Annotated in this window: 106 protein-coding genes (2 of these 106 only partly in view); 30 read left to right on the top strand and 76 right to left on the bottom strand. The window is 36.0% G+C overall.

Annotation, left to right across the window (positions count from 1 at the left end; all coding sequences use genetic code 11):
- Positions 1 to 294, bottom strand: the 5' end (the start) of a protein-coding gene (locus ACMAZI_RS13600; RefSeq protein ID WP_412474310.1) for a serine/threonine protein kinase. 738 nt of this gene lie to the left of the window's left edge; the window shows 294 of its 1,032 coding nt (coding positions 1-294); it begins with the start codon at positions 292 to 294; its stop codon lies beyond the left edge, outside the window.
- An 80-nt stretch (positions 295 to 374) separates the two neighbouring features.
- Between ACMAZI_RS13600 and ACMAZI_RS13595 the strand changes: the two genes are divergently transcribed.
- On the top strand, positions 375 to 815 hold the full coding sequence (locus ACMAZI_RS13595) for a DUF4430 domain-containing protein (protein WP_412474309.1): 441 nt from the start codon (positions 375 to 377) through the stop codon (positions 813 to 815).
- Positions 816 to 823: 8 nt separating this feature from the next.
- Here ACMAZI_RS13595 and ACMAZI_RS13590 read toward each other — a convergent pair whose 3' ends face one another.
- Both ACMAZI_RS13590 and ACMAZI_RS13585 read right to left on the bottom strand, forming a co-directional pair.
- Positions 824 to 2,311 (bottom strand): protein adenylyltransferase SelO, encoded by a 1,488-nt coding sequence (locus ACMAZI_RS13590; protein WP_412474308.1) that lies wholly within the window; start codon positions 2,309 to 2,311, stop codon positions 824 to 826.
- A 9-nt stretch (positions 2,312 to 2,320) separates the two neighbouring features.
- The gene (locus ACMAZI_RS13585) at positions 2,321 to 2,542 is read right to left on the bottom strand and encodes a SlyX family protein (RefSeq protein ID WP_412474307.1); all 222 of its coding nucleotides are present in this window, start codon (positions 2,540 to 2,542) and stop codon (positions 2,321 to 2,323) included.
- 221 nt (positions 2,543 to 2,763) lie between these two features.
- Here ACMAZI_RS13585 and ACMAZI_RS13580 point away from each other — a divergent pair, with 221 nt between their 5' ends.
- The 6 genes from ACMAZI_RS13580 (at position 2,764) to ACMAZI_RS13555 (ending at position 8,482) form a co-directional block, all read left to right on the top strand.
- Positions 2,764 to 3,192, top strand: coding sequence for a TlpA family protein disulfide reductase (locus ACMAZI_RS13580; protein ID WP_412474306.1), 429 nt, complete (start codon positions 2,764 to 2,766; stop codon positions 3,190 to 3,192).
- Between the two features lie 41 nt (positions 3,193 to 3,233).
- The gene (locus tag ACMAZI_RS13575) at positions 3,234 to 3,686 is read left to right on the top strand and encodes a DUF5522 domain-containing protein (RefSeq protein ID WP_115360876.1); all 453 of its coding nucleotides are present in this window, start codon (positions 3,234 to 3,236) and stop codon (positions 3,684 to 3,686) included.
- Between the two features lie 97 nt (positions 3,687 to 3,783).
- Complete coding sequence (locus tag ACMAZI_RS13570) at positions 3,784 to 5,271, top strand: DUF4105 domain-containing protein (RefSeq protein WP_412474305.1); 1,488 nt, start codon at positions 3,784 to 3,786, stop codon at positions 5,269 to 5,271.
- Between the two features lie 14 nt (positions 5,272 to 5,285).
- Complete coding sequence (locus ACMAZI_RS13565) at positions 5,286 to 5,876, top strand: hypothetical protein (RefSeq protein ID WP_115360880.1); 591 nt, start codon at positions 5,286 to 5,288, stop codon at positions 5,874 to 5,876.
- Positions 5,877 to 6,058: 182 nt separating this feature from the next.
- The gene (locus ACMAZI_RS13560) at positions 6,059 to 7,591 is read left to right on the top strand and encodes a hypothetical protein (protein WP_115360882.1); all 1,533 of its coding nucleotides are present in this window, start codon (positions 6,059 to 6,061) and stop codon (positions 7,589 to 7,591) included.
- Positions 7,592 to 7,660: 69 nt separating this feature from the next.
- Positions 7,661 to 8,482: a hypothetical protein gene (locus ACMAZI_RS13555; protein WP_412474304.1), complete on the top strand. Its 822-nt coding sequence runs from the start codon at positions 7,661 to 7,663 to the stop codon at positions 8,480 to 8,482.
- Here ACMAZI_RS13555 and ACMAZI_RS13550 read toward each other — a convergent pair.
- The 8 genes from ACMAZI_RS13550 to rlmN form a co-directional block, all read right to left on the bottom strand.
- The gene (locus ACMAZI_RS13550) at positions 8,466 to 9,257 is read right to left on the bottom strand and encodes a hypothetical protein (protein ID WP_334679130.1); all 792 of its coding nucleotides are present in this window, start codon (positions 9,255 to 9,257) and stop codon (positions 8,466 to 8,468) included. The genes ACMAZI_RS13555 and ACMAZI_RS13550 overlap by 17 nt on opposite strands.
- The gene (locus tag ACMAZI_RS13545; RefSeq protein ID WP_115360890.1) at positions 9,254 to 9,478 is read right to left on the bottom strand and encodes a hypothetical protein; all 225 of its coding nucleotides are present in this window, start codon (positions 9,476 to 9,478) and stop codon (positions 9,254 to 9,256) included. Before ACMAZI_RS13545 ends, ACMAZI_RS13550 begins: the two co-directional genes overlap by 4 nt.
- A complete protein-coding gene (locus ACMAZI_RS13540) occupies positions 9,478 to 10,416 on the bottom strand; it encodes a hypothetical protein (protein ID WP_120404473.1) in 939 nt (312 codons plus the stop codon). Before ACMAZI_RS13540 ends, ACMAZI_RS13545 begins: the two co-directional genes overlap by 1 nt.
- Positions 10,413 to 11,186: a phosphatase PAP2 family protein gene (locus tag ACMAZI_RS13535; RefSeq protein ID WP_120404472.1), complete on the bottom strand. Its 774-nt coding sequence runs from the start codon at positions 11,184 to 11,186 to the stop codon at positions 10,413 to 10,415. The genes ACMAZI_RS13540 and ACMAZI_RS13535 overlap by 4 nt, the downstream gene beginning before the upstream one ends.
- Positions 11,187 to 11,222: 36 nt before the next feature.
- Complete coding sequence (locus ACMAZI_RS13530) at positions 11,223 to 12,434, bottom strand: multidrug effflux MFS transporter (protein WP_115360896.1); 1,212 nt, start codon at positions 12,432 to 12,434, stop codon at positions 11,223 to 11,225.
- Positions 12,434 to 13,300, bottom strand: a complete 867-nt coding sequence (locus ACMAZI_RS13525) for a pirin family protein (protein WP_115360898.1) — start codon at positions 13,298 to 13,300, stop codon at positions 12,434 to 12,436. The genes ACMAZI_RS13530 and ACMAZI_RS13525 overlap by 1 nt, the downstream gene beginning before the upstream one ends.
- 8 nt (positions 13,301 to 13,308) lie before the next feature.
- On the bottom strand, positions 13,309 to 14,241 hold the full coding sequence (locus ACMAZI_RS13520; protein WP_115360900.1) for a glutathione S-transferase family protein: 933 nt from the start codon (positions 14,239 to 14,241) through the stop codon (positions 13,309 to 13,311).
- 87 nt (positions 14,242 to 14,328) lie between these two features.
- Positions 14,329 to 15,363: a 23S rRNA (adenine(2503)-C(2))-methyltransferase RlmN gene (rlmN, locus tag ACMAZI_RS13515; protein WP_412474303.1), complete on the bottom strand. Its 1,035-nt coding sequence runs from the start codon at positions 15,361 to 15,363 to the stop codon at positions 14,329 to 14,331.
- 61 nt (positions 15,364 to 15,424) lie between these two features.
- On the opposite strand from rlmN, the gene ACMAZI_RS13510 reads away from it, so the two are divergent.
- Positions 15,425 to 15,994, top strand: coding sequence for a peroxiredoxin family protein (locus ACMAZI_RS13510; RefSeq protein ID WP_115360902.1), 570 nt, complete (start codon positions 15,425 to 15,427; stop codon positions 15,992 to 15,994).
- Here ACMAZI_RS13510 and ACMAZI_RS13505 read toward each other — a convergent pair.
- Together ACMAZI_RS13505 and ACMAZI_RS13500 are read right to left on the bottom strand one after the other, a co-directional pair.
- Positions 15,987 to 17,441: a disulfide bond formation protein B gene (locus tag ACMAZI_RS13505; protein WP_115360904.1), complete on the bottom strand. Its 1,455-nt coding sequence runs from the start codon at positions 17,439 to 17,441 to the stop codon at positions 15,987 to 15,989. The two genes, ACMAZI_RS13510 and ACMAZI_RS13505, sit on opposite strands and share 8 nt — an antisense overlap.
- The gene (locus ACMAZI_RS13500; protein ID WP_158536828.1) at positions 17,441 to 17,608 is read right to left on the bottom strand and encodes a hypothetical protein; all 168 of its coding nucleotides are present in this window, start codon (positions 17,606 to 17,608) and stop codon (positions 17,441 to 17,443) included. Before ACMAZI_RS13500 ends, ACMAZI_RS13505 begins: the two co-directional genes overlap by 1 nt.
- Before the next feature lie 118 nt (positions 17,609 to 17,726).
- On the opposite strand from ACMAZI_RS13500, the gene ACMAZI_RS13495 reads away from it, so the two are divergent.
- The gene (locus ACMAZI_RS13495; RefSeq protein ID WP_115360906.1) at positions 17,727 to 18,134 is read left to right on the top strand and encodes a hypothetical protein; all 408 of its coding nucleotides are present in this window, start codon (positions 17,727 to 17,729) and stop codon (positions 18,132 to 18,134) included.
- A 54-nt stretch (positions 18,135 to 18,188) separates the two neighbouring features.
- Here ACMAZI_RS13495 and ACMAZI_RS13490 read toward each other — a convergent pair whose 3' ends face one another.
- The 14 genes from ACMAZI_RS13490 to proB form a co-directional block, all read right to left on the bottom strand.
- Entirely contained in the window at positions 18,189 to 18,407 is a 219-nt protein-coding gene (locus ACMAZI_RS13490) for a cold-shock protein (RefSeq protein ID WP_115362277.1), read from the bottom strand.
- A gap of 96 nt (positions 18,408 to 18,503) precedes the next feature.
- Positions 18,504 to 18,953, bottom strand: a complete 450-nt coding sequence (locus ACMAZI_RS13485) for a hypothetical protein (RefSeq protein WP_115360908.1) — start codon at positions 18,951 to 18,953, stop codon at positions 18,504 to 18,506.
- Between the two features lie 83 nt (positions 18,954 to 19,036).
- Complete coding sequence (locus tag ACMAZI_RS13480; protein ID WP_115360910.1) at positions 19,037 to 19,840, bottom strand: metal ABC transporter permease; 804 nt, start codon at positions 19,838 to 19,840, stop codon at positions 19,037 to 19,039.
- A 2-nt stretch (positions 19,841 to 19,842) separates the two neighbouring features.
- Positions 19,843 to 20,730 carry a metal ABC transporter substrate-binding protein gene (locus tag ACMAZI_RS13475; RefSeq protein ID WP_412474302.1) on the bottom strand — a complete coding sequence of 296 codons (888 nt, stop codon included), beginning with the start codon at positions 20,728 to 20,730 and terminating at the stop codon, positions 19,843 to 19,845.
- Between the two features lie 10 nt (positions 20,731 to 20,740).
- Complete coding sequence (locus ACMAZI_RS13470; RefSeq protein ID WP_412474301.1) at positions 20,741 to 21,829, bottom strand: hypothetical protein; 1,089 nt, start codon at positions 21,827 to 21,829, stop codon at positions 20,741 to 20,743.
- 54 nt (positions 21,830 to 21,883) lie between these two features.
- Complete coding sequence (locus ACMAZI_RS13465) at positions 21,884 to 22,177, bottom strand: hypothetical protein (RefSeq protein WP_334679124.1); 294 nt, start codon at positions 22,175 to 22,177, stop codon at positions 21,884 to 21,886.
- Positions 22,178 to 22,239: 62 nt separating this feature from the next.
- Positions 22,240 to 23,664, bottom strand: coding sequence for a LysM peptidoglycan-binding domain-containing protein (locus tag ACMAZI_RS13460; protein ID WP_412474300.1), 1,425 nt, complete (start codon positions 23,662 to 23,664; stop codon positions 22,240 to 22,242).
- Positions 23,665 to 23,741: 77 nt separating this feature from the next.
- Positions 23,742 to 24,701: a LysR family transcriptional regulator gene (locus ACMAZI_RS13455; protein ID WP_412474299.1), complete on the bottom strand. Its 960-nt coding sequence runs from the start codon at positions 24,699 to 24,701 to the stop codon at positions 23,742 to 23,744.
- Between the two features lie 222 nt (positions 24,702 to 24,923).
- Positions 24,924 to 25,805: a mechanosensitive ion channel family protein gene (locus ACMAZI_RS13450; protein ID WP_412474298.1), complete on the bottom strand. Its 882-nt coding sequence runs from the start codon at positions 25,803 to 25,805 to the stop codon at positions 24,924 to 24,926.
- Positions 25,777 to 27,267, bottom strand: coding sequence for a sodium/proline symporter (locus ACMAZI_RS13445; protein ID WP_412474297.1), 1,491 nt, complete (start codon positions 27,265 to 27,267; stop codon positions 25,777 to 25,779). Before ACMAZI_RS13445 ends, ACMAZI_RS13450 begins: the two co-directional genes overlap by 29 nt.
- A gap of 138 nt (positions 27,268 to 27,405) precedes the next feature.
- Positions 27,406 to 27,600, bottom strand: coding sequence for a hypothetical protein (locus ACMAZI_RS13440; RefSeq protein ID WP_115360925.1), 195 nt, complete (start codon positions 27,598 to 27,600; stop codon positions 27,406 to 27,408).
- Between the two features lie 74 nt (positions 27,601 to 27,674).
- Positions 27,675 to 28,481, bottom strand: a complete 807-nt coding sequence (locus ACMAZI_RS13435; RefSeq protein ID WP_120404461.1) for a pyrroline-5-carboxylate reductase family protein — start codon at positions 28,479 to 28,481, stop codon at positions 27,675 to 27,677.
- 9 nt (positions 28,482 to 28,490) lie between these two features.
- Entirely contained in the window at positions 28,491 to 29,729 is a 1,239-nt protein-coding gene (locus tag ACMAZI_RS13430; RefSeq protein ID WP_115360929.1) for a glutamate-5-semialdehyde dehydrogenase, read from the bottom strand.
- Positions 29,713 to 30,870 (bottom strand): glutamate 5-kinase, encoded by a 1,158-nt coding sequence (gene proB / locus ACMAZI_RS13425; protein ID WP_115360931.1) that lies wholly within the window; start codon positions 30,868 to 30,870, stop codon positions 29,713 to 29,715. The genes ACMAZI_RS13430 and proB overlap by 17 nt, the downstream gene beginning before the upstream one ends.
- Before the next feature lie 152 nt (positions 30,871 to 31,022).
- On the opposite strand from proB, the gene ACMAZI_RS13420 reads away from it, so the two are divergent.
- The 3 genes from ACMAZI_RS13420 to ACMAZI_RS13410 all read left to right on the top strand — a co-directional run bounded on the left by ACMAZI_RS13420 (position 31,023) and on the right by ACMAZI_RS13410 (position 33,983).
- Positions 31,023 to 31,298 (top strand): PqqD family protein, encoded by a 276-nt coding sequence (locus tag ACMAZI_RS13420; protein WP_162929553.1) that lies wholly within the window; start codon positions 31,023 to 31,025, stop codon positions 31,296 to 31,298.
- 196 nt (positions 31,299 to 31,494) lie between these two features.
- Positions 31,495 to 32,949, top strand: coding sequence for a hypothetical protein (locus tag ACMAZI_RS13415; protein ID WP_205570972.1), 1,455 nt, complete (start codon positions 31,495 to 31,497; stop codon positions 32,947 to 32,949).
- 8 nt (positions 32,950 to 32,957) lie between these two features.
- Complete coding sequence (locus ACMAZI_RS13410; protein WP_115360936.1) at positions 32,958 to 33,983, top strand: succinylglutamate desuccinylase/aspartoacylase family protein; 1,026 nt, start codon at positions 32,958 to 32,960, stop codon at positions 33,981 to 33,983.
- A gap of 28 nt (positions 33,984 to 34,011) precedes the next feature.
- Here the strand turns inward: ACMAZI_RS13410 and ACMAZI_RS13405 are convergent, their stop codons facing one another.
- The 8 genes from ACMAZI_RS13405 to ACMAZI_RS13370 all read right to left on the bottom strand — a co-directional run bounded on the left by ACMAZI_RS13405 (position 34,012) and on the right by ACMAZI_RS13370 (position 43,976).
- The gene (locus ACMAZI_RS13405; protein WP_133296911.1) at positions 34,012 to 34,953 is read right to left on the bottom strand and encodes a hypothetical protein; all 942 of its coding nucleotides are present in this window, start codon (positions 34,951 to 34,953) and stop codon (positions 34,012 to 34,014) included.
- A 12-nt stretch (positions 34,954 to 34,965) separates the two neighbouring features.
- Complete coding sequence (locus ACMAZI_RS13400) at positions 34,966 to 36,237, bottom strand: lysine N(6)-hydroxylase/L-ornithine N(5)-oxygenase family protein (RefSeq protein ID WP_412474431.1); 1,272 nt, start codon at positions 36,235 to 36,237, stop codon at positions 34,966 to 34,968.
- Between the two features lie 9 nt (positions 36,238 to 36,246).
- A complete protein-coding gene (locus tag ACMAZI_RS13395) occupies positions 36,247 to 37,968 on the bottom strand; it encodes an IucA/IucC family protein (protein ID WP_412474296.1) in 1,722 nt (573 codons plus the stop codon).
- Positions 37,961 to 40,204, bottom strand: a complete 2,244-nt coding sequence (locus ACMAZI_RS13390; RefSeq protein WP_412474295.1) for a GNAT family N-acetyltransferase — start codon at positions 40,202 to 40,204, stop codon at positions 37,961 to 37,963. Before ACMAZI_RS13390 ends, ACMAZI_RS13395 begins: the two co-directional genes overlap by 8 nt.
- Positions 40,197 to 41,408: a hypothetical protein gene (locus ACMAZI_RS13385; RefSeq protein WP_412474294.1), complete on the bottom strand. Its 1,212-nt coding sequence runs from the start codon at positions 41,406 to 41,408 to the stop codon at positions 40,197 to 40,199. The genes ACMAZI_RS13390 and ACMAZI_RS13385 overlap by 8 nt, the downstream gene beginning before the upstream one ends.
- Complete coding sequence (locus ACMAZI_RS13380; protein WP_412474293.1) at positions 41,405 to 42,685, bottom strand: PepSY-associated TM helix domain-containing protein; 1,281 nt, start codon at positions 42,683 to 42,685, stop codon at positions 41,405 to 41,407. The genes ACMAZI_RS13385 and ACMAZI_RS13380 overlap by 4 nt, the downstream gene beginning before the upstream one ends.
- A gap of 65 nt (positions 42,686 to 42,750) precedes the next feature.
- Complete coding sequence (locus ACMAZI_RS13375; protein ID WP_412474292.1) at positions 42,751 to 43,269, bottom strand: hypothetical protein; 519 nt, start codon at positions 43,267 to 43,269, stop codon at positions 42,751 to 42,753.
- Positions 43,270 to 43,526: 257 nt separating this feature from the next.
- Complete coding sequence (locus ACMAZI_RS13370) at positions 43,527 to 43,976, bottom strand: ankyrin repeat domain-containing protein (RefSeq protein WP_412474291.1); 450 nt, start codon at positions 43,974 to 43,976, stop codon at positions 43,527 to 43,529.
- Between the two features lie 187 nt (positions 43,977 to 44,163).
- Here ACMAZI_RS13370 and ACMAZI_RS13365 point away from each other — a divergent pair, with 187 nt between their 5' ends.
- Both ACMAZI_RS13365 and ACMAZI_RS13360 read left to right on the top strand, forming a co-directional pair.
- Positions 44,164 to 45,048 (top strand): hypothetical protein, encoded by an 885-nt coding sequence (locus ACMAZI_RS13365; RefSeq protein ID WP_412474290.1) that lies wholly within the window; start codon positions 44,164 to 44,166, stop codon positions 45,046 to 45,048.
- Between the two features lie 80 nt (positions 45,049 to 45,128).
- The gene (locus tag ACMAZI_RS13360) at positions 45,129 to 45,641 is read left to right on the top strand and encodes a DUF2391 family protein (protein WP_115360955.1); all 513 of its coding nucleotides are present in this window, start codon (positions 45,129 to 45,131) and stop codon (positions 45,639 to 45,641) included.
- Here the strand turns inward: ACMAZI_RS13360 and ACMAZI_RS13355 are convergent, their stop codons facing one another.
- From ACMAZI_RS13355 to ACMAZI_RS13295, 13 genes are all read right to left on the bottom strand, one after another.
- A complete protein-coding gene (locus ACMAZI_RS13355) occupies positions 45,642 to 46,124 on the bottom strand; it encodes a hypothetical protein (protein WP_412474289.1) in 483 nt (160 codons plus the stop codon). It lies immediately after the preceding gene.
- Positions 46,117 to 49,245 carry an efflux RND transporter permease subunit gene (locus ACMAZI_RS13350; RefSeq protein ID WP_412474288.1) on the bottom strand — a complete coding sequence of 1,043 codons (3,129 nt, stop codon included), beginning with the start codon at positions 49,243 to 49,245 and terminating at the stop codon, positions 46,117 to 46,119. Before ACMAZI_RS13350 ends, ACMAZI_RS13355 begins: the two co-directional genes overlap by 8 nt.
- Positions 49,238 to 50,584 carry an efflux RND transporter periplasmic adaptor subunit gene (locus ACMAZI_RS13345; RefSeq protein WP_412474287.1) on the bottom strand — a complete coding sequence of 449 codons (1,347 nt, stop codon included), beginning with the start codon at positions 50,582 to 50,584 and terminating at the stop codon, positions 49,238 to 49,240. Before ACMAZI_RS13345 ends, ACMAZI_RS13350 begins: the two co-directional genes overlap by 8 nt.
- Positions 50,577 to 51,773 (bottom strand): TolC family protein, encoded by a 1,197-nt coding sequence (locus ACMAZI_RS13340; protein WP_412474286.1) that lies wholly within the window; start codon positions 51,771 to 51,773, stop codon positions 50,577 to 50,579. Before ACMAZI_RS13340 ends, ACMAZI_RS13345 begins: the two co-directional genes overlap by 8 nt.
- A gap of 8 nt (positions 51,774 to 51,781) precedes the next feature.
- Positions 51,782 to 52,063, bottom strand: a complete 282-nt coding sequence (locus ACMAZI_RS13335; protein ID WP_412474285.1) for a metal-sensitive transcriptional regulator — start codon at positions 52,061 to 52,063, stop codon at positions 51,782 to 51,784.
- A complete protein-coding gene (locus ACMAZI_RS13330) occupies positions 52,060 to 54,270 on the bottom strand; it encodes a heavy metal translocating P-type ATPase (RefSeq protein ID WP_412474284.1) in 2,211 nt (736 codons plus the stop codon). Before ACMAZI_RS13330 ends, ACMAZI_RS13335 begins: the two co-directional genes overlap by 4 nt.
- Positions 54,271 to 54,279: 9 nt before the next feature.
- A complete protein-coding gene (locus ACMAZI_RS13325) occupies positions 54,280 to 54,504 on the bottom strand; it encodes a heavy-metal-associated domain-containing protein (RefSeq protein ID WP_115360969.1) in 225 nt (74 codons plus the stop codon).
- A 169-nt stretch (positions 54,505 to 54,673) separates the two neighbouring features.
- A complete protein-coding gene (locus ACMAZI_RS13320; protein ID WP_115360971.1) occupies positions 54,674 to 55,138 on the bottom strand; it encodes a hypothetical protein in 465 nt (154 codons plus the stop codon).
- 145 nt (positions 55,139 to 55,283) lie between these two features.
- Complete coding sequence (locus ACMAZI_RS13315) at positions 55,284 to 61,031, bottom strand: tail fiber domain-containing protein (RefSeq protein ID WP_412474445.1); 5,748 nt, start codon at positions 61,029 to 61,031, stop codon at positions 55,284 to 55,286.
- 160 nt (positions 61,032 to 61,191) lie between these two features.
- The gene (locus ACMAZI_RS13310) at positions 61,192 to 61,995 is read right to left on the bottom strand and encodes a hypothetical protein (RefSeq protein WP_412474282.1); all 804 of its coding nucleotides are present in this window, start codon (positions 61,993 to 61,995) and stop codon (positions 61,192 to 61,194) included.
- A 73-nt stretch (positions 61,996 to 62,068) separates the two neighbouring features.
- Positions 62,069 to 67,012, bottom strand: coding sequence for a tail fiber domain-containing protein (locus tag ACMAZI_RS13305; RefSeq protein WP_412474281.1), 4,944 nt, complete (start codon positions 67,010 to 67,012; stop codon positions 62,069 to 62,071).
- Positions 67,013 to 67,158: 146 nt separating this feature from the next.
- Complete coding sequence (locus tag ACMAZI_RS13300; RefSeq protein ID WP_412474280.1) at positions 67,159 to 68,613, bottom strand: chitobiase/beta-hexosaminidase C-terminal domain-containing protein; 1,455 nt, start codon at positions 68,611 to 68,613, stop codon at positions 67,159 to 67,161.
- A 169-nt stretch (positions 68,614 to 68,782) separates the two neighbouring features.
- Entirely contained in the window at positions 68,783 to 70,738 is a 1,956-nt protein-coding gene (locus tag ACMAZI_RS13295; RefSeq protein WP_412474430.1) for a BCCT family transporter, read from the bottom strand.
- A gap of 232 nt (positions 70,739 to 70,970) precedes the next feature.
- Here ACMAZI_RS13295 and ACMAZI_RS13290 point away from each other — a divergent pair, with 232 nt between their 5' ends.
- Positions 70,971 to 72,074 (top strand): hypothetical protein, encoded by a 1,104-nt coding sequence (locus ACMAZI_RS13290; RefSeq protein ID WP_115360981.1) that lies wholly within the window; start codon positions 70,971 to 70,973, stop codon positions 72,072 to 72,074.
- A gap of 109 nt (positions 72,075 to 72,183) precedes the next feature.
- A complete protein-coding gene (locus ACMAZI_RS13285; RefSeq protein ID WP_412474279.1) occupies positions 72,184 to 73,752 on the top strand; it encodes a CocE/NonD family hydrolase in 1,569 nt (522 codons plus the stop codon).
- Positions 73,753 to 73,779: 27 nt separating this feature from the next.
- On the opposite strand, the gene ACMAZI_RS13280 is transcribed toward ACMAZI_RS13285, so the two are convergent.
- A complete protein-coding gene (locus ACMAZI_RS13280; RefSeq protein WP_115360986.1) occupies positions 73,780 to 74,229 on the bottom strand; it encodes a CBS domain-containing protein in 450 nt (149 codons plus the stop codon).
- 214 nt (positions 74,230 to 74,443) lie between these two features.
- On the opposite strand from ACMAZI_RS13280, the gene ACMAZI_RS13275 reads away from it, so the two are divergent.
- Positions 74,444 to 75,502 (top strand): CNNM domain-containing protein, encoded by a 1,059-nt coding sequence (locus ACMAZI_RS13275; protein WP_334679102.1) that lies wholly within the window; start codon positions 74,444 to 74,446, stop codon positions 75,500 to 75,502.
- 27 nt (positions 75,503 to 75,529) lie between these two features.
- Here ACMAZI_RS13275 and ACMAZI_RS13270 read toward each other — a convergent pair whose 3' ends face one another.
- On the bottom strand, positions 75,530 to 76,396 hold the full coding sequence (locus ACMAZI_RS13270) for an MBL fold metallo-hydrolase (protein WP_412474278.1): 867 nt from the start codon (positions 76,394 to 76,396) through the stop codon (positions 75,530 to 75,532).
- A 106-nt stretch (positions 76,397 to 76,502) separates the two neighbouring features.
- Here ACMAZI_RS13270 and ACMAZI_RS13265 point away from each other — a divergent pair, with 106 nt between their 5' ends.
- A complete protein-coding gene (locus ACMAZI_RS13265) occupies positions 76,503 to 77,240 on the top strand; it encodes a sulfite exporter TauE/SafE family protein (RefSeq protein WP_115360992.1) in 738 nt (245 codons plus the stop codon).
- Here the strand turns inward: ACMAZI_RS13265 and ACMAZI_RS13260 are convergent.
- From ACMAZI_RS13260 to ACMAZI_RS13240, 5 genes are all read right to left on the bottom strand, one after another.
- Positions 77,193 to 77,729 carry an SRPBCC family protein gene (locus ACMAZI_RS13260; protein ID WP_115360995.1) on the bottom strand — a complete coding sequence of 179 codons (537 nt, stop codon included), beginning with the start codon at positions 77,727 to 77,729 and terminating at the stop codon, positions 77,193 to 77,195. The genes ACMAZI_RS13265 and ACMAZI_RS13260 overlap by 48 nt on opposite strands.
- 18 nt (positions 77,730 to 77,747) lie before the next feature.
- Positions 77,748 to 78,122, bottom strand: coding sequence for a hypothetical protein (locus ACMAZI_RS13255; RefSeq protein ID WP_115360997.1), 375 nt, complete (start codon positions 78,120 to 78,122; stop codon positions 77,748 to 77,750).
- Positions 78,119 to 78,475 (bottom strand): hypothetical protein, encoded by a 357-nt coding sequence (locus tag ACMAZI_RS13250; RefSeq protein WP_199506630.1) that lies wholly within the window; start codon positions 78,473 to 78,475, stop codon positions 78,119 to 78,121. The genes ACMAZI_RS13255 and ACMAZI_RS13250 overlap by 4 nt, the downstream gene beginning before the upstream one ends.
- 25 nt (positions 78,476 to 78,500) lie before the next feature.
- The gene (locus ACMAZI_RS13245; protein WP_115360999.1) at positions 78,501 to 79,466 is read right to left on the bottom strand and encodes a deoxyhypusine synthase family protein; all 966 of its coding nucleotides are present in this window, start codon (positions 79,464 to 79,466) and stop codon (positions 78,501 to 78,503) included.
- 72 nt (positions 79,467 to 79,538) lie between these two features.
- On the bottom strand, positions 79,539 to 80,723 hold the full coding sequence (locus ACMAZI_RS13240) for a hypothetical protein (RefSeq protein WP_120404444.1): 1,185 nt from the start codon (positions 80,721 to 80,723) through the stop codon (positions 79,539 to 79,541).
- Positions 80,724 to 80,872: 149 nt separating this feature from the next.
- Here ACMAZI_RS13240 and ACMAZI_RS13235 point away from each other — a divergent pair, with 149 nt between their 5' ends.
- The 3 genes from ACMAZI_RS13235 to ACMAZI_RS13225 are packed head-to-tail and all read left to right on the top strand — an operon-like array spanning position 80,873 to position 83,834.
- Positions 80,873 to 81,961, top strand: coding sequence for an imelysin family protein (locus ACMAZI_RS13235; protein WP_115361003.1), 1,089 nt, complete (start codon positions 80,873 to 80,875; stop codon positions 81,959 to 81,961).
- Positions 81,955 to 83,319: a di-heme oxidoredictase family protein gene (locus tag ACMAZI_RS13230; RefSeq protein WP_412474277.1), complete on the top strand. Its 1,365-nt coding sequence runs from the start codon at positions 81,955 to 81,957 to the stop codon at positions 83,317 to 83,319. Before ACMAZI_RS13235 ends, ACMAZI_RS13230 begins: the two co-directional genes overlap by 7 nt.
- Positions 83,319 to 83,834, top strand: coding sequence for a hypothetical protein (locus ACMAZI_RS13225; RefSeq protein WP_412474276.1), 516 nt, complete (start codon positions 83,319 to 83,321; stop codon positions 83,832 to 83,834). The genes ACMAZI_RS13230 and ACMAZI_RS13225 overlap by 1 nt, the downstream gene beginning before the upstream one ends.
- Here the strand turns inward: ACMAZI_RS13225 and ACMAZI_RS13220 are convergent, their stop codons facing one another.
- Entirely contained in the window at positions 83,835 to 85,763 is a 1,929-nt protein-coding gene (locus ACMAZI_RS13220) for an ABC transporter substrate binding protein (RefSeq protein ID WP_412474275.1), read from the bottom strand. It lies immediately after the preceding gene.
- A gap of 63 nt (positions 85,764 to 85,826) precedes the next feature.
- Positions 85,827 to 87,521, bottom strand: coding sequence for an ATP-binding protein (locus ACMAZI_RS13215; protein ID WP_412474274.1), 1,695 nt, complete (start codon positions 87,519 to 87,521; stop codon positions 85,827 to 85,829).
- Between the two features lie 298 nt (positions 87,522 to 87,819).
- Here ACMAZI_RS13215 and ACMAZI_RS13210 point away from each other — a divergent pair, with 298 nt between their 5' ends.
- The gene (locus ACMAZI_RS13210; RefSeq protein WP_115361013.1) at positions 87,820 to 88,434 is read left to right on the top strand and encodes a hypothetical protein; all 615 of its coding nucleotides are present in this window, start codon (positions 87,820 to 87,822) and stop codon (positions 88,432 to 88,434) included.
- Here the strand turns inward: ACMAZI_RS13210 and ACMAZI_RS13205 are convergent.
- From ACMAZI_RS13205 to ACMAZI_RS13195, 3 genes are all read right to left on the bottom strand, one after another.
- Positions 88,431 to 88,928: an Hsp20/alpha crystallin family protein gene (locus tag ACMAZI_RS13205; protein WP_115361015.1), complete on the bottom strand. Its 498-nt coding sequence runs from the start codon at positions 88,926 to 88,928 to the stop codon at positions 88,431 to 88,433. The two genes, ACMAZI_RS13210 and ACMAZI_RS13205, sit on opposite strands and share 4 nt — an antisense overlap.
- A 67-nt stretch (positions 88,929 to 88,995) precedes the next feature.
- Entirely contained in the window at positions 88,996 to 90,360 is a 1,365-nt protein-coding gene (locus ACMAZI_RS13200; protein ID WP_412474273.1) for an NAD-dependent epimerase/dehydratase family protein, read from the bottom strand.
- A gap of 79 nt (positions 90,361 to 90,439) precedes the next feature.
- Positions 90,440 to 91,045, bottom strand: a complete 606-nt coding sequence (locus tag ACMAZI_RS13195; protein WP_412474272.1) for a 50S ribosomal protein L25 — start codon at positions 91,043 to 91,045, stop codon at positions 90,440 to 90,442.
- A gap of 121 nt (positions 91,046 to 91,166) precedes the next feature.
- On the opposite strand from ACMAZI_RS13195, the gene ACMAZI_RS13190 reads away from it, so the two are divergent.
- Complete coding sequence (locus ACMAZI_RS13190) at positions 91,167 to 92,045, top strand: LysR family transcriptional regulator (RefSeq protein ID WP_158536837.1); 879 nt, start codon at positions 91,167 to 91,169, stop codon at positions 92,043 to 92,045.
- On the opposite strand, the gene ACMAZI_RS13185 is transcribed toward ACMAZI_RS13190, so the two are convergent.
- A complete protein-coding gene (locus ACMAZI_RS13185; RefSeq protein WP_412474271.1) occupies positions 92,042 to 93,340 on the bottom strand; it encodes a sensor histidine kinase in 1,299 nt (432 codons plus the stop codon). The genes ACMAZI_RS13190 and ACMAZI_RS13185 overlap by 4 nt on opposite strands.
- A 362-nt stretch (positions 93,341 to 93,702) precedes the next feature.
- Between ACMAZI_RS13185 and ACMAZI_RS13180 the strand changes: the two genes are divergently transcribed.
- The 3 genes from ACMAZI_RS13180 (at position 93,703) to ACMAZI_RS13170 (ending at position 96,610) form a co-directional block, all read left to right on the top strand.
- Complete coding sequence (locus tag ACMAZI_RS13180) at positions 93,703 to 94,734, top strand: hypothetical protein (protein WP_412474270.1); 1,032 nt, start codon at positions 93,703 to 93,705, stop codon at positions 94,732 to 94,734.
- Between the two features lie 346 nt (positions 94,735 to 95,080).
- Entirely contained in the window at positions 95,081 to 95,731 is a 651-nt protein-coding gene (locus ACMAZI_RS13175; RefSeq protein ID WP_412474269.1) for a sensor histidine kinase, read from the top strand.
- A 120-nt stretch (positions 95,732 to 95,851) separates the two neighbouring features.
- Positions 95,852 to 96,610, top strand: a complete 759-nt coding sequence (locus ACMAZI_RS13170) for a hypothetical protein (protein ID WP_412474268.1) — start codon at positions 95,852 to 95,854, stop codon at positions 96,608 to 96,610.
- Between the two features lies 1 nt (position 96,611).
- Here ACMAZI_RS13170 and ACMAZI_RS13165 read toward each other — a convergent pair whose 3' ends face one another.
- Both ACMAZI_RS13165 and ACMAZI_RS13160 read right to left on the bottom strand, forming a co-directional pair.
- On the bottom strand, positions 96,612 to 97,652 hold the full coding sequence (locus ACMAZI_RS13165) for a hypothetical protein (RefSeq protein ID WP_412474267.1): 1,041 nt from the start codon (positions 97,650 to 97,652) through the stop codon (positions 96,612 to 96,614).
- Between the two features lie 106 nt (positions 97,653 to 97,758).
- Entirely contained in the window at positions 97,759 to 98,202 is a 444-nt protein-coding gene (locus ACMAZI_RS13160) for an OsmC family protein (RefSeq protein ID WP_120404431.1), read from the bottom strand.
- A gap of 234 nt (positions 98,203 to 98,436) precedes the next feature.
- On the opposite strand from ACMAZI_RS13160, the gene hemN reads away from it, so the two are divergent.
- Together hemN and ACMAZI_RS13150 are read left to right on the top strand one after the other, a co-directional pair.
- Positions 98,437 to 99,771 (top strand): oxygen-independent coproporphyrinogen III oxidase, encoded by a 1,335-nt coding sequence (gene hemN / locus ACMAZI_RS13155; RefSeq protein ID WP_412474266.1) that lies wholly within the window; start codon positions 98,437 to 98,439, stop codon positions 99,769 to 99,771.
- Between the two features lie 80 nt (positions 99,772 to 99,851).
- Positions 99,852 to 100,037, top strand: a complete 186-nt coding sequence (locus ACMAZI_RS13150) for a hypothetical protein (RefSeq protein WP_115361040.1) — start codon at positions 99,852 to 99,854, stop codon at positions 100,035 to 100,037.
- Between the two features lie 84 nt (positions 100,038 to 100,121).
- Here ACMAZI_RS13150 and ahpF read toward each other — a convergent pair whose 3' ends face one another.
- The 4 genes from ahpF to ACMAZI_RS13130 form a co-directional block, all read right to left on the bottom strand.
- Complete coding sequence (gene ahpF / locus ACMAZI_RS13145; RefSeq protein ID WP_412474265.1) at positions 100,122 to 101,672, bottom strand: alkyl hydroperoxide reductase subunit F; 1,551 nt, start codon at positions 101,670 to 101,672, stop codon at positions 100,122 to 100,124.
- 73 nt (positions 101,673 to 101,745) lie between these two features.
- Positions 101,746 to 102,318: an alkyl hydroperoxide reductase subunit C gene (gene ahpC / locus ACMAZI_RS13140; RefSeq protein WP_199506631.1), complete on the bottom strand. Its 573-nt coding sequence runs from the start codon at positions 102,316 to 102,318 to the stop codon at positions 101,746 to 101,748.
- Between the two features lie 191 nt (positions 102,319 to 102,509).
- On the bottom strand, positions 102,510 to 103,136 hold the full coding sequence (locus tag ACMAZI_RS13135) for a carbonic anhydrase (protein ID WP_115361046.1): 627 nt from the start codon (positions 103,134 to 103,136) through the stop codon (positions 102,510 to 102,512).
- Positions 103,137 to 103,206: 70 nt separating this feature from the next.
- The gene (locus tag ACMAZI_RS13130; RefSeq protein WP_120404429.1) at positions 103,207 to 103,776 is read right to left on the bottom strand and encodes a manganese efflux pump MntP family protein; all 570 of its coding nucleotides are present in this window, start codon (positions 103,774 to 103,776) and stop codon (positions 103,207 to 103,209) included.
- A gap of 94 nt (positions 103,777 to 103,870) precedes the next feature.
- Here ACMAZI_RS13130 and ACMAZI_RS13125 point away from each other — a divergent pair, with 94 nt between their 5' ends.
- A complete protein-coding gene (locus ACMAZI_RS13125) occupies positions 103,871 to 104,839 on the top strand; it encodes a hypothetical protein (RefSeq protein ID WP_412474264.1) in 969 nt (322 codons plus the stop codon).
- Here the strand turns inward: ACMAZI_RS13125 and ACMAZI_RS13120 are convergent.
- The 6 genes from ACMAZI_RS13120 to rimK form a co-directional block, all read right to left on the bottom strand.
- Complete coding sequence (locus ACMAZI_RS13120; protein WP_412474263.1) at positions 104,836 to 106,254, bottom strand: PQQ-binding-like beta-propeller repeat protein; 1,419 nt, start codon at positions 106,252 to 106,254, stop codon at positions 104,836 to 104,838. The genes ACMAZI_RS13125 and ACMAZI_RS13120 overlap by 4 nt on opposite strands.
- Complete coding sequence (locus tag ACMAZI_RS13115; RefSeq protein WP_412474262.1) at positions 106,208 to 108,499, bottom strand: PEP/pyruvate-binding domain-containing protein; 2,292 nt, start codon at positions 108,497 to 108,499, stop codon at positions 106,208 to 106,210. The genes ACMAZI_RS13120 and ACMAZI_RS13115 overlap by 47 nt, the downstream gene beginning before the upstream one ends.
- 92 nt (positions 108,500 to 108,591) lie before the next feature.
- Positions 108,592 to 109,428, bottom strand: a complete 837-nt coding sequence (gene mtnP, locus ACMAZI_RS13110) for an S-methyl-5'-thioadenosine phosphorylase (RefSeq protein WP_334679078.1) — start codon at positions 109,426 to 109,428, stop codon at positions 108,592 to 108,594.
- Positions 109,429 to 109,433: 5 nt separating this feature from the next.
- Complete coding sequence (locus ACMAZI_RS13105) at positions 109,434 to 110,027, bottom strand: class I SAM-dependent methyltransferase (RefSeq protein ID WP_334679077.1); 594 nt, start codon at positions 110,025 to 110,027, stop codon at positions 109,434 to 109,436.
- A gap of 66 nt (positions 110,028 to 110,093) precedes the next feature.
- Positions 110,094 to 111,110 (bottom strand): succinylglutamate desuccinylase/aspartoacylase family protein, encoded by a 1,017-nt coding sequence (locus ACMAZI_RS13100; RefSeq protein WP_115361058.1) that lies wholly within the window; start codon positions 111,108 to 111,110, stop codon positions 110,094 to 110,096.
- Positions 111,111 to 112,004 (bottom strand): 30S ribosomal protein S6--L-glutamate ligase, encoded by an 894-nt coding sequence (gene rimK / locus ACMAZI_RS13095; protein ID WP_115361060.1) that lies wholly within the window; start codon positions 112,002 to 112,004, stop codon positions 111,111 to 111,113.
- 528 nt (positions 112,005 to 112,532) lie between these two features.
- Between rimK and ACMAZI_RS13090 the strand changes: the two genes are divergently transcribed.
- Positions 112,533 to 113,417, top strand: a complete 885-nt coding sequence (locus ACMAZI_RS13090) for a hypothetical protein (RefSeq protein WP_412474261.1) — start codon at positions 112,533 to 112,535, stop codon at positions 113,415 to 113,417.
- Between the two features lie 9 nt (positions 113,418 to 113,426).
- Here ACMAZI_RS13090 and ACMAZI_RS13085 read toward each other — a convergent pair whose 3' ends face one another.
- The 3 genes in view from ACMAZI_RS13085 to ACMAZI_RS13075 are tightly spaced (at most 12 nt apart) and all read right to left on the bottom strand, a layout consistent with a single transcriptional unit that may run on beyond the window.
- On the bottom strand, positions 113,427 to 113,894 hold the full coding sequence (locus tag ACMAZI_RS13085; RefSeq protein WP_120404423.1) for a chalcone isomerase family protein: 468 nt from the start codon (positions 113,892 to 113,894) through the stop codon (positions 113,427 to 113,429).
- Positions 113,887 to 114,579 carry a fatty acid desaturase gene (locus ACMAZI_RS13080; protein ID WP_115361066.1) on the bottom strand — a complete coding sequence of 231 codons (693 nt, stop codon included), beginning with the start codon at positions 114,577 to 114,579 and terminating at the stop codon, positions 113,887 to 113,889. Before ACMAZI_RS13080 ends, ACMAZI_RS13085 begins: the two co-directional genes overlap by 8 nt.
- A 12-nt stretch (positions 114,580 to 114,591) precedes the next feature.
- Positions 114,592 to 115,343 carry the 3' portion of an SAM-dependent methyltransferase gene (locus ACMAZI_RS13075; RefSeq protein ID WP_412474260.1) on the bottom strand. 286 nt of this gene lie beyond the right edge of the window, so the window shows 752 of its 1,038 coding nt (coding positions 287-1,038); the start codon falls outside the window, past its right edge — the gene reads right to left on this strand; it ends in the stop codon at positions 114,592 to 114,594.

The raw sequence follows: 115,343 nt of genomic DNA, 5'->3' as shown, positions 1-115,343 counted from the left end.
TGGAACTTCTGCTTCCACAAGGTCATTTAAAAAGTCGTGTTCATCTCGTATTTGTTCCTTTGTCCAACGTCCAGGACGATAGAATTTGGCCACGATAAAATTATCACTTGGTGAGTTGATCTCACTTTCAGGTCGATCAACTTCAATTTCATAAACACGATTTTCGATACTATTTAAAGGTAAACAACGGCCAGTGGTTTTAAAGCCCACAGCGTCAATAGCATCCAAGATGGCCTCTGGATTTAATTTGAAGAAGTATTGGGTCTCTTCACTACCCCAAACATATTTAGACATGTAAAAAATCATACGCTTGCGCACGGCGCCATGGCAATAAAAACATCGAATGCTACAAAGCCATATATTTAGGAGAGATTATGTATAAATTTGCACTTTTAGCACTTATTTCAACTTTTAGCCTTGCTGCAACTTTTGAATTTGTTGGCCCATGTGAAAGAGCCGCACTATTTGAAACCCAAATGCAGCTAGATAATGGTGCAACAGTTGGAAGTGCAACAATTAAGCTTCTAAATACTTATCAAATCCCTCATAAGGGTACACAACGAGGAATGAATTCCATCTTTGATACTCCAACAGGAATTGATGCCATGGAGGTCTTAAGTGATACTCAAATGAATGCTCATGGATGGTGTTACTCAGTAAATGGCCTAAGTCCAGAGGTTTATCCAAACGAAGTTGAGCTTAAAGACAACGATCACGTTATGTGGTGGTTTGGATACGCTCACTATGATAGCGGAAAATGGATCACACAATGTGAGCCGACTTGGAAGCGAGCTCCTGCACAATTTTGCAACTAGGCCCTAAATTAGCTTGAACAACTTAGAGTTGAGCATCCTGGTCGTGAAGTCGACCACTCAGGAGCTTTTTTATAAAAAGGTCTCGTGAACTCATTTAATTCATATGGATTCAAAATCGCCTGCTCTAAATTACGTAGACTTGTTTCATCACCATTTTCTAGGTCATCAAGAACAAGTTGAACGATATAATTTCTTGGAATAAAGACAGGGTTTGATTCGTTCATAACTCCATAGGCAATCATAGGATCTACTCTTTGAAGCTTTTGCTCCCTTTGCCATTTCTTTAACCACATATCCAGACGATTTCTATCATCATTCGTTAAGTCTTTATAGAAGATGCTTTGCCAGTCAACTTCTTTGCCCTCCATCACATCCATTAAGCTGCGATAAAAGAGGGTCATATCTGCTTGAAGATCATATTGAAGATCAAAGAGTTCATCTATAAATTGACGCTCACAGGTTTTAAGTCCAACTTTCTTTGCTTGAATATCTTGATAGAAGTGATGGAACTTATCAGGAAAGCTACCCAGTTGTTCATCGAGGTTATCAAGACAAACAGTCTGAAGCGCCTCTTTTAATTGAGCAAGATTCCAATATGCAATATTGACTTGATTAATAAATCGGTAACGTTTTTCTCTGAAGTCAGTTGTATTTGGTGTCCAATTAGGATCGAATCGATCAAGCCAACCATAAGGCCCATAGTCGATAGTAAGTCCTAGCATTGATAAGTTGTCAGTATTCATCACTCCATGAACAAAGCCAACACGCATCCATTCACTCATAAGATAGGCCGTTCGGCGTACAACCTCACCAAACATTTCCTTAATGGACATGCCAGGAAAATAATTTTCTATCGTATAATCGATAAGTTCTTTTAATTCTTCGAGTTCATGGTTGGCCGCATGTATTTGATAATTCCCAAACCTCAAGAAACTAGGTGCAATTCTAGTACAAATAGCTCCTTTCTCGTAAGCAGCATTTCCATCATAGAACATATCCCTAAGGACATCCTCTCCGGTCTCAACAAGGCTTAATGCCCTTGTGGTTGGAACTCCTAAATGAAACATTGCTTCAGAGCAAATATATTCTCTAAGTGATGAGCGTAGTACGGCCTTACCGTCTGCTCCCCTTGAATAAGGAGTTAGACCTGCACCTTTAAGTTGAATTTCCATCCCATTTAATTGACCAAGACTCATGGCCCTGCCATCACCAAGCTGTCCGGCCCAATGTCCAAATTGATGGCCACCGTAGCGAGCAGCAATCGGAGTTGGAATATAATTATCTTGATTACCACTTAAAAGTTTAATCCAAAGTTCTTTATCTGAATCTTTAATTCCCATGGCAGAAGCTAGGCCATTACTCCAACAAAGTAATTTGGGATTAGGTGCTTTCTCAGGTGTAACTTTAGAAAAGTGTGCACCTGGAGTTTGTTGAGGACGACCTGTTAGCTGTTTAAACTCTCGCAGCCCCTGATAAATTTCTTCGAGTTTAATCATTTTTTGCCTCTAGTAATGTGGTGGCTTAAAGTCTTTAAGATTCTCAAGTGTCATCTGCTCAGCAGGACCGTCGCTCTGGGCGGCCACGAGATTCTTAACATGTGCAACTAATTCATCAATGATAAACTCTTGCTTTGTTACAACTTCATTTAGTTGGCCTAATAAATGATCATGATGACAAAATTTTTCTTCAAGATCGACTAATCTCTTTTCAAGTTCTTCTTTATTCATGTTTATTAAATACTACATTCCTTAAGTAGCGTCTATTTATTAGTCGTAGCTTACTGTACTTCTAGTAACTTAGAGAGGGGTCAAAAATTAGGATTTAATTAATCACTTCTATTTAAGATCATGCTAAAATATTTGCCATGAAAAAGAAGTGGAATTTTGCCACCAATTTTATCAGTCTCATACTGCTTGGATTTATAATTTACAAGCAGGCGCCTGCTGTCATGAATAACTTTAAGAAAGAGGGCTCTAATCTCAATCCAAAAGAATATCTTGATATCAGAACAAATGAGAAGATCAACTTTCCGTCTCAAAACGAGAAGGATCACTCTGTTGCGATCTTTTGGGCAACGTGGTGTGGGCCATGTAAAGTTGAAATGCAAAGACTCCATGACTCAGTATTGGAAGGAAAAATCAATCCACAATCAATCTACGCTATTAACGCATTTGAAACAGGAGTGAAAGTACGTCGCTTTATTAATCAAAGTCCATATAAGTTTCGTTTCATAAATTCTCCTTATGCAACGAGAAAGCTCCAAGTAAAGTCCACACCTACAACAATCTTTTTAAAGGGTAATAATGTCACTTCCATGAGTTCTGGTTTGAGCTTAATTGGTATTTGGCGAGCAGAAAAGCATCTGGCCACAAAGTAAGAACTCTCGACAAGAGTTTCTTTAAAGGCTAATATCGATTTATGGATTCAAATCAAAAACTTACATATACTAATGATGAAGGCCTAGAGGTTAAGACATCACAATTTTTAAGAAACCGAGGTTCTTGCTGTCGAACAAGCTGTCTTCACTGCCCATATGGATTCACTCTTAAGAATAACGATATCACTTTTAGAGATGTTGAGGCACAAGAGATAAAACTGGCACAAACAATTATGGATGAAAGTGCTGGTAAACAAGAAGAAACCTCTTCCATTGCGGCTTCACTCATGGGATCTGCATTTGGTGCACCTAAGAAAAAAGTTAATTCAATACAAATTAATGATGAAAATTATCACAATTATGCTTTTGCTACTTTAAAAGAAGTTGTCTTTGGGCTAATTGAAAAAGGACCGAATCAAGCAAGAAAGCTCTACTTAAGAGAGCACTTTAAAGAGCAAGGCCTGGATATCGACTTCATAAATTCAACGATTTAAACCTGTTCATTAAATTTACACCCCTAAAAACTTTTACAATCATACTCATCTGAATCTCTAAATAACCTATATTAACAGGGAATATTTGGAGAATTAGATGAAGAGAACCGCACTACTTTTAGTAGTACTAACTACATTAATTTCAAGCTTACAGGCCCAGGCCAGACACAGCGACTCAGACTTTCGTGAAAGACAACGTGAAAGAATGAAAGAACGTCGCAAAGAAAAAGAGCGCAAGAAGAAAATTAATCGAATCAACTGGTCTGCAAATTATCAGGACTTATTAAATGAGAATGGTCGCTTCTTTCAACGCCTATTTAGGCGTCATGATGCCGGTCGAATTATAGGTTTAGAGCTTATTATTGCATCAAGCTCTTGGTCAAATATTGAAAGTGGCTTTGGTCACACAATGCTTCGTTTTGTTGATGATATTGGAACTGAATCTGATGATGTTGTTCTAAGCTTTGTAGCAAATGTCGATAGTGTAAAGCTCAACTATGTAAAAGGTATATTTGGTGGATACCCAGTATTTCCTCAAGTCAAAAGTCTTCGTCTTTTTATGGATGAATACAATAACAGACAAAAAAGAGATCTTGATCGATACATTATTATCTCAAATGAAGAAATCAGAAATAACGTAATTAACGAGTTAAAAGAGCAATGGCGACAGATCGCTAAACACCGCATTGAAACACATAAAGGTGTAATGCAAGAAACTGTTGAAAAACTTAAAAGCTACTCTAGTGAAAAATATGGACAGGGACAATATGGAATCCTGCCACTGAGGTCGCAAACAGGGTCAATCTATGCCCTATCAGCAATTCCAAAGAAAACTGAAGGACAAGTAAAGACAACAGTAGAAGAAATCTTTCCTCTTCTTTATGACCTTCCACAAAGTAGTGATTTGGGAGATTATACTTTCTTTGCAAATAATTGTGCTGGAGCACTTGTAAACTTCTTTAAACAAGTAGGACTTCCATATCATAAGAGCCTTGGTATAAAAGGAAGAATCCCTCTAGCTCTACCAAAGTACTTAAAAAGAGCATTAGTTAATCCTTATCCAATTATTAAGATTAAATCACTAAGAGAATTAAAAGAAAAAGTTGTTGAGATACTTGATCTTAAAGATATTGATCAACTTCGATACGACATAAAACCAGAACAAGTTAAAGTGCTAATTAATAAGCTAACTCTTAATGAAATTAGAAAACTAAATGAGATTGTATCATTTGACCTAGCTGCCTTTAATGAATACAAGGCTTTTATCAAAAAAACAGACCGTATTGGATTTGATGAATTACATGGCCTAGAAAAGGTTCCAGCTAACCTCTATGAAATTTGTAATAACTCAAAATGCGAGTCTGAAATCAAGACAAGCTTAGAGTCATTTTATGGAAAAGGTACTTTAGCAAAGATTCAAGAAGAAGGACAAAAGCTTTCTAAAAGAGAAATTATTAAGTGGAAACGCGATCATCGAACAAAAAGAAGAGTTCGTGTCTACACTGACCCATACGAAGGACTATTAGTTAACAAAGAAATACTAGATCATCAAAAACGATTCTATCTTTTACATGAGAGATGGTAATTTTAGGAGGAACAATGAAAAAGTCACTTTTAGCACTTGGGCTACTATGCTCTATTGCAACAACAGCAGCACAAGCAAATTGTCTTGAGCTTTACAAAGAAAGAAATGATGCACCTACTGATAAAGCAATTGGTACGGCTGCAGCACTTAGTACAACAGGTGTAGCACTTGCCTGGGGTGGAACTGAGCTTGCATCATCAACAATTGCAGCAGGAACAGCTGTTTTAGCAGATTCAGATAATGTTATCATTGATCTTATCGCTCTAGATATTATTCATGATGGTATTACTTCAGCAACTGAAGCTGTTTACTACGGTTCATCAAGTACGCTTGCTGCCTCTGGTGTTCTAGACTCAAGTAGAAGAAACTTTAGCGGGCAAATTAAGCTTATCGAAGATGCACAACTTGCACCAAAAGTAACAGGGACAACTCTTGCAGAGTTTACTGAAGACTTAAATGACAAGCGCTCTGAAGATGCTAAAGTTTCAACAGCAGATGTTGCTAACGAAATCCGCATCGCTAACGATCGTCTTGAATTCTGTATTGATCCAGATGATATGATGTCTATGTCTGAGATTAGAGATTTCATCAACAAGCAACTATAATACTTGTCTATATCGTGGGCCAAATTCCTTGGCCCACTGTTTATTTCCTAAACACTTTTCAATAACTAAACATTCAATTATTTGCTAACACCCTATAATCACGATATGAACTTGGCATATCTATTGCAGTTATATATGAAATAGAAAAATCCAATCGTAAATCACAATTAGGGAGAAAGACGATGAAGAATATCTGTTGCCTAGCTTTAATGACATTAGTCGTTTTCAGTACGAATACACAAGCTGAAAGCTACCGTGGAAAGTTATTCAAGAAAGATGGTGTTGTGAAAGCAAAAATCCATATTGATGGCCAAGTCGACAACTTCAAAGTTACACAATTAAAATTCCCTAAACGCTACAACAAGTATCTCGATAAAGTCCTAGTCAACTCTCCTGATTATGTCTTTGAGTTTGATGGTGAGATCTCTGAGAATAATCTTATTATTGATAAGATGCCAAGAGTTGTTGCCGACTTAGAAGATCGAGTTGGAGTTCTTACAAAAAGTGCCGATGGTACATTCTATCTTAATGATCAAAAGGCTGAGTTTGGAAGAACAAAGAAGATTTACGGAACAAAATTTGATAAAAAATCACGTAACTATTTTGTTGGAAAGAAAGTCCACACTCAAGGTCACATGGAAGACAATACTTATATAATTAATGCAATTATTCCTGCAAACCTTTTCACTGTTGGTGATAATCCATATCCAGCAAATAAGAAATTCGAAAAGAATCCTTTAAAATACATTCTTAAAGAAATGCCAAAGAATAAAAATTCTCAATCACTTGAGCCATTTAGAGGAACTATTCGTCATCGTGATAATTATCAGGCCACTCCAGGAGATCACGTTTTTGTTGTCACTTTAAGTGGACGACAAGGAGATATTCCAGGTTCAGCAGCAGGACACTTTGCTATTGGAATGGGAGAAGTACAAAAAGACTTATCAATAAAAGGTGAAACATTTAATTTTTACTTTAAAGGTGAAAAAGAGGTTCTTGCTAGTAATACAGACCTAGTAAGTTACTTTGGTCACCTAATTCAAGGACAGGTTAATTACCGTCCAACTTATACACTAATTGGCTATGCTCGCTCAAAAGAAGATATGATGAAAGTTCGTGATATCTTTGAAGAACAACTACATCGAGTACGTACAGAAGAGGGTCTAGAAATTACTCCATTTTATAATTGTACAACGACTTCTAATGATACAATGAGAGAAATTGGAATCAAGGGAGCACATGAGTTTGCTATTAGTAATATCCTTGACTACCAATTTTATCTACCACTTAGCCAAAAAGCGCCAAAAGATGGAACTGATGCATCGAAATTATCTCAATTACGTTATATTCTAAAAAGAGATTCTGAGCATTACGTACCCAGAAAAGCATTTGAGTCTTTTGCTAAAGCAATGGTTTATCAAAGTAAGCGATTAAAGCTAAAAAGAACTGATTATATATTCTTACCTCAGACACCATCAGAGAGAAAGATGGGTGGTATATCTTATGATGAAGTACTTGCTGAAGGAAATAAGATTGTTAACTTCAGTAAGGCCAGAGATGAGAGAATTGCAAAAGAAAAAGAAGCAAGAAAAGTACTAGCAGACGAAAGCTCTACACAAGAAGAGATTAACGCTGCAAAAGAAGTACTAGCAAAAGCTCCTTCTAAAGAGGAAGATGAAAAGCAAATTGATGAGCTTCTCTATAGTATCGATTAATAAAATTTAAATACAAAATTAAGTTTCTCCTAAACTATATAAGTGTCACTATATAGTTTAGGAGTTTTCATGTTTAAGGCCCTATTTTTTTTGGTTATCACTCTCCCCTTTTTTACACTCGCTTCAGATGAAATGGAGTGGCCCACTCATAGTATCACCTTAACTTATGGTGTCTCTTTCCACGATAGTTCAATCCAACTTGGAACGCGCTCAGGTGGAGGCTTTATAATTGATACGGAGGATACCTTAGGCCTAAAAGAAACACAAAGCTCAATTCGACTAAACTATGACTGGCGCTTTAGTGATAATAAAAAGCATATTATGGCATTTTCCTGGTATCAGTATCATCGTAGTGGAAGAAAAGTACTTGCTGAAGATATAAAATATGAGGATAAAGATGGTAATGAGCAAACAATCCCAACTGGAACACTCATCGACTCAGTATTTAACTTTGATATCATAAGACTCTTCTATGCTTACTCATTCTTTCTTGATGATCGAATCAACCTCTCAGGTGGTGCTGGATTCTATGTCATGCCTATTGAAGTAGGTGTTGGTGAATCAGGACAAGCAAAGACCAAGAATAGCTTTGTTGCACCATTACCAACATTTAAACTCAAAGCTGAGATTAACTTAACTCAAAAATGGATTTTAAATAGTGAATTAAATCTCTTCTATATTAAGATAGGTAGTTTTTCTGGAAAGGTCTTTTCTAATAATCTCTATGCTGACTATCGCTTTGATAACGATTTTTTTCTAGGACTAGGTATCGAAGCATTTAAAATCGATATAAAACTAGATGAAGATAACACAATTTTTGAATCTGACCTTGATGGACGAGTAATCCTGGCCAATCAGTCACTGCTAATGCGTCTTAGGTATGATTTGTAGGAGTCTTATATATTTTTAAATATAGATCAATCCAGGCCAGAACCTCTTGTTTCTTCTTATTAAATTTTTCGACTTGTTTACTTGTTAAGGTTTTTTGAAATTCATCAAAGAATTTAAAGAAGTATTCATTATCTTTTAAAACTTGCTTTAAATTCTCTACATCACTAAAGTTTCTTTTCAATGCTACTTGGTAAGCTATTTGATCATCTATCTTTAATGTCTCGACAAATTTCTTTCTCCAAGCACTTGAAGCCTTAAGGTTTTCCTTCTTCTTTAAGTAATCCACAACAAGCTTTTCCACTAATATATCTTGCTTCGGTGTTAATTCACCAAACAATCTTGAAAGTCTCTCTATTCCTCGCTTTTTATAGCTTTTAAGGTCAGTTTCTCTTTTTTCATTTGCTTTTTTCTGTTTTTCAACAAGCTCCTTTCTTTGCTTACTATCAAGCTTAGAGAGCACTTCAATAGAAATAGCATTTACATCTTTTAGAACACGAGAATACGGAGGATATCCTTTCACGACTTGCTTTCTTAGAGAGTCTTTCGTTATATCATAATCAGCTAAGATTTTTCTTAAGATGATTACTTCTTTATGATGCTCAAAAAATGAAGATGTTACCTGAGATCGAAGTTCTTCTTCCTGTGCCTCATCTAATTCTAAATAGTCTTCAATTTTGTCACTGAGGAAGTCAGGAGCCTTACGTAGAATAGTTTCACGATAACTACAGCTCGATAAAAAAATAAATAGAAATAAGAAATATAGGACTTGTTTCATTTTGGGCACTCCACTTGTCGCCACTTCTTATCATTTACATAGCGAAGAGTGCGTGCATCCTTAACACCTGCTTCTTTTAACCAAATATCCCAACCCCACTGTCTCATAACAATATAGGTCTTTGGAAACTTATCACTTGTCACACAAGTATTTGCTTCTCTTTGAATTACAGTTTCGCCACCACAGCTTATAAAAAAAGCAAAGGCCAATAAAAGACTCATTAGAACCACTTTTCAACTTTAAATATAAAATCTAAAAAAGTATTATCTGCAACATAGAGATCATTGTTATTTATAAGTAAATTATAACGATCAATACGTTGATTAACTTTAAAGCTTATAATACCTAAACTATTTTGAAACTTAAGATAGTCAAATTCTATGTAATAATTTTGTTGAGTTGATTGATCCACATTAACTCTCTCTGTCACACCAGTGAGGTCAAAAGCGTCGGCCGAAAGAAAATTGAAGCCAACAGTCGCTCTTATATTCTTTGTCACTTTAGCTTGTCCCAGAAAGCCCAACAGAACCTGAGAACTGTCTTGTGCCTTTAATCGTTCATTATTAAATTCTGACTGATTAACACCACCATTGTAGAAGTTAGCACCAATGACACCCATAAATGAAAAAGTATTAAAATCAATACCAGTATACGCAGCAATCTTATAGTATTCTTGTCCATCAAAAGGACTTACTGTTCTATTTAAAGGAGTTTTAGAAGAATTAGTAGCACCCCATACAATAGAGGCTTCAATATCAAAGAAGACTTCATTTTCTTGAATTAATCGATAACGTAAATCAATGCTTGGATCATAGAATGCAAAAGGACTCTTCTCAGGTGTTTCACTATCATTTTCATCTTCTAGATGAGTATCAAAATCAGCTACTTCAGCATGAGTACTAAAAGCAATAAGAAAACGATCCGATATTGAATACCTATAGTTAATCCCAGCAACCAGAACAGAGCGATCAACCTCAAAGAATTCTTCAACGCCACCAGATCGATCATCAAATTCCATTTCATCCAATGACCAATAGATAGAATATTCTACTACACTCCCACCCTTTTCTGGAAAGCGATATAAGTAGTCTAGACTCTTAAGTTGGGCCATTGATGAAAAAGAGAAGAAGATCAATAGAATAGAAATTAGATAATTCATAGAGAAACCCCAATGCTTAGACCGTAACGGTTACGAATAGGATCAACAGTTGGAGTTAGAATTGCTCCATTCTTATTATTAAATCGATACTTTCCATTTTCATCAAAGTGAAACTCGTACATGAAATAACTCGTCAGAGATCCTATAAGGGCCCCAGTAGCGACATCTTTGAAGCTATGTTTATTTGCATCAATACGAGTCCAGCCAATATATGAAGCGTAAATAAGTGGTAGAGATGCAATGTAAATATTTTCATGAAACTTCTCGCTTCGATAAATATCCATACTCATCCACATCCCAACAGTAAAAGCATGAGTTGTATGACCACTTGGAAACGAAAGATAATTAGATTCATCTGGGCGCTGTTTATTTACAGCATACTTTGTACCAAAAGTTATCCCCTGAGAAATGAGCATAGACTCAGTAAAAACAAATGCTTTTTCAAAAGCGTATTCATCATTTCCAAATAAATAGTATCCATACATTCCAGCTGTTAAAACTTCAGGCCCATGATTACCTAGTTGGTATGCCCATACAGGAACTTCAATATCATCTTCGTTAAAGTCGTAATCACTACTATCGATTTCTTGTTTTACAAATTCAGGGGAAATTATGGAATATGTCACTAATTCGATAGCAAAGAAAGTAGCTAAGAATTTGATTTGGATTGGAGAAACATCCCAACGACTCTTACGGATATGCTCAGAAGGAGGTGAAAACGCAAAAGTGTGAATGGTCACAAATAAGAATAAGATACATGCTTTTAACATATATTAATGAGACCAAATTTTACTTTAATCGTCTATCTATTTTACTTTTTTTACGATGAAAAGAGATAGCATGCTACAAACTAAGAAGCCTATTGCGATAGGCGTTACCGTTTCATTATACAATTGCCCAATAGTGGAACCAATAAGAGCTGAAATAAGAATCTGGACAGAGCTTATAACAGAGTTTGCTGTTCCGGCAATATGCCCCATAGGCTCGAGGGCCAAAGCACTGAAGTTCCCAAAAAGTAGACCGAAGTTGAATAAACAAAGAAGCAGAAAACCATAGAATAAATAAAACGATGGATTTCCATTTGTGAAGTAAACAATAATATTAAATATAATTGCGACAATAGTAAGAACTGTAAGAGCTGTTTCACAAAGCTTTCTCATCCCCATTTCTTCAACAAGTTTTGAATTTAAAAATGAAGATAGTCCAATGGCCAATGCTAAAACACCAAAAGCAATTGGAAACTTATCACCTAGTCCATATTTTAATTGTAAAATTTGTTGGGATGAATTTAAGTAGCCAATAAAAGCACCAAATATTAAACCAGCTGCTAGAGTGTAACCAACAGTAGCAGGGTGCTTAACGGTTTCTAGAGTTGCTTCTTTAATCTTAGAAAAAGAAAGAGGCCTGCGATACTCTTCAATTAATGTTTCTTCTTGTCTCGTACTGAACCAAGCGAAATTAATGATCGCCAAAAAGATCATAAAGAGAAATATATCTCGCCATCCTCCAAAGCTTAGAATTAGTTGACCTAAAGTTGGCGCAAGCGCTGGAACGAGGACAAATATGATCATAATTAAAGACATCGTCTTTGCCATGACATTTCCAGAGAATCGATCTCTTACCATCGCTGTTGATATAATCTTAGCTGATGCTGCCCCTAAACCTTGTATAAGTCTTCCTAACAACATTAGATTAAATGTTGTTGCACTATAAGATATTATACAACCAAAGAAGAAAGTTCCTATACCAATATACATTGAAGGCTTTCTACCGATGGCATCAGAAATTGGCCCAAATAATAATTGCCCAATTCCCATCCCGATAAATATAAATGATATGACCATTTGGTTATCATTGGGATTAACGACACCTAAGCTATCTCCAATTAAGTTTAGGGCCGGTAACATCGAATCAATAGCTAGGGCCGCAAATGACATCAGTGCGGCCATTAATGCAATAAATTCTTTCTGACTTATTTTCTTTTGAGTTGCTTCAATATCTTGAGAAGGAAAATCCATTAACTGAGGTGTCCCATTTTGCCTGATTGGTAATCTTCAAAAGCTTGAATAATTTCTTCTTTTGTACTCATAACAAAAGGGCCGTGTGAAAATACAGGCTCATCAATTGGAACGGCATTCATTATTAAAAGCTCTGCCCCCACTTTACTCGATACCTCAACCTCTTGGCCATCCCTATGAAAAATTGCTAATTGATGTTCGTTAACTTCATTACCATTTAAAGAAATACTTCCCTTCCTAACGAGAACAAGTAAGTTTGTTTTATCTTCTAAAGAAAGCGAGAAGTTAGAAGCTTCTTTCATATCTGTTTGAATAAGATTTATTGGAGAATACGTTTTACAAGGACCCACTTCTCCTAAATAATTTCCTGAAACTAATTTTAGTTCAACTCCTTGAGCAGGATGAATCCTTGGAAAAGTTTCTCCCTTTACGCCTTGATATCTTGGCGACGTCATTTTGAACTCGCTTGGAAGATTTACCCAAAGCTGTACCATTTCAAAAACGCCACCCTCTTCACTAAACTTCTGAGAATGAAATTCTTCATGTACAACACCACTTGCAGCAGTCATCCACTGGACATCACCTTTTCCAATGACTCCTCCGCCACCACTTGAGTCTCTGTGCTCAACTTCTCCACCAAAAGCAAACGTAACGGTCTCAAATCCTCGATGGGGATGTTCTCCGACTCCACGTTTTGCTTTTGTTGGAGCAAATTTCTTAGGAGCAGCAAAGTCCATCATAAGAAATGGTGTCGTATATTTATAAAGATTATGTCCAGGATGAAACATTGTGTGGACATGAAAGCCGTTACCAACCCAGTGCTTAGGAGGTGGATCAATAATATATGCTAATTCTTTTTTACTCATAAAATCACCTATATAATTTCCGAAGGGCCAAGAGCGACAATTCGATATGGATTAATATCCTCATGGCTATAAAAATAATGTCTTTTAATATGTTCAAAATTCGTTGTTTCACTTATCGCCTTCATCTCATAAAGTTCCTTGAGATAACGAGATAAATTTTTGTAATCTTTTATTCGTTTAAGATTACATTTGAAGTGGGTCACATAAACGCAATCAAAACGAAGAAGAGTTGGAACCAAACGAAGGTCTGCTTCGGTTAACCTTTCTCCTAAGAGAAAACGATTTCCTTCTAACTTCTCTTCAACTTTATCTAAAGCATCAAACAAACTAGTAACAGCGGATTCATAAGCTTCTTGCTTCTTTGCGAAGCCACTACGATAAACTCCGTTATTTATATTTGGATAAATAAAATCATTTAGCTCATCGATTTCACTAGCTAGCTCTTTAGGATAGTAATCATCAGTATTACCTGTTAGCTCATTAAATTCTTTATTAAAAATACGAATAATCTCAGATGATTCATTATTTACGATTCTCTGTGTCTTCTTATCCCATAAGACTGGAACAGTAACACTAGTACTCACTTCTGGATCAGCTTTAGTATAAATCTCTTGCAGGTAATTTAGGCCATATAGGTCATCTCCAGTGGCCCCTGAAATATTAGTTTCAAAAGTCCACCCCATATCTAACATATCTGGAGAGACAACACTTACACTGATATGCTCTTCAAGCCCCTTGAGCTTTCGATAGATTAAAGTTCGATGGGCCCAAGGACAAGCGTAGCTTACATAGAGATGATAGCGGCCAGACTCAGGCTTAAAAGTGTCGTGATCTTTTGAAATCGTATCTCTAAATGATCGAGGAATACGATCGTAAGCACCATCATCATCACTTGTTATGATTGAGGTTTTTATCCATTTTCCATCTACTAAACGTCCCATTTCGACTCCTTTTATTTACTAAAAGAATAGTGGGAATTCCGTCCTATTAAAAGTACATATATTTTAAGATTTTGTACTAAAAATAGATCATTTGGTATTGAGCTGACCACATGCGGCCAAGACATCATCACCCTTGGTTGTACGAACAAGAGTTGGAATAGAGTAAGTATCGAGGATTTCTTTGAAATTAAGAATATTATCTTCTTTCGGACGCTTGTATTGTGTTCCAGGAAATTCATTGAACGGAATCAGGTTAATAAGGGCCCTTCTATTTTGAAGCAAGTTCCCTAGCGCTCTAGCATCCCTTTCTCCATCATTTAAGTCCTTAATTAATAAATATTCATAAGTAACAAATTGCTTATATCTTAATGGGATATTATCAATGTACTCGAGAACTTCTTCTAATGGATAGCGCTGATTTATTGGGATAAGTTCATTTCGTATCTCATCAAATGCAGAATGTAGAGATAAGGCCAGATTAACTCCAGGTATTTCATCCTTCCATCTCTTTAATCCCGGTATATATCCACTTGTTGATATGGTAATTTTTTGATGGCCAATTGAAGTTCCATATTGTGAAGTAAAAATATCACATGCTTTTTTCACCTCATCAAAATTATGTAGAGGCTCACCTTGTCCCATGAAGACAATATTTAAGATGCGCTCTTCTCCAGGGCGATTCTCCTTAAGCCAATGCCATGCCGCTAGAAACTGACCTATAATTTCATAGGCCTTAAGGTTTCTTTTTAGGCCCTGCTTACCAGTAAAGCAAAAAGAGCATTTCATCGCACAGCCAACCTGAGAAGACAGACAAATCGAATACTTCTTATGAAATGGAATAAGAACACTTTCAACTTTATTACCATCTTCTAATTCAAAGAGAAATTTAACGGTACGATCGTTGGCCTCTTGAACCATTGCGATTTTAGGCAAAGAAAAACTTAAGTTTTCATTGATAAAACTTAAAGTTGATTTCGCAATATCTTGGATTTCTTTGCTATATGCGTTTTTCTTCTTATAATACCAATTGTATAGAAGGTTTGCGCCAGACGAATTTAGGCCTTTAGAACTCAATAACTCTTGTAGCTCAAGGAATGTGAATTGAAAGAATGATTTTTTCACAGGGCAACAATATAGAATTTCCCTTTGTCCGTCTAGCTCAAGGGAAGAAAATGGAGAAAAAATGAAATATATAATCATTTTATTACTGTCTTTAAGTTGTTTTGCATCTGAAATAGGTCTAAAGGCCGGTGAGAAGGTCCCAAATCTAGCTCTAAAATCTATCACAGGAAAAGAATATCAATTAGATAATTTAGATAAAAAGACCGCTCTGATTTTCTATCGTGGTTCATGGTGCCCGTACTGCATAAAGCAATTAAAGAGTGTGCAATCAGAAGTTATGAGTAAAATCGACAAGAACTCTCAAATCTTAGTTATAAGTGTCGATCGAGCTGCAGTTGCAAAGAAAATGAAAGATAAAAATAAATTCACTTTCGATGTTATTAGTGATCCTAAAGCACAAAGTTTATTGGCCTTTAATATTGTGAATAAAATTGATGATGAACTCGTAAAGAAATACAAACAATCATATCAAATTGATGTTGAAGCAGACTCTGGAGAAACACATCATATGGTGGCCCATCCTGCAGTATTTGTTATAGATGGAGATAAGATTACTTATAGTGATATCCATATTAATTACAAAGATCGTACAAAGAATGAAGAGATCATAAAAGCACTTAGTTCTAATTAATAAAGTAGCTTGCGATATTGCCATCAATAATAATGAATTGATCTTTTTCAAAGATAACCACTCCCCTGTAGTCACCATTAACAGGCAAGAGAATAGATCCAGTAAAAGAAGAGAAATTATTATCTGAAATAATGATTTCTCTATTATCAGGAGCAAGTCCATAGGCAATGGAATCATAGATTTTCAAACTCGTCACATGAGGCTGAAATTCACTTTCATTAGTAAAGACTTCCTTTTCACTACTAAGCATATAGTCTATTGAAGAAAATCTTGTCGCAATGATCTTATTGAACTTCTTATTAGGAACACTTAAGGTAACAAATTCATTTGTTTCGCGATCAAAGCTTAAACTTTGAATATATGCATATTTAGAGCGTACTGTTGAAAATCGTCCTCGCCTGGTTTCTAAAATTCCATCAGTACCATCTTTAAAAGACGCATATTGATTCTTTAACTTAGCCTCTTTATCCAATTTTAAAATGACATAACTCTTATTAATTCCCGTAACCATTAATCGATTACGATCAATAAAGGAAACTGCTGTAAGAGTCTTTATTTCGATACTAAAGAGATTATCCAGGTGGACGTAAGCTTTTATATCACTTAATTTATCATCGAGGATATAAACGTAGAACTGATCTGTAACAAGAGCAAATAGTTTCGATTTTGGATGATAATCAATGTCTGTAATATTACCAATGATCGTTTCAGGAAGTTTTACTTCCTTAACTTTGATTAACTCATCACCGCTTTCAAACATGGCAATATCTCTTTTGGCCTGAGTCTTAATAACTGGCTTTTCCACATGATACTTACCACGTAAACTCATAGGACTAAGAATATTTGACCACGACTGTGTCGACCATTTCCAATCTTTTGGAGTCCAAGAAAAACGTATAGGATCACTTTGACCAATAAATGGTGGTGGCCCAACTTGTGTAATCGCTTGTATGGAGTTAATTCCAAGAACGATGAAATAGATAATAAAAGCACTTCCCTGCAGCTTAGTAAGGTATCGTACTTCTCCGTCCTCGTTATCAACAAGGTTCCCTCCAAAGAAGCCAAGAATGATGGCCAAGCATATAAAAATCATCCAATAAACAAAAATCCCCCAACTGTATGTATGGAATCCTAGAATCTCAAGTGCAAATCCCTGTCCAATATCTCTTAAGAAATGACCACCAGTGTGGCGTAAGGCCATAAAGATTCCAATTGCACAGTAGAAAATAAGTAAGGCCAAGTACTTTGGTCTTAGGCCGTAGCGCAAAATAAAGAGTGTAGTCAAACTAATGAACATCATAACAGCTCTTTCTTGCCAACAAAGAATACAAGGGTTATCGCCAAATCCGAAACCTAAAACAATACTTGCGATACCAATAGGTAGTACAACCAGAGCAATCGTTGCAAGAGAGACAATATTGTAAAAGCGCTCAGTTTTGCCTGACATTAGTAATTCCCTGGAGGAAGGATCATATGCTTAGTCGCTACAAACCAAACAAAGAACATAATAAAAGTAGCTCCAATTAAAAGATTTTCGGCCCTTTTTTGAAATTGAGGCCTACGCCAAATATAATAGGCCGACATAATCAGTAAAATAATCTCTAAGAATTCCATATATACCTCCTCAATGAAATACTTTGTTAGAAAATCGGAAGAAATATTTTCTTAGATAAGTTAATTTCACTTAAATTCGAATTGCCCTTAAAATTAAAGCTACCCCAAAGGAGAATTTATGAAATCGATAATCTTAAGCGCACTTATTTTTGTATCACTAAATACATTGGCAGGTCTTACACCTAAAAGAAAAGAGCTATACCATTGCGTAAATTATGACATGAGCTCGAAAGTTACTGATGCAATAATTTATGAGTCGCGATTTGGTCGAAATACTCCATTTCATGAAGTTGAAGTATTCGTCGATGATCTAAATCAAAATAATGAGTATTCGTTTATAAAGAAGGTAAATTATATTCATAAATACAACAAGAAAGTGGAATCGTTTACTACAGGAAACTTTCGTTTTCGCCTAGATCATGTTGCCCCAGGGATTAATGGTAATATTTGGACATTTGCTAGAGTTCCAGAACATGGAGTTCACTCTTTTGATTGGTCTTGTAAAGATATTAAAGAAAATAAATAAAAAAAGGGGCCAATGCCCCTCTTTTCTCACATCAAGTTAAATTGAAGAAGAAAGTTAAGCCTTCTTAACTTTCATTGCACATGGGCCTCTTTTTCCTTCTCCAATCATATATGTCACTTTGTCATCATTAGCTAATTTGTTACCTGATTCGACAGCAGAAATATGAACAAATAAGTCCCCGTCTCCTGTATCTGGCTTAATAAATCCAAAACCTTTTGCTTCATTAAAAAATTTAACCTTTCCCGTTTTTAATTCATTTTGTAATGCTTCCATAATCATCCTTGTTTTTCCCTTTCTCAGTGAGAAGTAATTTATATTTGATAAAGAAAGTTATCTCCCTAATGAAACAATATGAGAATTTAAGATAGGTTAATTTTTCACACAAATATAATCATGACATCCACATGCTACGGCCACTCCACCTTTTTCCTGACATCGCTCAGCGAATGCCTCATCTTCAGTAAAAATTTCTGTACAAGATGTTCCTTCCTTCATAGGGTGACAAGATCTTTTCATTCCCTGGCGATCAACACCAACAACTGTCTCTGTTTCATATTCAACGCAAACAAAATTGTGGCATCCACATTGAACGGCCTTAAATCCTCTTGCACGACAGTCTAGTCCATGCAAATCACCTACTTGAATTTCCATCGAACAATAAAGAGGCTGTACCATACGCAAACAACTTGACTCATTACCATTAACATCAATACCTGTGACAATACTGTCTAGCCCTTCGTTTTTTACAGCAAGGGCATCATTTGGAATAAAGAAGTTTAAAAGAAATACAACTAAAAAAAATAAATATGATATTTTCATAAGGCCTCCTAAAAGCATTATTATTAGAAGGCTCTTCGACATGAGTTTTAAATCTCGAAACTAAATTATGTTAAAGATTCAAATTAAGTAGCGATCTTTTTTCGTAATATAAACGGTAGTACAAAGATTGGAAGAACTGTAAATACCACAACGATGATTGCTCCAGCAGGAAGATCAAGAACATAACTCAAGGTCATACCAATAAAGCTAAGTATCGTTCCTATGACCCAACCTAAAAGAAGTTGTCCTTTTAGAGAGCTTACAAGATTGCTGCTTAAAAGAGCAGGTACCACTAGAAATGAGAAGACAAGTAAAATACCTGCAATCCCAACTGAGGATGTTATCACAACACCAAATAGAGAGAAGAACACAAAGTCCCAGAAGCTAGATGAGTCTGACTTTTCCATACTAGCTGCTATTATTTGTTTTCTAAAAATATAATGAATTAAAGCAACAATTGAGTAGATCACCCCTGTCTTTAGAACATCCATCCATGTTACCCAAAGGATTTTTCCAACAAGGATTTCTTTTATATGTTCAGCTCCATGGGCCATCATATTAACAACTAAAAGAACAGCAGATGAAGCAAAAGCATAAACAAGGGCAATTAGAACTTCTTGCGAAATATACTTTTCATACTTCTTTGCCCATGCAAAATATCCTGCTGCTACAAACGTGAAGCCAAGGGATATAAAGTAATTAAGTGAACTATGGTGATCTAAATGAAAAAGTAATGCGACAGTTGATCCAAGACTCGCAACTTGAGCTAATGAAAGATCAACAAAAATCACCCCGCGCTTAAGCACATGTAACCCTAAATAGCAGTGAATCCCCACCAGGATTAAACACATAACAAAAGGAGCTGCTAAGAACGAGATGATTTCCATATTTATTCCTTTAAAGCTTTAGCTAATTCATCATATAGAGAGAAAATATCTTTTGCCTTATCATTTCCATTTACGGCCACTGGTACGATATTAATTTTAACATCTTTAATGCTCGTTTTAATTCGTTTTGCCACACTAGAATCAAAGTAATTTTCAACGACAATAGTTCTAATCCCCTCTTCTTTCATCTCTTTTATCACTTTAATGATATGAGACGCTGTTGGAGGAATTCCAGGTTTAGGCTCAAGAACATTCTTAATATGAATACCAAACTCATCTAAATAGTAAGTTAAAGTTCTGTGATAAGTGATAATATGAGTCCCACTCTTAATTACACTTTTTAACTCTTTAATCTTGCTCTTCATTTGATTCTCAAAGCGCTTGAAATTTTCTTCATAGCGAGATGTATTTTTTGAATCAATAAGAGAAAGCTTATCCTTAATGGCCTTTGCAACCTCAAGGGCCTTAGTTGGAGAAAGCATAAAGTGAGGATTTCCTTCAGGGTGAACATCACCTTGAGCTCGACTAATCTCTCCCTTATGCTCTTGCTTTAATGAGACAATATCTGCTGCTTCAAGACGTCCTCTTTGGCCATCTCTAATACTAGGGTTTCGACTTCCTCTAATAATTAAAGGAAGCCATCCACTTTCAAGACCTGCACCAATATTAACGAGAAGATCAGCTTTTGCTAATTTAAAAGTATAGCTAGGCTTAGCTTCTAAGAAATGTGGGTCTTGAGTCCCTTTAGCAAGAGAGAGTACCGAAACACTCTCTCCACCTATTTTTTCTACAACATCTGCTAAATTAGTCGTTGTCGTCACAACACGTACTTGAGCGAGACTTGCTATTGAGAAAAAACTCAATACAAAACAAATCAATAATCTCTTCATCTTCTATCCTTTAGTATACGTGGGCCGGATGGGCACCAATACTAAAGCTTAGCTGGAGAGACACTCTTTTCTCAGGGCGATCTTCACCATCATGAATATCATCGTATTGTACTCTTAGAGACGAGAATTCAGTAGGAACAAAAGCAATTAGGCCAGTATAAACATTTGTATCTGTTAGGCTCTCATCAGCAAATAAACCTAGGAATTCATACTGAGCTTGCGCATACCAACGTTGTGCTAACTGATAACGGAAGAATGTTGAAACACCGCCGTTCTTTAACTCATTTTCACCTTGAATATCTTTGTGAATGAATTCTGTCGACCAAACAAATGAAGAGTACTTCCCCTTCTTAACTGGTTTCCACTTAAAAGTAAGATCTGAACCAAGAACAGTCGTACGGTTTCTTAATTCAGTTGGTAAGCTTCTGTGATTATAGTATAGACCAGAAAGCCCCCACTCTAATGTTAGAGACTCAGATAGGTCCCAAAGGTTTTTCAAGTTTGCAACTGTTGCAATTGAGTGTGGATCCTCATGAAATAATTCTTCATTTGATGGTTGAATGAACTGAACTGTAAGGTCACTAAACCATGGAAGTGGAAGCATTGTTGAAACGCCAACTCCAACTTCATTTAGACCTTCTTCACCAAACATATACTCTTGAACGACACCACGATAAATAAATGGCTGTGCGTGCGTATGAACCATATTATACTTACCAAATTGAGTATAGAACTTACCAATTTTAACCGTCACATCAGGAATTGAAATCGTTTCAGCAAAGATCTCTTCTGGTTCAAAAGCATAACCATGGCCTTCATGTCCAGCTTCTTCCTCTACTTCATGTTCAGGGTGAATTGCAAAAGTTGCTTCTGCTCTAAAGTATGCATCAACATCTGCACTAAATTGAATTTCTGCTTCTTGTAACTGGAAGCCGTCATGATCATTATCACGAGCAGAGTTCTTATAAAGAGTTAGTGCATTTAGGCCAATTGATGGATTAAAGCCGTTTCCTCTCGATGTGTCTGATAATGATGTTGATTGAGCTGATGCACTAAGAGCACCAAGTGTTAAAAGTGATGTAATAATATAATTCTTCAAAGTAACCTCTTTGTTATTTCATAAATAATAAATAAAAATTTAAATTAAATGGGATTATGAAATAAGACTAGGAGGACCGCGAAGAGTGATAGAAGTTAAATCTAAATAGAAAAGTGGTTCATCAGATGTGACAAATGGCCCAGCAACTTCAACATCAGTCGCTCTTACAATTAAAGTTGATTCAAGATCAGGAGAATCAAGACAGCTGATTCTTTTTCCATGAAGACACACGCTACAACTATCATGGATATTTGATATTTCATGAGAGTCATCGTGGGTATGAATCGTTGCAGCTAAGAAGCTTGCAAAGAATGCAATTAGTAATGTAAGTCTGGCGTAACGTAACATCAGACAAATCTTATCAGGAAGCTTTAAAAAATGTCTCGTTTTTTTTCAACAATAGCAAATATTTAGATGCGCAACATCTGACCTATAAAGAGGTTATTTGAAGATAATGAGTTACGTCTTCTAATTTCCCTCGCCGTCGTGTTATACAGTCTTGCAATGCGAGAGAGGCTATCTCCTCTTTTAACGCGATAACGAAATGTACGGACACCTTTTGTTACATCAAGTTTTTGCCCTATATAAATTCGGTTAGAGTATAAACCATTTAAGCGTCTAAGATAGGACACAGATAATCCATGACGTCTTGCAATCTTTCCTAAGAAGTCATTCTTCTTAACAAAGTATACTTTCTTCCCAACGACACCCTTGTACTCATCTAAGCGTAGAGTTAGTTTTTGTCCCGGATAAATGCGACTTCCTTTAATTCCATTAATTCTTTTTAATCTTTTTAAGGAGATCTTATACTTTCTAGCGATACGAATTAGAGAATCCCCTCTTCTAACTCTGTAACGAGTTGGAAATGAGTTTAATTTTCCCCACTGACGATTTGAAGAAAGCTTCTTTTGAATTTCTTCTACGTTTGTATAGTCATTTCGAGGAAGCCAAACAGCATAACTTCTAATCCAATTAGGTGTTCGTTTATATTTTAAAGCAGGATTAATTCTTTCTAACTCTTTACGATCAACTTCAAAGTGCTTGGCTACTTCAGCTAGCCTTACACCGCCAGGTACTTCAATAAGCTTTAAGTCAGGATATTTTTCGACTTCAGCAATTGCATTTGTATCAAAGCCAAACTCTTCCAAGTTTTCTCCAACATAGGCAGCGGCCAAAAACTTTGGAACATAATTTCTCGTCTCTCTTGGAAGAAGTTTACGATCAACGAGCTCCCAAAAATTTCTCGTTCTTCCCTTCATAATGGCACGAAGAACTCTAATTTCACCGCAATTATAAGCTGCAATTGCAAGCTCCCAAGAATTGAAGACATTATATAAATCTTTTAAATACTTTGTGGCCGCTTCAGTACTATGAATTGGATCATGTCTTTCATCAACTACGCGATTGACTGCTAAACCATAGCGACGGCCAGTTCCCTTAATAAATTGCCAAGGCCCAACCGCCCCAGCATGTGACAATGCTCTTTGATTAAATCCACTTTCAATTAGAGGAAGATAATATAGCTGATAAGGTAGCTCCTCTTCTTCAAGAACTGTTTGAATTACTTCTTTATAATACATCCCTCTTTCAATGAAGCGCTGAAACCTTTCGCGGTCTTTGGAGGCAAAATAAGTGATCCATTTTTTTACATGCTTATTCTGATATAACTCCATCTCATGGCGAATATCATCGTCGTATTCATAAGAAATAGTATTACTACCATTATTGATATCATTACTTTCAACGCGCTTTGGAGACTGTCCACAGCTAATGATGATTGATAGTGTTGATAAAATTATTAAAGTATTAATTGATTTTGACATTTTAGTTTTCATAGAGAAATTCTACGATGAAATAAATGACAAAAGGAATGCAGTATTGGCCTAATTAGACAAAACCAAAACCCTCAAGTTTACTTCAGTAGCTCATCTGAGACGTCTGAGACTTCAATCTGAAGATCAACATCTTCATAGCGCTCAGGAACATTAGAAAGCTTCGCCTGAATTAACTCTTCAAGTTTTCTAATTGAGATAAGTCCTTCATCAGACTTCTTCCAAATCGCATATAAAGACATTCTAATTGGCTCACCTACGCGAAATGTCTTAATACCTTCATAATCCTCTAGTGGATTCTTTGGTAAGAACATAACACAACGGCCACGGGCACATAGCTTATGAACAAAGTCCAAATGATCGCTATAGACCTTTTCCTTTGGAACAATTCCATTCTTTCTAAGATGCTGATAAATAACTTTATTAAGAGTCTTATCCCAATTACTTTCGGCAAATGGAATATTAACTAGTAGGTCCTTGTGATCACGGAACTTTCCATAAAGATCATTTGAACAGCAGAATACAAGCTCGAATGAGCCAATTTCAGCAACTTCTAAGCTTTTTCTTTTCGGCTTTCTTAGAGAAATTCCCCAGTCAATATAACCTTGTAACAGGTTATCAACGAGAATATCATGTCCAACTTGGCGAAGTGTATTAACGGTACCGTATTGAGTGTAGAGGTCCCAATATTGAGAAGCGAACTCTGTCGCTAAGTCGTGAGAAATTGTTTCTTCTATTCCGATAGAAACTGGGTAACCACCAACAACATCTTCCGAGAAATGTTCAAGAAGTTTACTTCCCTCTTCAAAGATCCCCTTAGTGCGCTCAAATAATTGCATCCCTTCTTGAGTAAGGGTTAGGCCTTTTGAGCTACGATTAAAGAGCTTCATATTGAATTTATTTTCGAGGCGTTTAAGTTGTTCACTTAGTGTTGGAGACGAGGTTCCAATAATTTGTGCGCCTTTTTTTAAAGACTGGACCTTTGCTACTTCATAGAAGCAATATAGGTGGTTCCAATTAATGTCCTTGAGTTTCTCCAAGCTTATACCCCTAATCATTAAATTCGTCTCCTAGCTTAACAAGTTGAACATAAATTAGCAAAAACCTAAGTCTAGGTCCTAACTAACTAAAAATAATCAATTCTTTTGATTTTTTAAGCTTCTAAGAATTAGAAGAAATTGGGAAAACTTGGTTTAGAACGAATAAGACAATTTTTGTCGTGCGTTCAATAAAGTTTTGAATTAATTTTTTAAACATAATAACTACCTTTCTTGTTTACTAATATTAAACTTGTGGAAATCGATACCTTCTCTTTGGAACTCTGCATAAAGCATTGTTCTCATATCGTTTCTAAGCTCCCATGCTTCTGATGGGTTTTCCGCCCAAGCGGCCAACCAGCATTCAACAGCATCTTTTTCTAAATTCATCACCCACATTGTTGGGTCCTCAACATCGCAATAATACGATGATCTCTTTGCTGCCATTGTTCCTATCTCTTTAACCCTTTCAAGGTCCGTTCCAGGAGCAATGAAAAATGAAATATGGGTCCAAACAAAGCTGTCATTAATCGTGTAATTCAAAATTTCTTTTTGTAGAAGTTTTGAATTTGGAATAACAACACGAATCCAATTCCATTTTTTTACAACTGAATAAGTTAGTCCGATCTCTTCTATAATCCCGTAGTTATCATCTATCGTTACTGTATCTCCAATCTTAATAGACTTGAAGAAAGATATAATAACTCCAGCAAAGAGGTTCTCTAAAAATGGTCTTAGAGAAAAACCGGCAATAACTGAAACAATTGCTGCAATCAATGAGACATAGACTGTTGGAATCTTTCCAAGATAAGGAATTGAAACAAAAATCGACCAAAGAATAAAAATTAGTATTGGAAGTGCTCTTGTCATAAACGAGAAGCGGCCTTCAATACCTTCAGCTCCCTGTGACTTTAATTCCTTCTCCTGATCATCAACCGGAGAATCTGTCTCAACGGCATCAATGATATCTCTTCTCTTGATGCCTCTTAATTTCTTTCTCTCTACTCTTTTAATATTTAAAAGAACAAAGAAATACCCTCCTAAAAATAGGAGGGTAACTGTAATAGGATATAAATAACTAACTACTAAATTCTTGAGATCCATCATTTCCAAATTCTGCCGCTTGCTGAGTTCTGGCGTCTTTCACCTTGTTAGATGAAATTATATCATTGAACTTCGTCTGTGACAGAACTAGGTAAGTTATTAGACCCATAACAATTCCTGGTGCAACTTCATAAATGATTCCACCAAGGCCTTGTACCATCCAAATAACTGTCGTAGCACCACCAATTACCATCATGGCAATTCCTGTAAACTCTGAAACCTGCTTCTTCATTGCATAAATAAAGAGTAGAGGTCCAAAACAAGCTGCTAGAATCGACCAAGAAAGAAGAACTAATTCAAATACGTTCTTACTTCCATATAGCGCAACAACTAATGCAATAATTGTTGTTAATGCTGTCGCTAATTTTGTTAAATAAACATTATCTGATTTCTTTGGCATTAAATCTCTCGTAAATGCCGCTGAACAACTTAGTACCTGAGAGTCTGCTGTCGACATTGTTGCTGCAAAAATACCAGCTAGAACAACACCAATTAAAATCTCAGGAAGAAGCAATTGACTCATCATTGGAAGAGCAAGTTCAGCATCAAAGTTAGCTGAATTTGGCAGAAGTAATCTAGCTGTAAGCCCTGCTCCAATAGTCATAACAGTAAATGCGATGAACCATGCATAGTAATACATTCTTGTTTTATTCATGTGTTTCGTATCATCAATAGTCATGAAACGAATCATAATATGTGGCTGGCCAATTACACCAAATCCTGCAAATACCCATCCAAGGATAAAGAGGAAGACACCAGAGGCACCGCCAACTTCAAGGCCTGTTGGCATAAAACTTAAATAACCAGGTGAAACTGCATTTAGCTTATCAACATATTGTCCATAACCACCAACTTCGTTAACACCTACTACAAAGAGCATACCCATAGCGACAATCATAACGAAAGACTGAGCAGCATCGGTCCAAATTGAGGCCCTAATACCACCTGATAGACAGTAAGCGAAAACAATAATGGCACCAATAATTGCACCAGTACTATAATCCCATCCAAAGAGAACATGTAGTGCTTTTGAACCGGCCTTAAATTGGGCAGCAGCATAAACACCTAAGAAAATAAACGTGATTAGACCCGCAATGAATCTAAGTTTTTTAAAGCTTGTTCCTCGTTGCCATCTTGATAATACCCCACCGAAACTTAATAAATCTTCGGCTTCTGTTACTTCTCTTAGCTTCTTATGAACAAACATACTCATGATGTAGTCACCAACAATCCAACCAATCATAATCCATGAAGACTGAATCCCGCTGGTGTAAGTATAACCAATTAAACCAATGAACATGTAACCACTGTTGTTTGTGGCAACCGCTGAAAGAGCGGCCATCCAAGGAGGAGTGTTATGTCCTGCTAGGAGATAATCTGAGTTGTTTTTCTTACTTTTAAAACTTGAAGAAACTCCAATCAATGTGAACAGGAGTAAAAAAAAGAGGAAACTGTAAACAATCATTTAGCAATCCTTTCTTTTTGAGCCCTTTTCTTTTTCGACTTGTACTTAGTCTATAAAACCCACAATCACAGTTATTGCGGGCAAGAAAAGAACTCTTGTTTATTAATAAAAATTATCAATTTAAAAATATTTACTTTTTTAAAGGACTGAGAGGCAATTATCCTCATCTTCAATTAGGCTTCTACGAACGAAACCTAAAGGCCTGAGCGCCTTCCCGTGTCCTTCGTCATTACCAGTTTTTCTTTTTGGTGCGCGGTGTGCAGGTTTTTGATCCTGTTCAAGTGCACCATAACTAACTAATTGTACTAACTTTTCTGTTTTTTTATTATTCATATACCTACCTTAACACTGTCTGGATTTATTAAGAATTGCTTACCCCACTAATTAGGTTATACCTAACATATTGGTTATAGCGATTTCTTAATTTCGAATGAGCGATTAGCTGCTTGCTCTAAACCTGCCTGAATTCCACTACTTAACTCATCTCGACGAAATCTGTCGATTGCCTCAATCGTCACACCTTTCTTCGATGTCACCTGGCCAATCATATCTTCCAGATCCATATCAGACTTTTGAAGTGCACTCTTGGCACTTCCTCTAAATAGTTGAGCAACTAGAGCTCTTTGATCTTCTTTTTTGACGCCCCACTCTCCTAGGGTTTTCTCCATTGCGGCCATGAAATAATAAATATATGCAGGGCCAGATGCAGAGACGACTGTTACCTGATCAAAAGCATCTTCATTTTCAAGTTCAAATAACATTGAGTTCTTCTTTAGAATTGTACTAAGAAAGTCTTTTTCACTATCTTCAACAGCTGGAGAATAGTGAAGAAGACAAATTCCTTCTCCGTGTTCCATAGGTAAACTCGGCATTAAGCGTATAACCTTAGGTGCGCTTAGAAGTTCACTTACTTTCAATTGACCGATTCCGGCCATAATCGAAATAATCACCTTCTCACTTAAATCAACACCTTCTAGCATTTTGGCCAACTCAGAAAACTGCTGCGGTTTACAACCAATCATAATGTAGTCAGCTTTTGCTACATCTTCTAAGTTTTCTAATACGCTTCCCCCAACTTCCTTAGCAAGTTCTATTGCTCTTGTTTTGCTTGGAGTAAATGTTAGAAACTCAATTCCTTCTTTATTACTATCATTCATTGCGCGTACTACCGCGCCGGCCATGTTTCCACAGCCAATTACTGCAATCTTCTTCATTGAAATCTCCTAGCTTCTAATCTGACCATCACCTACGACTACATAACGAGATGTTGTCATCTGCTCAACACCCATTGGCCCGTAAGCGTGTAGTTTAGTCGTTGAAATACCAAGTTCAGCACCTAGTCCAAGCTGTCCACCGTCATTAAATCTAGTAGAAGCATTTACCATCACACAACTTGCATCAACACTACGTAAGAACGTTTCACAATTTTCTTGGTTATTTGAAACAATACACTCAGAGTGGTTACTACCAAACTCATCAATATGTGAAATCGCTTCATCTAAACTATCAACTGTTTTGATTGAAAGAATATTATCTAAATATTCTGTCGACCAATCTTCATCTTTAGCTGCAACAAAATCTCCCTTTGTTGCTTGAGAAAACTTTTCGTCAACTCTAAGCTCAGTTCCTTTTGCAAGTAAACGCTTAGCAATTTGATCATTAACTTTTGGTAAAATATCTTTATGGATTAGTAATGTTTCAATCGCATTACAAACTCCAGTTCTTTGTGTCTTTGCATTCTCAACAAGATTTACGGCCTTTTCAATATCAGCATCGCTATCAATGTACATATGACATAGCCCTTGATAGTGAGCAATAACAGGCATCTTAGCATTTTCAAAAATATGATTAATCAGTCCATGACCACCACGTGGTACAACTACATCAATTTCTTCTTTAAGAGAAAGAAGACCGTTTAATTGTTCACGACTATCTGATGCTAATACTGAGACTACATTCTTATCAACATACTTTGAAATTGAATCCTGAATAATTTGACCAAGAATCTCATTTGAATGTTTCGCTTCTTTACCACCTTTTAAAATAATGGCATTTGAAGACTTAAGAGCAAGAGCAGCACAATCGACAACGACGTTTGGTCTACTTTCAAAAATCATAAGAATTACACCAATTGGTACTCTTTGTTTCTTTACTCTAAGTCCTAAGTCATTTGTAAATTCATCATAGAAGCTACCGACAATTTCAGGTTGATCCTTGATTGTCTTTACACCTTTGATAATGTCATCAATTCTCTCATCAGATAACTTAAGACGATCAACCATTGCTTTATTTAAATCGTTCTTAAAAGCTTCATCAAGATCGAGCTGATTCTTTTCAAGAATAAGTTTACGATTTGAGTCTAGTCCTTTAATTAGGTCATCAAAGATTAAATCTTTTGTTTCTTTATTAAGCTTTAATAGTTGCTTTGAAGCTTTTCTAACTGTTTTAGCTAATTCTTTCATTTTTATTTTCCTTTATTATATCGTGTTCTAAAATTAAATTAATCGTATGAATGACTTCAATAGATGTTCTAAATCCAATTAAGTCTTCAATCTCATCACTATGGCGTCCTTTAATCTGTTCAACTTCAGTATTTCCATATTCACAAACACCTGAAGCGAATACTTCTCCATCACAGATAATATCCACGCAGTCTCCCTTATAGAATTCTCCGTAAACATCAATAATACCTTTAGGAAGAAGTGACTTACTCTTCTTAAGGGCCTTATAAGCACCGCGATCAACTTCGATGTAGCAATTTGGCTTCTTCATCGATAATAGCCACGCCTTTCTCTCTTCAGGATCATAAGCATTCTTAGGAGCAAAATATGTCCCAAGATCCTTAGTCAGTGGATCAAGAATAATGCGATCAGCATCAAGAGAGCTGATAATTGCCTTAATCCCAAGTGGTGTAATCTTTGTTACAGCATGGACTTTTGACTCCATCCCACCTTTACCGACAGCTGTTTTACCTTGAAAGTTAACCGAATCGAGAACGTCACTTCCAAATGGAACTTCTGCAATTCTCTTAGCATCAGGATAACCTGGGTCTTTGTCATAAAGACCATTAGTTGATGTAATCATTAATAATGCATCAGCGTTAATCATTTGCGCGGTCTGAGCAGCGAGATGATCATTGTCACCCAGAGCAATCTCAGTAAAAGAGATTGAATCATTCTCATTCAAGATTGGTGTAATATTGTTTTTAAGAAGAACATTAATATTCTGCTTAGCATGTAGATTTCTCTTACGATTTCTAAAGTCATCGTGAGTCAATAAAATCTGTGAACAAAGCTTTTCGTTCTCTTCAAATAATCTTGAGTAAGTATTAATTAATTTTGGCTGGCCAATGGCACTTGCTGAATGTTGAAGATCAATCTGCCCCTTTCGTGGTAGATGTTTCTTCAAAAATGACTTTCCAACACTAACGGCACCTGAACTTACCAGAACGACCTCAATACCTGAGTCAATTAATTCAGAAATATCCTCAACTAATTTTCTCAATCTTCTCGTATCTAAGTTACCGTTTTTCTTTGTTATTACGTTACTTCCGACCTTCACAACGATGCGCTTGACACCCTGCAGCTCTTTACGGAGTCTCATTAATTCCCCTTATCTTGGTTTAATAAGAAGATGCCACAAATTAAGGATAACCTAAAGTCAGTATATTACGTATTAGGTTTTACCAAACATGGTGTAGGGGCATTTGAATAAAAATATATGTGACGTATGATGTAGAAAACATGGAGGTATTAATGTTTATAAAAAGAGGAAGTATACAGCGACAGAGCAACGATACAACACCTATTCTGATTAATCCACAAGGTAAGCGCTATGAAGTGAGTTTTTTAGCTGCTTTTATTTGGGATCACCTCGATGGAAGAAGTCCGCTTCAAGAAGTTGTGACAGAAGTACAAAAAGCGGCCCGTATTGAAAAGCCAGGGCTATACAAAGTCGCTGAAAATATTGTTTCAGACCTTAAAAAGGTCGATTTAATAACAGAGACAACTAGTGAAATGAGTCAGCGTTAGTTCGCTAAAACTTACTCGTGATTTATATCGATTAAGGCCACACATTGTTGTGGCCTTTTTTATTTGCCAAGTATTTCCCTCAACATTTACACATCAGGTTAAATTAATTTTTATGAAATATAAAAATAGGTTTTCGCTGTCTTTCAATTTAAGACTATAATGATGTCACATAATTTATTTTTGAATTGGAGTAATTTTGACTACAAAAACAGTAACACTAAGAAAGGTCGAACGTATTAGACCTGATAACTTTGAACAAGAAGATCACTTTTATCCGAAAGCACTAAACTCACAACTACATCCACTAGTGAGTAACTTTTTAAATTTAGATCATGAAAGGATTATTAAAAGGTATAGTCACCTAAATCCTCAAATATGTACTGATACATTAAGAGATATACTTTCATACGAAACTCAGCATTTCTTTTGGGGAGGTTCAGACCTCTTCTATGTTACGACAGAAGCAGGTAACCGCCGTATGGTAATCCTTGAAACAAACTCATGTCCTTCAGGACAAAAGTCAATGCCACCTCGTACTGATGCTGATGAACACCGTGGCTATAAGTTTTTAATTGAAAATTCATTTATCCCAGCATTAAAGAAAAGAAAGAAGCGACTTCCAAAAGGCTCTCTTGCAGTTATTTACGATAAGAACTATATGGAAACTTCTGGTTATGCATCGACAATCGCTGACTTAACTGGAGAAGATGTTTATCTAATTCCCCACTTTCATGGTGAAGAGCAATTCATTACTTTTGAAGATGGTGTAATGCAACTTAAGCTTGAAACTGGTGAGATCATTCCAATTAGAGCAGCATTTCGCTATGTTACCCAGAAGCCATGGAATAGAATTCCTGCAACGACTAAAACATTTATTTATAACTCAACTCGAGTATGCTTAGCTGGTGGACGTAATAAACTCTTAGCAAATAAAGCGTATGAACTTTATAATTCAGAGCTTGCCGAGTCAGGTCTTCGAATCAATATGCCTGAGACAATCAAAGATGTTAACAAGCTTGCCGTTCCACTATGGGTACAGAAGTTTGGAGGTAAGGCCGTTATTAAAATTCCTTATTCAAATGCCGGACAAGGAGTTTTTACTGTAACAAATCAAGATGAATTAGATGCATTTATGCAAATGGATTATCCATATGATCAATTCATTGTACAAAGCTTAATTGGCCACTATGAATGGAGTTCGACGAGTGAGCATGGTAAGTTCTTTCACATTGGAACTGTTCCTAATAAAAAAGGAAATATCTATATTGCTGACTTAAGGCTTATGGTCTACAACTCACCTTCAAAAGGTTTCATGCCTTGTGCAGTTTATGCGCGTCGAGCGAGAAAGCCGCTAGAAGCAGAGTACCCAAAAAATAGTTGGGATGTTTTAGGGACAAACCTTTCTGTTAAAACAGGTGAAAACCAATGGGATTCTGATACATCTAGACTCATGCTTATGGATAGAAAAGATTTTAACTCACTTGGTATTGGTACAGATGATCTAATTGAAGCTTATATACAAACAGTTCTAACAATCGTTGCCATTGATAAAATGGCCCAGTATCTATCAAACAAGAAAGGTGGATTTAAGAAGAAGTTATTTAAAACACTTGATAATGATGAATCATTATTTAATGAAATTATGTTCTAGGAAAAGAAATGAACGATATAAGAATTATTAAAGCAACTGAAGAAATTGATATTAATAGCTATGAGCTGGGAGAAGTTCACAGACTTCAAATTCTTCTTTCAGACAACTCCATGGGGGTACCGTGGAGAATTCCAATCGTCATCATCAGAGGAGTTGAAGACGGGCCAGTATTTGGAATTACTGCGGCCGTACATGGTAATGAGTTAAATGGTATCTCCACAATTTTTAAATTAATTGAAGAATTAGATCCCAAAAAAGTTAAGGGAACATTAATCATGGTTCCTATAAGTAACGTTCCAGGCTACTTAAATAATCAACGCGCCTTTATTGACGGTGTTGACCTAAATCGAATCATGCCAGGAAAACTAGGTGGTAATACAAGTAATATCTATGCTCATTATTTTACGAGCAAGATTATTTCAAAGTTTGACTACTTATTAGATCTTCACACTGCAAGTCATGGCCGTGTAAACAGTCTCTATATTAGAGCTGATCTTGAAAATGAAGAAACAAGAACATTGGCCTTCCTGCAAAATCCACAAATTATTGTACAAAAATACGATGAAAGTGGAACACTTCGTGCTTGGGCAAATGACCAAGGTATTCCAGCTATTACAGTTGAAATTGGAAATCCAAATGCATTTCAACATACGTTAATTGATGAAACCCTTGAAGGAATCAGAAACACACTCCGTTATTATAATATGATCGAAGGTGAAGTTCACGATATGGTTACAGATGCAACGATTTGCGATCATTCATACTGGATATATTCAACGAAAGGTGGAATTGTTGATGTACTACCAAAATTAACTGATCGTATTAAGAAAGGACAAGTTATCGCTAAGGTATATGATGTCTTTGGACAAGTTAAAGAAGTTATCTGTGCAAACAAGAAAGGAATTGTCATTGGTAAGAATGTAAGACCTAACTGCGAAGCAGGAACAAGGATCTTACACTTGGGTGTTGATTTTATGGCCCCAGACCCAGAAGATATTCCAGGTCATGATGATTACGAAATTACAGAAAAATAAAAAAAGGGCCATTCATGTGGCCCTTTTCTTATAAATTCATATTTAATGTCAAACCTACATTCGTTCGATCTGCTCGTATATCCTCTGCGATAAAACGAATATTTGGCGCTATCGAAATATCACGATTGAAGAAATAAGTTCCTGCGATAGTCTGTTGCAATACTCGCTTTTCCATTTCACTCTCTCTTCTCATTTGATAACGAGAATAAATGTCAGAGATAAGTCGAATTGAAATATTTCTTCTCAGGTACATTTCTGTCGATAAACTGAGCTGGTAAGTTCTCTCTGTTTGATATGGTAGTAATGACATATCAAAACCCATATACTTTGTTTTTGATTTATTAAAAAAGTATTGTGTAAAAGTTGCTGATGCAGCGATATAGGCAAATTTAGCTATTCGATAGGCCATGGCCTGAGAAAAAGCTGCAGCACCTTGATACCCATAATCTTTTTCAGTACCACGAGTTACGTGTTGGTATTTAACAAATGATACATTTTGTAATTCACCAAGATTATAAGTTTTAAAGTATGAGAGTACAGGATTATCAATATCTAATTCTTGTGAATTATCATCAAATTCTTTTTGAATAGTTGAAGTTGAAGCCGTGTGATTTGAATGAAATGGAGTTGCCATATACATACCGGCCTGAAGAGAAATATTGTCAGATTTAGTTAATCGATACTTTGCTCCAAACACACCAGAGATATTTGAAAGAGACGGTGTCCCTTGCGCATTTTTAATATTTGGTCTTTCAGCACTTGTTAGATCATTTATCGCTCCGCCTTTATAAGCGAATGTTGAATAAAATGACCACCTTTTTAAAGAGCCCGATAAAGTCTTAAGCGTTGGGTTTTCAATAACCTCTTCTTTTGTATCAAAAGATGATGCCTTTTTTACTTCTTTTTTTGAATTTGCTACTGGTGCAGCAAAAGTCATACTTGATACTAATATCAATGTTAAAATTTTCATTTTATACTCCATTTATTTAAAAAAGCTTAAAAAGCTTTCTCCTGTATTTTGTGTATTATAAGTTGTCTCATTCGTTAAATCGTTAGCGATCATTGCGGATCTCCAAGACATCAAGCTTGTTTGAGGATCGGCTATACCGTGGCCATGGCGACTAAAATTCATTGTATAAATCTTTCCAGAATTAATATTTGTTAAAAGGCTATAGTCTTGATTAACAATCACTCTTCCTTGATGATCTTTTTGAATAACATCGGTTAATGAATCTAAAAATTTTGGCAGAACGCTTTTAAAGCCTGTTGCTAAAATAACAATATCTGCTTTAAATAACTCCTCACTTTCTGACATTAAATTATCAACTAATAATGAGTAATTACTTCCATTATTCTCTATACCTTTAAGCCAGCGCATTGGCGCAATTTTATATTCAGGTAACTTCTTTAAGTAAAATTTATCTAAATAAAGTTCATTATACATCTCTTGCAAATATTGAGGAGTATTGCCATCACTTGCCAGAAGCTGTGCTTGAGTATAGCTATCTTTTTGTTCTTGAGGTAAGGAATGAAAGTTTAAAACAAATTCAGGTGTGAAAATTTCATTTGTAAATGGAGCCTCATCTAATGGCTGCAGGTTCTGTCGCCCACTTAATAAAGTGACACTCTCAACTCTGCCCCACATACCATTTAAAGAGTTTCTAAATGTCTCAACTCCAGTTTGTCCTCCACCGATAATAACAACTCTCTTACCTTCAAGATTTAAGTTTTTCATGTACTTTGACTTAGCATGAAATACCTTGTCAGAAAGATGTGATTGAGCACACTTTGGAATATTCTTAGTTGGACCAGAGGCAACACAAATATTCTTTGAAAAATAAGAACCATCTTCTTTTATTACTTCAAATTTTTCACCATCATGTTTAATGTCAATCACATTAGAATTAAAGTCGATATCTTGGGCAAGTTTTTTTGAAACCCATTTACAATAGTCTTGAAATTCATAACGGTTAATGGCCTTACGATCAGTATTTAGGAAATGATAGAATTGTCCATTTTCCGTTAAATAATTTAAAAAGCTAAACTCACTTCTTGGATCCACAGGGGTAACTAAATCCTTGAGAAAAGATGTTTGCATCATAGCATCACCAAACATTAATTCCGGATGCCAGCTAAACTCAGACTTATTGTCTAGAAACTTTTTACTAACATTATTAAGGGGATTTAATAATGCTGCTAAACTAAGATTAAAAGGACCTAAGCCTATACCTACAATATCATATGTCGTCTTCATCACTTACCTCTACTTATCCGACAAAAGGGGATTTTTTATATTATTACCAAGCATTGGCTTTAAACGTTGCGCTGTCTCACTATAACCAGCAACAAATCGCACAGAATTAACCAATACTTTTTCAAATTCTACTTTTAATAAATTTATATTCTCACTAATATTCTTACCGGCTTGATAATTTGAGATCACTCTACCGAGTAAGTGATAGAAGTCTCTTTCTTTATAATCTAAATTTTCTTCAACAACTCTTGAGAAGTAACGAAGAACCGTTACAAAATGACCTGTAATAAGATCATGGATTAAATACTCAGGGACAAGCGTATCAAGAGAGACTCCAAAGTCCTCATTTATATGCTTAGAATTTGAGGCCATTCTAAAGTCGCCATGAAAGTCTTTTATAATTAACTTCTGAGGAGCTCCATTTTTTAAGATGACAATAGTATTCTGCCCATGAGCGACTAGTCCTAGTCCATGTTCGGCCTGAAGATGATAAAGAGGGATAACCACTGATTCAAAGTATTGTTTTAACCATTCTTCACACGTAAGTCTTGATTGCTTAATGTACTCAGCTACAAGGGAGCCCTTATCATTTGAAAATAATAAGGCGGCCGTTGGTATAGCAATTTCATTATCCCCTAACTTTGACTCAACACTTTCGCGCCAAACACATCCTAATAATTCTTTATAACGATAAGATCCGCCAGAAATCCGATCAAACTCTGGCATTGGACAGCTAATCGCTGCGACTTCCTTTAGTACTATTACCTTATCTTTGAGAATATTATCGTCTGCGATGATCTTTTCAATTTTTTCAGATAGACGATGGCCATCCTTAATATATTTTTGAGGAATCCCTCTTACACACGAAGTATTAAGGATGGAAATCGCTAGTTTTAGATCATACTGACTCCCCTCAGTATCTGAAGACAAAGTACGAATAGATACTTGAGGGGTATAAGTTGATCCTAACTCTCCAAGAGAGATAATTATATTTTTATAGATAAGCGGCGCAAATTGAATACTGATATACTTATTCCATTGCCATGGATGAACTGGAACGAGTAAGTAATCATCAAAATTGAGATCATAACTTGCAATCTTTTCTTTGATTTCTTTAAGCTCAGTCTCATCAAATGAATCTGAATACAATGTTGAAAAAGCTAATTGTGTCTCATCTAGGCCCCAGATAAGATTGTTCTTTGCGATTGCGCACCAATGAACTTGATAACTATTACGTGACTCAGGAGCATATTTTTCTAATTCGCTCTTTCCCCATCCTAGACGTCCTTTATTCATAATGATTTTTGGATGCCCAGATAGGATTTGATCAACAGATTTAAAGTTATATTTTGCAATTTCTTCAATATTTATATTTTTTAATGTCTCATTTAAAATGAGATCACCATAAATTGTCTGGTTCCCTTCCTCAATAAATTGAGCAAGAGTATCATCAGACATTTTACAAATATCTTGAACTTCATAAAAGAAGTCTGCCAATGTATACTCTTTTACGACTTTACCATTACTATATTTTCTAAAGGACTCTTCTTCTATTTGGAGATTATCCCAAACACTTATACGTCCAAGAAATGTATAATAAACTTCTTCAGATATCTTTAAATAGAAATGACTATGATTATATTCAATATCAAATAACTCTTCATATTGAAGTTCTTCAATGGCCTTTATAATAAGCTTCTTATGAAGATTAAAGAATTCATGACTATTCATTTGTATTCTCCATATAAAAAAGCTCTCGACTAGCTTTTAAGAGATTAGATCTTTTATGAGGAAAATCGAAAACACCTTCATGAGACCAGCCAGGAAGTAGTTCAGCTAACTTTAAAACCTTTTTATTATCTTCACGTGGCTCTCCCCAAATACTTTGAGTGCGCTTATCATCTTCAAAGATAAACTTTGTTAAATGAAAGATAGATTCATAAACTGCTTTTGTTCTTAAGTACTTCTCTTCACCAATTAAGATATGAATTCCACGATCAAAGATATTGGCATCACAATATGGGGCAATACGATCATCAAATGCCCAATAAACTTCAAAATATCCTGCCTGTTGGCCATTGATATCGACAATTATTGGTAATTGAAATGGTGAAGACTTAAGGCCTTGAATATATTTTGCCAATTCATCTTTTGAGAAATTCATTTCCCAAAACTCATAGATATACTCTTTATTATGCCACTCATGGAATTTATCAATATCTTTATCTAAATCAAATGCACGAAGAGATATCGTTTGGCCAGAGTGAGTCCTGCACTCATAAAGAGTCCCTTGATATTGACGAGGTCGTCTTAGAAGAGAAACTATTGGGTTTTCGATTTGGTTATAAATATCCCAAGGGTTAGCTATTGTATTTTCATTAATATTACTAATACAGCATCTAAAGTTTCCTTTTTGAAAAAGAGTTTCTGATTCAAGGAGAAATTTAAGAAAGGATGACTTTTTATATCCCTTAAAAATAAAATTTCTAAATTGATTTAAATGAAAGATCTCTGCTTTCTTATCTCCATTAGCGAGAGATATGATTGTATTAAAAACTGAATTTATTATTAAATAATAAGTATAAACCTTATTTACATCATCTGGATTTAAAATATTCCCCTTAGTCTTGCTAATAAAATCATATTTTTTGCCAAACTTCTCAACACTCTTAGAAGTGAAGCCAGTTCCCTGACAATCACGATAGACTGCACCAATAGGCAGGCCATCTTTCATTCTTAAGATAATATTTTGCATATGAGCACCTAGAAGTACTCCATGCTCCTCTGAGAGCTTAATAAACTCTCCAACTACATTTTCAAGAAAAGCTGAAAACCAATTCTTACGAGCTAAAAAGAAATTACCAGTTTCAAGTTTTAGGTTTTTAGCATTTTCTTCTACTAACGTCGTTAAGTGAGACTTTCCAGTATATGGATTCTCTTCGGCCAGTGTTGCTAAGAGTAGACAATTATCACTTGCAAAATTCTCTCGTAATTGAATCGTTGATTCTATTATTGCACTTCCATCATTATTTTTAAGTGCAACATAAAATGGCTCATACAGGACTTTAAATTTCTGGCTAAATTCATCGACCTTTTCATTTTTAAAAACAGTCTCCATTTGCATACCGCGAATGGCCTCTTCAGGCTGAAGATGACGAATTGAATTAGTGAGCTTTACATCCATTGAATACTTAACTAAGTACGGAGCATCTTTTGAATATAGTGATCGAAGAGATGAAAGAGCACACCATTTTCTTCTCCCCTGTGAAATTTTTGTGATAAGTCCACTTTGTAAGAGGGTCTCGACTTCATTCTTTTTGGCCAAACGACTCCATTGCCATGGATGCATAGGTATATAAATATAGTCCTCTTCAAGTTCTTCAAGGTCAAAATTGGCCAATTCATTCATGGCCTTATGAACATTTATAATGTCACCATTTGTATAAATGACAGAAGAATGGCACTTAAGCCAAATTAAATTAAACTCATTTTTAAATTCTGGTGAATATAACCTCATATCCTCTTTGTTCATTCCATTTTTACATTTTGGGTATGGATGAAACGGATGGCCTAAGAGCATCAATTGTTCACTTGAGAGATAGTCATCAATTATAATGTCTTTATTTTCATATTCTCTTAAAATAAGTTCCATATTATTTCGAGAGTTCAAAACATTATGAATAAATGATGTATCTACTTCATTAAATCTTTCACATAGAATGGGTAGCATTTCATCAAAAGAAACTTCCTCATTGTTAAACAAGATCTTACCTGAATAGCGGTGACCACCTAGCGGAGAATATGCAGCTAATTCAAAGGTCAAACAATTCAATTCATTGACTTCAACGATAAGTGCATCATTTGAAAACTTAATAAAATTCTCTTGTGAATAATCACGTGCCAAAGAATTAATAAGAGAGCGGATACTGTACTTATTTGCTAATATTCTTGGATTAGAGCTAATCATTACTTACTCCAACATAGGCTTTACTCAACTTTAGGCGAGAGTTTTTTACAATCATGTAAACAGAGAAAAATGTTAAAATTGAAAATATAAAAATTATATAAACGTCTAAATTAAGCTTAATTATTGTCCCTGCAGAGATGGCCCCAATAGCATTACCTAACGTTTGATAAAAACTTATCTTACTTGCCACAATACTTTTTTTATCTGTGACATATTGTCCATAAATAAATCCCATATAATAAACTGGGATGATTGCCGCTCCGATTGCAAATAATAAAATGAAAGCAACTAGAGTTGTGATACTAGTAATTAGTGTAAATGCATAAAAGCTAGCAATGAGTGAGACAACACCAAAAGTTATGAAAATGTATGATTCAAGAAGTTTATATTTTTTTATTATAAATTGAATAAGGACAAGACAAAGTGTAGCTAAAGTTAAAGACCAATAAATAGTGGCCGACTGTTTTGTTGCCTCTTCAAATATAGAACTTACAGCTTTTGTAATTCCTGTATTATAGAATGATGATATAAGAGTAAAAAATAAAGGAATTAAAAACAAAGGCTTAAACCTTACTTTCTTATCTTTTATTTCATCACTTTCTTCTTTGTAGTCTTTTTCACAAAGAAGAATTCCTTTTCCTGCTCGCTCCCATCCATTCAAAGATACTGCAATAATGAATACCATTAAGATCACTAAACTCATACTTAAGTTAAATGCGAATACACCACCTAAAATTAATCCAAAAAGACGGCCAATATTTAAGAACATTGTTGTATTAAGAACACCATCGCTAGATTTAGTGTGAAAACGTAAATTAATTAATTGAGAGAATGGAACAATGCTACTTGCAGTTGAGGCATGGATAATTCTTGATATGATGAATAGCCCAAATGCAGCGATTGGACTACTCACAAGAAATGCCAGTAAGAGAAACCCATAAGAGAAGAAAATCCCAAAGAGTCCCACTCGATATACCGTAACTGGACTTAAACTATTAAATAAATTTCCCCAAACTCTTGTCATCAAAAGAAAGTGAAAAATTGAAAGTCCATAAAAAATAATAATTGTCGTAATATTTAAATTTGTTGCTTCTGAGATCATTGGAAGAAGTCCCAACAATATCATTTGTGAAGCGCCAAAGATGAAGCATAATAAGGAGATGGCCTTAACAAATTTATTATTAATTTGAAATTGTGAACTCATGAGACTTCTTTCCTTACTACTTTATCTTTTAGACGAAGAGTAAAGCTAAGAATATCCTTCCATGAAATTCCTAAGTAAATAAGAAAGAGTCCACTTAGTGGCCAATTATAATCAGAGGAGACAATGAAAATAATAAAAATAAATGCGCTTGGTAAAACGATCTCATTTAAAGAGATATTCACATCATTTAAAGTCGAGCCATCATACATTTTTGATGTAGAACTAAGTAATCGTTTTCTAAATAAGAAAATATAAATTCCACTGATTGGAATAAATGAAATGACTAATCCTAAAATACTCCAAATGACCTTTAAGATCACCCCACCATAATCACCAAAGTGTAGTGGTTCAGATAGAATAAGTAATTCTAGATACCAAGGTAGTGAAACAGTTCTAATTAAACTTCCTGTGATAGCATCAACATAAGCAATTTCATGATGATGCTCTTCATTTTCCATTAGAATCACAAAGTGATTTGGAACCGAAAATTCATTATCTGGAAATGAGATAAAGTCATATTCAAGATGTGGCAGCTTTTCTTTTAGCTCATCATAGATATCTAAAACTGAAACATAAGTGGCATTTTCAATAACTCTTGCATTTTCTTGTTGAGCACGAACATTATCTCTTAAGAAGAGGCCTATCAGTGTACTATTGAAAGCAAGAATTGTTCCTGTAAATGTCACGATCAATAGCCAAGCACATGTCTTAACTCCAATTATCTTATGGAAGCGACCTAAGAGAATTCGAGAATTCATATTCCTTATATTTCGGTAGAATTTATTAGAAATAAGAGCACCACTAAAAAGTGCAATTAAAAAGAAAAGCCCTATTAGTCCAATTAAGATCTTCCCCTTACCTCCTAGGAGAAGTTCTCGGTGAAGCTTTAGAATGAAATCGATAACTTTATTAGAAGTTTGTGATTTAACATCTTCCTTATCGATTGCATTACCTGCCATATCAAATTTAAGACGTGTGGCACCTTTAAACTTTTCGATACCTGGCTCGGTTACTCTGGCATTAATATCACCATCATCACCTTTAAAAATAGAAAGGACTTTCTTACCTTCATACTTAGTGGAAATGAAATTTTCAATTTTTGAAAGAGATGATTTTTCTGAAATAAATGACGTTCTTTGTTCAACAGCTTGTACAGGTGCGAGCTCGTGTCTCCATACCAACACAACACCAGTAAGTCCTAAAATTAAGAAATTCACGGCCAAAACAAGGCCAAGGATTCTATGTATTTTTAAAAGTTTTCTAATTAATGAGCTCATATCTAAAATAAAAACAGGGCCGATCAAATTTCTTTGAAGGGCCCTGCTTCATATCAAGGATTTTTTTATAGTCTTTTATAAACCATAAAATCGATTCCAATATGTGTTGCACCAGCTCCACAAACTTCAGCAGCTCCAGCAGCAGGAACCATTAGTGTTGCGTGGTGAGGGTGTCCCCAGTATAGGTAGTCATTGTACTCAAGCTGAGAATCAAGGATTGCCTTACCTTCTGAACAGTCAGCAGCGGCATCAACTTTTGAGAAAGCTCTTGATTCAAGAAGTTCGATTGTTGACGCATCGTTATCAGCAAAAAGAAGTGAAGAGTAAGAACATTCAACACCATTTGCATTTTCAAAAGTTGCTTTAATTAAAACATTATCAAGTGTGTAATCAGTCGATAGGTCACCCCATACTACATTCATCCCAGAGTGAGATGAAGGTGCATTTGTATACTCAGAGTAAGCTCCACATACATAACCTTTGTTAGCAGCAAGCCATCTCTCACCTTCAAGAACTAGGTCAGTTTGAGCAAAAGTTGTAATTGAAAGTAATGAAACAAGTGCAATAAGTGATTTTTTAAACATGTTATTCTCCTTAAATTTAATACTTTTGTTAGTATGGAGAATAATTATCGCCACCAGTTTGATAAGTCAAACAAATATCGGCAACACTAAACAAATGATTACGTACTCAAAATAAAAAAAGGAGGCTAAAACCTCCTTTTTTCATAAAATCAGATAGTTATAATCTTCTCTAGCTTAATATAATTGTTGTAAATAGTGTATGAACTCGCATATGGTCCTCCTTTTTTATGTGACCAGTATATGAGTTGATATAGTTACTAGCGAATAATTTCTTGGAAGAGCTGTTTGAAGGCACCGAAATAAGCTTTGAGTTCCGACTTTTTAGAATGCCCATATGAAGACAAGTAAAATATTATGTTGCGGCGATGAAAAGCGTGCGCCCAGTCATAGGCCGTCATCTTATTTGAATTTTCAATTTCAATATTAGATCCATTTTGAATCAGTAATTTAAAAAGGCTCAAATCCCCTTTTTGTGCGGCCTTCATAAGAGGTGTATTGCCAAGATGATCAAGACAATTCGGATTTGCACCGGAGTTTAACAATGTGTGTGCAAACGAACGATGCCCATTTTCAACAGCGACGTGAAGTGGTGTTTGGCCTTTTTGGTTTCTTACCTCTAAATTAATCTCTGATACAGAAAGTAATAAAATGCTTAGCTCCTGAACATTTCCTCTCTGGGCCCATTTAAAGATTCGCCTATCACTCATTAACATCTCCCTAAAATAAAATTTTAATCACCTGTATAGGAAGAAGAAACTTAATTATGTTAAATTTAGCGCGGAACGCATCATCGTATTTTATTGAATATCAAGGTTTTGTTAAGAAATTATTTGATCTTTTACGTCGTTCTTTAGACAATAGTACCCTAATTAAAAACATACACATGGAGTGAAAATGAGAAATTTAGTTAAAAGCTCAAAGCTACTTATGCTTCTTCTAGCAGTGGCAATGGCAGCACCTGCTCAAGCGCAAGAAGAATCAAACAAGGAAGACATTGATAGTGAAATTACAAACGCAAGACTTAGAGCACAGTCTGGTTCAAAGTCTGACTACTCTTTATCTCTATCAATGGGATACAACGGTGGTACACTAGATGATATCTTTGGTGAAGAGAGACCAGATATCTACGGTGATCCAGAAACAGAAACAAAAACATCTTTTGGTGGTTCATTCTCAGGAAGATACCGTTTCAACAAAAATGACAGTATGACTGTTGGTGCAGGTTTTTCTGTACTAAACCCATGGGGACATTCAGAAGGTAACGTTGATAATCCATATATCGGTTACTCAAGAATTTACAAAATTGGTGACTTCCAAACTTCAACTTCTGCAGACGTAACTTTTGGTACAGCTGAATCTTACAAGAATGTAGACCTTAGACAAGTTGTAAGTGCATCACACAATATGATGAAGAACTTTGAAGGAACTAACCTTACTATCGGTGCTTCAGTTTCATTAAGTGCATACTTCTATGGAAATGAGCCAGAAACAGTAGTTCCAAAAGATGCTCTTACTGAACTAGCAGTAGGTTTCTACCCACAACTAGAGTACAGATTCAATGAAATGTTCTCTTTTAGAACAGTATTTGGTTACTTCAACTACCAAAAATCAAGAGGTGAAGATTCAAACTTCTTAAGAGCATATGAATACCAATCAGTTGGTGTAGGAATTTCTGTAACAAGAGATATCTACGTATATCCAAATATTCAGTTCCTTGCTGATGATCTTGACTCAGACAAGACAAACTTTGCAATCTCTGCAGATATCAATATTCTTTAATCAAGTTAAAGTTTATACTTAGGCCCGCTTAGCGGGCCTTTTTTTTTGCCTAAATTCTATCTTAACCTTATAATTTAATTATGAATGTATTTAAGGGATTAAAGAATACCCACACAGAAATAAAACGTATCAACGGTTACTTAAAAGAAGTCGTCACTTTCCTTGATGACTCTGGAAAACCAATGGGACATGTAATAAACCCTCTTATGGTTGAATTGCGCTTAAGAGATATTACCCAAATCTTTGTTGGGGCCTTTCTTGTTGCTTCTCCTCTGTGTTTCACAGAAGAGGTCTGGACACTTAGTGAGACTCTCCCCTTTCAAAATATTTACTATTTATTTGCCGCATCTATTACGACAGTAACGTTCTTTGTGTATTTTAACTTTTATCGTTTTAAGCTTAAGGGAAATGTCATTGAGTTCTTAAAGCGTATTTTTGCCATCTACTTTATTACGACTTTAAGTGTTGTTATGATTTTATTTTTGATTAATAAATTTCCAGTAAAGACAGACCATATACTTGCATTTAAACGTACTGTAATTATCGCCTTTCCAAGTATATTTGGTGCTGCCGTTACTGATTATTTAAAATAATTAGAAGCTTGTATCTTTACTACCACAATGAGGCATATTAGCAGCGTATGGGTTGTGTACTTTTTCTTGCTTAGAAGAATTCTGTACCCACTTCTTCTTAACCATAGGACATGAATAAGCGTTATACTCGCTTCCTACATCATAAGTATTAAGAATATAGATAAGTGCCATTGAGATCGTATGATAATTTTGTCCATTCTCATCTTTTGTCTTATTAGCTTTTATTTCATCAAGCTTAGTCATTGAAAACTTCAATAACTTCTTTATCTTTTCATGTGAGACCTTATTCATTGCATTCTTAAGCTCTTGGGCCGAGTCAGCAACACTCTTAGCATCATACTTAAAGAAGCTTGCGTGCAGCTTCTCATTGGCCTTTAAAACATTCACAACTTCTTCTTTCTGTGCCGATGTTAAGCTTTCTCTTACATCTGCAAATGCTAGAAAATTAAAAAATACTGAAAATAATGTAATTAGTTTAAACATTTTCTTCTCCATGAGTGATTTCTTTTATACGTCTTTCTTCAAAGTACGAGTATGTAATTGGAACAATGAATAGAGTAATTAATTCAACTAACATTCCACCTAATGTTGGAATGGCCATAGGCTTCATGACTTCAGAACCTGTACTCGTTGACCACATAATTGGAAGTAAGGCCACAATAGTTGTAGTTGTTGTCATAATAAGAGGTCTAATACGTCGTGAGCCTGCATTACTTATGACCTCTTTTAATTCTTCCCAGTTTTTAGGATTAATTTTTCGATTCTCTTCTTGAAGATACGTCATAAGAACAACACCATCATCTACAGCAATTCCAAAAAGAGCAATAAAGCCAACCCAAACTGCAACAGAAGTATTAAACCCACCAATCCATAGAAGAATTAGGCCACCAGCAAATGCAATAGGTATTGCACTAAAGATGATACCTGCATTTCTTAAGTTCTTAATTCCTATATAGATGATAAGTAGGTTGATAAGTAAGGCCAACGGAATTAAAAGCAAAAGCCTCTGATTTGAGCGAACTTGATTTTCATATTGTCCTGCCCATGAAAGAGAGTATCCTTTTGGAAGCTCGACCTCTTTAGCAATTTTTTCTTTTGCCTCTTCCACAAAGCCTATGAGGTCCCTATCTTGAACATTTAATAATACCAATGACTTTAGCATTCCATCTTCAGATTGAATCATAGCAGGACCAGTCACAATCTCAATTTTTGCCAACTGCTCAAGTGGTATATGTTGACCTAGAGGACTTGGAACTAAAACTTTCTTTAGTTCATCAATTCGATCCCTTAGTTCTTTTTTATAGCGCACACGAATCGGAAATCTTTTTCTTCCATCGTAGAATTGACCGATTGTCATTCCACCAATAGCAGTTTGTAATATTCGATTAATCGTTCCAGTATTTATACCAAAACGACTTGCAGCGATTCGATCGATATCAAATTCAATATAAGGTTTACCAGTGATCTGTTGAGCGTAAACACCACTTGCACCTCTCACCTCTTCTAATTTTCGTCCAATTTTATTACCAAGTTTTTCAAGAGTCTCGAGATTATCACCAAATATTTTCACACCAATTTGTGTTTTAATTCCTGTGGAAATCATCGAAATACGGTTTTCTATTGGAAATAGCCATGCATTCACAAGTCCTGGAACCTGAATCTTTTGGTCGAGATCATTCATAATATCATAAATGGAAGTACCACTAGGCCATTCATCTTCAGGAATAAGCTTAACAACTGTTTCAAACATAGCGACAGGCGCTGGATCGAGCGCAGTTTCAGCACGACCTAATTTTCCATAAGCATCTTTTACAAGAGGGTGCTTCTTTAATTCACGATCAGTATAAGCAAGTAATTCACGGGCCTTTGTCATACCAACATCAGCTGTCGTTACTGGCATATAGAGGATCTCTCCCTCATTTAAAGAAGGCATAAATTCTTTTCCTAATTGAGTCAGAGCAAAGCCACCTAGGATTAGAATGATGACGGGAAAAATAAAAAATATTTTACGATTATCGAGAAACCAATCAAGTACCGGTTTATATGTTGAGACTATTCTCTTACTTACTGGATTTTTCTCAATTGGCCTTAAATCACCTTTTAGAAAGTAAACACTTAATGCTGGTACGAGAATAATAGCAACAATGACAGATCCAAACATTGCTAGAGTTTTTGCCCATGCAAGTGGACCAAAGAGCTTCCCTTCACTACCTTCTAATCCGAAAACCGGTAAGAATGTAATTATTGTTGTTGCCACAGCAGTTAAGATAGCAGGCCCAACTTCCCTAGCAGAACTTACAACAATCTCTATTCTTTCATTTTTTGTGAGCTTATTTCCTTTTTCTGCAAGTGAAGAGTAAATACTTTCAGTCATGATAATTCCCATATCCACCATTGAACCAATGGCAATAACGAGACCTGAAAGACTCATAACATTTGAATCAATCCCTAATAACTTCATTAATATAAAGCTAATTCCAACACCAAAAGGAAGTGTTAGTGAAACTAAAATAGATGATTTAAAATGTAGTAAAAAAAGCAGGATAATAACTACTGTTATAACAATCTCTTGTGCTAGAGCACTGTAGACAGTTCCAATAGTTCTCTCAATAACCTCAGTACGGTCATAAAATGATTTAAGCTCAACTCCCTTAGGTAGGCCTAGCCTTACTTCTTTGAGTTTTTCTTTTACATTATCAATTACTTCTTTAGGGTTTTCTCCAAAGCGCATTGTAACGATACCACCAACAGACTCTTGTCCGTTCTTATCGAGGGCACCACGTCTAAATGCCGGTCCCGTTCCAACTCGGGCCATATCCTTGATTCTAATAGGAGTATTTTTCTTCACATCAACAACGACATTCTCAATATCTGAAATTGATTTAAAAAATCCCTTACCTCGAACAATAAACTCTCTAGCTCCATCTTCTATGACTTCGGCCCCAACATCAATATTACTATTCTCAATAGCTGAAATGATTTTAGTAAGATGAATATCATATGCAATGAGCTTATTTGGATCCACATCAATTTGATACTCTTTAACAAAGCCACCAATACTTGCAACTTCACTTACACCATTTACACTTTGAAGCAGATATCGAACATAGAAGTCTTGTAGAGTACGAAGTTCCTCTAACGATAATGGTTTTGAGTTCTCAGGAGTATTTTCCAATGTATACATATACACTTGGCCAAGCCCTGTTGCATCAGGTCCCATTGCAGGAGACACACCGGTAGGAAGCTCATTCTTTGCAGACGTTAGTTTTTCAAGAACACGTGACCTCGACCAATAAAAGTCTATTTCATCATCAAAGATTACGTATATTGTAGAAAAACCAAATGCAGAGGTTCCTCGTATATTCTTAACTCCTGGTATACCTTGTAACATAATACTTAATGGATAAGTGATTTGTTCTTCAATATCTTTTGGAGATCTTCCGGCCCATTCAGTAAAAACAATTTGCTGATTTTCTCCAATATCAGGAATTGCATCAACTCTTGCAGTATTCAAACTAAAGATTGAAAGTAGCCCTATTAGAATAAAAATAATAACAACAGCTACTCGATTGCGAATGGATAATTCAATAATTCTCTTAATCATTCATATCCTCATAGCCACCAAATAATTGTGCTTGTGCATCTAGTAGGAAGTTGCCCTCAATAACAACTTCATCACCTTCTTTCAGTCCTGATACTACTTCAACATAACCTTCTGACTCATGACCTGTATTAATAACTATCGATTTAAAACTTCTATCAGATTCTTTAACCCACGCAACCTTACGTTTTCCCGTATCAATCACTGCAGAACGTGGTATTACAAGAGGTTTTCCTTCTAGGTTAAGACTAATCTGAGCATTTGCGACCATACCTGGCTTTAGTTTACCGTTTTTATTCTCGATTGTTGCTCTTATCTTCAATGTACGAGACGTTGAATCCAAAACAGGACTTACGAAGTCGATTTCACCAGTAGTAGTCTCTCCAGGAAGAGCAATGAAATTAAGTTCCACCTCTTGTCCAATTTGTACAAGAGCAGAGTCTTGTTCATAGACATCAAACTCAACCCAAACATCACTTAGGTTTGATAATTTAAAAAAGTCCTGACCTTCTTTAAAGTACTTTCCTACGGTAGCATTTCTAGTTTGAACAACACCAGTTGCAGGAGAATAAATCGTGATATTCTTAGGAATTTTTCCGTTTTTGGCCCATTCTTCGTATTGGTCTTTCTTTATTCCCCATAATTCAAGACGTTCACGACTTTGGTGATAAAGATCTCGAAATTCACGACTTCTATTCTTTAAATATGTACTTCGGGCAAGAATATATTCTTCTCCACCTGTGATAAGTCTTGGACTATAGATATCAACGACAGGATCACCGGCCTTTACAAAACTTCCAGTCGACTTCACATATACCTTTTCAACTCGGCCATCTATTCTTGCCGGAATATTACTTTCTTTTTCTTCTGACTCTAAAACTTGTCCAAGAAGTCTAATTTTCTTCGTCATTTTCATTGTCGTTACAGGAAAAAAAGATGGATTAAAGTGATTAAGATGAGACTTTCTAAGTTTGACTTTTGCAACAACACTTGCCGCTTCTTTTTTATTTATATCCACCTTAACCATTGGAGTTCCGTCTAAAGGACAAACTTCTTCTTTCTCACTTGTAACTTCAGGAAAGTTCTCACATGCCCAGAGCTGTTTCTTTTCGGCCTTGGCCTCTTTATCAGTGGCGTGATCGTGTTCCACCTCAACTTTTGTTAAGTTCATATGACAAATAGGACATTTCCCTGGCTTGTCTTCTCTTATTTGAGGGTGCATTGAACATGTGTAATAAGTTTCAACTTTTTGAGACGTTGTTGTTTCAACTTCTTTCTTACTCTGACAAGAAGAAAAGAGAGAGATAAACCCTAAAAAGACAATAATCAAGACCTTATTCATATAAAGATTCTCCAAGAGTATACTTTAAGTCCACCTTTCTCATTGAAAGCTTTGACTCTAAAGCGACCTTCTTTAGTAATATTGTTTGTAATCTAATTTCACTCTGTAATAACTCAACATAAGTGCTATTACCTAATCCATAAGATTTAGAAGTAATTGAACGTGAGTTTTGCGCAAAGTTGACTGACTTTCTTGAGATAATTCTCAGCTCTGCATTAAGCTTAGCAATATCGTCTTTAATAACCTCAATATCACGACTCTTTTTTAATTTGTAATCATCTAATTGCTTAAAGGCAACATATCGATTGGCAACAGCTTCCCCTTTAGCACCAGACTTATCGTCTGATACAGGAATTGGAAATGTAATTTGTGCACCAATAAAGTCACCATTATTATCAATGTCAGATCTGATCGTATACCCTACAGATACGGTAATATCAGGGATATAAGCGAGCTTTGATTGTTCTAGTGAATATTCTTTTGCCTTTAGATTTTCCTTTAAAGAGCTTAAGCGAAAATCCTGGCCTTCAGTTTTACTTGTATCAAGAAGCTTCCATGGCACTGATTTATAGTTAAAATTTAGCGCCTTATTACCTACCAGATACTTAAGCTGAGATTTATTCTGCTTTATTTCAAAGTTTTTATTACTAATTTCACTTTCAACTTCAGACTTTCTTATTTGAATATCTAATAAAGCTTGTTGGGTAATTCGGCCATTAGAGTAGAGTTTCTTACTCACTTTCAACATCTTAGAAATCCAAGATAAATTCTCTTTTAATATATCTAATTCGTTATTAATCCTTTTATATTCAATAAGATTTGCCCAAAGATTTTTTGTTAAAGCTTGCTCAAGATCCATTGCACTATAGTTAATTGATTTAGCTTGTGCGCTTTGACTTTCACCGGCCTTTCCATATTTATTAGATAAGGCTATTTTTTGACCGATTCCAAATTCCAGTCCAGACATTGGCGTTTGATCAAACTTAAGAGAGTCCACTGGAAGGTTTTTTGCAGCAATCTTAAACATTGGATCACCCCATGAAGCTTGCTTTTGAGACTTCTCTAGTAAAGATTTTGCACTTCCTTTCATGGCCTGAAGGCTATTGTGATTCTTTAGTTCTTCTACTGCTTCATTGAAAGTAAAAGCAAAAGTTGAGCAACTCAATAATATGATCAAATACTTAAACATTGAAACTCCTAAGACTTGGCAGATCTTTTAAGTAATTCCATGATTTCATCTATCTTTTCTTCTGATTCTTTGGAGGATCCAGTTTTAAGAGCATTTATCACACAACTATTAAGGTGAGACTCTAAAATGACTAACTCTAGTCCCTTCAAAGCACTACGAATTGATTTTATTTGTGTAAGAATATCAACACAGTATTTTCCATCCTCGATCATATTCTTAATGCCTCTGACCTGACCTTCAATACGATTTACTCGAGTCAGTGTTGCCTTATGGTCTGGGTGTTTACTCATATCAACTTCCTTATTCTTAAACTATTTGTAACAACTGAAATACTACTAAGTCCCATTGCAATACTTGCAAGAACTGGTGGCATGGCAGGGCCTCCAAATGGAACAAGAACGCCTGCAGCTACTGGTATTAATAATGTATTATAAATCATCGATAGGAAGAGATTTTGCTTAATGATTTTCATTGTACCATTAGCAAGTTCAATAAACTCAACCGCTTTAACTATATCGCCTTTAACAATTGTAACATCAGAAGCACTGATTGCAACGTCTGTTCCTGTTCCCATGGCCATGGATAGATCAGCTTTTGCTAAAGCTGGGGCGTCATTGATTCCATCCCCAATCATTGCAACTTTTCGCCCCTTGGACTGTAAATTTTCAACTTGTTTGGCCTTTGCAATCGGTAATGCCTTAGAAATATAATGGTCGATTCCGATCTCTTCACTCACACTCTTTGCAACTTGTTCATTGTCACCAGTAATCATCCAAGTTTCGATTCCAAGATTTTTAAAATGATCAATGGCCTCTTTTGCACTTGGCTTAATTTCATCACCTACAATTAAAGTTGCGATGTGAGTTTTATTCTTAGCAACAAAAACAAAACTTCCGACTTTATTTGAAACGAGATCAGAGTCCCTTTTAATTCTCGCATCATCAAATAATGCTTCATTACCAATATGGTATTCAATATCATCGATTTCAGCGATTAGCCCCTTTCCTTTAATAACTTCAAAGCTATCTGGTTCAAAAAGCTCGATATCACTTTCTTTAGCAAAATTAACAACTGCCTTAGCTAGTGGATGTTCCGAAAATTGCTCAATTGAAGCTAAATGAGTAAGTAATTCTTTTCTATTACTCTTATCTAAGTAGACCTCATCAATAACACTAGGCTTTCCAAAAGTTATTGTTCCTGTTTTATCAAAGATAATTGTATCAATTTTTACGGCCTTCTCTATTACTTCTCCACCACCAATTAAAAGTCCTTTTAAAGATGCGCGACCAGTTGAAACAACAACGGCCGTTGGAGTTGCTAGTCCAAGAGCACAAGGGCATGCAATAACAAGAACAGCAATAAAGTTTGAAATTGAATTACCCCATTTAGGTTCTCCACCTAAGAAGTACCAACTAATAAATGTGATAATTGAAATAAGTATTACTGCAGGAGTAAAAATACTACTTATGCGATCTGCATATTTTTGTATCTCTGGCTTTGACGACTGAGCATCTTCTACAAAACTAATAATCTGAGAAAGAAAAGTGTCATTACCTACTTTACTCGCTTTATACTCAACGACATTGTCGTCATTTATTGTTCCAGCAAAAACATCATCATCAACAGTCTTACTAACAGGAATTGGCTCTCCTGAGATCATGGATTCATCAATCGAGCTTTTCCCTTTTGTAATCACGCCATCGACAGCAAATTTCTCACCAGGACGAACTCTTATGATATCTCCAACGACAACTTCACTAATATCAATTTCTTGAAAAGTATCATCTCTTAAAACATTTGCCTTCTTTGCAGATAACTTAAATAAGTCATTTAAGGCCTCTTTAGTTTTCTTCTTTGCTCTTTCCTCAAAATATTGACCTAAGTAGACAAAAGAAGTGATAAACCCTACTGCTTCAAAATAAACTCTTACAGTCAATCCCATCTCTCTTGCATGGCCAGTAAAGACAGTAATAAAAACACTGTAGAGAAATGCCGCACTAGTACCTAAACCAATGAGCGTATTCATATTAGAGCGACCACTCGTTAAGAATTGAAAAAGTGATCGTTGAAATTTCAGACCAATCCACGCCCATACAGGTAGAGTCAAAAGAAGCTGGATATACCAATTTGCTTTTTGATTAGGCCAAGATTTGAAAGGTCCCATCTCAAAGAGGAAAACAGAGATTGCCAGAATAATCCCAAATAAGAACTTATAGAAATTATCTTTTTCAATCGTCTGTTTAGAATCCTCTTGTTGCTCACCTTCAACATCAGATTGAATTGAATAACCTAAATCGACGATTTTATCTTCAATCTTTTTCAAGGTCTCCTGATTATCAAATTCAAAGTGTCCACTTTCAACAGCGTAGTTAACACTACTAGACTTTACGCCATCAATCTTTGCAACTTCTTTCTCAATTGAAGAAGCACAACTAGCACAATGCATGCCTGAGATTTTAATATTTATATCCTGTTGATTCACATTTTCACTTTGCATTTGTCTCTCCTAGGCCTGAAGTTTTTTAATACTTGAAACAGGGAAACCGATACCAGAAAGAGTGGTCTTGATTTGCATATTTGAAAAGTTACTCTCACCACTTACAAGCACTTCCTGATTTTCAACATCAACATCGACACTTGAAATACCTGAAATATCTTTAAGTCCGCCTTCAACTTTACTTACACAACCACCACATTTAATACCACTTACAATAAACTTAACTTTTTTCACTTGTACCTCTCTTTAAACCATATACCCCCATAGGGTATCTTTTCTAATCATATTATTCATCGAGGTCTAAAGCAAGAGAAGTTAAGTTAAGTTGACAAAGAAATGACAATGAAGTGGAGGCTTATTATCTAAGCTACTGTAAATTCGTTATAAGAGATAGGAAGGATTTCTATTGAGAGTTCTTTATATAATCGGGAATTTTAGGGCCAACAAATCGATCGTCGTTATAGACATTATTCACACTAGATATATTGCGACAATTTGCTTTTGATGTTGGACTTGTGTGTTTAACAACTTTTTGCCCTAAAAGACTTATGATAACTTGATCTGGTAGCATTTCATTAAAAATATGGCCAACCACACTCTCCCTTAAACTCGTACTCTTCTCACAACATACGAGTTCACGAATGGTAGGCCTAGTTGTATCCACAAATTGCGCTTCATTCAAAGCCTCATCAATTTGAGGTCCAACAAACTCTTGTCCATATTCTTGTACTTCTAAGCATCTTGTTTTTTGAACTTCATGACATTTTAATGTGGCCACTAACTCTTTATCAGAGATCTTCCCCTGTGCTAGAGCGACAGTTGAATAGAGAAGAGCAATTGAAAGAATGGCCAATTTTAAAAGGATCACAATTCCCTCCACAGAGAACTTGAAAATACGTATATATACATATGATCAATAGATCTATTTTACTGCTCAATCAATTTTGATGTTGAATATCACCTAGGTACCTAGAATCACGATCGCAAACAGAGTTCTTTACAATAATATTTGGCTAGTTTTTCGGGCAAAGAGGCATATCAGGGTCTTTTTCACAAAGGTAGGCCTTAAGAATTTCATTTTCCTCTTTTAGGGCATCCACTTGCTCTTCAAGAGAAGAAATACGACGAGAGTTGCCTTCTTGCATGAGCTTTTGCATACGCTTATTTTCTTCAATTTGCTCCTGCTGCTCTTTTGTTGCATTAATTAATGCCAAGAAGATTGGGTCATTATCAACAGTTAAGAAGTCATCAGTTGTCTTTCTAACTGCTTCAGGAATTACTTTTTGAACATCTTGAGCAATAAAACCAGAGTGCTCTCTTTCATTTAAAATTCCAAGGGCATTATTCTCTTTATAGCGATACTTAACAGTGTTTAAATTCATGATCTCATCTAATCCGTGACTATACTCACCAGTAAGATCCTTCAGTCTCTCATCTGAATATGTGGCCCAAGAACCTCCACCGGGTTTTGCAGCAGTACCATTAACAACTAATCTCTCACCATTTGCCGTTAATTGCGTTCCAGCACTAAGACCAATGGCAACCCCATGATAATTTGTATCTGTTCCAACATCTGGCTGAAGGTGTAGAGTTGATAAATAAGCTCCATAAGTACTCGTTGAAGAGTGCCTTGCAAGAATCCAGGCACGCCTTCCATTTACGGCCCCACTTGTCCCAATTTCAACACCATTATTGGAATTTGTTATCTTATGGACAAGGTTTCCTGCTGTTGTATCTGTTGGATAGGCCGCAGCGCTATCTCGCCCGTGAACATGTAAATCAGCTCCAGGATTTGTCGTTCCAATCCCTAGTGACCCTGAACCAGTAAGCCTCATATACTCGGTATAACTTCCACCACTCGTATATCTTGTAAATGCTAGGTCATCAGTTGGGTTATCACCCCAATAAACTGATGGAATTTTATCATCACCGGTTCCTGCACTTCCATCGATATCAAAAACCTGTAGGCCGACCTGATCATTACCTGATATTACAGTTAATCCACCAACTCCTGTTGAACTCATCTGTCTTAAAGATTGGTTTACAGTAAAGTCTGCCTCTGAAGTAGGGTTTCCACCTACTGCAACTTGTCCATCTGCGTATGAGAGACTATTTCCATCTCTTTGCCATTGAAAGTGCCCACCCCAAGTATGAGGAAGAGAATTAGCTTCACCTGACGCACTACGAATTGTTACTGCAATACTATAATCATTAGTATGACTTGTTTTTATCTTAGGAACATTAGATTCAATAACAACATATGGATTATTAGAAGTCCCGTTATTACGACTAGAAAGACGAGTCTTCCATGTAGCAGAACCTTCATCATACCAAACAAGATAAAGTGCACCTGTATCTGTAGCTGTCCCCTGAGTAACGAGTTGAACAGAATATACCCCAGTTGTTGGAAGAGACGCCCCACCAATCGTAACTTCAGCTAAAGTCGTATTACTTGCTGTTACTTGATATGAGTCAGTATGGTAGAAATTACCAACAGAGAGTTTTCCTTCTCCTGTTGTTGTTCCAATCCCGACGTTACCTCCATAAGGATTTAAGAAGAAATCATAAGCTGTTGAACCGGCACCATTTGTTCTCTGAAGATAACCAGCACCTAAACTAAAGGCCCCAAAAGAGGTTAAGGTAGAGTCCGTATCATGAGTCTTTAAAAGCATTGTTGCTCTAGAAACTGTCTCTGGAAAGCTTGTTGTGTAATCAGCAATATTTCTTTCAACAAATAATGGTGCAGTAGGTGTAGTTGTACCAATCCCGACTTTTCCATGCCTAAAAACGGCCGTTGGTGCTGCCGTGAAATCATCGTCTTGAGTAGCGGCCCCTTTTGTTGAATAAATAGAGACTACTCCTGAGTCAATAAAGTCACCAGAAGTTGTGTTACCACCAATAGTAATACCAGCACCAGACATAGTAGCATGAGTTTGACTCACTTCGAGATCATGTCCAACACCGGTATCTGAAATTCTTAAATTAGAACCAATTAAAAGATTTGCATGATTATTTGATTGAATATTTGAGTAATCACCTTCACCATCTGTACCTGAAATGACGACATTTCCTTCATTGCCTACAACTTGAAAATCACCGACTGGAGTATTTGTTCCAATTCCGACATTCCCAGAACTTTCGACAGTTAGAAGATCATTAGCTCCAATTCCTCCAGAACCAGCAATAGAGAAAGCTCCAGTTGCATCATTAACTCCTAAATTAACTTGATCTGCTGATCCACTATCTGGTCTTAGAGTGACAAAAGTATTATTTGCACCAGTTGACTCTAGGATAAGTCGACCGCTTGTATTAGCAATATGAGCAACTGATTCAGGCGTACTCGTTCCAACACCTAGATTTCCACTATTATCAATAGTCATCTTTGTTGTACCACCAGTTTGAAAATTAATAACACCTGTTCCATTTGAATCACTATCTGCAGCGATGACATTATCAACTTCATTTGATGAAGATGTTGAATCAACACCAGTTAAGTTTGAACCATCACCATAGAATGCTGCCCCTTTAATATTTCCAGAAACATCAAGCGCCTGAGTTGGTGATGCTGTTCCAATTCCTACTCGACCATTTCCTTGAATTGTCATTGCAATCTTTGGAATATCATCACTACCTGTGTTGATAAAATATAAGCCGTCATCTGGTACGGGATTATTACTATCTTGATTTTCAAAGATGATAGCGCTGTTATTATTTGTCCCATAGACATTTGCATTGGCCTGATCATCTTGAACAAAAACCCTAAAAGGCTCAGTTGTTTCAGCTGAAGGTGCCTTGAAGTGATTGGTTGGATTATTATCAAATCTAAGAACTCCGCCAGATAGATCTAATGTATCCTTAGGATTTGTTGTTCCAATTCCTACATTTCCAGAGTTATAGTAAATATCACTACCAGCTGTCGTCCACTGAGTCGCACGAGCATCAACATATGTTTTAATAGCACTAACTGAAGGTGCTTGAGTTGTCTCATTCCCTACTGTTGAATCAACGACTGCTGCAGTTTGAGCACGGCCATCTGTAAAATATAAATTAGTCACTCCTTCGGAAAGATCATCTGTATCACTTAGGCCAGTGATTGCCGTGTAGTTAGCATTAATCTGAGCTTGAAGCTTTCCATAAGCATCAAGAATTGTATCGGTTGGAGCAAGAACAGCATTTGCACCAACAGTGTAACCAGTTAATGGTGTCCCCATTACATTTGATGCAGGCACTCGCCCACTTCCATCAAGTCTTAAAACTTCACCTGCACCATTAGATGTTGAAACTCCAATTTGAATATCATTGGCATTTGCCGTAAGTGCAATATCACTTGTCGATGTTAGGCCTTTAAATGGCAGATCTGTTCCAGACTTTGGAAGAACAAGTGAAGTCCCTCCGGCACTTGAGGCAGTATTTGTTTCACCGCCACCAGAAACAGCACTTGATAAACAGCCAGATCCATCAATACAAATATCATTTCCTGTTGTTACATTAATATTTCCATCAACAGTTAGTTTTTGAGTTGGAGAAGTTATACCAATACCAACATTTCCAGTATCTGCTTCAATCGTAAAACGGCGTCCAGTTTCACCGTGGCCAAATTCGTATAATTGAAAGCTATTACCATACATTCCAATGCTCCAATCGGCACTTGAAGCTGTGCTTAGAAGAACTTTTGCTTGATCTGAACTAGTTGCTCGATCTAAATGTAAGTTAGCTGCTCCATCATTTGATTTCACTAAAACATTTGTGGGCCCAGTTGTTGTCGTAACTTCAAGTGGAACCGTTGGTGTTTGAGTTCCGATACCAACACTTCCAGTATTGTAATAGATATCACTTCCTGTCGTGATCCACTGTGATTCATTTATTGCACCTGTTTCAGCAAGTACGTATGATTTCATAGCGGAAACTGATGCAGCTTGATCTGTTTCACTTCCAGCTGTTGAATTTACAACTGATGCTGTTTTTGCACGAATATCTGTGAAGTATAAATTTGTTGCACCTTCAGTAATATCATCTGAATCTGTAATAGAATTTCCTGCAATTGAAGTTGCATGAGCATCAAGTTGGCCTTGAACCTTACCAAAAGCACCTAGAATACTATCCGTTGCAACTACACTTGAAGCGGCCCCTGTTGTGTATCCAGATAAAGGAGTAGCTAAGGCTGTACTTCTAACAACGGCTGTATCAAGCCCTATTCCAATGTCACTTGCATTTGATGTAAGTGTAATCCCACTCGTTGAAGTTAGACCTTTAAATGGAAGATCTGTTCCAGACTTTGCTAAAACAAGAGAAGTCCCACCAGCACTTGAAGCAGTATTCGTCTCTCCGCCACCTGTTACGGCACTAGATAAACAACCTGATCCTGCAATACAAATATCATTTCCAGTTGTAACCTGAATATTACCATCGACTTCTAGCTTTTCAGCTGGATTTGTCTTCCCAATACCTACGTTACCTGAATGAGTTAGGTTTAAAATTTTATTGGCACTAGTCATGGAATCATCATTAGAAGTGAAAGATAGAATATTTTCGGCAGTACCATTTACATTCATGATTTGAAAATGTTTCTTATCGAGTGGTGCTGGAGATGCTGCGGCCAAGAACTCCACAACAGCAGTAGAAGCACCAACCGCATCACGGCTTGATTCAAGTCTTAGCATTGCTTGAGTATTTGTACTCTCTTTTATATGAAGATGTTTTGCGGGAGTTGTTGTCCCAATTCCAATATATCCACTGCTATAATAAATATCACTTCCTGAAGTCGTCCATTGAGAAGAAGTAATTGCTCCCGTTTGAGCAGTCACATAATTTTTCACTGAATCAACAGAAGGAGCTTGTGTCGTTTCTGTTCCGGCCATTGAGTTAATTACTTTAGCGTCAGCGTAAGTATCGATGTATCCTTTTACAGCAAGCTCACTTGGAACCTGTGTTGCACTATCAAGAGTTCCCGAGTTATCAAGATCTGATGCTGGGATTTGAGCAACGTTTAAAACATTAGGCAGGCCTACATAAGTCTTATCAATTGTTGGAGCATTAATTTTTGACCATGAGATATTGGCCGCTGAATTAATATCGGCATCCACAATTGAATCATCTGTTATCTCACTTGAGCCAATTGTTGGAGTAGGATTTGAACCAGCAGTTACACGCCCGTAAGCATCAACTGTAACAGAAGTATAAGTTCCTGCCGTGCCAACAGTTGCTTGCCCAATTGTTCCTGCATTATTTACAAGAGTTGAATCAATTGAAAGCGCTGCCGTTTGATTTATACAATCAAATTGAGATCCATTCTTAATTAATATTTGGTTATCAGCACAACTTGCAACAAAGTCTAAACTTTGTGGTGTAATGGCCGCATCTGCAATAGACTCTGCCGTTACTGCGTAACTTGCAAGAGGTGTTGCTAGAATATTTTGATAATCAAATGTGATCGTATTTGTTGTATCGCGAACTTGTATTACAAGGGTTTCACTAGCAGGTGTATTAGCAATTAAAGTTGCCAATGAAGGAAAGTCTAACTCAACAGTGTAGATTCCATTTGAAAGAGGTACTGAATTAAGTGTTTGCGTTGCAAGTGAAGTTGCAAGATCGTTCGAGTAATAGAGATCAAATTGAAGATTAGGTGTTCCTGAAATTGGAGTTCCATCTGCTTGAACGAGTCGACCTGAGTAACCAATTTTTGTCGCAAGAGTGTTTGAGCTAAATACTAAGCTTAAACATAGTGCTAGAAAAAATGTCAATTTTCGACTTACGTGCAACATAATCCCCTGTTGTTACAGTGGCTTATCGTCATCATAGCGTCGTTTAATTAACAAACAAATATCAATGAGTTAACAAGGTTAACTTTGCCTAAAAGACAAAAATTGTGCCTTCTAAATGTGCGATTTTACATTAATAAAATAGAACAATAACTGCTATTTGCTAGTAGCCATTTGGCATATTATAGCCAACATCATCTGCACTCATATCAAAGTAAAAGACTTGGCCATTCTTCTTAAATGAAAAGCATCCATTCTTAGTGGCATTAAAAGAAATTCCAGATCCCCAATAACGGTATTCATCTGGACGATAAGTTGATGTCGCCTGTCCTGAAGCATCAAGATTGAAGAGAATTTTTCCGTTTCTTGATCCATCATTCTTGGCCACGAAGTTTCGAGTATAGAATCTTTTTTGAATATAGCGATCGGCCAGAGGAAATTCATCCCCTCTTTTTTCAAAGAACTTCATTTGCTCTGCTGTATGATAAAGAGATAGAACACTTTTCTCATTCATTAGTGTTTCAAAGAATTTTGCCTTCTCTTTTGCATATGAATATTTCGATAATTCACCATTATAGAATTCATTTGGAATAAAGAAGTGGCTATGGCCCATATCTGAGAAATTGATAAAGTCCACATAGTCATTATCTAGTGCGTATTCAATTTGTGAAACTAAGCTCTTGATAAAGACCTCTGGAACACGAGCATATTGAGTTTTTCCACCACTTGCCTTAAATGGCATAAGAAACTTATCATCCTCAAAAAAGACGCGATTATCCATGCGCTTACCAGAATTATATATTGCCCAAGAATTCTCTTCCATTTCAGCTCTTGTTTGATTCCAAGGAAACATATCCATATAGAGAATTTCTTCATTATCTGAAAGATAACAACTTGGACGAACTTCAATTGAAGCAAAAGATTTAAAGGAAATAATTAAAGCAAGTACGGGGATAAATTTCTTCATACTGAATACTTAACATATCCAAATAATGAGAATGAGTAGAATGTAATATTTTTATAGGTAGTGAGTAAGAAATTTACTGGCAAAATGGAGCTTGCGGATCTTTTGAACAAAGATAGTCTTTAAGCATCTGATTTTCTTCTTTCAGAGAAGAAATTTCACGATGATTATCCTCTATTTCAGTATTTAGATCTTGAATTGCATTAATAATATATGGAGTAAAAGCCCCTTGATCTAAACTTAAGAAAGTCCCTTCTTCCCTTTCATCTTCTGTTACCGCATGAGGAATTACTTCCTGCACTTCCTGAGCAATAAATCCATAGTTAAGAACTTTTTTATCATCAGCACGCCATACATATGTTCGTGGACGAAGCTTCATAATAGCTTCAATACCATCATTGAAATCTTCAATATCGTGCTTAAGCCTTCTATCTGAAGAACAAGAGAATGTTGCAGCCCCTCCGGCTTTACTACAAACTGATCCTGAACCAGCATAAGTCTTAATTCTTCCATCGGCGTAATTAATTACATATGCATCTCCAGAACATGAGCCTTCACAACCTGCTCCAACCCACCCTGTGGCACCGATATTTCCATTTACATGTAGGCGATTTGAAGGAGAGGTTGTACCAATTCCAACATACCCGCTACCGTTTTCTTCAATAATTCTTCGCCACCCATTCCAGCTTGTATTTGATCCATAACGATGAAAGAGTCTACCCGAAGTTGTAAAGCCAAGTTGATGAGCAGGCCCACCAGTCCAGTCACTAGTATTTCCATACGGTCTAAAAGTCATTACTCCGTTATATGTTCCACCATCAGAGAGGCCATTCGTTACATTTCGTTTAAAATCGAAGCTAACACCCTTATCTCTTGTTTCTGGAGTTGTTACATCATCTCTTGTATCAATAGAGTTGATCATCCCTGTGAATAGACCTGTTGTTCTAATATTTCCATCAACTTCTAGTTTATGACTTGTGGGCTTAATACCGATTCCAACATTTCCGTTACTTGTATCTAAAAACATAATATCTCGAGAATGCCCATGCTCACTAGCACCATGACCACCTCTAAACACAATATGCTTTCCTGTACCATTTCCACCACCTGTGTGGGCCGATATATATGAACTTCCATTCCCAATGGATCTCAAATCAGGAGAGATAGCAAGTCCGTAATCTGCGCTACCATCCTCATCATGAATACCGCCAAGGTTCTGTTCATCAGTTAATAAGATCCTTGCTGTCGTAGTCGTTTCAGCAGAACTTCTACTAATAACTAAAGGATCTGTTGGATTAGTCACTCCAATACCAACATTTCCCGTATTGTAATAGATATCACTTCCTGAAGTCGTCCATTGTGTTGCACGGGCCAGAACATAGTTTTTCATTGCACTTACCGAGGCAGCTTGAGTGGTTTCACTTCCTGCTGTTGAATTAACAACCGAAGCTGTCTGCGCTCTAGTATCTGTAAAGTATAGATTTGTTCCTTCACTGACCTGAGTGGTACTCATGCCTGTTAATTGAGAAGCATCCATAGCAGGAATTCTTCCAGAACCATCAAGCCTAACTAATTCATTAGCTCCATTTGAAGTTACAATCTCACTTTCATTTGCAAGAACACTTGAAAGACAATTTCCACCATCAATACAAATATCATTATCAATGGTAACGGCTCCGTCAGTTGCAATTGAAAGACCTGTTCCCCCACCATTTCCAACTAATTTATTTATTGCTAAATCGAGATTTTTTGAAGCGATGTGATTCCCCATATTATCGGCACCACCAAGCTTTATAATTCTTAATGTCCCGTTAGTAACAGATCCTGTACTTAATGAGTAACGTCCTTCAATATAGTCAGTAGAACCATTCATGGAAACAATAGCAGATGCGTTTTTATCTGCATTACTTGAACTCGTTGATCTTGTCCAAGAGCCTATTACTCCACTTCCATTTTTTGTAATTGAAGCATAATGGTGCCCCCCAGTTGTCATTCCATTTGCAACAGTGTGAATAATAACTAAGTAATTTCCAGCTTGTTTTGGGGTAAATCGATCAGTACTTAGATCAAATTCTCCATTTACATCAATACTTTCATTCGTATAGTTAATAACTCCACTTCCACTTTGTGTACCACTTGAAAATGAAACTTCTACATAACTTTCCGCATCTCCGGCTCCAGTAACACTATCACCGACGGCCCTCCATGCTCCACCTTTATAGACATAGATCTCTTGAATATCAGTATCATAAACCACAAGACCTTCTGCAGGTGATGCAATAGCATTTCTCTGAACTGAAGTCATACGCGGTGGCAAGAAACCTTTTGAAGTTGAGCTCACATCAAGAGCTGCTGATGCATCAGGAGTTGTTCCAATACCAAAACTTGTATAAAAGTTATTAGCTAAATCGAGTGGATCATAACAATAGAAACTTCCTAGGCCATTTGTTCTTAGGACCTCACCATTAGCACAACTTGTTGCTAGGCCGGCCAGTTGAGTATCTGTAATGGCCTGGGCAGCAATAGAGAACTCTGTTCCAGAAAGTGTTAAACCGCTACCAGCTGTATATGTTGTGTTAGTATCTGTATCTGTGTCTATATCAGTGACACAAGAAAAACTTGACCCATCTGAAGATAAGACTTGTCCTGCGCCACAAGTTGGAAGAGTTGTCTTTGCAAAAGACTCAACACTTGGATCTGTCTCAACTGAACTTGGAAGGCGTCCACTTCCATCAAGTTGTGGAATTTGTCCTGCACCTGTACCTGCATCAACAGCAACTGTACCGGATGTTGTAATTGTTCCACCAGTTAAACCAGTTCCTGCTGTAATTGATGTAACAGTTCCAGCACCTGTCCCTGCAGTTGAGAGACAATTTCCACCATCAATACAAATATCGTTTCCAGTTGTAACATAGAAGTTACCATTAGCAGTTACTGTAGTATCAGCAGCAATTGAAAACCTCTTACTTCCTGCTCCAAAAACTCCAGAGTAAATATTAAAGCTACCATCATTATCATGAACAATATGATGGTTTTCACCTGCGATATTATTCCCTAACATTAAAGCACCATAACCACCAACGACAGCAGGATTACCAATATGAAGCTGCGTGGCCGGTGAAGTAACTCCAACTCCAACACTTCCAGAATTATAATAAATATCACTTCCAGTCGTCGTCCACTGGGACTCATTAATTGCACCAACTTGTGAAGTCACATAGGTTTTCATTGAAGACACAGATGCTGCTTGTGTCGTTTCACTACCTGCTGTTGAATTAACAACAGCGGCAGTTTGTGCACGCGTATTATTAAAATAGAGATTTGTAGCACCTTCTGCTACATCATCTGAGTTTGTAATAGTATTTCCTGCTATCGCAGTTGCATGAGAATTTAATTGTGCCTGAATTTTCCCAAAGGCCTGAAGAACAGTATCTGTTGCAAGGGCGGCCGAAGCTGTTGAAGTATCAAGACCCGTTAAGGCCACATCAAGTGCGGGGTTATAATTAATAATTGAGTCTGCAAGTTTATCACCTGCTCCAACTTGAGCAATCTTGCCATTTGTTGTTCCCACATCAACTGCAAGTGTTCCTGATGATGTAATTGTTCCACCAGTTAATCCAGTTCCTCCTGTTACTGATGTCACAGTTCCAGCATTTCCAGTTGGCCATGCACCACGGCAATCGGTACCAATACATAATTCAGTACCCTTTACCTTTCCTGCAACTTCAAGTTTTTCAGTTGGAGTTGAAGTGCCAATACCAATATTCCCACCAGGAAGAATGGCCATTCGATGAGTTAATCCCTGCTCAGATATTCTAAATGATCCATCGGAAACGCGATGACCTAGTTCCCATCCATTATTGGCAACACTATTTACGTTATTGATATGAATAGATGATTCAGTAGCATGGTCACCCTCAAAATAAGCGATAATCCAATTAGAATCACTTACATGAAAAGCTGTGCTTGGAGCAATAACTCCAATCCCTACTCTTCCACTATTGTAATAAATATCACTTCCTGTTGTTATCCATTGAGAAGAAGTTATGGCCCCAGTCTGTGCCGTTACATAATTTTTTACAGAATAAACTGATGGTGCAATCGTTGTTTGCGCTCCTGTCATATCATCAATTACTTTTGCATCCGCAATTGTTTGCGCTGTCGTATCTACATAACTTTTTACAGCAAGCTCACTTGGGACCTGTGTTGCACTATCAAGAGTTCCCGAGTTATCAAGATCCGACGCTGGGATTTGAGCAACGTTTAAAACATTAGGCAGCCCTACATAAGTCTTATCAATTGTTGGAGCATTAATTTTTGACCATGAGATATTGGCCGCTGAATTAATATCGGCATCCACAATTGAATCATCTGTTATCTCACTTGAGCCAACACTTGGTGCCGGATTAGAACCACTTGTTACGCGCCCGTAAGCATCTACTGTAACAGAAGTATAAGTTCCGGCCGTACCGACTGTAGCTTGCTCAAGCGTTCCTGCATTATTAATAATTGTTGAACCATCGACAGAGATTGCTGCTGATTGGTTAATACAGTCAAATTGAGAACCATTCTTAATTAATATTTGGTTATCAGCACAACTAGCAACAAAGTCTAAACTTTGTGGTGTTACGGCCGCATCTGCAATAGATTCAGCGGTCACAGCGTAACTTGCAAGAGGTGTTGCTAGAATATTTTGATAATCAAATGTGATCGTATTTGTTGTATCGCGAACTTGTATTACAAGAGTTTCGCTCACAGGTGTATTTGCAATAAGGGTTGCAAGACTTGGAAAGTCTAACTCAACAGTGTAGATCCCATTTGAAAGAGGTACTGAATTAAGTGTTTGGGTTGCAAGTGAAGTTGCAAGATCGTTCGAATAATAGAGATCAAATTGAAGATTAGGTGTTCCAGAAATTGGAGTTCCATCTGCTTGAACTAGTCGACCAGAGTAACCAATTTTTGTCGCAAGAGTGTTTGAGCTAAATACTAAGCTTAAACAAAGTGCTAAAAAAAATGTCAATTTTCGACTTACGTGCAACATAATCCCCTGTTGTTACAGTGGCTTATCGACATCTTAACGCTCTTTAATTAGCAAACAAATATCAATGAGTTAACAAGGTTAACTTTTCCGATTCTCAAGAATACTGCCTTGTAAATGTGCGATTTTTAGTGAGTTAAAGTATAGAGACCTTGCTTACTTGAAGTTGTTCCTTGGGTATTTGAAAGTTGACCAGAAGTAGCGGAATTAGGTACTGCCTGAAAGTGTCCAAAGCCAACAAAACTTCCAAGTGTTCTTCGAACACCTGTTGTCACAGGAGTTTCTCCAGTGCCAGTAAAGTCAGCGATAGCGAAGTCTTTGACCACTACGTTTTGTACCTGACAGCTTACCACCCCAAGAACACGATCTTCTAAAACTGTCACAATATGATTATCTCCAATAACAAGATTTGGCATATCAACAGTTTGTATAATTTGATCTGTCACAGCAAGACCTGAAGTTGAAAAATTCGTTTGAATAACTTGAGGTGACGGTGTTGCCGTCGCATAATCATTTAAAACCTCATTACATGTCCAAGGAGTCGCCGCAGTAAGCGGATCAAAGCTTTTAAAGTTTATCTGATGATAATAATAGTCAGGCATTCCAAAGTCCGTTGATGCAGTCGTATTCTGTAATGGAACTTGAGTCGTTTGAGCATAAATCACATCATGAGATACACTTAGATCAGGACTTGTTGTATCAATTCGATAAAGTAAATCATCGACATCTGTTGTACTTGCTGATGCTTGTGCATAGTATGAGATTCCATAATCACCATCTGTAGGTAGATTAATTGGAGCTGTATATTGAATTGAAGGCGTACAAGAACTTCCTCCAGTATCTAAGCAATACCAAATCGTTGCGGACTCACTACAACTAATTGTCACACTAATAGGTGTAGCATAACTTCCCTCGGCCATATCATGCGAACATGTCACTTCTGTCACTGCAACATCATTACTACTTCCACTCCCAGAGTTTGTGAATGTACCTCCATTATCATTTGTCTCTTCGTCAGCGCTATTACTAGGTTTTGAAGTTACACAAAATGAACATTCATTTCCGCCAGACTCTTTGAATACACCAGAGCCTGATCCTGATCCCCCACTGCTACTTCCAGAGGAGTCTGAAGTGGTAGTTGGAGAAGGAGCACTATTACCAGTTAGTGAATTTGCAGGGCCTAGTGAAAATGATCCGCTACTATTTGAAGGTCGATAATTACTGCTCCCCTCTATCTCACGAGCGTTATAAGCAGGATCTCTTGCTTCTCTTGAAACCTCACGGGCGGGCCTTGAAGTATTGGCCCCAACACTAGTTCTTGATCGATCCTTTCGGTTATCTCTCTTCGTTTGTATTTCATCTGAGAAATTTGCTAGGCCACGATTTCCGCGCCCTGATGAGTTGGACATATCATTTTCGTTATTTTGATCTTCAAGATTTTTAACTTGTTGTTCTTCAATTTGAGAAATATTATCTTTGTTTTCATCTGAAGAAGGAGCAATGAAAGTAAGATAAGAAAATAGGCTGGCCAGAGTAACTCCACCGACAACATTTCTTAATAAGGACTTAAATTCATTTGTCATAATTCAAAACGCTCCAAAAAAAAAGCAATATCACACTATTTCTATCGGTTAATTTTATTGTAATCTTTAATTTAAAGCGAAGTGTTATCTATCGTACTGAAATGACATAAAAATAAAAAGGCACAGCCTAAAGCTGTGCCCATGATTTATGCCATATAAGTAATTAGAACTAAACGAGTTCTGAGTTAGTTAAGTGTAGGAATTGATAATGCTTCTCGTATTGGTTTACTGCATCGGCAACAATTTGCTCTTTTGAGTAACCAAAGACATCATATTCCTGGCCTCCACTTAATAGGAAGACTTCTGCACGGTAATACTTTTCTTGATCACCTGGTGCATATTCTGGAACTTGGAATGTTCTTAAATAAACTTCGTATTTGAAATCATCAAAGCCTTCTTTTTCTATCACTAAAGAAATTGAGTCATCTTCACCATGGCGAATTTTTGCATCTAGGCCATTTTTAACAAACTCTTCTTGTAATTCAATGAGTCCTGGCTCGACTACTTCTGTTAAGAACTTATCTGCTTCCTTAAATTTTGGATGCCTAAAGAGTGCATTAAGTCGCTCTCGCCACGTCATACTCGCCTGTTCATATTGAATAGAGCTATTATGATTTCTTACTTGATTTCTAAGCATATAATCATCTTGTAGGGATCGTACTAGACAATAGACGGCCAAGAGAATTAAGAAGATCATAGGAAAGGCCGAAGCAATCGTCATCGTCTGTAGTGCCTCTAGACCACCAGAATGTAAAAGTACCGCAGCAACCACACCTTCAGTCACGGCCCAAAAGATTCTTTGCCACACAGGAGGATGCTGGCTTCCACCAGAAGCAAGGGTATCAATAACAAGAGATCCCGAGTCAGAAGAACTAACAAAGAATGTAATAACAAGAATTACTCCAAGAATTGAAAGAGCTGCCGACATTGGAAAGAATTCAAAAAATCTAAAAAGTGCAACTGGAACATTTGAACTTACTGCTTGAACAAACTCTCCAGACTTATCTTTTAGAGCAATACTAATTGCAGAGTTTCCAAAGACAGTCATCCAAAGAAATGTAAACCCAGAAGGAACAAAGAGAACACCAATTAAGAATTCGCGAATTGTTCTCCCTCTTGAAATACGAGCGATAAACATCCCGACAAACGGTGACCATGAAATCCACCAACCCCAATATAGAAGTGTCCATCCACCGATCCACTCTTCTTTCTTATCATAAGCGTAGAGATTAAAAGTTTTATAGATAATATCAGAAAGGTAGGCTCCACTATTTTGAACATATTGTTGAAAAAGGTGTACCGTATCTCCTAAGAGCATTACTGAGACTAAGAGAATAGCTGCTACTGCTAAGTTGATATTTGATAACTTCTTAATTCCACCATCAAGCCCTAAAACAACCGAGATTGTTGCAAAGCCAGTAATTATAGCAATTAGAATAACCTGAATTGTTTCTGATTGAGGAATTCCTGTCAGATAGCTAAGACCTGCATTTACTTGTGCAACCCCAAAACCTAATGAAGTAGCAACACCAAACATCGTTCCAATAACTGCAAACGTATCTACCATATCCCCTAAAGGGCCATGAATCTTATCTCCTAAGATTGGAAAGAATGCAGATCTTGGAAGTAGCGGAAGACCTTTTCGATAGCAAAAATAAGCGAGACAAACTGCTAACATTGCATACATTGCCCAAGCGTGAAGTCCCCAGTGAAAGAAAGTAATCTTCATGGCCTCTCTGGCACTTTCTATAGACTGCGGTTCACCAACTGGTGGAGATGAAAAGTGCATAATCGGCTCAGCAACTCCAAAGAAGAGAAGCCCAATCCCCATCCCAGCAGAAAAGAGCATGGCAAACCACGAGATATTAGTATAAGACGGTTCTGAATGGTCAGGACCTAATTTAATATCTCCTAACCTACTTACCATTAGCCAGATTGCTGTAAATAACATTGCCCCCATTGCAAGTACATATACCCAACTAGTCTTGGCAATCAGCCAGCCCTGAATTCCCTTAAAGAACTCACTTAACTGTGTAGGCCATATTGAGCCAATCGCAGTAATGACGAGGATAAAAAATGCGGAGGAAAAAAACACATTTTTGTTAATAGTAGATTCTTTATTGATAACAAACTCCCTTTTAATCAGACCCGTTTCGGGACCGACACAAATTAACATATAAAAACCAATGCCAACTTATCGGAAGCTTGCTCTTAAATTTTAGGTACTTATATATTATTTACTCCCAAGGGCCTTAGAATTCACTCACTTGGCCAATAGCAACCAGTTAGAGCGTATAAAATCTTCTTCTGCGTTCATTTTCATTGAGAAAAATTCTGCGATCTGACATAAAGAAGCTATGTTTAAAAAGATCTTCCCCACTCTAATGTTTACGCTATTAACATTTAATTCTTATGCTCTACAAGAATATGCCGCTCCATTTAGTAGCGTTAATTCTGCAAAATGTTTACAAGAGATGCCAACCCTCCTTGAGATATCAAAATTTTCAAATAATTTTCTTCATCGAGGAAATAAAGAAGTAGCGATTAATGGTTTTAAGTTTAGAAATGAATCAGAGACTTCATCTCGCCTATTTCGATCTTTAACAAGAAGCTATGTCTTAAAAAAACTAGATAAACATGAAGACTTTTCTCATTTAATTAAAGCAGCAAAGAATTGCGACAGTATACGTTGTGCTTTAAATGAATTATTCAAGGGACAAGAAATGGTTTATAAAACCATTTATCTCTCTGAAAAGTATGGCCTTAATACTTCACCATATCGAAATAACGATGCAGCACTTTTAAACCTGAAACAAATGAATGCTATCTTAAAAGGCATAAACTTAATTCCATCTCACTTTCCAAGATTATGGAAGAGTAAAAGACTTGTTCGTCACATAAAAGAAGACATCGGCTATGGCCATGTTGGGATGATATTTGCAAACGCTTCCATCGAACTATACACCCCTTGGGATCGTGAACTCGATAAAGATGGAAAGGCATATACCCTATTTCATGAAATTGGCCATAACTTAGCCTACTTCTACAATCTTAATTATTCTTCATTTTGGTGGGATATGTCTGGTTGGATCGATCACCCAATGGGATGGCGCTATAATCGTGACGAAATGGTTTCAACATATGGCCAAACAAATCCAGGCGAAGATGCAGCAGAAAGTATTGCGGCCTACCGTCTAAATCCAATAAATCTCAAAAGAGTATCACCAAAGAAGTATGCTTTTATAAGAGACTATATTTATCTTGGGCAAGAATATCTAAGCAGTAGCTCGTGTGGCCATACTCCAGTTAAGGACTACCTTAACAAGGTAATAAATAAAGCATCGAAGAATTGTAGCGAGACGAGCTGCGTAATAAAAAATATCAGACAATCAATAACAAAAGACAATCGTTTTCCACTCTTTAATAAGGCCAAAGACGACTTTTTTGAGGTATTTCTCTAGTGATAGGAATTGTAAGACATTTTCCTCACTTAAAAGCTGCCAGAAACTTTAATAATGGTTCACTAAGAATATATAATTACTCAATTGTATTAAATCTTAGGGAAACATTATGAGAAAGTATATTTTAATTACTTTTCTTCTACAATTATCTGCGTTTGCAAATATTTGTTTTAGTTTAAATTTACCAGAATCAAAAGAATACTCTTATGAACCAGATGTCGTCATTTCAACTTTTGATAATATAGAACTTCACGGAAATCTCTTAACACCAAAGAATAAGCAAGGTCCATTTCCAACAATTATTTTTCCAAATAGTTGGACGATAGAAGAACATGAGTACATGGCCCAAGCAATCCGCCTTGCCAAAGAAGGCTTTCAAGTCTTTAGTTACAGTACACGTGGCTGGGGATGCTCTGGTGGATATATCAATGTGGCCGGAGAAAATGATTTAAAAGATCTAAAGACTATTATCGATTGGCTTGAAGACGAAACTCCAGCTCAAAGAAGTAATTTTGGTATGGCCGGAATTTCTTATGGCGGTGGACTCTCTTTAATGGGCCTAGCTAGAGAATATCGTATCAAGACGGCCTTTGCCATGAGCTCATGGACTGACTTAAAGGAGTCACTTTACGCTCAAAACACACCGCGTCTCTTTTGGACAAAGTTCTTAGTAAACTCAGGAAAGCTACTTGGAAATCTCGATCCAAGAATTCCAGAATTATTAGATGAAGTTTTAGAGGGAAATGAAGAAGGGTTTAAAAAGTGGGTTCAAAATCGAAGCCTCAATGACAACCTTGGTATGATTAATCTTTTAAGAAAACCTGTCTACTTCGCTAATAACTTTGGTGATAATCTTTTTCAACCAAATGCCCTTATTAAAACATTTCACAAACTAAGAGGACCTAAGGTCTTAGACCTAAGCCAAGGCTCACATGCAACAGCAGAGCTGCCAGGCCTCTTTGGATTACAAAATTATGTCTTTGATAAAATGAGTTCATGGTTTAAGTATTGGTTACAAAATGACAAGACAGCAAAAGACTTTGAGTTAGGAAAGATTGTTGTTCAACCAAGCGTCTATAAAGAAAGAGAGATTCAATCTTATTATCAGGTACCAAAGAGACTTTATCTTCATCCAAGAAGAATTACTCGAGGTGGCCTCTCGCCTTATCCATATCTCTTACCAGCTCAAAGCGATAGCTTTATGGCAGGACTTGATACAGGAGCCAGCACAGGAGTTCCATTTCTTTCGGCCATATTAGACGCTCATTTTGAAGTGCCTACGATAAAGTATCCAAAATTAAATAACTTAATAAATAGTATAAGATATCAAACTGATCGCTTCGAAGAAGGCCTTAAATTAAGAGGAATCCCGCGCTTAAAACTAAATGTAGAAGTTAGTTCTACTCCTTATCAACTCATCGCCTATATTTACGATGTATCACCGACAGGAATAGCAAAGCTAATAACTCATGGTGCATATACTGGTAAATCACCACAAGAGAGAATTAATATCGAATTAGTTGCTACGGCCTATGATATTGAAGCAGGTCATCGCCTGGCCATTATCATCGACACTCAGGATCCTCTTTATGAAGAACCTAATAATAAGCTTTATAAAGTTAATTTAAACTTTGATTTCAAATCACAATCTTATTTAGAAATAAAAGGTTGGAAATAAGAAAGGCTCCTTACGGAGCCTTTTATTTTAGCTTAATTTTTCAAATGCTTTTAAAATATCTTTTCTTGTAATCATCCCTACTAATTTTCCATCATCAACAACAGGAATTCTTTTAAGGTGCTTAGACATCATTAATTCAACAACGCCATTTAGAGTATTTTCACTTGTGACTGTAACAACATTATGACTCATTACATCTGCTAAAGTCTTATTCTTAGACTTCTTATATACATCTTCAACATCTGTTAGATTAAAGTCTTGCCCAAATAGTCTCTTTATAGAAACAAGAGCATGCGGGATCTCAACTTCTTTACTGATGAAATCAGACTGAGTAACGATTCCAGTAAGAATACCTTCATCATTTACAACAGGCATAACACTTATACCTAGTTCAATCATTTTTTTAGCAGCGTCACCAACTGTCTGTGATTCAGTACAAGTTGTTACATCTTTAGTCATAAAATCTAAAACTTTCATATTCACCTCATTTGAGTTTTAATGCCCCCCTATTTTAACTCAAACTCTAGTTTTATTCCACATTTATGAACACAGGCACCAAAGTAGCATTATTTCCTGACAAATATCTTACAATTACCTGACCAAATAACACTACAATTGAATTGACACGGATACCGACTAACTTTAAGCTATTCTAATACGTCGAGAATTATGCCAAGGAGTTATCTAGCTAATGCTAATTGTTTATATAGTAATCTCAATTGGGGTTTCATTTCTGTGTTCCATAATGGAGGCCGTTCTTCTCTCAATTACTCCAAATTTTATTCTCGCTTCAGTTCGTCAAAATAAGGGATTTGCTAATTCTCTAAAGAAATATGCATCAAATAAAGACGAAGCGATTTCAGCAATCTTAACTTTAAATACCTTTGCTCACACACTCGGTGCTGCAGGAGTTGGTTCTGAATCCATTCAACTTTTCAAAGAAATGGGAATTACTGGGGCAAACCTAGAGTTTTATCTTTCTGCTGTATCTGTTGTCTTAACACTGGCCATTCTATACTTATCAGAAATTATTCCCAAGTCGCTTGGTCACCAACATTGGAAAAGTCTAACTCCATTCTTACTAAGAGTGCTACCTCCACTTATTTTCATTCTAAAACCTGTTCTCGTTATCTCAATGGGCCTGATGAAGTTCTTCAAAAATGAGCCGTCCCATACAATGAGTCGAGAAGAAGTTGAGTCGATGATTGAGTTAGGCGTACAGACAAAAGCACTTGCAAAGGATGAGGGAGAATTCTTACGTGAGTCTCTGTTGGCATCACGTAAAACAATCGATGAAGTCATGACACCGGCCAGAAAGGTCTTTATGGTTAAAACGACTTCAACTATTAAAGAAGTATATGACCTAAAAGCACCAGTAACTCGTATTCCATGCTTTGGTGAAACAGTGAACGATATTTGTGGCTATATTCACAAAGAAGATATCGCAAAGAATGTCATTGAAGAAAATTGTGATAAGCAATTATTTGAAGTGGATATTATGCGACCGATTTCGATAGAGAATTGTCGCACACCTCTTCGAAGTCTATTTAAGAAATTTATTCGCGGAAAAGAACATATTGCCATGGTTTCAGATGAGTATGGGACAATTCTTGGTGTCATCACTCTTGAAGATATTGTGGAAACATTCTTTGGTATTGAGATTATGGATGAGTTTGATGAAGTTGAAGATCTTCAAGAGCAGGCAAAAGAAGAAATAAAGGCCGAAGTGAAAAAAAAGGAGCACAGTTAAGTGCTCCTCCTAAGGAAGAAAGAGAGTTTATTCCTTAAAACTGAGAGGCATTTTGAGGTATCTTACCCCATTGGCCTGTGGACGAGGCATATGCCCGCCACGAATATTTACTTGAATACTTGGTAATAACAGCTTTGGTGCACTTAGAGTCTTATCACGACTTGTTCTAAAGTTTACGTACTCTTGACGAGTAGTATCTTCTTTTAAATGAATATTACTCTTCTTATTCTCACCAATAGTACTCTTATACTTAAGCTCACGGCCACCTGGCTGATAATCATGTCCCGTATACACATTAGTATCATCTGGTAATGCATATAGCTTATTCTTTACAGAATCATAAAGTGCATTTGCATCTCCACCTGGGAAGTCACAACGGCCAGTACCATAATCTGGCATAAAGAGGGCATCTCCTGTAAAGACATTATTACCAATGACAAATGAAGAACACGCTGGAGTATGGCCGGGAGTAAAGATCGTGCTAATCTCAATAGAGCCTGCATGAATAGGTTTATCTTCATGTAAGAACTCATCAAAGTCCTCTAGCTTTAGCTCCTCTAGCATATTGAAATGTTTTCCAAAAACATCTTGAACAATTTTTATATTTTCATTTATTGCAACTTTAACGTTTGGAAAAAAGTCTTTTAACTTTAAAGCTCCAGTTAAGTGATCTGCATGAGCATGAGTTTCAAGAACATAATGTAACTTAAGCCCTGTATCTTTAATAAAGTTCGTAACTTTTTCAACTGACTCAAAGCTAATTGAAGATGATGCCTGATCATAATCAAGAACTGGATCAATTATAACTGCATCCTTCGTTTCTTTATCGTAGACGACATAAGTAAGGGTATAAGTTAGTTCATCAAAAAATGTTTCAATTTTTAAATTATCCATAAGTTCCTCCTACACTAGAATAAATAAATTTCTAGTAAAAGACATTGATTCCCATCAATGTTTAAGAAAATTTTATCTACTATACTAATTAAAGGAGGAATAATTCATGGCCTATCTACTCGCACTTATAGCTGGAACAACTTTAGGACTTCTCGGAGGAGGAGGATCAATTCTAGTGGTTCCCATTCTGGTCTACATTGTAAAAGTTGACCCTAAAATTGCAATTACAATGTCTCTTGCAATTGTCGGTTTGACTGGATTTATGGGAACTTTTCGTCATTATAAGAATGGAAATGTACTTGTGAAGTTGGCCTTTCAATTTGGTGCCATGACCATGCTTTCAACATATCTTGGAACCTACTTAGCAAAGTTTCTAACTGGTCAGATGCAATTATTCATCTTTGCAGGAATTATGCTTCTTGCTTCAATTTCAATGCTTAAAAATGGTAAAGAAGTTAAAATTAAAAATACATCTAATTTAACTATATTCTTAGCGGCCAGTGTCGTAGGAATTGTCACAGGTTTAATTGGTGTTGGAGGTGGTTTTCTTATTGTACCGGCCCTAGTGAACTTCTTTCATGTAGACATGAAAAAAGCAGTGGGTACTTCCCTTCTCATTATTGCAATAAACTCATTGATTGGGTTTGTAGGAAATATTATTAACTCCCCTGGCCTAGAACTTGATTATCAATTTATTGCGATTTTCACAGCTCTTGCAATTGTTGGATCTCAAATAGGATCAGCACTTACTCATAAATTGCCACAAGAGAAGCTAAAAAAGATTTTTGGCTACTTCTTAATTGTAATGGGTGCTTTTATGATTATTCGCGAAACTCTTCTTTAACTTATAAAGATACTTTTTCATAAGAAGAGAATAGAGTTTTACCACAACTTCAGGTTTAGCATTAAAGCCAAAAGTTTCTTTAATCATACGTTTATCAAAATCAACAACATAAGAAAAAGTTGTTCCATTTTGTGTTTCCTCAAATAAGCGGTTACTTCTTAAAAAGTATGGATTTGATTTTACAGTCTCAAATAGTGCCTGATGAGGATAGTCTAGCTTAATTAGCTCAGTTGTCGTTATAAAATGCTTTCTTATTCCAATCCAAGCATCTTCCCTAAAAATACTTCCTTCTTTAAGATGACGAGTATTCGTTGTCATCTCATTTACTTCACTTCTCCAAATATGATCATTCATAGGATCTGCAACAAATTCAAAAACCTCTTCAATAGGTGCATCGATTTCAATACTTCCTACAACTTGAACAGTCTCAATTGCATATGTAAATGTTGATATTAATAAGGCCACTAAAATATAGTTAAGATTTTTCATGTTAAAATGATGGCAGGCTTAGCGAGATGTGGCAAGTTTCCCAGACAAATGTAAGAATAATTGAATAATGGCCACACTTAAGAAGGCACTTAGTCCTAGCGCCCCTCCATACCCCTTTAACAGAGGGACTAAATAATGAAAGAAAATTGCAAATATGATTGAACTAATCGTTACTGTAATATTATGCATTCGACTAGGACAACTCATCCCCACAAAAGAGGCGCCAAAGAAGACAATGGATAATAATTCATAATTTGGTGTTAGCAAATAAAGAATACCATATGCAATAAGACTTAAAAGAGCTGATGATCTTATTATTCCAAACGCTTTAAGTTGTGAAAGCTGAAATGTTGAAATTCCTGCAATAATAGAAATAATTATTGAAGAGATCATATAATACTCCCCTTAATTAAATAAAAGAGAGCAACACTCACAAAAGCGATAGTACCGAGTTTTCCACCAAAGCCTTGAAAAAGTTTGAGTGAGTAGAGATAGATTACAGCTCCAATTAATGAAATCCCAAATATCTCCCAATAATTAGAAACTAATTCACTAGAACACATCCCTGCAAAGCTTCCACTATAAATGGCCGCACGCATATTTGAATTCACAGGAAGAAAACTTCCAATAAGTCCCACTGAAGCAGATGCTAAAACGGGAGACCAACCGGCCTTTGAATGGAGGATAAAACAAAAAAGGCATCCTAAAAAGAATGCCCCTAGCTTATATAGAAATCGTATTCTCATGCCCTTCTATCTTAGAGCAATGATCTTAGTTTTCCAACACGTAATGAAAAACTAGTGGTGCAACGATTGTCGCATCAGATTCGATAATGAATCTTGGAGTCTTAGAAGATAGTTTACCCCAAGTAATTTTCTCGTTTGGTACAGCTCCAGAATAAGAACCATAACTTGTTGTTGAATCAGAGATTTGGCAAAAGTATGACCAAAGAGGAACATCATCTTCCATATCTTGATTAAGCATTGGTACAACACAAATTGGGAAGTCACCTGCAATTCCACCACCGATTTGGAAGAAGCCAATGCCGCTATCTCCACAATTTTCTGGATACCACTTAGCAAGGAACATCATATATTCAATTCCATTTTTAACGAGTGACGGCTCAAGCTCTCCTGTTAGACAGTAAGAAGCAAAGATATTTGCTGTTGTTGAATCTTCCCAACCAGGAACGATAATTGGTAGGTTCTTTTCACAAGCTGCCATCATCCAAGAATTCTTAGCATCTGTTTCAAATTCTTTGGCAAAATCTTCTCGGCGAAGGATGCGATATAAGAACTCGTGTGGAAAAAGCCTCTCACCTGCTTTTGCAGCATTTGACCACTCTTCAAAAAGATATTTTTGTAACTTTCTAAAAGCTGTTTCCTCAGGAATACAAGTATCTGTTACGCGGTTAAAGCCTTGTGCTAGAAGCTCCTCTTCTTCCTCTGGACTTAGGTCTCTATAATTTGGAATACGCTTATAGTGATTGTATGCGATTAAGTTCATGATATCTTCTTCAAGGTTTGCACCAGTACAAGAGATTATTTGAACTTTATCTTGGCGGATCATTTCAGCAAGACTGACACCTAACTCTGCTGTGCTCATAGCACCAGCAAGAGTGATCATCATCTTCTTCCCACTCTTTAAATGATCAACATATGCCTTTGATGCATCAACAAGTGAAGCGGCATTAAAGTGACGATAATTGTTACTAAAAAATTGGGCCATTGTGCTCATAATAATTCTCCAGAGAAAGCCTAAATAGAACGAGACTTATTACACCATATTATGGATTCAAGTCTACATAAATTAATCAAAAATATTATAATTCGAAGAATACATTAAACCAAAGACTTTACTGCCTGAATTAGAAGTACTCTTTTCATCTTCATAATAGACTCCAAAGATTGGACTTGTCTTTCGATTGGCCAATTTAAAGCCAAACGAGAATTGATAAGTGCGTCCTGTATTTTCCTCATCTGTAGACTCATTGACGGTATCAATTTGTCGATACTGGAGTCCAAAAAGATATGAATAAGTCGATCCTTTAAAAACTCTGTTGGTAGGTAGCTTAAGTTCAGGTGAGCGCAGGCCAAATTTTATCAAAACATCATCAGAGAAATTGGCCCTATTTCGGTCTTCATTTCTTGAAATATTAATATCAATATTTTTCAGATCATAAAATAGATCAACAGAGGGGGCCCAGTTAGCACTTAAATAACTATAGCCTAAGTTTAGGCTTGTATTGCTTTTGTAGTCCGGTTTATTTTCACTTTTCAAGCGAATAACATCACCACTACCATCTTCTAATAGAAAAGTTTCAGTTCGTGAGGAAGAGGAATACTTAATACCAGGAAAGTCCAGACCTGCACTAAAGAAATGCCTCTCTTCTTTATAAGAAGCACTTATAATGGAGTTTATAATAATAAACTTTGTAATATTATTAGTCGTTTGAAGAAAAGTGTTACCACCACTTACCCCTTCAAAAGTTGAAAAAGTTTTACTACCTTGTATCTCAAGGCTGAAACTTGCCCCCAGTGAGAACCTTTCATATTTCTTAGCAACAGAGATCCCAAGAACTGTTTCTTCAAATTGTACATTGGCCTTACCGCCGCCACTAATACTTGGAATATTCAAGTCAAATTGCCCGTTATTTGTACCAGAGTAAGTTACAAAATTTGTAAATGTTAAACCAAAGAGCTCTCCAGCAAACCCGGTAAAGTATGGAATGAACTGACTCTCAAAACTACTTCCCGTCCCTTCAAGTTCGCTATCTCCAATTGAGCCAATCTCTTGACGCGTATAAATTAGACCAAAGTAAATCTTTATATCGTCATATTTAGTAAAGGCCGTGGCAGATGGAAAAACGAGTGCGGCCCCAATATCTCCCGGACGTGATGTCGTATTTCCAAGAAATCCAGACTCGTGACCAATTGGAAGCCCCAAGCAAGAAAAGCAAATAAACGTAAGTATTACTAACTTATGAGAATTCATAGACAAAATTAAAACACTTAAAGTAAACAAAGTCTATTTACTATAAAATTAAACTTTATTGTTGAAGTAACATACTGTTTGAGGTATCAAACCAATGTTTTAAAACATAACCTTTTGTACAGGCAATATAACAAACAAAGGATCTAACAATGATTAAAAAGTCTATCTTATCGATTTCACTAGGTTTTGGCCTAAGTATCTCTGCAGCTACGACAACACAAACTGTAATTAATAATTATGCTGATCTCGTTTACAGCACTTATTCTGACTCACTTGATAGAGCTGTTGTTCTTCAAGAAGACGTTGAATTCTTTATTTCAAACCCAGGGGTTATGACTCTAGAGATGGCCAGAGAATCATGGAAGCAAGCAAGAGCTCCATATGGCCAATCTGAAGTTTTTAGATTCTACAATGGACCAATTGATAGTGATCAAGGCCCAGAGGGACTTTTAAATGCATGGCCTCTAGATGAAGCATATATCGATTATGTTGAAGGTGCTCCAAATGCAGGTATCGTAAATAATGTTGCTGACTATCCTGTAATTACGAAAGACCTACTTTCTTCTTTAAATGAATTAAATGGTGAGAAGAATATCTCAACAGGATATCATGCAATTGAATTCCTACTTTGGGGACAAGACCTTTCTGCAACTGGTCCAGGTAATCGCTCATATACTGACTATGTAATTGGCCTTGGGCAAAATGCTCAAAGACGTGCAACTTACCTATCTGTAGCAACAGATCTTCTTATTGATCATCTTCAAACTCTTGTTGATGCATGGGAGCCTAATAAGAATAATTATAGAGCTGAATTTGTAGCTAAGAATCAAAAAGAAGCTCTTAATAATATCCTTGCAGGAATGATCTATATGTCAGGTGACGAATTATCTGGTGAAAGAATGTTCGTAGCTTGGGAGACAATGGGACAAGAAGATGAGCACTCATGTTTCTCAGATATGACTCACATGGATATTCAGTGGAACTTCTGGGGTGTCGCAAATATCCTAAAGGCAACGGGAATTCTAAGCCTAACTGAAAACACAGTTTTATCAGATGCAATTAATACTCGAGTTGCAAAGATCAACAAAATGCTAGCAGGTCTCCCTGTACCATTTGATCAAGCAATTCTTGATGAAAATGCTAGAGTTGATATCCTAGCTTCTATTGAAGAAATGGAAGAGCTTGCCATTGAACTTGTTGAACTATCTGAAGAATTAGAGACTCCAGTACAGTGGTAAGAAACTTAGTCTTAACATTTTTCTTTGTATTATCTTTTAATACATACTCCAGTGAAAAGTTCCCGGCCGGTGCCGGGACTACACTGGATCTTTCAGTTAATGCCTTCTCTCATCCAATGGCGGGAACCAGAGGAATGCTTCGTCGCTACTTTCAAACTGGAAATAGCTTCTTTAAAGGAGCATGGGTTACGGCCCCTTCATCAACTCCCCTACGGGACGGACTAGGACCAGTCTTTAATGCGACATCTTGTACTGCATGCCACTTTCTCGATGGCCGTGGTCGAGGACTACCAGATACTGACGGGCCAACAGATATTTCTCTTCTCTTTCGTCTTAGACAGATAAAAGAAAATGGAGAAGTCATTGAGCATGAAAAATACGGTGGCCAATTTCAGCCACATAGTATCGAAGGTGTAAAAGGCGAAGGTGAAGTCTTTGTTAAATTTGAAACCATCATTGGAAGTTTTGCAGATGGTGAAACTTATGAATTAAAGAAACCAAATTATATCTTTAGAAAATTATCTCAAGGTAAATTTGGTGATAATACCATAATTTCTCCACGTGTTGGGCCACAAATGATAGGCCTAGGCTTATTAGAAAATATTAAGGAAGAAGATATCCTTGAAAAAGCTGATCCTGAAGATAGAGATGGTGATGGAATTTCAGGTCGAGTAAATCGCGTCTTCTCGATTGTCGAACAAAGAGAAGTACTAGGACGCTTTGGGTGGAAAGCAGGAAAGCCTAGTCTTCTTGAGCAAAACGCAGCGGCCTTTGTTGGTGATATAGGAATTACGAGTTATCTTTTCCCAAAAGAAGAATGTACTTACGTACAACTTGATTGTGAAGAAAAGAAAACTAAAAGTGATATTTCAAAGCACCTTTTAAATCGCGTAACAGAATACACTCAACTTCTATCAGTTCCAGTTAGAAGAAACTTTGATGACCCAAGAGTAAAAAGCGGTCAAAAGGTTTTTAATCAAATTAGTTGCCAAGCTTGCCACACTCCAAGTTATACAACTGGAAATCAGTCAAAGTTTAAAGTCTTAAATAATCAAAAGATATATCCTTATACTGATATGCTTCTACACGATATGGGCGATGCCCTTGCAGATGATATCAGAGAGTATAAGAATGAAGCTCAAGCAACAACAAGAGAATGGAGAACTCCTCCTCTTTGGGGTCTTGGCCTAATAAAGAAGATAAATGGGCACACTCGTTTTCTTCATGATGGAAGAGCAAGAAATCTAAAAGAAGCAATTCTTTGGCACGGTGGCGAGGCAAAAGAAGCCAAAGAAAACTTTTTAAAATTAAAAAAGTCGGATCGAGAAGATCTAATTAAATTCCTAAGGAGCCTATAATGAAGAAAATCATTCTATTAGCAACAATTCTAACTAGTAGCGTTTTTGCACAAATATGGCCTCTACCAGCAGGTACAACATATATTGTAAAAGGTACGGGCTTTGATTGTGGAAAATTCATTCGTCGTTATAAGGTTGAATATACTCAAACACCAAAAGTCTTTTTAGAAAGAGGCATTAATTTTAATCTACTAACTGCAGATAAAGACCTAAATACTTTTTCAATTGAAACAAGCTGGTCAACAAATAACGGACAAGTCTGTCAATTTGGACTCTTCTTTAACCGAGCAAGAGAAACCAGAACCCTTGATCTCGATTATACGATGTCACAAACTGATGATGATTCTAAGTCTTGTTTAGAAAATGAAGAGCTTTTAAAGAGTAAACTTCAATCTGCTACTTATACAGCATCAAAACGAGGTATTCGATATATAGCAGTGGATATCTTAAATGAAGAAAATAACGTATGTGACGAAAATCGAGTTAGACTTATTTTTGACCGTAGAGCTCAATAATTAAGAAACGGCCTGCTGGTCATTTAAGTCTGGCAGGCGCATAACAAAGCGAGTATTTTCACATTCTGCATCATAGAAGAACTCTCCCCCATAATTAGAAATAATATTAGAACAGACAGTAAGACCTAGGCCGGCCCCCCTCTTATCTGCTTTTGTCGTAAAGAATGGGTCCATCAACTTTGATTGATCCTCTTTCTTTATTCCTTTACCGGAATCAGTAATTGAAATCTCAACATAACTCTTATTATCTCTTAGATAAACTCTTTCAGCTTTAAGTGTAATCCATCGATTGTCTTTTTTTGATATTAGCTCATCAAAAGAATTATTAAGCAGGTTTAAGAGCATCTGCCCAATTTGAACAAGTGAGCCATAAACCTTAAGCTCTGGATCAACCTCCACATTGAAAGTGATATCATATTCCTTAAACCTTTCTTGGCAAAGAGAGTTAACATCTTCAATCGATTCCATTAATAAGAAGTTTTCTTTCTTAGACTTTTCACCGTCTTTAGATAAGTGTTTTAAACCTTTTATAATTTTAGATATACGAGATACAGTTGTATTTATTCTATTGATTTGCTTGAAGTTACTTTCAACCTTGGTTCTTTGTTTTACTCGACCAGCAGTTAAGTCAATAATTGCTAGAGGGTTATTAATCTCGTGTGCGATTCCACTTGCCATCTCACCCATTGTAGCTAGCCTAGCGGAGTTAACAAGCTTAGACTGCTGATCAATTAATTGTTTTGTTCTCTCTTGTACTTTTTCTTCAAGAATATTATTGAGAGTAATTAAGCTTTCTTTAAATTCTTTTTGCTTAATAGAAAAATAATAGAGTACGCCACTACTAATGAGAAGAACGATAAATGACAATAGAGTCAACCAAAATTCTTTCTTATAGCTAGTGTATAAATTATAAAGCTTCCCGTGATGGTAAATGACCCTTGCGTTTGATGGGATCCTTTTAAAATCAATATTATATTTCTTTAAAAGTTCAGAATCGAGAATCAAAGGATTTTGTGGGTTTTTAATAATAGGAATATCTTCGACTTTTTTTCCACTTAGATAATCATTGGCCATTTTTGCCATAGACTTACCTTGCTCAAAGCCACTTACAACATGGCCACCAGCAAGGCCATAATTTAAATAAAAATCAGTAAAGCCATAGACAGGAAGAGTTGAGTTACGACTTATATTACTTATGACATCGCGAAATCGAGCATGTTGATTAAGGCGATCACGTGAATACCCTCCATAGAATACAACGGCATCATCTTTAAAATTTCGACACCTCTTATATAGTTCTTCAAAGCTTAAGTCTTCAATATATTCTACTTCATATTGCGAAAGAAAAGGCTTAACACCATCTTCAAATTGCCCTTTGAAATATCTCCCTGATCGAGTGTGCTTTGTATTGATAAAGATTATCTTCTTGGCCTTTGGCTGTAGTCTTAAAGCGAGTTCGATATTCTTTTTAACATCTAGAATTGAGAGAATCCCTGTAAAGCTTTTATCTCTCTTATAAAGCTCACGCTTTCTCTTATCAAAACCATTGATACCACTAAAGATAATTGGAGCGTTATTAAAAATTTCCTTTCGATACTTTAAGGCAAAATCAAGAGCATAATCATCAGTAGTCGCAATCAAGTCAACACTAAGAGTTTTAAACTTATTAAAATATAAGTTCTTTAATGACTGATCAAAATCATCTCCATAAAAGCGCTTACTATCGATATACTCGGTAAAAAAATCAACCCTACTATACTTTGAAGAATTAATATTACTCTTAAATCCTTGTGCAATTCTATTTGTCCAATCATTTTCTTGGCTATAAGAATGGAGAACGACAATATTCAGATCTCCTTTGACTTGAGCATGCAGAGAGCTTGAAATAAAAATGAAAAGAAATGTGAGTAAAGTCTTTAAATATAGCACCTATAAATAATAACACTTTATCCTATAAATGAAATGCTTAAGTGTTAAAAATCTAGTGTCAATCTAGGAGATAGAAGGTATTTGAATCACAAATCTCGTATTAGAGGATGATGTATCAACAAATAGACGCCCGCGGTGATGCTCGATAATATTCTTACAAATACTTAAGCCTAAACCAGTCCCCTTCTTATCAACTTTCGTTGTAAAAAACGGCTCCATTATGCGCTCACGTATCTCTTGAGGAATACCATCTCCGGAGTCAGTTACTGAGATTTCCACCATGTCATTATCTCTTTTCCCCTCTAATTTAATCCAACGCTTCCCTTCACTTTCCACTAATTCATCAAAGGCATTATTTAAAAGGTTTAGAATTACTTGAGATATCTGAACAGCGCCGCCAGTAACCTTAAGATCATTTGCGATATTTACCTTGAAATCAATTTCATTATCTTTGAATCTTGCCTGACAGATTGAGATAACATCATCAATGGCCTCACGTATATTTACGAGCTCAGGAGAAAGCGAATCATCTTCTTTTGCTAATTGCTTTAGTCCTTGAATTATCTTTGTAATTCTCTGAACTGTATCTTTAATTTTCTGGGCCGACTTTTCAACTGTTTCATTATCTGCATTCTGTTTCAAACGGTGGGCCGATAGATCAATAATAGTAAGAGGGTTATTGATCTCATGAGCTATTCCACTTGCCATTTCACCAATAGAAGCTAGTTTTGCAGAGTTAATAAGTTTGGATTGCTGCTCAATAAGCTGCTTTGTTCTATCCTCAACTCTTTTTTCTAATTCTTCATTAATACGCAGAACTGCTTTCTTATGATTTTTTTGCTGATTAAAATAATATGAAAGAATAAAAACACTTGAGATTAAACTTATAAATGAAAAGAGAATAATCCAAAACTCAATTGTATATTCTTGATAAAATTTTTGAAGTTTATTCTTCTGGTTAATGATTTGTGCATTCTCAGGAAGCTTAGAAATATCAATATTGTATTTAACTATTTTTTGATAATCAAAGAGGATTGGAGCTGGTGCCTTTAAAACGATTGGTAATTCATCGACATTGCGTCCCCCTATAATATGATTGGCCAAAATTGCAGCTTGCTCTCCATAAACCTCGCTACTTACAAAGTAGCCTCCAGTTAATCCATGAGGTAAATAGTATTTCAAAAAACCATAAATTGGAATTCCTGCGTAACCACTCATACTTTCTAAGCTTTTTTCAAAGTTTAGAAAAGTACCATTCTTATCACGTGAGAATGCTCCAAACAAAATAAAAGAATTTTCATCTAGTTCACCAAGCTTCTTATATAAGTCTTGTATTGCATAATCTTCAAGATAAACGATTTCCTGTGAAGGCTTAAACTCTTCAAAAGCTTTTTTAAATTCTTGTTTTAAATAGAGACCTGAATTTTCATGTATAGAGTTTAGAATATAGATCTTTTTAGCTTTAGGATGAATCTTTAGGCCTGTTTTTACCATTTTTATAATCTCAAATGATTCGACAACACCAGTGTAGCCACCTACTTTCTCATATTCATCAAATCTCTTATCATTGACTCCATTTAGGCCGGTAAATACGACAGGTGCATTTCTAAATATTGAGCTTCGATTCTTCATAGCAAAATGAAATGCATTATCATCAGTAGTAATAATTAAATTAATCTTAGTCTTTTGATATTTTTGTTTATAAAAATCTTCCAAGCTTTTTAGGTAGTCCTGTGAAGAGCGCCTTTTTGTATCCATATACTCGGAGTAAGTAATTATTCTATAGTTTTCATCATCTATATTCTTACGAATGGAGTGATCTAATTGTGAAGTCCAAGAACTATCAGGAGAATACGAATGAAGTATTAAAATATGAAAGGAGTCGGCCGCCTTGGAAAACACCTGACTAGAGAAAGCAAAGAACAAAAATATTGAATATAAAGTTACTTTTAAATTAACCACTCTTATTTTTATCATTTTAAACAACTTTTGTACCCATAAATCGCCATCCGCACAGCGTCAATACAAGTTAAACGAGACATCACATAATGGACTTATGACTCATGATGAATTCTTATTAAAGATTAAAGAGTGCGACACACTGCAAATAATTGGCCCTATGCTGAGCGATACTTCAATTTTAAATAGTGAGCTAGCTTCTATTTATGTTGATGGTGGCCTAAACTACTACCGGCCATCTAAAATAGCCTCTCTTTCTATTGGTGATAATGATTCAAATATAAGTGATTTTAATATTGATATAAGACTTAATCCTGAAAAAGACTTATCTGACCTTGATGCCGCCCTAGAGCTTATTCCCAATAATATTACAAATTTGTACTTCTTTGGCTTTAGTGGCGGAAGAGCCGATCACCAACTCTTTAATTTAGGCTCTATTCATCATTTTTTAAAAGATAGTAAAAATCGACGTATTTGTTATATCGATAGGAATATTCAAGTTATATCAGCTGGACATCATATTATAAAACAAGACGGGCCCTTTTCAATTATTAGCCTAGAAAAGCAAAAAATTAAAATTTATGGTGAGTGTAAATATAAATTACGAGATTGGACCAGTGTTGAAGCGCTAAGTAGCCTTACTCTTTCAAATATTGGAAATGGAGAAGTCCACTTAGAAAGTGAACTCCCCCTTTTCATCTACCTTGATTAGTGTGAAGACTTATCACTGCTATCGGCAAATAATTTCACGAAGCTTTCATTAGCATCCGATACATTTATTCGCTTTGACTTGTTCTCAGCGCTTTTTGGTAAAGCTAAATACAAGATACCATCTTGCATTTGAGCTTGAACCTCATCACGATTTATTGTCTGAGGAACAGTGATGCTTCGAGAGATTCTTCTTGTTTCTCCCCCACCATTTTCAAATAATGTTTTACGAGTTGCTTCAATTGTAACGAGTCCATTATCAACCTGAATATTCAAGTCTTCCTTTTTTACTCCAGGCATATCAACACTTAGTAAATAAGCATTATCCGTTTCTTTCATTTCACCAAAGCCTGCACTTTCACTTGAAAGACCACGTCCCTGCCAAATATCCTCTAAACCATTGATCATCTCTCTGAAGTCGCTATCAATTGAATCTCCAGAAAAAAAGCTCGATGCGAGATTGGAATTTCTACGTGGAATAATTGAACGTCTCATCATATTCGCCTCCTAGTTTTAAATTAATAAGACGATTGAGATTTTAGCACTGTGAAAAAAGGAGCTAAACTTAAGAGATTTTTAAATGATTCAAATAATTATTAAATGACCTCATGACCCATAAATGAACAACTGCTTGTGTATAGCGATAAAGATACCAAGGTAAATATGGCCTAAATTCATTAACCGATACTATTGTGTAGCGTCCTTCGGCAACAGCGCGAAACTCGAGCCAGCCAGTATTCTTTGAGCCAGACAATAGACCTCCTACAATATGAAATTTAACTCGATTAAGGTTTGAGGTATTTGAGATTTTCTTAAGAGCAAGTAGAGACTTTTTTAACCCTATCAATTTGAATTTAACAATCTCATCATCTTGCTCCACATAAACAATCGAGTGAATATAGCGTGGGAGCCAATTCATATACTCTTGGGCCACTCTTTGCATATCTAAATGAGACGGATTGTCTAAGCGCTGAATTGATCGGACATTCTTATGTTCAAATCGACGCTTTTTATAACGTTTTGATTTTTCAAACTTATTAGTTGAGATCTTCTCTAGCATAGACTTATATGTTGGATAATTTATACAGTCCTTAATATCTTCATTTACCTCAACTACTGGTAAATGACATTTAAGGCTATCCACAAGAGGAGCAACTAATTCAAAAGGGGCCTCACCAAAAGTACTCACCCACCATTTTGAAAGGCTTAAATAATTAATTGGAACAGGTATCATTGGACATCTCTTACCAATATGAGTGGCCGTCTCTCTTATTAATTGTTCATAGGTGACCTTTTCACCATTAACAATATTAAGACACTTATTATAGAACTTTGGGTTGCCTACTACTTTTTTGAAAATATCTGTTAAGTCATCAATATAAACGAGCTGAGTACGACTCTTAGTCCAGGATGGCAGAATCATTGCAGGAAGGTTTAGAACAAGATTCTTTAAAATTTCAAAAGAAGATCCACCATTTCCAACAATCATTCCCGCTCTTAAAATTGTCGTAGGGATTTTACAAGTCTGGAAAACTTCTTCAACTTCTAAACGACTTTTTAAGTGAGTACTTGTTTCTCCATCCGGAACTAACCCACCAAGATAAACGATCTGCTTTACATTATTTTTTATACAGGCCTTAGCAAAGTTATCTGCTAGTACTAAATCTGTATCTTGAAAACTTCCTTGAAATAATTTTGATGATGGCAACATTGAATGGACAAGGTATACTGCAACATCAGTATCTTCTAGAGAATTTTTAATACTCTGGTAAGAGAAAAGATCACATGACCTCCACTCAAAACTCGCCTCATTCGGACGATTAGAGGAACTACGAGATCGACCAAGGCCTCTAACATCATGAATCCCATTAAGTTTTTGAATAAGATGATGACCTATAAAGCCAGAAGCACCAGCGATAGTAATTTTCATTATTAAAAGATATCATAAAAAAAGCCTAGGCAATACCTAGGCTTAGTTAATTTATGTCGAATGAATAGATTTTAAGAAATTATGGCTCTAGCATCATCTCATCAGAGCTCTCTTCTTCTGTTGATTCCTCTTTAGCAGGTGGTCGACATATAGCAATAACTTCTTCCATGTCCATCATTGCCTCAACCTTCTTAGGTAACTTCATATCAGCTACGGTTAAATTCTCCGCAATATCAAGCCCTGAAACATCAATTTCAACCTTTGCAGGCATATCTTTTGGAGTACCGCTAAGAGTGATATTATCGTGCATTAAAACAAGGACACCACCTTTCTTACGTCCAGCTGGCTCACCCATTGCAACAATAGGTACTTCAACCTCATTTGTTTCACCTTTAGGTAATTCAACAAGAGAGAAGTGAACAAGTTCCTTTGAAACAGGGTCTCTTTGTATTTCTTCAAACTTTACAAAGATAGTACGTTTCTTTGACTTAACTTCATAGACCTCACCTGTTTTACTGATGGCCTTTTTAAGGTCTAATTCAGATGCTCTAACAGGAGTATTCTCAACATTTGGTCCATACATTGTCCCTGGGATTAATCCCATATCACGTAATTCGTGAGTCTTTGTATGTAGATCACGATCTTCTATTTTTAGTTGAGTTAATTTATTAGTCATTTTGCTCATAACCATCCTTTTTTTTGTTGAACGATTTCTATTTGTTAGTAATAACCTAACGCAAATAGACTTATAAATTAAATGCATATAAGATTATGGATATATAATGTTAAATCTATATAGGTGCTTTATGTATAAGATCAATTTCAATCATCTCAAGTACTTCCTGACAATAGCAGAAGAGGGCTCAATTGTTAAAGCTTCTAAGAGGCTTAATATTACTCAACCAGCACTGAGTCATCAATTGCGTTTACTAGAAGAAGATCTTGAGAAGAAACTATTTGACCGCTTAGGCAAGAAGCTTGTTTTAAACGACAATGGAATTGTCGTTATGGAGTATGCACGAAAAATCTTTCGACACTCAGAGGAGATGATTCAATATCTCAAGTCTAATAATGATGATTTTATAACAATTATAAAAGTTGGAACTGTTCCATGGGTACCTAATGATGTTATCTATGACTTCCTAAAACCACTTATCATCAATCCACATTTAAAAATACAAATCTATCAAAAAGACCTCGACTCCCTTTATAAAGATATAGCAAATAACAAACTAGACTTAATTCTCTCGGACACAGAGTATACAGGCCGTTCAAAGAAGCTCATTGCTCACAAATTAAAGGCAGAACCATTAGTTTGTGTTGCAGCTTCTAAAAATAGCTTTAAGGGAAAATTTCCAAATTGCTTAAGTAATAAGAAAGTAATTAATTATCCAGAGATCTGTGTACTTGGACGCAATATTGAAGACTATTTTGAAATTAATAATCTTTCGGTAAAGATTGTTAGTGAATTTACAGACTCATCTTTAATAAAGTCTGCTGTCGAGCACGGTGGAGTTGCCGCATTTCTACCTAGAAGTGTTGTAAAGCAAAGCTTGAAAGAGAAGAGGTTGATAAAGCTTGGACAAGATAAGAATCTAGTCTTTAACTTATGGGCCATCACAAGTGGAGATATTTCAAAAGAAAATGCTCTTGCTCAAAGAATTGTAAAATATAGAGGCAGTTAAACAAGAGGTAGGTTTAGAGTTACTCGAGACCCACAATCTGGTAAGTTTTCAATTAATAATTTTGCGTTATGTTTTTCCAAGAATGAATGAACTAATTTTAAGCCAATACCAGTTCCCTTCTCACCTTTCGTTCCTTGCTTAACATGGAATGTGTTACCACTTGCAAGTCCATTGATGACAACATCAGGAACGCCTTCTCCTTGATCAACAACTTCAATCTGATATCCATTTTCATCATGTTGACCTTTGACATTAATCTTTCCACCTTCAGGAGTGAATTTGATTGCGTTGGAAATAATATTTCTAATACAAGTCTCAATCATAACGCTATCGTGATTTAGAACATAATCTTCAAGGTCGACATCAATATCAAGTTCTTTTGTCTGGGCCAATTCAATTGCAAATTCAATGGCCTTCTCAATTGTTGGCTTTATATTTGTATCTTTTGGATCATAGCCTAAACTTTCATTACTTGTTATGGCCCAAGATAAGAGGTCTCTTAAGAGATTATCTGTTTTACGAGCTGCTTTTAAAATTCTATTTTGATAGCTTTGAATTCTTTCCGTACTTAGTTCTCGATTTGAGCGTGTTACAGCTTGAGCTGAAGACATAATCACTTGAAGAGGACTCTTTAGATCATGTGCAATTGTTGAGATGACATCATCTTTAGTCTTATTCATTTCAGCAAGTCGTCTATTTGAAATATGAAAAAGTCGCCAAGCGCGATTAAACATAGAACGAAAAGCAAAGAGAACAATATTTAAAGAAACGAGAATAAAAACGCGATAACCATGATTTGCTAAGTCTGCTTCAGGATGTAAAAGAGGAACTGTTAAAAATACTAAAAACAAGAGAACACAATTCCAAATGATACAATTTAGTCGCCCAGGAAGCATGACATAGAATGAAGTCGTCATAATCATAACACCAGCAAGAAGTGTTGAACTTCTTCCTTGAACCATAAATGTTAGAGCAGCGACAATAATGACTGATAGAAGTTTAATATAAAAAAGATGGACCTCAACTTTTTCACTATATGCCTTATTTCTCCACGAATAAACAAAGTAGAGTCCATATGCTACAAGCCCCACTCTTAAGGCAGTAAGTATATTTGGAGAACCATAAAAGAATGTCCTTTGGTAATCAGCGAAAAGGCCAGCAAAAAGCATCAAAATACAACAAGTGAGATAAGAGTAACGAATATAGAAAGAGTCCTTATTCCATGCATTTTCTAAATACTCTCTCTCTTCTTCAGAGTTTTTAAACTCTCCAAAGACATTTATAAATTGATCCAAAATTAAGTCCTACTGAAAAATATTTAAACTTAGTTACAATAAATTTTAATTAATGGCGACAGAAAAAATCATATCTAAGAATATTATACAATCGGGCCAAGAGGTATCAAAGTTCTTTAATATTAAATACTTAGAACTGTTAAGGATATGAATTATTTTATAAAACTCACATACATGTACACGTTCATAATCAAGATTATAAGTAGTTACAAAACCATTCCCAAGACAGTCTAAATATCTAAAGACAACAGCATTTATTTACACAATTAGAGAAGAGGACAATTTTTCCGTTTTAAATTTAGACGGCCTAGAAAATTGTTTCAAAATCCCCTAATCAAATAAGTAAAATGTTAGTTTTCCTTATGAATAATTTTCTAGCAACTCTACTATTGTCCACAGCTCTATTAAACCTAAACTCTTTTGCCAAAGAAGATCATCAAAGCTTTCTAAAGATCTCAATGGAGGTTCAACAAGAACTGCAATGTGAGAGAGAGTTTCAAATTATTAATAAAGCCTTTAAAGTTCGTTCTAAGGATTTTGTGGATTGTGAGGATGCCTTTTGGGCCGATAAGGCCATGAATAAAGTTAAACAAATTTCAAATATATCACCTAAGGTTAATATTGAATTACTTGCAAGAGACAGTGGTGCATCCTTTGATATTGGAAGCACTATTCGCCTTCCTTTAAGACTTACCTTTTCAAATCGATGGGGACAAGTATACGACTCTCTTAGCCTGGGAACGGATGCCATCCTCTACCATGAGTATTCACATGCAATTTTTGGCGAGGTCATTGGAAAGAAGTTTTATCCACAGTTTAAGGCAATGGCAGAAAGCTTATCACGATACAAAATAGCTCTTCAAAACGCCTATGCCACAGGAAATTATGGCAACGCAGTTAAATACTACGAAAACCAGATAAAGAGACTACAAGAGAAAATGAAAACTCATCATGAAATAGAGTATTATCATTTATCGTCATCGTATAATGAATTCTTTGCTGACCTTGTTGCGGTCTTAGTAACGAATAACCCTAATAGTATATTCAATGCTCTCTACTATGATGAGATGAGTGATCAGAGCTATCAAATGATTAAGCTTAGGTCTTTTGAAGATCAGTCAACAAACTACGATAATCGACTACTAAATGAGATCCATGGAGAACTGGCCCTAGCAAGACAGTTTATTGGCAAAACAGTACTAAATGAGATCTTTACAATTAGAGATGAAGAATTAGTAAATCAAAGAAAGAAAGCACTTATTGATAATGTTCTTAAGGCAATTGATAACCAAATGACGAAGAGAATTGAGCTTAACGACTTTGGAATTTCACCAAAGAAAAATAATGAAGAATTAATTAAAGAGCTAAAAGAAGTTCTAAAGCTAGAAGTATAAAAAGCTAAGCAAAATTGCTGGTTACGTCAACGCGTCACACAATAAGAGAAGTTATTTAAAATCTTTACAAGATTAAATTGACGCTCTTTGCCCCTAACATTTATTATTTTCCACAGGAATCATTTAGGAGCATTTCATTAGCATCGATTTTCTCAAATACTTTTATCCAGCTTCTGCATTTGACCAAGAAGATGAGCTAGCGGCTATCCAAAAGAGATATCAGGCGCGCCTTATTACCTTCTCAACATTCACTCTTCTAATACACTTTTTAACAATAGTTATAATTATTTTCTCTCAAATTCAATTTACGACGAATTTTATATACTCTGAAGCATTAGTGATTCCATTGTGCTTAATCTCCTTATACACATATAAGAAATACGACAACCTTCTTACTTATCGAGTACTTTTATTTATTACGGCATTTGTGATCTTAAATTATCGTATTTATGTCATGCAGTCCCACTCGACAGAATTACTGACATGGATACTCGCTTTTTTCATCGTCATGGTCTACACGACAAGCTTCAGAGTTGCCATTATTATATTGATAAGTAATTTATCGCTAATAGCTTATAATACACAATATGGTGAAGCCTATGTGTGGCTCCTACCACTAAAGTATCAATTAGTAATTCATAAGATCTATCCCACCCTAATTATTGCATTTACCCTGCTTTATAAGAAGTTATCAGAAGTTGCCAGGACCAAGGAGCTAGAAAGTTTTAATAAAAGAGACGTGATATCAAAGATGATAATCACTTTATCTCATGAAATTAATAACCCATTGGCAATCGCAAAACTCACAGTTAACAAGCTTAAAAGAAAAAGTGAAAATGAAATTATGAATAAGATGGATGAAAGCCTAGATCAGATTTCTAAAATCACACATCTTATAAAAGACATAAGCGACTTGAAAGAAGTGGAGCATGGTGACAGAAGAATCTTCGATCTCTATAGCGCTATTAATACAAAAGATAAGTCGGCAAAGACTTAGGAGAATTTTATAAAAAAGGACCTATTAAATTACTTTTATCCAAAGTCTGCATTTGATCGTGAAGATGAACTAGCTGTAATTGAAAAGAGATACCAAGCGAGGTTAATCTCTTTTACGGTTATGACCTTAGTAATTAACTTTGCATTAATTCTCTTAATTTTCTTCTTTCAAATTGAAACGAATTCATTTTTCGTTCTAGCCTCATCACTCGTTATCCCTGTTGGGATATACACTCTCTACTTCTACAAGAAGTATGATAGCACCATTTTATATCGCTTATATATATTCTTTATTACGTTTGTCCTTTTAAACTACAGAACCTATGAAATACAATCACATTCAAGTGCACTACTACCATGGTTTATTGCATTTTTTATTATTAGTGTTCAGACAATAGATTATAAGTCTTCATTCCTCATACTTGTAAGTAATCTCCTTGTAATGAGTTATGGCTACTTTTATGGGACTGACTTCGAAGGTTTCCTCGCGCTGAAATATCAGATAATCGTCAACCAGATATATCCAACACTTCTTATCGTTATCTTTCTTCTTTATAAGAAATTAATAGAAAGATTAAAGGAGAAAGAAGTTGAACTGTTCCATAAGAAAGACGTTATATCCAAAATGATTATCACCCTGTCTCGAGAAATTAACTCACCTCTTACAGTTGCAAAACTTACTGTTAATAAACTTAGAAGAGAATGTAATGATGAATCAGTGGATCGTATTGAAGAGAGTCTAAATCGAATCACAAAAGTCACTCATCTAATCAAGGATATTAACGAGCTAAAAGAAGTAGAATATGGTGAAGGAAAAATGTATGACCTTTATAACACTATCAGAAATAAAGGTCGTTCAAAAAAAGATATTCTATCTTAGCTTAGCGATCAAGCAGAACTGACAAGTATAAGAGGTCATAATATGTTGCTAAGAAGAGGTCTGGATCTCTTTGAGAAAGGTCTCGATAATACCTCTTTGCTTCCTCACTTCCATCTTTAAATGACTTATTAAGGGCCTGGAAGCTGCGACTATTAATTGCATGATGCTCAACAACTTCTTTCGATAATGCCAAGGTTTGCTCTAAGTTGAAGTCCATGACGCCTTTTTTATAGTTTTCCAACTCTCTTTGAGCGGCAATGATAGCAGGAGTTAAGAAATAAACACTTCCACCTTTTTTAACAATTGGTCCAGCAAATGTACTGACTTTATCACTTGCAAGGTAAGGTCCCATATACTGACTATATGTTTTTCTAAGTAAGCTTCTCTTTGCACCAAGATTTCTCATCCCCTTCTTTTGGGCCAGTAGGAAAAGAGCATTTACTTCAGCAAACGATTCTGCTTCATGTACTCCATGTGCAGATGGTGAAGAAGAGTAATTCTTAAGCATGAAGTTTTGATCAAGACAGTGTGATAATTCATGATAAAGCGAATAAAGATATAACTCTTCAAGCGTAAAGAGATTTTCAAACCTTGAAAAGTCAAAGTTCTCATAAACATCGACTTCTTTTGAGTCACCTAAAACTCTTCTGACTTCTTCAGATAAATCATTCATAATTCCATTTGGTAAAACGGCGCAGAATTTTAACTCTTTCCCCCAGCCTCTTTCAAAGAAAGGTATCGCAGAAGCAGCACCATTTAATGATGTAAAGTACGGAACGAGATTCACGGCCTCATTATGTGAAAGTTCGATGTCATGAACATCTAAGGTATAATTTTTAACAATTTCAATCTGATCAGTCTCTTCTAGACCAACGAGTTTTGGTGCTATTTCATTCTTATCGAAAATGATAATAGGATACTCATAAGTATTACGATATTCCTCATTCAACTTTTCAACTTCACTACTGAGATCAAAAGCAAAACCAAGGCCATGAGTTAACATTAATAAGATAGGAACAATTAAACGGGGTAGATTCTTCATGTTAACGTTAAACCATATATAAGAGGTGAAAACATTAACTCCAGAAGAATTACATGGAGTGAATAAAAAATATGCAATAAAAAGGGGGCCTAAGCCCCCAATATTATTAGGCGACCTTTATTTTTGGATTTAATTTTAAAGAGCAATTAACAGTATTTGTTACTAAACACTTATCTTTAGTTTCTTCTAGCAACTTCATATACTTATCGACGTCCTTTTTATTTTTGACTACTAACTCAGGCTTAATCTCTACCGAAGTAAAGGCCATACGTCCGTCTTTTCGATCTAAAGTTGCATCCGCTTTAACGTCAATTTTATCCCAGTCTAATTTTCTGGCCTTTGCTAATTCTTTAAAGCTTAATAGATAACAACTCGAAATACTTGCTGAGAATAGATCCTCAGGTGACCACTGATTTTGATCTCCTTGAAAGTCAGGACCTTGAAACTCTCGAGGAGCTGTTGAACGAATTTTACTTTCAATTCCAGAAGCTGAAATTTCCATGTTGTCATTTTTACTTTCACCATGTGAACTCGTAGTGTAAACACTCATATTTTTCTCCAATGTTTAGTTAATAATTGGATATTAAATGAAAAACGAACTCAAATGTTTTAAATAAAACCTCATTTTTATTTAAAAAGTAAACATGTCACTGATCTTCCAGTGTTTTAATTCTTTATAATCATGTTCAATTTAGATGACTTAAATTAAATTGAATTTTCCTAATCTAGGTCATCTTTTTTCTAAGGAAATTCTTCTATGATTAATCTCAATTAGGAGAAAGATATGAAATCTCATGATCTTGAAAAAAAGTACAACATCCCAGTTCCTCGCTATACAAGCTATCCTGCCGTCCCCCATTGGAATGGGGCCCCATGTGAAGGTATTTGGCTTGGACACCTTAAGGATCAATATGATCCAGCTCAGGGAGTGGAATTATATATTCATGTTCCTTTCTGTGAGAAGCTTTGTTATTACTGTGGATGCCATCGTGTTATTTCCAAGAATAAAGATCGTGGCCTTGAATATGTGAACTACCTAATAAAGGAATGGAAGCTATATAAGAAGAAGCTAGGAGATATCAAAATCGCCTCGATTCATCTAGGAGGAGGAACTCCAAACTTCTTAACAGTAGAGGCCTTTACAAATTTATTTAATGAGTTATCTCCAAACTTCAAAGAGGAAGAATTTAAAGGATCGATAGAAATTGACCCACGTACATGCACTAAAGAACAACTCGATATGTATAAGAGTTTTGGAATTGAACGACTCTCAATGGGAATCCAAGACTTTGATGAAAAAGTGCAACACGCAATAGGAAGAGTTCAGCCTTATGAGAAAGTAAAAGAACTTGTTGATTATGCTAGAGAAATTGGAATTGCTGATATAAATTTTGATTTAATCTACGGTCTTCCTTTTCAATCAACAAATACAATCACAGAAACTATAGAAAAAGTATTAACTCTGAACCCATTACAAATCGCTTTTTATAGTTATGCTCACCTTCCATCAAGAATTAAGAATCAAAGACTCATTCCAGAAGAGGGCCTACTACACGGTATGGAAAAGAGAGCACTTTATGAAAAAGGAAAAGAGCTTCTTGCCATTAATCATTACGAAGAAATTGGATTAGATCATTTTGCAAAAGATGATAGCAGCTTGGCCAAGGCCAAAAAAGAAGGTCGTTTAAGACGTAATTTTATGGGACATACACATAAGACATCATCCATGATCATAGGTCTCGGCTGCTCATCAATCTCTTCATCAATTAAAAGTTTTGCTCAAAATGAGAAGGAAGTTAAAGAATATTATAATAAGATTGATAGTGGCCTTCTTGCCATTAGATCTGGTCATATACAATCATCCCAAGATCTTGAAGTAGAAGAAATCATGCAAGACTTCTTTGCAACTAATAGCATTGATAAGAAGTCATGGAAAAAACTTAATCATGCAAGCATCATTAAACAAAAACTAGATGAGCTGCAAGAAGATGGCCTTATCGAAGAAGGTGATCGTTTTCTCGTAACAGAAAAAGGGAGACCTTTTATGAGAAATATCGCCAGTATCTTTGATCATCATTTACTAAAATCAAAGCAAAATAGTGGCTCGACATCCCTTTAAACAGATAGGCTGACTTGCAATTCCTCCCGGGATGACGCATAATAATATGTACACAACACACATATCTATAGGGAGAATTAATGAGTCAATTATCGCCACAAATGAAAGAAGAATTACTTGCTGAAATCAAATCTCTTGAGTCACAACTGACTGGAAATATGATGGATGATATGGATATTCGTGGTCGTATCCACAACATAAAAATGAAACTTGAAGGTGTAAAACCTGTTGATAGCTTTGTTGATTGCATTGGATGTGGTTCTTAAAATAATCAAATAAACTATTGTATAAAAAAGGCCTCAACTAAGAGGCCTTCCTTATGACAAAAAACGCGAGAGAGAGATGCGTTTTTATGACAGCATTAAATCTTCAAATGCAGTAAGTCCGGCCTTGGCCCCCTCACCCATTGAAATAATAATTTGCTTATACGGAACAGTTGTAACATCACCTGCCGCATAAATTCTTTCTTGATTCGTGCGACATTTATCAGTCACAATAATTTCACCAAATTTATTTTTTTCCACAAGATCACCTAAGAAAGCGGTATTTGGAACGAGCCCAATTTGGACAAAGACTCCATCGAGATCAATCTTTTTAATATCTCCAGAATCACGGTCCTCATATTCAAGGGCCACAACCTTTTCACCGTCTCCAATGACTTTATCTGTTCGAGCATTTTTAATAATTGTTACATTCTTTAGTGACTCTAACTTATCAATTAAAACTTGGTCGGCCTTTAACTCAGGAGCAAACTCCACAACCGTTACAGACTTAACAATTCCAGCAAGATCGATCGCTGCTTCAACTCCAGAGTTTCCACCACCGATTACACTTACATCCTTGCCTTTATAATAAGGTCCATCACAGTGAGGACAATAAGCAACACCACGTCCTAGATAGTCTTTTTCTCCTTCAACTCCTAGCTCGCGCCACTTAGCACCCGTTGCAATAATAAGAGACTTTGTTTTAACCACTTCACCACTATTTAAAAATAAAGTCTTAAGTTCTCCATTTTCGATATTATCAACACGACGATGTTCTAGTAGCTTAATATCGTATTCTGAAACATGTTTTCCAAGTGCAGCTGAAAGCTCAGGGCCTTCAGTATATGGAACAGAAATAAAATTTTCGATTCCCTTAGTATCTTGCATCTGACCACCAACACGATCAGTGATAATGGCAGTCTTTAGGCCTTTTCTTGCTGTATAAACAGCAGAAGACGCACCAGCAGGTCCACCACCAATAACAATGACATCGTACTCTCCAAGGTCCTTAGTTTCATTTGAAGTTGAGCTCTCATCTTTGCCAAAGCGCTCTTCTAACTTCTCAAGGAGATCAACAAGTGATGACTTACCAGAATGTACAAGGTCTTTATCGTGAATAACACTTGGTACACCTTGAATTTTCAATTCCTTAATTTCATCTTGGACGAATTCACCATCAATCATTTCATGAGTAAAATCTTCCTTATAAATGGCCATTAAGTTTAAGGCCTGAACAATATCAGGACAGTTTTCACATGAAAGAGAAATATATGTCTTAAGATCTATTGATCCTTTAAGAGATTTTATTCGATTAATGATCATATCATCAGGGAGCTTCCCTTTTAGATCACTATTTAAAATGGCCAGGATTAAAGAGGTAAACTCATGTCCTCCAGGGATCCCTGAAAATTTAATTCCATTTGCCTTCCCATTAACTTGAATTTCAAAATGTGGGTAATCATAAGTCTCCCCACTAGACTTTGTACTTATTTTAGGAGAAGTACCTGCGATGCTCTCTAGCATCTCTACAAGCTCTTGTTGCTTTGAATTGCTAGATTCACTGTACACAAGTCCAATCTCACTTTCTAAATTAGCATAGACTGATTTTAATTGTTCAATGATTGCGTTATCTAACATTTTGTTCTCCTTCTTCAAAAAAGGGGGCACGAGGCCCCCTTTATATATCTAGTATTCTGTATAAGAATAATTCCTAGATTTTACCTACAAGGTCTAGACCAGGCTTAAGTGTTTCCGAACCTGGCTTCCACTTAGCTGGACAAACTTCATCTGGGTGCTCAGCAATAAATTGAGCAGCTTGAACTTTTCTCATTAGTTCATCAGCGTTACGTCCAATTCCGTTGTCTTGAACTTCAGCAAGCTTAATTTCACCAGCAGGGTTGATTAGGAAAGTCCCTCTATAAGCAAGACCTTCTTCTTCAATATGAACACCAAATGCTCTAGTTAATTGACCAGTTGGGTCTGCAAGCATTGGGTACTTGATCTTCTTGATTGTTTCAGAAGCATCATGCCATGCTTTGTGAGTGAAGTGAGTATCTGTTGATACAGAGTAAACTTCTACACCCATTTTTTGGAATTCTTCGTACTTATCTGCCATATCACCTAGTTCAGTTGGACATACGAAAGTAAAGTCAGCTGGGTAGAAGAAAAGGATAGACCATTTTCCTTCTAGGTCTTTTGCTGTAACTGTTTTAAAGTCATCGTTTACGTAAGCTTGTACAGAAAAATCTTGTACTTTTGTGTTGATTAAAGTTTGCACTTGCATCTCCTTTTATAAAAGTTTTCAGTGTTTAATTCTTGCCTAGAATTATGGCAATAAATCAAGAAATTCTCTAATATTAATTGTCTAATATGTGATAGATTTCACCTATCAAGGGCGGTAATTACAATAGATCTTGCTTATGTGTCGCATCAAAAAATAAGTCGGCCATATTGCTCTAGATAAGTGAGACGCGGCTAGTCGAGATGATATATCTCCATGATTTCACTAAGAATCTTATCAAAGTCAATATTTAGATCCTTGAGCTCACCTGAATGAACATCAAAAACCCAACCATAGACCTTAAGACCCCTTTCGCGGTTTGCTTTTTGAACAGCAGCAGTCTTTATGGCATTGATACATTGTTCCTGAACATTTAGCTCAACAAGGCGCTCATATCGCTTATCCTCGTCTTTAATATTATTGAGTTCAGTTTTGTGAGTGCGATATACATCTCTGATATTTCTAAGCCATGGATTAAGAATACCAAGGTCTTGGCTTTCCATTGCTGCCTTTACTCCACCACATCCGTAATGCCCGCAAACGATGATATGGTCAACTTTAAGATGTTCAACAGCGTAGTTTAGAACACTCATGACATTAAGATCAATACTTATAACCATATTGGCAATATTACGATGAACAAAAACCTCTCCAGGGCCGGCCCCCATTACTTCTTCAGCAGTTACTCGACTATCAGAGCATCCGATATAAAGATAATTCGGGTTTTGCCCCGCACCTAACTTTTCAAAGAATTTCTCATCTTCGTTAAGCTTTGCCTTCACCCACTCTTTATTATTTTTGAAGATATTTTTGATATCCATTAATTCACCTATTTGATTATATTCGATAAATAATATGTGAATCTAATGAATTTGCCAATTACGCTTTAAGTTATAATCCCTCTAGAAGGAACTTAACCGCCAGACTTTGAAGAATAATTGCTGCAATAATACTAAAAATAGGCCCAAGCTTATCTGAAGCACGTTTTGCAATGCTCATTCCAACAATTGTTGAACAAAATGCCCATCCACCGATAGAGATAATATATGGAGTTAGCACCTTTCCTGTTGCACCAATTGTCACACCAACAGCAAAGGCGTCAAGACTTGTAGCAAATGAAACGAGTATTACTTTAAAAATACTGTGGAATTCTTTTGGTTTTTCTTCCTCATCATCGTGCTTACCACTCAATTCTTCATAACCTTCATAGGCCATATGAATGGCAACAGCAGTTAAGAGTCCAAACGATATCCAGTGATCTATATAATCAAATTGTGCAATAACTTTCGCACCAGCAATGGCTCCTAAGAATGCAACTAGCGCTTCCGCACCACCTGAAGAGAAAGCAAATTTTATCGAATCACTAAACTTATGAGGACGAGCTCCCATTGCGACAGCAGCAGAAAAAGAATCCGCACAAAGGACAAGCCCTATTATAACAACTTCAAAATAATTAACCATAAGTACTTATAATACTGTTTGATTAGCTAGACAATGATTATTCTTTTTTTCACACTACTGTCCTAAATGGTATTTTTTTAATATTGTCATAGCAATGAAATACTTAATCCTCATTCTCTCATTTAGTAGTTATGCATCCCTTGAAAGCGTTGACTCTTACTTTAATGATGACGAGTTAAGTAAGGTTCTAAACCAATCTGAATTTGAGATTGATCAATGTCATGATGTTAATAATATTAGCTTTGGTGAGAGCATAGAATATTTCATTAAAAAATTAGCAAATAAGAAACCAACATTTCTTCATGTGGCATCAGTTTATAATATGCCTTCAAAAATGGAAAACCAAGAAGCTGTAGGGCTACTTAGTCACCCTCTATGCCTAGTCTCTAAGGAGAGCCTTTCTCAAACAATTAAAAAAGTACCTGATGCTAAAACAATTGAATTAGCGAATCGCTTTGCTGATGAACATAATGAATACCGTTCACTAGGCCATAGAGAAGAGCTTAAGAAACTATGGGCAAGATTCTTTGGTTGCCTTGCTTATACTGAAAGCTTAACAACTGCTGATACAAAAGCCAGTAAGAAGCTTGCAAAGAAATATGGACCTAGAAAATATAGTAAACCGGATGGAGTAAAGTTCTACTACGATAAGTGGCAACCAAAAGTGAGTCGTTTAAATATCGGCCTCTTTCAATTCACACCAAATTACGCTGGCAATATTAAGCCTTGTGTGGATTCATGGAATCACTTCTACCAAGAAGAGAAATGTCAGATCAAGAATAAGGAACAGGATAATTTAATAAGAGTTTTTGGCTCAACCACACAGCAATTTAATGCCTATTGTGGAGTCCACAAAGTTATTCAAGCATTTTCAGTTCAGCTTAATACGCAAACAAAGAAGTACACACACCCAAGCAATACAGAATCAGGAAAGCTAAAAGAGTCGAATAAGAGATGTGTCAGCCCACACTTCTATGCAGGCTGGTCTTATAACCACTTTGGGCCACTTCAAAACTCAACGGGTGATAACCTAAGAAAGCTTATGTCCTGTATTTATCACTAATTTTTAAAATATTTAATGCTTCCCTTCATCCCAAAGACAATATGTCCCTTATCTAAAATTAGAGTATCCGCAAAGATATTCTCAGGCTTCTCACCTTCAGAAAATAAACGGGATTTGATAAGGCTTCCATCATTAAGGTCTAAGTAAGATATCTTTCCAAGGCGATCAATAAAGATCAGCTTCTCTCCATCATACTTCATTGATGAATAATTATAGCCAATCTTCTTCTTGCGACTCTCATACTTCCATTTAAGTTTGGAAGTCACACTATTCCAAGCATAGACACGTCCATCAAAGTCATTAAAGACAACAATATCATCAAAGACTAAAGGCTTTCCAATTACAGGTGAATCAATTTCAACAGAACTAATTCTGCCCCCTAATGAATTAAAGCATACAAGTCCACCAAGCTCTGACTTCACATGAAGTTCACCTTGAATAAAGCAAATATTCTCACGTGTTGCAACAGGTCCATACCAACTTGAAAGAGGTAGCTCTTCACGCCAAATTTGCTTACCGCTCTTGGCATTAATTTTATAAGCAAAAGGTCTAGCCTTACCAAGGTCTTCTTCAGGAACACCACTTGCAACATAAACTGCATTATCTTTTAAAAGAACAAAGGCATCCATATGGCCACCTTCAAAGTGCCAGATTTCTTTCATTGTTTCAGGATCAATTGCATAGAGGCCATCCCCACCAGCTGTTTGAAAAAGATAGTCTTTTCCTTCAATTGTGTGAATGACAGGAAGAATCTCTGTATGCCCCTTAGTTTTAAAAGAGCCTACAACCTTCTTTTGCTTAGGATCAAATTTATAAACCCTCATATGATGAGAAGCATGAAGCCCTTCGCCAAAATATAAGAAGCCTTTAAAATAGACAGGAGTTGGCGACAGAAACTTACCAAAGAAAATCTTATTCTTTATGGCCCCAGTTTCTATATCCAAAACAAAGAGATTACCTTCTTTAGATCCAACAAAAAGTTCTCCATCGACAACAGTACCGGAAGCAAAGATTCCTTCAGGTACAATTTGTTGCCAAATAAAATTCTCAGGATCAACATTTATTGGGTCTTTCTTATAAGTGATATCACTATTAAAAGTATTTTGAATAAATAGAGGTACTGGCCCATGCTTTATATATTGATAGGCTTCCATTCCACCGTAGATAAGAAGATTAAAAATCATTGCAGAGATTAACACCTTAGGCTTAAGTAAAACCTCAAGAAGCTTTTTTGGCCCTTCGGCCTTGAGCTTAACCCCAAAGAGCCCTGCAATAAATGTTGCAACAACTGTAATTCCTGTACTTAGAAAAGCTAAGGGTAACAATACCGTTGGAACAATAGAGTAACTATAATCACTACAAAAGTTGTTATTGCATGAGTTTAATACTTCCAGAATTTCCATCAACGAAAACATCCTCTCCACCTTTAAATTTAATATGACATTGTTTAATTCCACTCACAGCTGGAATTCCCATTTCTCTGGCAACAATTGCACAATGTGACAGGACACCACCACGCTCAACAATGATCCCACTTGCTTTAGTGAAAACTGGTGTCCATCCTGGATCAGTTGATTGAGCGACGACGATTGCATTTTCAGGCCATTCAATCTCTTTCCAATTTGAAGGATTATTGATGACAACAACCTTGCCCCTAACCATTCCTGAAGATAGTCCTTCTCCGACTAGATTACTTGAAGAAGCTTCTTCATTACCATCAATAACAGACTTTATTTCTCTTAAAGAAGTAACTGTTGAAAAGTTGAAGTTTCGAAACATTTCAATCTTATGCTTTCTTTCTCTGATAAGGCTTAAGTAACTTCTTTTAAAATTCTTTATCTCATGGATATGAAGATAGAAGATATCATTTAAGTCATCTAATTTATATCGACGTGCGATTTCTAAACAAAGATATCGAATATGGGCATAAGGTTTTAAAATCGCCATTTTCCACTTCTCTCTTAGCTCTAAGAGATCCTTTAAAATCTTCCACTCTTCTAAGATCAAAGTCTTTTTAAATGACTTCATTGCCATAATTTCGGCTTCAACATCATCTAATGTATGATTATTTTTTTCTTTTACATACTTCTCTAAGGGATAATCATAGAATGCATCATCACCAATTTCGGCCCATCTCTTAGCACTGAGATCGAGTTCTCCCGGACCACGATGACCATAGCGAGCAAGAAAATTGTGACGAGCATTGGGCTTTGCACATGCTTTTTTAAAGTAGATTCCCATTTTAAATGTTTCTGAATTTATTCCTGCTCCAGACCATCTCTTAATTAAGTGATCGGCCTCTTGAGGAGTATAGATACTTTTTAAAAGAGATATTAAGGTTTGAATTGTTGTCTCTGTTAATGAGATCAAGATATAAGGCCATACCAAAGTTCTCTCACTAAAAAGTGATGACTCTTTTGAGAAGCGATTTAAAAGATCTTCCAATGTCCAATCTTGATAGATCTTATTATCATATGGCCTTTTATTAATAACAGAAATATCCACCAATGCCTTCGTTGCATCATTAATAACTTCTTTTCTATGTGTATTGATTGAGAGGCCAACCTTCAACATTCTCCACATTGTCTGAGGTGTCTTCATAAGAATATGTGGAGTAACTTTTGAAAAATGAAATTTTAAATGCGGCCTAGGATTTGGCTCTATTGTATAGGGAATTGGACCAAAATACATTTGCCCAAGCTTTGAAAGGTTAATATAACTTCGTCCAAAGACTTCATCCATTAAACACTCATCTTTACTGAAGCCGACATAACCAAGCTCTTGCAAGGCCTTATCGAATGCCTGATCCTTCCTAAATGAATTTGCCCAAATCTCAGTTGTTAATGTTGTTGGCGCTGTTGTCCATTCTGCAAATGTCTGTCCATCCCAGACTGTCTCTTGAGGATAAATTGACTCTAATCTTTCAAGCTCCTCATGGCCAATTCTCTTAAGGTTTGAAATTGAAGCTTTTGCTGTAATTGGCCTTGCTTGAAGAAGATAGACAATCCCCTTTTTATCAATGGCCCATTCAATATCAAAATCATCCTGATACTTATCTTCCACAAGTTTTGCACAACGAATAATTTCATCAATTTGTTCAGAAGTTATATCTGGGCTTACTCTTTGGGACTCACTCAATATTGTGGGAGTTCTTTTCCCAGAAACAAGATCTTCACCGACTCCATCAATATACTCAAGCATCCAAGATTCAAACTTCCCTCTTGGGTCTTTTGAGAAGTAAACTCCTGAAAAAGATGGGTCAATCATACGTTGAATTACAACGTTCATTGGGACTTCTTTAGAACTTCCTAAGAAATGTTGGCGATAGGCTTTTGAAGATTCTTTATTAATTGAGTTAAAGCAGTCAGTAATCGCTCTTTTTAAATCACTATCATTATCGACATAGAGAAATGTGGAATTCTGGCCAGCAAAACTATTCTCTTTCGAGTCTTCCCCAGTAGCAGAACTTCTAACGGCCAAAGAGTGTTCTCCATCTTTAGCAAATTGATAAACTTCCTCTAATTCACTATCTGATGGCATTGCATCCAAGATAATTCCATTTGGAACAGGAATATCCATCTGTGCCATCATGGCAAGCATATAAGCTTTACCACCTACTTGTGTTTTGTCTTCAGGTAAATTCTCAAAATAATATAACATCGGCCCATCCTCTCAATAAACTTATATCGTTTAAGAGTTAAAGAGGACATGATGTATATCATGAAAAACAATAATAACAGAACAGAAAGAAATTAATTTAAGAGAATATCTAAGATTTCCTGTTGCTCTTTTGTTCTTAAGCTCTTGTCAGTTACTACTGCGTTAAGATTGGCCTTTTCAAAGCTTTTCTTATCCTGATAAATCTTAGGTATTAAGTGTTTTAATAGCTCTTTCACATTAGACACATTCTTATTAATGACTGCAGTGATCTCTTCTAGTGAGCAAGCTTCATCTTTCCAACAATCGTAATCAGTTACAAGTGCTACTGTCGCATAAGCAATCCCTGCCTCTACTGAGAGATAGCTTTCAGGAACATTAGTCATTCCAATGACACTGGCACCAAAGCTACGATAAAGTTCACTTTCGGCACGACTTGAGTATTGAGGTCCTTCGATACAGATATAGCTGCCACCAAAGTGAAAGTTTGTATCAACTTTGTTTTGTACAGATTTGATCGATTCGACAAGCTCTAGCGAGATTGGTTGCGCAACAGAGACATGTCCCACAATCCCATCTTCAAAGAAACTTCTTTTGCGTAGTCCTTTGGTCCAATCAATAAATTGATCTGGCATAAAAAAGTCACCTGGAGCGACTTCTTCTTTTAATGACCCTACAGCTGAGATTGAGATTATATGAGTCACTCCTAACTTCTTAAGAGCAAAAATATTGGCACGATAATTTATATCAGAAGGAGAAATATGGTGTCCTACACCATGTCTTGTGACAAAGAAGAACTCATAATCAGAAACCTTGAGCTTTTTTATCTTACTACTAGGTTCCCCAAATGGAGTCTGTATTTCTATTGATTCTACTTCCTCTAAAATATCGAGGTCATAAACCCCACTTCCACCAATAATTCCTAATTTCATATATCCTACTTATAAAATACTGCTAAGAATTGATTATACTTCTTTAAATTCTTAGTTCGTGAATTTATAGTTGTAATCTCAACATTTAGGCTAGCAGCATCGGCCCATTCTACAATTTCTTCATTTGAAAAGCCAAAATGCTTTACACCCATTGCTTTAGGGTCGGGATGAAAACTACCGTCTTCAGTCTCAAGATCCACAATGGCCATCTTCCCCCCATCTCTTAACATTGAAGCAAGTTTAAGAATCATTTTATCTGGAGAATCAAGGTGATGAAAAGTCATTGAACTTATAATGAGGTCAAACTTTTCATCTAAGTCATCTTTTTCTAAATCAATATTTATCGAACGAATATGATCTTGGTCACTTGTCTTCTTGTTAAAGACTTCAAGCATACCGTGCGAAGTATCAACCCCAGTTATACTTTTTGCGATATTTATGAATTCAAGGCCAAAAAGTCCAGTACCACATCCAAAGTCTAGGATATCCACTTCTTTTGAAATATTTAAAACCTGAAGAGTTTTTTGCGCTAACTCTCCCATTAACTTAATTTTATCTTCTGAATCCCATGTATTTGCAGCATGATTAAAATGAGACATATTAAACTCCAACTATTTTGATATGAATATTATGATACTTCACTAAAAGTAGCCAATCGCTTTGCATTAAGCTTCAAAATCAAAGTAATCAGATAATTCACCTTCATCATCTGCTAGATCGTCAGGGTTATAATCATCAAGAAAACCGATATGATAAAGAGCGTCTCCGGCCATAACAAGAGATGAAGTACTCATTCCTAGAATAACTCCATCATGCTCCATGCGAACTTTAGTAATGAGATCACCAGACATCTGACGTAGCTCTCCTACAACCTCACCCTCTTTAACAATTTTACCGTACTTTGCTTTATTTAATAGAAGACCACCACGGGAGGCCCGTGTCCATTTTCGTCTTTTTATAATAAATTTTTCACCAATAAATTCTTTCTTCGATTTTATCATTCCATAGTGCGACAGAATACTATTGATGAGATTTAGTCCATACTTGGCAATGGTTTCATCAATTCTAAGTCCTTCCCCTCCTTCAAAAACGATACATGGTTTACCTAATTCGCTGATTGCTTCTCTAAGTGAGCCATCACGTAAAGCACTATTTACAACAAGTGGTATACTCACATTTTCGACGAGTTCGTGCATTCCAGGAGTACTCAAATCACAACGGATTTGAGGTATATTAAAGCGGCCAGCACCGCCAGAATGTAGATCAATAAAAACATCACCATAGCGAGTAACATTCCTAAAGATAAAGTCTGCAAAGCGAGATCCAAAGTTCCCTTTATTCTTACCAGGAAAGCAGCGATTAATATCTTTTCGATCCGGAAGGTAACGGTGCTTATTTAAGAAACCATAGATATTGACAGTAGGAAGAACAATTAAAGTTCCCTTTAAGAGCTTCATCTTTTTCTTCATAAGAAGCTGGGCCGTACGAAGTCCATTAATTTCATCCCCATGCATGCAGGCGGTGACAACCACACAAGGAGAAACTTCTTTAGTCGCCCGATAAACGTAGACTGGAGCCTTAACTTTTTGAAGTCCATAAAATGATGGAAAATCCACAAAGTCCAGACGTGGATAGCCGATTTCATAATCTTCAATATCTAAATCAAATAAAGAACTCTTCAATTAAATATCCTTTTTTACACTTTCGAAATTCTTCTCAATATATTCAATTATTTTAACGGCAATATTCTTCTCATTAGTTCCCTCAATTCCTTCAAGACCTGGAGATGAGTTAACCTCTAATATCTTTGGTCCACTGCCTGAGCGTATAATATCAACTCCGGCCATATTTAACTTCATGGCCTTTGCTGCCGCCACTGCAACTTTTCTTTCTTCGGGAGTAATTTTAACTTTTATCCCAACACCACCACGGTGAATATTAGAACGAAACTCACCTTCTTTTGCCTGTCTCATCATGGTAGCGATAACCTTATCCCCTACAACAAAACAGCGTATATCTGCACCTTTTGCATCTTTAACAAATTCTTGAACAAGGAAGTTTGCATGTAACACTCTAAAGGCATCAATTAGGCTTTCTGAAGCTTTATGGGTTTCTCCAAGAAGAACACCTCGCCCCTGAGATCCTTCAAGAAGTTTAACAACAAGAGGCGCCCCACCAACTAACTCAATTAACTTATCTGTTTGTTGAGTTGTTTTTGCAAAACTTGTTTTAGGAAGTGGTAATTCCTTATGTGAAAGGATCTGCATTGAGCGTAGCTTATCTCTTGAGCGTCCGATAGCATTTGAAGAGTTCAAACAATAAACTCCCATCATTTCAAATTGACGAACAATGGCCATTCCATAGGCACTAATACTAGCACCAATACGTGGAATTACAGCATCAACATTACTTAGCTTTCTCTTCTTATAATGAACCATTGGTGAGCCAGAGGTTACATCAACAAAGCAATCACTTGGATGAACAACTTCAATCTTATGACCCTTTTTCTTTGCTTCCTCTACCAGTCTCTTAGTTGAGTAGAGGTTCTTATTTGAAGATAAAATAACAATATTCATAATTTCTCCATAAATGATTACATTCAATTTTACAGTGATTTTACTCTGAAAATTCTCTTTTAAGTAAATAGAAAAGTGAAAAAAATTTAACTAGACTCAACAAGTTCCATATTCAAAAACCACATCTCTAAATATATATACCATAGATCAGATAAGATGACTTAACGCCACAAGACAAGAAAATTAAGATTTTCTTAACTTTACGTTTATATCTTACGATTATTAAATCAGAAAAAATATTCTTGCGGGTTTCACCTCACTAAAGCATGATTTTAATCATGTCCAAGATTAAAATTTACATACAAAAAACTTCTAATTTCTTATGAATAACAAACTTCTCTCTCTCCTCCTCATTTTTAGACACTTTTATTAGATAAAATCTTTTTACTTTTTTTCATGGTCAAATATTCACCTGAAAATAAAATAAAATATTTTATTCATTTTACAATTTTGGTTTACAAAACTTCCCTTTTCATACAAATAGGACTGCGAAATCTTAAAACTCTAAAGGTATTGGTAGGTATTTGTATGGCGATCAATCTTATTATTAGCATGGACTGGGAAGGTATTTCTTTAGAGCATAAGAACCTTTCGGCCATTAGTCAGTTCAAACAAAAATGGAATGCACCTATTGTTCATTACAAGAATGCCGCTTATTACACCAATAAACGTCTTGAGAATATGGATATCAACAAAACAATGAAGTCTGTTATCTCTCAAGACGATGAAATTGGTCTACATCTCCATACCCCTCGCCACTTTGTACAAGCGGCAGGTGTTATACCAAGAATGGCGCCATGCTTTAGCAAATACGGTGATTATAATGCTGGCGATATGAATGGCCAGGAAGTAATGCTTGTTGCTTATAACAAAGATGAAGTAAAGGCCATGATCCAATATTCACTTGAGAAATTAAAAAGTAACGGATTTGATGCTATTCATTCTTTTAGAGCTGGCGGATGGATGTCTGATGAAAGAGTCTGGGAAGCACTTGTTGAAACAGGTATACCAATTGAAAGTTCTGCAACAAATTACAACCTACTGAATGGAAGCTCTTGGGAAGGAGACAACCTCCAACGCTATATTTCCCTCATTTGGGGAGAATTGAATGTTCTATCTCGTCCATATTATCTTCAAAACTTCTGCGGAAGTCTTTTTGAAATTCCTAATAACCTAGGGGCCATTGATTATTGGAAAGAGCAGACTATTGATGATCACCTTGCAGCAATAACTGATCACTATAATGCCAATGAAGATATGTATTTAGTTATTAATTCTCACCAGGAAACTGCCCAAGAGAACTTTCACAAACTAGATAATTTTCTGAGTCGCTTAACTGATGATTATGGTGATGAAATAAACTTTACAACAAATAAAGATATTTATTTTAACGAATTAAAGAAGAATAGTTAAAAGGGAAGACTACTTCCCTTTTATCAACTTCTCTTTTAAATCCTCATCAACACTTTGTGGGCCAATCCATGGAGAATGCACAATTGAGAATAACTTCTTATCATCTTTCTTAGAAGAAATGGTTTCTCCATTCTTTTGAATAATAACATCTGAACCGTTTAGTTTATAAATCGCCAATACATCGCCTTCTTTAACATCAACAGCATTATTCTTTAACCATTCCAGCTGTTTCTCAACGCCTTTAAGTTTACCTAGTGATTCATCCCAACCAGCTTGAGAATGTTTACGCTCTACATCTCTTAAGTAAGTAATCTTAATTAATTCATCATCTGAGACAATACTTTTAAAATAACTAACTTTATAAACATCCCAGAAGTAATATGAAAGAACACCTTCTCCAACGAGCTTAAAGTCCTTATCCATTTTGGCCATTACAAGCATAGGAAATAATAAAACTAATATTAATAACTTATTCATATTGAATGACTCCTATTTTCCTCAATGGAATTAAAGTGAGATAAGTAAAGTCTAGCTCAAATGAATTAGTCGCAAAGTTTATGCTATTTTCTTTAGCATGATGATTATTTTGATATAACTCACCCATCATAAGGAAATCTATAATTAAAGTATTCTTTGAATGATCATCGAGATCATGGTTTCGATAACCGTACTTATGGCCACACCAATTCACAATGGCCCCGTGTATTGGACCAAGTAAACTATGGATAGGAACAAGAAGTAAAAACCAAAGAGAATCTGTAAAAAGTAAGTACATGAGTGCGTAAAACACAACAAAGAGAGATCTGACGGGAATAGAGTCAGCAATAGCAACAATTTTGGGAAAAGTTTCACGTTGCGTTTTTACACTCATGTACTTACGGTATGTATGTAACATCATATCGACAATATTCTTACTAACAACAGGAGAATGAGGGTCTCCCTCTAGATCCGAATGAATATGATGCTGCATATGTAAAGTTTTGTAATGTTGAGGGCGAAGAAAGCTTGGACCTTGCGATAAGATCGTGAGTATCAAAAAGAATCGATCCCAACCACGCGACATCTTACATTGATCGTGAGAAATATAGCGATGCAAGTAAAATGACTGGCAAAATAACGATAAATACCAATGAATAAATAGAAATCCTATCGCAAAATACATACTAGCTCCGTTTTACTCTGAGGCCCTAACTAATTTCTTCTTGAATAAGAAGTGGCCAACAAACCACTCATCTCCATTATTATGACCAAAAAGTTCAGCACAAGAGGCAAAGAAGATTTTCCATCTTTCAAACCATAATTTTGCATCTTCTGCTCCATAAGTATCAGCAAGAACATTCATGAGAGCTTTTTCATGTTTATCCATATTTTTAAACCAAGCTTCTGAAGTTTCTTGATAATGCTTACCATTTACTTTCCACTTCTCTTCTAAAGAAAGTGAATCTTGCACTCTTTCAAAAAGGTCAAAACTTGGCATGACACCACCAGTGAAGAAATACTTCCCCATCCAGTTATCATCACCCTCAGTTTCAAAAAAGTATGAAGCACTCTTATGACAGAAGATATGAATGAAGACCTTACCATCATCCTTTAGCCAACTAGCAACCTTTTCAAAAAGAACATTATAATTTCTCATATGCTCAAACATTTCAATTGAAACAATACGATCAAATTGCTTATCGATACTAAAAGTATTCATATCTTGCGTTAATATCTTTAAATTACTAAGCCCACGACTCTTTGCTTTCGATTCAATAAATTCACGTTGAGACGATGAATTTGAAATGGCCGTAACTTTTGAATTTGGATACTTCTTTGCTAGATATAGAGTTAAAGAACCCCATCCACAGCCAAGTTCAAGAATATCCATTCCATCTTCAAGCTGCGCTCTTTTACAATAAAGTTCAAGCATTGCTTCTTCTGCTT

It is taken from the genome of Halobacteriovorax sp. YZS-3-1 (assembly GCF_047084945.1).
GTDB classification, from domain to species: Bacteria; Bdellovibrionota; Bacteriovoracia; order Bacteriovoracales; family Bacteriovoracaceae; genus Halobacteriovorax_A; species Halobacteriovorax_A vibrionivorans.
This window is presented reverse-complemented; position numbering and strand designations above follow the sequence as displayed.

Bases quoted from the DNA above. Each gene is read 5' to 3' on its own strand.
- ACMAZI_RS13595 (WP_412474309.1), top strand. From the start codon at position 375: ATGTATAAATTTGCACTTTTAGCACTTATTTCAACTTTTAGCCTTGCT.
- ACMAZI_RS13590 (WP_412474308.1), bottom strand. From the start codon at position 2,311: ATGATTAAACTCGAAGAAATTTATCAGGGGCTGCGAGAGTTTAAACAG.
- ACMAZI_RS13585 (WP_412474307.1), bottom strand. From the start codon at position 2,542: ATGAATAAAGAAGAACTTGAAAAGAGATTAGTCGATCTTGAAGAAAAA.
- ACMAZI_RS13580 (WP_412474306.1), top strand. From the start codon at position 2,764: ATGAATAACTTTAAGAAAGAGGGCTCTAATCTCAATCCAAAAGAATAT.
- ACMAZI_RS13575 (WP_115360876.1), top strand. From the start codon at position 3,234: ATGGATTCAAATCAAAAACTTACATATACTAATGATGAAGGCCTAGAG.
- ACMAZI_RS13570 (WP_412474305.1), top strand. From the start codon at position 3,784: ATGAAGAGAACCGCACTACTTTTAGTAGTACTAACTACATTAATTTCA.
- ACMAZI_RS13565 (WP_115360880.1), top strand. From the start codon at position 5,286: ATGAAAAAGTCACTTTTAGCACTTGGGCTACTATGCTCTATTGCAACA.
- ACMAZI_RS13560 (WP_115360882.1), top strand. From the start codon at position 6,059: ATGAAGAATATCTGTTGCCTAGCTTTAATGACATTAGTCGTTTTCAGT.
- ACMAZI_RS13555 (WP_412474304.1), top strand. From the start codon at position 7,661: ATGTTTAAGGCCCTATTTTTTTTGGTTATCACTCTCCCCTTTTTTACA.
- ACMAZI_RS13550 (WP_334679130.1), bottom strand. From the start codon at position 9,257: ATGAAACAAGTCCTATATTTCTTATTTCTATTTATTTTTTTATCGAGC.
- ACMAZI_RS13545 (WP_115360890.1), bottom strand. From the start codon at position 9,478: ATGAGTCTTTTATTGGCCTTTGCTTTTTTTATAAGCTGTGGTGGCGAA.
- ACMAZI_RS13540 (WP_120404473.1), bottom strand. From the start codon at position 10,416: ATGAATTATCTAATTTCTATTCTATTGATCTTCTTCTCTTTTTCATCA.
- ACMAZI_RS13535 (WP_120404472.1), bottom strand. From the start codon at position 11,186: ATGTTAAAAGCATGTATCTTATTCTTATTTGTGACCATTCACACTTTT.
- ACMAZI_RS13530 (WP_115360896.1), bottom strand. From the start codon at position 12,434: ATGGATTTTCCTTCTCAAGATATTGAAGCAACTCAAAAGAAAATAAGT.
- ACMAZI_RS13525 (WP_115360898.1), bottom strand. From the start codon at position 13,300: ATGAGTAAAAAAGAATTAGCATATATTATTGATCCACCTCCTAAGCAC.
- ACMAZI_RS13520 (WP_115360900.1), bottom strand. From the start codon at position 14,241: ATGGGACGTTTAGTAGATGGAAAATGGATAAAAACCTCAATCATAACA.
- ACMAZI_RS13510 (WP_115360902.1), top strand. From the start codon at position 15,425: ATGAAATATATAATCATTTTATTACTGTCTTTAAGTTGTTTTGCATCT.
- ACMAZI_RS13505 (WP_115360904.1), bottom strand. From the start codon at position 17,441: ATGTCAGGCAAAACTGAGCGCTTTTACAATATTGTCTCTCTTGCAACG.
- ACMAZI_RS13500 (WP_158536828.1), bottom strand. From the start codon at position 17,608: ATGGAATTCTTAGAGATTATTTTACTGATTATGTCGGCCTATTATATT.
- ACMAZI_RS13495 (WP_115360906.1), top strand. From the start codon at position 17,727: ATGAAATCGATAATCTTAAGCGCACTTATTTTTGTATCACTAAATACA.
- ACMAZI_RS13490 (WP_115362277.1), bottom strand. From the start codon at position 18,407: ATGGAAGCATTACAAAATGAATTAAAAACGGGAAAGGTTAAATTTTTT.
- ACMAZI_RS13485 (WP_115360908.1), bottom strand. From the start codon at position 18,953: ATGAAAATATCATATTTATTTTTTTTAGTTGTATTTCTTTTAAACTTC.
- ACMAZI_RS13480 (WP_115360910.1), bottom strand. From the start codon at position 19,840: ATGGAAATCATCTCGTTCTTAGCAGCTCCTTTTGTTATGTGTTTAATC.
- ACMAZI_RS13475 (WP_412474302.1), bottom strand. From the start codon at position 20,730: ATGAAGAGATTATTGATTTGTTTTGTATTGAGTTTTTTCTCAATAGCA.
- ACMAZI_RS13465 (WP_334679124.1), bottom strand. From the start codon at position 22,177: ATGTTACGTTACGCCAGACTTACATTACTAATTGCATTCTTTGCAAGC.
- ACMAZI_RS13460 (WP_412474300.1), bottom strand. From the start codon at position 23,664: ATGAAAACTAAAATGTCAAAATCAATTAATACTTTAATAATTTTATCA.
- ACMAZI_RS13450 (WP_412474298.1), bottom strand. From the start codon at position 25,805: ATGATGGATCTCAAGAATTTAGTAGTTAGTTATTTATATCCTATTACA.
- ACMAZI_RS13445 (WP_412474297.1), bottom strand. From the start codon at position 27,267: ATGATTGTTTACAGTTTCCTCTTTTTTTTACTCCTGTTCACATTGATT.
- ACMAZI_RS13440 (WP_115360925.1), bottom strand. From the start codon at position 27,600: ATGAATAATAAAAAAACAGAAAAGTTAGTACAATTAGTTAGTTATGGT.
- ACMAZI_RS13435 (WP_120404461.1), bottom strand. From the start codon at position 28,481: ATGAAGAAGATTGCAGTAATTGGCTGTGGAAACATGGCCGGCGCGGTA.
- ACMAZI_RS13430 (WP_115360929.1), bottom strand. From the start codon at position 29,729: ATGAAAGAATTAGCTAAAACAGTTAGAAAAGCTTCAAAGCAACTATTA.
- proB (WP_115360931.1), bottom strand. From the start codon at position 30,870: ATGAGACTCCGTAAAGAGCTGCAGGGTGTCAAGCGCATCGTTGTGAAG.
- ACMAZI_RS13420 (WP_162929553.1), top strand. From the start codon at position 31,023: ATGTTTATAAAAAGAGGAAGTATACAGCGACAGAGCAACGATACAACA.
- ACMAZI_RS13410 (WP_115360936.1), top strand. From the start codon at position 32,958: ATGAACGATATAAGAATTATTAAAGCAACTGAAGAAATTGATATTAAT.
- ACMAZI_RS13405 (WP_133296911.1), bottom strand. From the start codon at position 34,953: ATGAAAATTTTAACATTGATATTAGTATCAAGTATGACTTTTGCTGCA.
- ACMAZI_RS13400 (WP_412474431.1), bottom strand. From the start codon at position 36,237: ATGAAGACGACATATGATATTGTAGGTATAGGCTTAGGTCCTTTTAAT.
- ACMAZI_RS13395 (WP_412474296.1), bottom strand. From the start codon at position 37,968: ATGAATAGTCATGAATTCTTTAATCTTCATAAGAAGCTTATTATAAAG.
- ACMAZI_RS13390 (WP_412474295.1), bottom strand. From the start codon at position 40,204: ATGATTAGCTCTAATCCAAGAATATTAGCAAATAAGTACAGTATCCGC.
- ACMAZI_RS13385 (WP_412474294.1), bottom strand. From the start codon at position 41,408: ATGAGTTCACAATTTCAAATTAATAATAAATTTGTTAAGGCCATCTCC.
- ACMAZI_RS13380 (WP_412474293.1), bottom strand. From the start codon at position 42,685: ATGAGCTCATTAATTAGAAAACTTTTAAAAATACATAGAATCCTTGGC.
- ACMAZI_RS13375 (WP_412474292.1), bottom strand. From the start codon at position 43,269: ATGTTTAAAAAATCACTTATTGCACTTGTTTCATTACTTTCAATTACA.
- ACMAZI_RS13370 (WP_412474291.1), bottom strand. From the start codon at position 43,976: ATGAGTGATAGGCGAATCTTTAAATGGGCCCAGAGAGGAAATGTTCAG.
- ACMAZI_RS13365 (WP_412474290.1), top strand. From the start codon at position 44,164: ATGAGAAATTTAGTTAAAAGCTCAAAGCTACTTATGCTTCTTCTAGCA.
- ACMAZI_RS13360 (WP_115360955.1), top strand. From the start codon at position 45,129: ATGAATGTATTTAAGGGATTAAAGAATACCCACACAGAAATAAAACGT.
- ACMAZI_RS13355 (WP_412474289.1), bottom strand. From the start codon at position 46,124: ATGTTTAAACTAATTACATTATTTTCAGTATTTTTTAATTTTCTAGCA.
- ACMAZI_RS13350 (WP_412474288.1), bottom strand. From the start codon at position 49,245: ATGATTAAGAGAATTATTGAATTATCCATTCGCAATCGAGTAGCTGTT.
- ACMAZI_RS13345 (WP_412474287.1), bottom strand. From the start codon at position 50,584: ATGAATAAGGTCTTGATTATTGTCTTTTTAGGGTTTATCTCTCTCTTT.
- ACMAZI_RS13340 (WP_412474286.1), bottom strand. From the start codon at position 51,773: ATGTTTAAGTATTTGATCATATTATTGAGTTGCTCAACTTTTGCTTTT.
- ACMAZI_RS13335 (WP_412474285.1), bottom strand. From the start codon at position 52,063: ATGAGTAAACACCCAGACCATAAGGCAACACTGACTCGAGTAAATCGT.
- ACMAZI_RS13330 (WP_412474284.1), bottom strand. From the start codon at position 54,270: ATGCAAAGTGAAAATGTGAATCAACAGGATATAAATATTAAAATCTCA.
- ACMAZI_RS13315 (WP_412474445.1), bottom strand. From the start codon at position 61,031: ATGTTGCACGTAAGTCGAAAATTGACATTTTTTCTAGCACTATGTTTA.
- ACMAZI_RS13310 (WP_412474282.1), bottom strand. From the start codon at position 61,995: ATGAAGAAATTTATCCCCGTACTTGCTTTAATTATTTCCTTTAAATCT.
- ACMAZI_RS13300 (WP_412474280.1), bottom strand. From the start codon at position 68,613: ATGACAAATGAATTTAAGTCCTTATTAAGAAATGTTGTCGGTGGAGTT.
- ACMAZI_RS13290 (WP_115360981.1), top strand. From the start codon at position 70,971: ATGTTTAAAAAGATCTTCCCCACTCTAATGTTTACGCTATTAACATTT.
- ACMAZI_RS13285 (WP_412474279.1), top strand. From the start codon at position 72,184: ATGAGAAAGTATATTTTAATTACTTTTCTTCTACAATTATCTGCGTTT.
- ACMAZI_RS13280 (WP_115360986.1), bottom strand. From the start codon at position 74,229: ATGAAAGTTTTAGATTTTATGACTAAAGATGTAACAACTTGTACTGAA.
- ACMAZI_RS13275 (WP_334679102.1), top strand. From the start codon at position 74,444: ATGCTAATTGTTTATATAGTAATCTCAATTGGGGTTTCATTTCTGTGT.
- ACMAZI_RS13270 (WP_412474278.1), bottom strand. From the start codon at position 76,396: ATGGATAATTTAAAAATTGAAACATTTTTTGATGAACTAACTTATACC.
- ACMAZI_RS13265 (WP_115360992.1), top strand. From the start codon at position 76,503: ATGGCCTATCTACTCGCACTTATAGCTGGAACAACTTTAGGACTTCTC.
- ACMAZI_RS13260 (WP_115360995.1), bottom strand. From the start codon at position 77,729: ATGAAAAATCTTAACTATATTTTAGTGGCCTTATTAATATCAACATTT.
- ACMAZI_RS13255 (WP_115360997.1), bottom strand. From the start codon at position 78,122: ATGATCTCTTCAATAATTATTTCTATTATTGCAGGAATTTCAACATTT.
- ACMAZI_RS13250 (WP_199506630.1), bottom strand. From the start codon at position 78,475: ATGAGAATACGATTTCTATATAAGCTAGGGGCATTCTTTTTAGGATGC.
- ACMAZI_RS13245 (WP_115360999.1), bottom strand. From the start codon at position 79,466: ATGAGCACAATGGCCCAATTTTTTAGTAACAATTATCGTCACTTTAAT.
- ACMAZI_RS13240 (WP_120404444.1), bottom strand. From the start codon at position 80,723: ATGAATTCTCATAAGTTAGTAATACTTACGTTTATTTGCTTTTCTTGC.
- ACMAZI_RS13235 (WP_115361003.1), top strand. From the start codon at position 80,873: ATGATTAAAAAGTCTATCTTATCGATTTCACTAGGTTTTGGCCTAAGT.
- ACMAZI_RS13225 (WP_412474276.1), top strand. From the start codon at position 83,319: ATGAAGAAAATCATTCTATTAGCAACAATTCTAACTAGTAGCGTTTTT.
- ACMAZI_RS13215 (WP_412474274.1), bottom strand. From the start codon at position 87,521: ATGGATACAAAAAGGCGCTCTTCACAGGACTACCTAAAAAGCTTGGAA.
- ACMAZI_RS13210 (WP_115361013.1), top strand. From the start codon at position 87,820: ATGACTCATGATGAATTCTTATTAAAGATTAAAGAGTGCGACACACTG.
- ACMAZI_RS13205 (WP_115361015.1), bottom strand. From the start codon at position 88,928: ATGATGAGACGTTCAATTATTCCACGTAGAAATTCCAATCTCGCATCG.
- ACMAZI_RS13200 (WP_412474273.1), bottom strand. From the start codon at position 90,360: ATGAAAATTACTATCGCTGGTGCTTCTGGCTTTATAGGTCATCATCTT.
- ACMAZI_RS13195 (WP_412474272.1), bottom strand. From the start codon at position 91,045: ATGAGCAAAATGACTAATAAATTAACTCAACTAAAAATAGAAGATCGT.
- ACMAZI_RS13190 (WP_158536837.1), top strand. From the start codon at position 91,167: ATGTATAAGATCAATTTCAATCATCTCAAGTACTTCCTGACAATAGCA.
- ACMAZI_RS13180 (WP_412474270.1), top strand. From the start codon at position 93,703: ATGAATAATTTTCTAGCAACTCTACTATTGTCCACAGCTCTATTAAAC.
- ACMAZI_RS13170 (WP_412474268.1), top strand. From the start codon at position 95,852: ATGACCTTAGTAATTAACTTTGCATTAATTCTCTTAATTTTCTTCTTT.
- ACMAZI_RS13165 (WP_412474267.1), bottom strand. From the start codon at position 97,652: ATGAAGAATCTACCCCGTTTAATTGTTCCTATCTTATTAATGTTAACT.
- ACMAZI_RS13160 (WP_120404431.1), bottom strand. From the start codon at position 98,202: ATGAGTGTTTACACTACGAGTTCACATGGTGAAAGTAAAAATGACAAC.
- hemN (WP_412474266.1), top strand. From the start codon at position 98,437: ATGAAATCTCATGATCTTGAAAAAAAGTACAACATCCCAGTTCCTCGC.
- ACMAZI_RS13150 (WP_115361040.1), top strand. From the start codon at position 99,852: ATGAGTCAATTATCGCCACAAATGAAAGAAGAATTACTTGCTGAAATC.
- ahpF (WP_412474265.1), bottom strand. From the start codon at position 101,672: ATGTTAGATAACGCAATCATTGAACAATTAAAATCAGTCTATGCTAAT.
- ahpC (WP_199506631.1), bottom strand. From the start codon at position 102,318: ATGCAAGTGCAAACTTTAATCAACACAAAAGTACAAGATTTTTCTGTA.
- ACMAZI_RS13135 (WP_115361046.1), bottom strand. From the start codon at position 103,136: ATGGATATCAAAAATATCTTCAAAAATAATAAAGAGTGGGTGAAGGCA.
- ACMAZI_RS13130 (WP_120404429.1), bottom strand. From the start codon at position 103,776: ATGGTTAATTATTTTGAAGTTGTTATAATAGGGCTTGTCCTTTGTGCG.
- ACMAZI_RS13125 (WP_412474264.1), top strand. From the start codon at position 103,871: ATGAAATACTTAATCCTCATTCTCTCATTTAGTAGTTATGCATCCCTT.
- ACMAZI_RS13120 (WP_412474263.1), bottom strand. From the start codon at position 106,254: ATGTTTTCGTTGATGGAAATTCTGGAAGTATTAAACTCATGCAATAAC.
- ACMAZI_RS13115 (WP_412474262.1), bottom strand. From the start codon at position 108,499: ATGTTATATTATTTTGAGAATTTACCTGAAGACAAAACACAAGTAGGT.
- mtnP (WP_334679078.1), bottom strand. From the start codon at position 109,428: ATGAAATTAGGAATTATTGGTGGAAGTGGGGTTTATGACCTCGATATT.
- ACMAZI_RS13105 (WP_334679077.1), bottom strand. From the start codon at position 110,027: ATGTCTCATTTTAATCATGCTGCAAATACATGGGATTCAGAAGATAAA.
- rimK (WP_115361060.1), bottom strand. From the start codon at position 112,004: ATGAATATTGTTATTTTATCTTCAAATAAGAACCTCTACTCAACTAAG.
- ACMAZI_RS13090 (WP_412474261.1), top strand. From the start codon at position 112,533: ATGGCGATCAATCTTATTATTAGCATGGACTGGGAAGGTATTTCTTTA.
- ACMAZI_RS13085 (WP_120404423.1), bottom strand. From the start codon at position 113,894: ATGAATAAGTTATTAATATTAGTTTTATTATTTCCTATGCTTGTAATG.
- ACMAZI_RS13080 (WP_115361066.1), bottom strand. From the start codon at position 114,579: ATGTATTTTGCGATAGGATTTCTATTTATTCATTGGTATTTATCGTTA.